The following is a 113,259-nucleotide window of genomic DNA, read 5'->3' on the forward strand; positions in this document are numbered from 1 at the left end:
TGGACCTGCCCGGGGTTGATCAGGCAGGCCTGGCCCTGCCGCACGGTGGCGTCGTCCCTGCCCGGGCCCAGGCAATGACAGGCCCCGCGGTGCATCAGCCCCACGGAATAGAGGTCGTCGTGAAAATGCCGCGGAAAGACGTGCGTGCTGCACGACGCCCGGCAGATCTCGATGCCGGGCATGCTGGCGATGAATTCAAAAGAGGGGGCGTCCATGGCCGGGATCAATAGACCATGGAGGGGCGGGCCGTCTTGGAAAAAATTGCGCTTCGGAAGATCGCCTTCGACCAGATGCTAATTGAAGGGATTAGTTTTTCTGCGCGGGATGTTGCCGATGGAAAGGTCTCTGGCCGATTTGGGTGACTTCGCACCGTTGCCCTCGCTTCCACCGATTATGTTTTCAATCGCCTCGGCCATGAGGCGGTTGATGCTCATGTTGTGCAAAGCTGCAAAGCGTGCGGCTCTCCTGTGCAATTCGGGAGCGACGCGCACGGAAAATTTGCCGGAGTAGGGCTTTTCGGGGGTTCTGCCGATTTCCTCGCAGTGTTCGAGGTAATCGTCGACAGCATCGCGAAAAGCGACCTTGAGGTCGCTGACGCAGTCGCCGTGGAAGACAATCAGATCGTTGATATCCAGAACTTCGCCGCGCAGGACGCCGCATTCGTCGTCGTATTCGACTTTTGCGCAGTATCCCCTGTAGGTCATTGGTGTGTTCATGGGGTAATCCCTAATCGTGAAAGAAAATTTCTCAAATCCTTTACAGACGCCTTTGAGAGGGTTCGGCCGGGATGCGGCTCGTGGAGATTGAGATAGAGCCCGTCTATGATGATGCGAATCCGCGAGCCGCTGGTCCGTCCTTTCGTAGAAACGCTTCCACCAAGAGCCAGACAGAGATGCTCGACTTCTTTAAAACGGATGTCACTGGTCACCGGGTTGGCGAAAATCTCTTCCAGTGTTTTACGTTGCCGGGAATTCAGTGGTGTCATTTTTTGATACCATTATTTCGTGTTGCGATGCCCGTCAAGAAGGGTGAGTCGGCGGTGAGCAGCAGGCTGTGCCAAAATTCAACTGTTCCATGGATCGAGGTGATTCATTATTGGAAACTTCAGCGAAGTGAATGCACAAAAAACATTATTTTTCGATAAGTTGGGATAATGATGAAATACCACGAACGTGGTGAAGCCCGGTTCTCCGGTATGTTTGCATGAGAATGATATGATTGCTGGACAGATAGAAATGGATTAATTGAGCAATTATTCAAATATTCATTAATTCAATAAATCAATCCTAATGCTCTGTAATAATTTGTAATCATGATTGAAATCCACGAAACTCGTTGCATCCATCCTGCCAATGTCGCACGTGCCAACCTGGGGCGGTCGGAAGTGCGAGAACTGGAGGAAGTGGCGGCGTTGCTCGGGGCCATGGCCGACCCTACACGGGTCAGGATCCTCGACGCCCTTCGGATGGGCGAACTGTGCGTGGGGGATCTGGCTGCTGTGCTGCAGATGACCGTGTCCGCTGTCTCGCATCAGCTCAGGCTGCTGCGGACCGCGCGGCTGGTGCGGGCAAGGAAGGAGGGCAAGGTGGTTTTCTACGTTCTTGATGATGAGCACGTGGAGAGAATTCTCGATATTGCGCTGGATCACTGTCGGGAGAGAGGTGCACGATAATTGACTGTGAAAGAATGAATGCTGGCCGTTCAAACGGTGGGTTGCATGGAAGAGGTAAAAGCCGGGACGCGGAGTGCATTGGGCATACAGAAGCGATCCGGCTTTTTATGCGACGTAGCTGATCCCCGTTTTGGGGCGGCCAGATAAAGAAAATCCCCCGGTCGCATTACGCTGCCGGGGGATCATTTCGAGGTGAGCTCGGCTATTTTTTCAGTTCATCGATGAGCGACAACCCTTCCTCTTCCAGCGCCACCAGGTCGTTGTAGACCTCGCGCTTGCGGATGAGCACGTGCTTGTCGCCTTCGACCATGATCTCCGCGGCCCGGGGGCGGGAGTTGTACTGCGAGGACATGACGAAGCCGTAGGCGCCGGCCGAGAAGGCGGCCAGCAGGTCGCCCTGGGCCACCTTGGGGAAGGTGCGGTTCTTGGCCAGGAAGTCGCCCGATTCGCAGATGGGGCCGACCACGTCCGCCGTCATCTGTTCGCCGTTGCCTTCCTTGACCGGCGCGATGCGGTGGTAGGAGCCGTACAGGGACGGGCGCACCAGGTCGTTCATGGCCGCGTCGACAATGACGAAGGTCTTGTCCTCGTTGGTCTTGGTGTACTGCACTTCGGCCACCAGGATGCCCGTGTTGCCGGCGATGACGCGGCCGGGTTCGAGGATGAGGGTCACGTCCATGCCCTTCAGGGACTCGACCAGGGCTTTGCCCAGCTCTTCGGGGTGAGGCGGCTCCTCCTCGTTGTAGGTGATGCCGAGGCCCCCGCCAAGGTCCAGGTACTTGATCTTGATGCCCATCTCCAGCAGCTGCCCGTGGAAGGCCTTGAGGCGGTCCAGGGCTTCCAGGAAGGGGGAGAGCTTGGTCAGCTGGGAGCCGATGTGGCAGTCCATGCCGACGGGGTCCACGTTGGGCAGGCTCTTGGCCAGGGCGTAGGTCTCCAGGGCGTCGGGTCTGGACAGGCCGAACTTGTTCTCCTTGAGGCCCGTGGAGATGTACGGGTGGGTCTTGGGGTCCACGTCGGGGTTGATGCGCAGGCTGATGCGCGCCACCTTGCCCAGTTCGCCGGCGATGGCGTTGATGCGCTCCAACTCCTGCCGCGACTCCACGTTGAACATGAGGATGTCGGCCAGCAGCGCCTCCTGGATCTCCACGGCCTTCTTGCCCACGCCCGAATAGACGATCTTGTTGCGGGGCACCCCGGCGCACAGGGCGCGGAAGAGTTCGCCGCCGGACACGATGTCCGTGCCCGCGCCTTCCTTGGCCAGGATCTTCAGCAGGCTCAGGTTGGAGTTGGCCTTGACCGAATAGCACGTCAGGTGGTCGATTCCCTCGAAGGCCGAGTCGAAGGCCTTGAAATGGCGCTTCAGGGTCGTGGCCGAATAGATATAGAGGGGCGTGCCGTATTCCCGCACCAGGTCGGCCACGGGGATGTCTTCGGCGTGGAGCTGTCCGTCCTTGTATTGAAAGTAATGCATGAGGTTTCCTCTCAGTGTCAGGGGGTCGAGGGTTCGAGGGTGATGATCTCCGACAGGGCCGGTTGGATGATGTGGTAGGTGTTGTCCGCCTTCAGGCGGATGCGCAGGGTCTTGCCCGGCAAGGGCTCGCAGATGGTGAAGATGAAGCTGTTCTCCTTGCGGTACAGGCCCGAACTGTAGGGGAAGAACTTCTGGGTGTAGGACGGAGTGAAGGGGCAGGTGGGGCAGCCTTCCTGCTCGATCTCCACCAGGAAATATTCGAGGTTGGCCAGGCGGCCGCCGAGCTTGGCATTGATCAGGATGCAGCCCTGGTCGTAGCGCGCCTCCATGTGGTTGATCTGGATCAGCTCCTCGCTGGCCACGGGCTGGGGCCATTCCTTCTTGCCGCAGGCCGCGGCCGACAGGAGGAGGATGCACAGCAGCAGACGTTTCATGAGTTTCCTGCCATAGCCTTCCACTGGTGGAGCAGGGTCAGTGCGTCCAGGGGGGAAAGCTCGTTGACGTTCAGGGACTGCAGGGCCGTGAGCACGGGATGCCCGCCGGCCGCCTCCTCCCGGGGTTGGGCCGCCCTGGCCAGACCGGGCAGGCCCACCTGGCGGCTGATGACCTCGCGCCGCTTGGCGCCGCCGGGGGCGTGGCGCTCCAGGGCCGCCAGGATTTCCTTTGCCCGGGCCACCACGGGGGCCGGCACGCCGGCCAGACGGGCCACCTCGATGCCGTAGCTGCGGTCGGCCGGGCCGGGCACCATGCGGCGCAGAAAGACGATGTCGCCCTTCCATTCCTTGATGGCGATATTGTAATTGCGCACGCCGGGCAACCTCTCTTCCAGCACCGTCAGCTCGTGGTAGTGGGTGGCGAAGAGGGTGCGGATGCCGCCCTGGCGCCGGGCCAGCTCCTCGGCTACGGCCCAGGCCAGGGACAGGCCGTCGAAGGTGCTCGTGCCCCGGCCGATCTCGTCGAGGATGACCAGGGAGCGCTTGCCGGCCTGGCGCAGGATGCGCGCCGTCTCGGTCATCTCGACCATGAAGGTCGACTGGCCCATGGCCAGGTTGTCCGAGGCGCCCACGCGCGAGAAGATGCGGTCGCACAGGCCCAGGCGGGCCGAGGCCGCCGGCACGAAGGAGCCCATCTGCGCCAGGATGCAGATCAGCGCCGCCTGGCGCAGCACCGTGGACTTGCCGGCCATGTTCGGGCCCGTGATGAGGAGCACCCGGCCGTCGTCGCCCATGGCCAGGTCGTTGGGGATGTAGTTCGAGCGGCCCTGTACGGCCTCGACCACGGGGTGGCGTCCGGCCTTGATGGCGATCTCCAGGCCCTCGTGCAGCTCGGGCCTGCGCCATTCCCATTTGCGCGCGGCGTGGGCCAGGCCCTGGGCGAAATCCAGCTCGGCCAGGATGCGGGCCATGGACATGAAGCGGGCGCGGTGTCCGGCCACCTCGTCGCGCAGGGCCAGGAAAAGTTCGTACTCGCGGGCCTTGCGCCGGTCCGAGGCGCTCATGAGGCGGTCCTCCAGGACCTTGAGCTCCTCGGTGATGTAGCGCTCGGCGTTGACCAGGGTCTGGCGGCGGATGAAGTGGGCCGGCGGTTCGGCGGCCCCGGCGGCGCGGCTCAACTCGAAGTAGTAGCCGAAGACCTTGGTGAAGCCGAGCTTGAGCTTGGGCAGGCCGCAGGCCGTGCGCTCGCGTTCGAGCATGGCCGTCAGGGCCGCCTCGCCGTGGTCCGTCAGCTCCATGAGCTCGTCCAGTGCACGGTCGTAGCCCTGGCGAAAGAGCCCGCCCTCGGTGATGACCGGCGGCAGGGAGTCGGCCAGGGCGCGGGACAGCAGGCCGTGCACGTCGTCCAGGTCGTCCCAGTCGCGCAGCAGCCGGGCCAGCAGGGGCGGCACGGGGTCCAGGCGCTCCAGGTCGCGCCGCATGCGCGGCAGTTCGGCCAGGGAAGCGCACAGGGCGCCGAAATCCTTGGGCGTGGAACGGTTGACCACGATGCGCGTGCACAGGCGCTCCAGGTCGTAGACCTTGTCCAGGGCGCGGCGCAGCCCCTCGCGGGCGTCGTCGCCGTCTACGAGGAAGGCGACCAGCTCCTGCACGGGCTGGATGGCTGACAGGTCCTTGAAGGGCTGGTGCAGGCGAGTGGCCAGGAGGCGTCCGCCCATGGGCGTCTGGGTCTGGTCCAGGACGTTCCACAGGGTGCCCCGGCCCTTGCCGCCGTCCATGGTCCGGAAGAGCTCCAGATTGCGCTCCGTGACCTCGTCCAGGTGCAGGGTCGTCGAGAGGTCCAGGGGAGCGAAGGGTGCCAGATGGCCGAGGTCGCGCTTCTGGGTCAGCTCCAGGTAGGTCAGGAGCGCCCCGCAGCAGCGCGTCAGGGCCGGCTTGTCGTCCAGGTCCAGGGTGGCCAGGGAGGCCACGCCCTGGGCGCGCAGGATCCTGTCCTCGGCCCCGCGGCCGTCGAAATAGGATTTCTCGGGGAAGCGCGAGATCCGCGGCCGCCACTGCTCCAGATCCTTGGGCAGCTGCTGGGCGTCGGTCAGGAGCAGTTCGCGCGGGTTCATCTTGACGAGCCACTGCCAGAGCACGGCCTCGCTCTTGGTCTGCAGGCCCGACCAGGCGCCCGTGGAGAAATCGACCCAGGCCAGGCCCCCGCCCAGTTCGGCGTCCCAGAACAGGGCCCCCAGGAAGTTGTGGCCCTTGGCGTCGAGGTTGATGTCCTCGACCACGGTGCCGGGCGTGAGCACGCGGGTCACCTCGCGGCGGACCAGGCCCTTGGCCTGCTTGGGGTCCTCGACCTGGTCGCACAGGGCCACCTTGTAGCCCTTGTCCAGAAGCTGGCGCAGGTACTCGTCGATGGCGTGGTGTGGCATGCCGCACATGGGCACGGGGTTCTCGGCGCCGGGGTTGCGGCTGGTCAGGGCGATCTGCAGCTCGCGGGCCGCCACCTCGGCGTCCTCGAAGAAGAGCTCGAAGAAGTCGCCCATGCGGAAAAAGACGAGGGTGTCCGGGTGCTCCTCCTTGACCCGCAGGTACTGCTCCATCATGGGAGTCAGCTTGACCGTGCTCATGATGCTTCGTCGCTCAGCAACTGGCGCAGGGTGATGGAGTGCCAGGACATGCACTTGGGGCAGCAGAAGAAGATCTGGCCGCGCTTGAGGCCGCAGCGGCCGCAGACGAAGCGCTTGGCCTCGCGCGCACGGCGCAGCAGGAAGTCGAGCTGCAGGGTGAAGACCTGCGTCATCCGCTGCTCGGGCAGGGACATGGTCAGAAGCTCAAGCCGCGAGGGCCAGAAGGCGGGGTTCAGGAGCAGGGCCTTCTCCTGCCAGGTCTTGGCCTCCTCCACGCGGCCGTGGGCGCGCAGCAGGCAGCCCGCGCTGTGGAGGGAGGACAGTTCCGGAGGGTGGCGGTCGATGACGGCCAGCAGGGCGTCCAGGGAAGAGGCCGGGAGGATCGCCCTGGCGGGCTCGGCCGGGTCTTCGTGATCGAGCAGGGGGTCCAGGAGCACGAAGCCCAGGTGCGGCCCGACGGCCCCGAGCCCCTGGTCGAGGTGCGTGATGACCTCGTCCCAGTCGTTCCGGCGGATGCGGTGCATGATCCCTTCCAGCCACGCTTCCGGCGATGCCGGGTACACGTCGCGCGCCTCGGCGATGAGGCCCGGGTCGGCGGGTTCCCGGGACGTGGCGGCGCGGACCAGGTAGTGGGCGGCCTGTGGGGCGAGTCCCATCTTCCGGTACTGCCGGCTGGCGGCCAGGAAATCGCCGCCCTTGGAATGCAGCAGGGCCAGCTCCAGTTCGAGAGCGGGGTGGTCGCCGCCGATCTCTTGGCACTGGCGCAGGGCCTCGTGGGCACGATCGAGGATGCCGGCGCGGGAGTAGTCGCGGCCGAGCTCGAACCAGACACGGGCCTGGTCCTCGCGCTCGAGGTCGGGGCGGGCCAGGAGGGAGCTGCGCATCTGGATGGCCCGGTCAAGCTCCCCGCGCATGCGGTAGAGGTTGCCCAGGGCCGAGCAGGTCTCCACGGCGCCGTGGTGGTTCTTCATGGCGCGCGACAGATCGTCGATGGCGGCCAGGGCGTCCTGGGCCGGGTTGGGCGGCACGGGGAGGAAGAGGTCCGTGTGGTCGTCACGCAGTCCCAGCAGGGACTTGAGCCATTGCATGGTGTCTCCTAGATCAGATGACGGGCGTACCACTGGCCGGCCCGGGCCAGCCCTTCGCGCACGCCGTAGGCCGGGTCGTAGCCGAGCAGGGCGCGGCTGCGGGAGATGTCCGCCAGGGAGTGGCGCACGTCCCCGGCGCGGAAGTCCCGGTACGAGGGCGCCGCGTCGGCGCATCCGGGATTGAATTTCACGGCCTCGTCGCGGATGAGGGCGAAGAGCTCGTTCAGGGAGGTGCGCTGGCCGTAGGCCACGTTGAAGACCTTGCCCGGCACCTCCGGGTTGCTCGCGCATGCTGCCAGGATATTGGCCTGGACGCAATTGTCGATGAAGCAGAAGTCCCGGCTGGTCTCGCCGTCGCCGTTGATCCAGACCGTTTCCCCGCGCAGGAGCCCCGCGAACCACTTGGGGATGACGGCGGCGTAGGCGCCCTCGGGGTCCTGGCGTTTGCCGAAGACGTTGAAGTAGCGCAGGCCCGCGCTGTCCAGGCCGTAGGTCCGCAGGAAGACCTCGGCGTAGAGCTCGTTGACGTACTTGGTCACGGCGTAGGGGGACAGGGGCTTGCCGATGACGTCCTCGACCTTGGGCAGGCCCGGGTGGTCGCCGTAGGTGGAGCTGGAGGCGGCGTAGACGAAACGCCTGACCCCGCAGTCCCGCGCGGCCACGAGCATGTTCAGGAAGCCCGTGATGTTGTTCGCGTTGGTCAGCAGCGGGTCTGTGATGGAGCGGGGCACCGAGCCGAGAGCCGCCTGGTGCAGAACGAACTCCGCGCCGGTGCAGGCCTCCACGCAGGTCTGCGGGTCGCGGATGTCGCCCTCGATCATGCGGAAACGCGCCCACTGCTGCGGCGCAACGCTGCCGCGGACCTCGTCGAGGTTGCGGCGGTGGCCCGTGGAGAAATTGTCGAGCCCCGTGACCTCCTGGTCGTGGGCCAGAAGGGTCTCCAGCAGGTTGGAGCCGATGAAGCCGGCCACGCCCGTGACGAGCCAGCGGCGTCTTGTTTCAAGCAAAGTCTGCATCTGCGGCCTCCCGTTGCAGGAAAAAAATGCGTCCCGAAGGGTGGCCTTGGGGACGCACTGCGGCAGGTCTTGCGACGGAGAGATCAGTTCTGGATGTTCTCGGTCGATTCCGCCGTGGTGTACGGCTCTTCCACGGTCTTGGGGCGCAGGGAAGCGGCTTCGCGCTCCAGGGCGTCGACCTGCTTCTTCAGCTGGCGGGCCTGCTTGGACAGACGCACCCGCTCCAGGAAGAAGTACAGGGTGCACAGCAGGGATCCGATGACGAAGGCCATGAGGATGACCAGATAGAAGGGTACGGCTTCGGTCGTGTAGTGGAGGCCGAAAACCTTGAGCTCCAGGGCCAGCTCCTGGACCAGAATGTCGTGGTTCTGGACGAAGAACAGCATGGAGAAGAAAAAGAGAGCCACCAGGCCCAACACTTTGAGATAACGCATCCGATGTACCTCTACCGTTGAAGGTTGTCGAAATATGGTTTCAGGCGCTCGTACGTCGAGCGCAGGTGCTCGGGGAGAACGCTCGTTTCGGACATGACGGCCATGAAGGAGTGGTCTCCGTTCCAGCGCGGGACGAGGTGCACGTGCAGGTGCTCCCTGATCCCGGCGCCGGCGGCCTCGCCGATGTTCACGCCGATGTTCATGCCGTGCGGCTTGAAGGCCTGCTGTAGGATAAAAGCGCACTTTTGTACATAGTCCATGACTTCATGGCTTTCCTCGGCGGTCAGCTCCGTGATGTTGCTGACATGCCTGTACGGCGTGACCATGAGGTGCCCGTTGGAGTACGGGAAGATGTTCATGATGACGAAACAGTGCTCGGCGCGGTGCAGCACGCAGCGCTTTTCGTCCTCGTGCGTGCCTTCGGGCAGGCAGAAGACGCAGGTGTCGGGCTTGGGGCCCAGGATGTAGTCGATGCGCCAGGGCGCGTGGATTGTCTTCATGGTTACAGGATCTGGCTGAGGAACTTCTGGGTGCGCGGATGTTCCGGGTTGGTGAAGAAGTGCTCGGGCGTGCCCGTCTCGACGATCTGGCCGTGGTCCATGAAGATGACGCGGTCGGCGACCTCGCGGGCGAAGCCCATCTCGTGGGTGACCACGACCATGGTCATGCCCTCGCGCGCCAGGGTGACCATGACGTCCAGGACCTCGCCGATCATCTCGGGGTCCAGGGCCGAGGTGGGCTCGTCGAAGAGCATGATCTTGGGGTTCATGGCCAGGGCGCGGGCGATGGCCACACGCTGCTGCTGCCCGCCCGAGAGCATGGACGGGTAGACCTCGGCCTTGTCCTTGATGCCGACCTTGTCCAGGAGGGCCAGGGCCCGCTTCTTGGCTTCCAGTTCCGGCACCTTCTTGAGCTTCATGGGCGCCATGGTCAGGTTGCCCATGACCGTCTTGTGCGGGAAGAGGTTGAAGCTCTGGAAGACCATGCCCAGTTCCTGGCGGATCAGGTTGATGTCGCTGCCCGAGCCGTTGATGTCCTTGCCGTCGACGACGATGCTGCCGCTGTCGATGGTCTCCAGGCGGTTGATGGAACGCAGCAGGGTGGACTTGCCCGAGCCGCTGGGGCCGATGATGACGACCTTCTCGCCCTGGTTGATGGACAGGCTGACGTCGTTCAAGGCCTGCAACTGGCCGAAGAACTTGTAGACGTTCTTGATGTCGATGATGGGCCTAATCCCGTTCATAATAGTTCAACCTCTGCTCCATTTTGCTGACGCCCTTGGACAGGAAGAGCGTGATGACCAGGTAGACCAGGGCCACCATGGTGTAGGCCTCGAAGTACAGGAATGATTCGCTGGCGAACTCGCGCCCGCGCCGCATGAGGTCGGCAACGGCCAGCACGGACACCAGGGAGCTGTCCTTCAGCAGGGCGATGAACTCGTTGCCCACGGGCGGCAGGATGGTCCGCCAGGCCTGGGGCAGGATGACGTACATCATGGTCTGGGCGCGGTTGAAGCCCAGGGAGCGCGACGCCTCGGACTGTCCCTTGTCGATGGAGTCGATGCCGGCCCGGAAGACCTCGCCCATGTAGGCACCGTAGCAGATGCCCATGGCGGCGACGGCCGCGGCCATGGGCGGCAGGTCCTTGAAGAGGTCCAGGCGGCCCAGGGCGTAGTAGATGTAGAAGAGCTGCACCAGGAGAGGGATGCCGCGGATGATCTCGACGTAGGTGGACGCGATCAGGTTGATGATCCTGTTGCGGGACAGGCGCCCCAGCCCGGTGACGAGCCCCAGGACCAGGGACAGGAGAATGGACAGGACGGTGACCTGGAAGGTCACGTACACGCCGTCGGGCAGAAATTTGAGCACCCGCCAGTAGGGTTCCGGCTGGGTCACGCAGAGGTAGACGATGACGGCGATGGCTCCGAAGAAGGTCAGCCACCAGGCCGTGAACAGCCCTGCGTCCTTCCTGACGGGAATGGCGGCGCCGTCGCCGATGTCGATCTTGACGGCTTTCTTGTGGAAATGTTGGTTCATGACAGGCCTTGTCGGGATCGGGTGAAAAAAAGGCGAACCGGGGATTTCCCCCGGTTCGCCCTGGTTCATGCTATTTGGATCCGAACCACTTGGCGTAGATCTTGTCGTACTCGCCGTTCGCCTTGATGGCGGCCAGGCCCTTGTTGATCAGGTCGGCGATTTCCTTGTTGCCCTTGTTCACGGCAAAGCCCAGGTATTCGGGCTTCTCGGGGGCGATGAGGAAGGCCAGGGTCAGCTTCTGGGAGTACTGCTCGTGCTGCAGGGCGTAGTTGGAGGCCACGGAGTCGTCGGCGATGACGGCGTCCAGGCGGCCGTTGTAAAGGTCTTCCACGGCCAGTCCGATCTCGTCATAGGACTTGGCGTTGGCGCCTTCGATCTTCTTGCACACGAAGTAGCCGGTGGTGCCCATCTGGGAGGCGATGGTCTTACCCTTCAGGTCTTCAACGGACTTGATGCCCGCGTCCTTGGCGGTCACGACGCCCTGCTTCACTTCGAAGTAGGGGTCCGTGAAGTCCATGGTCTGCTTGCGTTCGTCGGTGATGGACACCGAGGAGGCGATGGCGTCGTACTTGCCGGCGGCCAGACCCGCGAAGATGCCGTCCCAGGCGGTGTTCTTCAGGATGGGGTTGAAGCCGGCGGCCTTGCCGATGGCGGCCACGATTTCGGGACCGAAGCCGACGATGTTCTTGTTGGCGTCGACCATTTCCATGGGCGGATAGGTCGCGTCCACCGCGAAGACGACATCCTTGGCCAGGGCGTTTCCGGCCATCAGGAAAAGAGCCAGCAGAGCAAGAGCGATCCGAGTGCGCATACGTCCTCCAAACCAGGTTGATGATTTCCGTTAAAAGAGTCCCACGGACCAAAACGACAAAAAATTGTTAAAGAATTGCCACCCTCCGGTCAAGAAAGTGCTGCGGCGTCGCGCGCTTCCCCGGCCAGGGAATTGGCCAGGCGCCGCGCCAGGGCCAGCTGCTCCTCGCGCGTGGAGACCTCGGCGTTGAGCACCGCCCGCTTCACGGCGCGCAGGATGGCGGAGTAGTGGGGGCCGGGCGGCAGGCCCAGGGCGGCGATGTCGCGGCCCGAGACGGCGATCTGCACGTCCTGCAGGTGGGTCAGGTACTGGGACACGGCCTTGCGCAGCTCTTCCTTGCGCTGCCGGGCCATGGTGTAGAGCAGGCCCTCCAGGGAGAGCGGGGAGAGGATATCGTAAAGGTCCGCCGGCCGCCCGTTGTTCTTGGCCCACTGGGCCAGCTGCATGGCCGTGAAGCGCAGCTGCCGGCGCGTGGACTCGACCAGATCGACGCGACGCGGCGGAAACTGCAGGCGCGCCGTCAGGGCCAGGACCTGGTGGGCGTCGAAGCCCGAGACCAGCCCCAGGAAGTAGACGATCCAGATGTCCGGAGCCTCGCGGCGAAACAGGAGCTTGTACCAGGTGATGACCTTCTCGATCTCCTCCAGCAGGGCTTCCTTGGTCTGGGGAAAGTGGAGCAGGGGGCTGATCTCCTGCAAGAGGCCCAGGTCGCGCATGCGCACCAGCGCGTCAACGGGCGCGCTGTCCTCGGCCAGGAGGCGCAGCTCGTGGCGGATGCGCGCCCCCGAGAGCCGCTGGAAGATGTTCAGGCGCACGGCGTTCTTGATGAGCCGCTCGGTCTGGCTGCCGATCTTGAACTGGAAGCGCTGCTCGAAGCGGATGGCGCGGATGATGCGCGTCGGGTCCTCGACAAAGGACAGGGAGTGCAGGACGCGGATGATGCCGTCCTTGATGTCCTGCTGTCCTCCGAAGAAGTCCACCAGCCGGCCGAAGGTCGGCGGGCAGAGGTGCACGGCCAGGGTGTTGATGGAGAAGTCGCGGCGGTAGAGGTCCATCTTCAGGGACGACAGCTCGACGATGGGCAGGGCGGCCGGGTACTCGTAGTATTCGAGGCGGGCCGTGGCCACGTCGATCTTCTGTCCCGAAGGCAGAATGAGCACGGCCGTGCGGAACTTGAGGTGCGGCCGCACCCGGGCCCCGAGCCGCTCGCCCAGGGCGTTGGCGAAGGCCACGCCGTCGCCCTCCACCACCAGGTCGATGTCGTCGTTGGGGATGCCCAGCAGCATGTCGCGCACGAAGCCGCCCACGGCGTAGACCTCCACGCCCGTGTCCTGCCCGACCTGCCCGGCCAACTGCAGCAGGCCGACGATGGCCCGCGGCAGGCGCTCGGACAGCACGTGGCGGATGTTCTTCTCCTGGCGCTTGTCCGAGAGCAGAGACTCGGGGATGCGCGCCGGCTCCTGGACCATCAGATTGATGAGGTCCGTGCGCGTGATGACCCCGACCATGGCGTGGTCGCGCAGGACCGGCACCAGGCGCTGGCGGCGGCCGAGGATGATCTCCATGACCTGGTAGAGATCCTGGTCCTCGGACACGGCCTGGAAATCCTCGAGCATGTACTCGGTGACGCGCTCGGAGCCCAGCCCGTGCCCCACGGCCTTCTCCGCCAGACTGCCCTCGATGATGCCGCAGACCTGGTCCCCGTACTCGACCACGGGCAGGGCCTTGAGGCCGTAGCGGGTCATGACCTCCGCGGCCTGGGCCACGGTCTGCGCGGCCTCGATGCGCACCACTGGCGAGGACATGAAGTCCCTGACCACGAGCTGCGGGTTGATGTGGGAGTAGAGCAGGGCGAAAAGCTCATCTCTTACTTGAGATATCGTGCGATCCTTGATGGAGGCCGATGCCGCGTAGGCGTGCCCGCCGCCGCCGAAGGATGCGCAGACCAGGCCCACGTCCACCTCCGGGGCCTTGCTGCGGGCCACGAGCTGGATGCGGTCGCCCATGCGGCCGATGGCGAAGAGGACGCGGATGTTCTCCATGTCCATGAGCTTGTGGGTCAGCAGGGCGAAGTCGCCGACGTAGGACTCCAGGGAGACCTCGGTCAGCACGATGTCCACGCCGTTGATGGTGTGGGTCGCGGCCGACTCGATGAGTTCAGAGAGAATGGCCACCTGTTCCGTGGACAGCTCGCGGCTCATGATGTCGCGGATGACGTCGAGGTCCATGCCCATGGTCCGCAGCCAGGCCGCGGCCTCGAAGTCGTGCTCCGTGGTGGACTTGAAGGTGAAGCCGCCCGTGTCCTCGAAGATCCCCAGGCCCAGGATGGTGGCCTCGTCGGCGTCCACGGTCAGGCCCTTGGCCTTGAGCATGTCGACGATGATGGACGTGGTCGCGCCCCAGGGCAGGTACACGTCCACGGCTCCGCTCAGGGCGTCGTCGCCGGGTGGGTGGTGGTCGTAGATGTGGATCTCCAGGCCCGGCACGGCGAAGAGGGGCTCCACGTGGGTCAGGCGTGAGCGCTGGCGGGTGTCCACCACGACGAGCACGCGGACCAGGGCCGGGTCGATGTCCTTGAGCGTCGTGAAGTTGAAGAGATACATGGCGCTCTGGATGAAGTAGTCCTTGAGGGAACTCTCCTGGGTGCCCGGGAAGACCAGGGCAGCGCCGGGGTAGAGCTTGCTCACGGCGATCATGGCGGCCAGGGCGTCGAAGTCGGCGTTGGCGTGGCAGGTGATGACCGTTGTCGGGTGACTCATCTCAGGCCCGTGGGTGGAATTTGCGGTGCAGGGCGATCATGCGCGCCGACTGCACGTGGGTGTAGATTTCCGTGGCCATGATGTCGCTGTGCCCCAGCAGGATCTGCACGGTGCGCAGGTCGGCCCCGCCTTCGAGCAGGTGCGTGGCGAAGGAATGGCGCAGGGTGTGGGGCGACACGGTGCGCGAAATGCCGGCCTCCAGGGCGTAGCGCCGGATCATCTTCCATACGCCCTGGCGCGAGAGGCCCAGGCCCGAGCGGTTCAGGAAGGCCTCGTCGCACTTGGGGCCGAAGAGGGGGCGCCAGCGGCGAAGGTAGTCGAGGAGAAAGCCGACGGCACCGTCGTGCAAGGGCACGAAGCGCTCCTTGCTGCCCTTGCCCAGCACCCGCATGAGCCCGGTCTGGGGGTCGAAGTCCTGGGCCGTCATGGACACCAGTTCGGACACGCGCAGGCCGCAGGCGTAGAGGAGTTCGAGCATGGTCCGGTCTCGGAAGCCCAGGCGGTCGGACGTGTCGGGCCTCGCCAGGAGCGCCGTGACCTCGTCGCGGGACAGGACGTCGGGCAGCCTGCGCGAGAGCTTGGGGCTGTCCAGCAGGGCGGCCGGGCTTCCCGTCAGGACGCGCTCCTGCACGAGATGGTCGAAGAAGCCCCGCAGGCTCGACAGGTTGCGGGCCAGGGAGGTGTTCTTGAGACCCTTGCGGCGCAGGTGCACGAGGTAGAGGAAGAGGGTGTGCTCGTCCACGGAGGCGAGGTTGCCGCCCAGCTCCGTCATGAAGTCGCGGAAGAAGAGCAGGTCCGACCCGTAGGCCTCGACGGTTTTTTCGGACAGGCCGCGGATGACGGTCAGGTGCTGGAGGTAGGCGTCGATTTCGTCGTGCATTTCCGGCAAGGTACATCTGGCCCCTTGCCTGCACAAGATGAAAAAGGTAGCTTTTTCAGGCTATGGCACACCACACGGTCACCCATGCCTATCTCGGCCTGGGCTCGAACATGGGCGACGGGCCCGCAAACCTGCGCCGCGCCCTGGAACTTCTCGACGCCGTCCCGGGGCTGGCCGTGGAGGCAGTATCCCCGTTCTTCCGCACGGAACCCCAGGGCCTGACTGACCAGGACTGGTTCGCCAACTGCGCGGCCCGCATCCGTCTGGACGGGACCTGGACGCCCGAGACGCTTCTGGACGCCACATCCGGCGTCGAGGTCGACATGGGCCGGGTGCGCACGGTGGTCTGGGGGCCGCGCGTCATCGACATCGACATTTTGCTGCTGGACGGCCGCGAGCGGCGGTCGGACCGGCTGCAGATCCCGCATCCGCGCATGTGCGAGAGGGCCTTCGTCCTCGTGCCGCTCATGCATCTTGCCCCGGAACTTCGCATCCGGGGCCTCACTCCATCACAATGGCTGTCGCGGCTCGCGTACTCCGTCGAGGGGGATCTCATCCGCCAGCCCTCCAACCCATTTCGAGGTGAATGATGCTCAAGTTTCTCGTAATCGCCGCCGCCTGCTTCATCCTGTACAAGCTGCTGACCAACGACCGGAAGAAGAAGGTCGAGGTCAAGAAGAACAACGACGAGCAGATGGCCAAGGAAGGGGTGCTGGTCAAGGACCCCGTCTGCGGCACGTACGTTTCCAAGGATTCGGACATCCGGATCAAGGACGGGGAGCAGGTCATGTGTTTCTGCAGCTATGAATGCCGGGACAAGTACCTGAAAATGATCAAGGAATAACGGAGCAGGGGGGAACCATGCAGTTCTTCATCGATACAGCCAACCTGGACGAGATCAGGGCGGCCATGGACATGGGCCTGGTGGACGGCGTGACGACCAACCCGTCCCTGATGTCGAAGGAGGCGTCCGACTGGCGCGAGATCGCCTCGGAAATCTGCCGCCTGGTGCCGGGGCCCGTCAGCCTCGAAGTCATTTCCCTGGACGCCGAGGGCATGGTCCGCGAGGCCCGGGACCTCGTGCAGTACGGCCCCAACGTCGTGGTCAAGGTGCCCATGACGGGCGAAGGGCTCAAGGCCGTGCGCATCCTCAAGTCCATGGACATAGAGACCAACGTGACCCTGGTCTTTTCCGCGGCCCAGGCGCTGCTGGCGGCCAAGGCCGGCGCGGCCTACGTCAGCCCGTTCCTCGGGCGCCTCGACGACGTGGGCCAGGACGGCATGGAACTCGTGCAGCAGATCCTGACCATCTACGCCAACTACGGCTTTTCAACCCGCATCATCGCCGCAAGCGTGCGCCATCCGCTGCACGTCCTGGACGCGGCCCTGGCCGGCGCGCACATCGCCACGGTGCCGTTCAAGATCCTGACCCAACTCCTGAGCCATCCCTTGACGGACAAGGGGATTGCGGCGTTTCTCAAGGATTGGGAGAAGAAAGAAGGAAAATGACCTGCTTTGTGGTTGTGTGGGTTTCATGGACGTCATGGACGTCATGGACGAGATGGACCTTATGGACTGAAATGGACGAGGCCCCAGCCAGCCCGGTCGGCGCAGCCATGCGCCGGCCGGGCTTTTCCTTTTTCAGGCGCTGCCTGTCCCTCAGGGCCGGTCCATTTCGTCCATCTTGTCCATAACGTCCATCCCGTCCACCATTCCCGCCCGCTTTTTTCAAGTCCCATAATGAAAATTATGTTAACTTTAAATACCGTGAAGGTTCAGCAATCCCGCGCCATTGCCGAAGGCACCGCTCTTTTGGTACTGTTCCCTTCGCCTGTGCTTCAGCTTCCGCTACGCGAAGCGCGCATGGCCGGCTTTTCAATCCAACACGAGGATATCCACATGAAGCGCGTCCTGACTTTGCTGGTCACCATCTGTCTCGTCGGCCTGGTTTCCTGTGCCTGGGCCCAGTCCGCAGACAATTCGACGCTGAACATCTCCAAGCCCGTCCAGGATCAGCCCAAGCCCGTGCAGACGCCCGAAACCGCGCCCCCGTCCGGCGCCATCGGCAAGTTCCCTCTGGACATCCAGTCCCGCGGCTCGGACCAGAGCGGCACGCTCCTGTCCTACAAGCTCAAGGAAGAAGTCATCGCCAGCAAGCTCTTCGAACTGACGGCCTCTGAGAAAAAGAAGTTCGTCCTGCACGTAATGAGCCAGCCGGAGTTTCCCGATCGCCCCGAGATCGCCTCGATCTACTCAATTGTGCTTGTATATCAGGAAGATGCTGGAACGTTGACCTATTACCTGAACCAGTATCAGGGCCAGGTTCATCCCGAGGCCGTGCCGGCCGAGATGCGCAAGATTTTGGAGTGGACGTATTCCAATCTTAAGCGTTTCAACTATTTGCTTGAAGAATAGGATTGTCGGGGGCGTGTCAGCCCTTTGCAGCGATGGCGTGTGGACTTTATGGACTGAAATGGACGAGGCCCAGCCAGCCCGGTGCGGCGCGAGTATGCGCCGGCCGGGCTTTTTCGATCCGGCTGCAGTGCGGCGGCCCGTCCTTGGAGCCTTGCAGAGCGCTGGCCAGTGGCCGTTCTGCGAGCCGCCTTCAGCTTTCCGTCTGGTCCGTGTCCCGGCTCACGCCGCCCTTGACCATGACCGGCTCGTTTACATGGCCGTTGCGGGCCGTCTGGCGGATGAAGAGGATGGTCGTGCGCGCCAGTTCGTAGCCTTCGGGCACCAGGATCATGTTTTTGCCGTCGCGGGTCCCGGTCACGGGTCTGGCCAGAACCATGCCGGGCTGCAGGCCGTCCAGGTCGACGGCCGTTTCGGCCTGATCGCTCGCAGAAATCTGCGCCTCCAAAGCCTGGAGCATGGACCGCGAGTACAGGCCCCGCTCGCGCTTGCGCTCCAGGAATGCCGCCGTCGCGAGGTTCGCGTACAGGGAAATCCGGTACTCCATGACCAGGGCCATGATGGGGGAACCGGGGGGCATGTCCGGCATTTCCGTCATGTCTTCGGCAGCGGGCATGAGACTCAGGTGCAGACAATTGGAATACCCGCGCAGGATTTCGGCCACGTCGCGCATCCTGGGGACGTGCCGCAGCAGCTCCACCGCGTGCTCGGGATGCCCTGCGAACGCGAGCCGCTGGGCGTCGTCCAGTTCCCGACCTGAGACGACCGCGTCCAGGGTCTGTTCCGGCAGGGCGATGACGCCGACGACCGAGACGAGGAAGGCCGTCTCCGTCATCACCGGGTCCGGGTCCTTGAGCCGCTCGCACAGCCCCCGCAGGAGCGGCAGCACGGGGCTCAGCAGATCGCGCACGTCGGCGCGCAGCCAGCACACGATCTCGTGCACTGCCTTGGCGAAAAGGGCGCAGGTTTCCCGCATGTCGTGGGAGGAGGTCCACATTTCCTCGTGTTGCCGGACCCCCTTGCCCACGGCGTCCAGCAGCGGCTGGTCATCGCACGAGGCGGGCAGGACATGGAAGGCCCCGGCCTCGTTGACCGCGCGCAGCAGGTCGGCCACCCCCATGGACGTCCGGCTGAGCAGGATTCTGGCAGTCTGGGGGCTGACGTCTCGCACGCGCGACAGAAACTCGATTCCGTCCATGTCCGCCATGGAGAATTCGGCGATGACCGCCGCGTAGGGCCCCTCTTCAATCAGCCGCTGCAGACCCGCACGCGCGCCCAGGGCGATGTGCGTCTCGAAGGTCTTGCGCAGCCTGCGGTGGGATGTCGTCAGGGCCTTGCCGTCGGAGTCCACGACCAGAACGGTGCTCACGATGCCGCCTCCTTGCTGCGTGCGTTTCGTTGCGGAACCACGGGACAGCGCGGCGGGCGCGCAGAGCTGCCCTTGACCAGGCTCACCCCGCCGGCGACCATGTCCCGCACCTGACGCATGAACACCCCGTAGGCATAGCTTCCCTGCTCCATCTCCTTGAGGCGCTTCTCCCATTCGCCCGTCAGCTCCGGCGAGGCCACCTGCGGGATCATGGCGCAGACCACGTCCACGGCCCAGCATCCCAGGTCCGTGGCCACGAGGCGTTTGCCGTCCTTCCCGACGTACTCCCGAGCAAGCAACGTTTCAATGATCTGGGCGCGGGTGGCCGGCGTGCCGAGCCCCCTGTCCTTCATGGCCTCGCGCAGTTCCTCGTCCTCGACGAGCTTGCCGGCCGTCTCCATGGCTGCCAGGAGGGTCGCGTCGGTGAAGTGCGCCGGAGGTTTGGTCTTGTGCGCCGCCAGGGTCAGCCCGACCACGTCCACCGCCCCGCCCTTCTTCAAGTCCGGCAGGGGGTTGTCCTCGGAGGCCCGCCAGGGTTCGGCCTCGAGCCAGCCGCGGTCGCGGAAGATCTTGCCCGTGGCCCGGAAGCGGTGCCCGTTCACGCCGATCCACAGGGTCGAGGCGTCGAACACGGCGTCGTCCATGAAGGCCGCGGCGAAGCGCCGGCAGATCATCTCGTACACGGCCCACTCGTCCGCGCCCAAGACCGCGCGGTTGGCCTTGACCGTGGTGGGGATGATGGCGTGGTGGTCCGTGACTTTGCCGTCGTTGACGCACTCGAACTTCTTCTTTCCGCCCTTGATGTTGGCCGCGGCCTTGCTCGAAATCTCCGGGAAATGCCCGTACACGGCCCGCAGGTTCTCCAGGCACTCGGCGAAGAGCTCCTTGGTCAGGTGCCTGGAATCGGTGCGCGGGTAGGTGATGAGTTTCTTCTTCTCGTACAGGTCCTGGGCGATGGTCAGGGTCTGCTGGGCCGAGAGGTTCAGGCGCGAGTTGGCCTCCTTCTGCAGCGTGGTCAGGTCGAAGGGCAGCGGCGGCTTCTGCCGGCCCTTCTTCTTCTCCATGGACAGCACCTCTCCCCTGCCCCCGGCGCAGGCCTCCACCACCTCGCGCCCTTCCGCCTCGGTCCAGACCTTGGAGTCCTTGAACTCGGGCGGGGCGAACCAGGTGGCCCTGAAGGTCTCCTCGCCCTGGGCGAAGTCCCCTTCCACGGTCCAGTAGTCCTTGGGCTCGAAATTCTCGATCTCGCGCCGCCGGTCCACCAGCAGCTTGAGGACCGGCGTCTGGACCCGGCCCACGGTGATGAGGCTGCCGGCGCGCAGGGTGAAGAGGCGGGAGAAGTTCATGCCCACCAGCCAGTCGGCCTCGGCCCGGGCAAAGGCGGCGTGGCCGAGGTTGCGCTTCTGCTCGCCGTCCACGAGGCCGGCGAAGGCCTTCTGCAGGCCCTTCTCGGTCATGTCGTTGGCCCACAGGCGGCGGATGGGCTTGGTGCTGCCGGCCAGGAGGTAGATGCGCCGGAAGATGAGCTCCCCTTCGCGCCCGGCGTCCGTTGCGTTGATGACCTCGGTGATGTCGTCGTCCAGGAGGTAGCGCCGGATGATTTCGTACTGGCTGGCCGTGGACGGCAGGATGCCCAGGGCGAAGCGCGCCGGGAGCATGGGCAGCTGGCCCATGGCCCAGCGGCCGGCCCAGGCCGGGTTCTGCTGGGCCGGCTCGGCGATGTTGACGAGGTGCCCCACGGCCCAGGTGACCACGTGCTCCGGCCCCTGCAGGCAGCCCTCACCGCGCCCCTTGACGCCCAGCACGGCGGCCAGCTCGCGGGCCACGGAGGGTTTTTCGGCGATGATCAGCGTTCTGGGCACGGGCGTTCCGTTCGAGGGCGGTCGAGAGTCTTGGTGAAGTGCATCGTCATGGGACGGCTAGGTACGAAAAAATCCCCGCGCACGCAAATGCGCGGGGATTGGCCGTCAAGGAGGGCGGGCCGTCTCAGGCGAACAGTTCCGGACGGCCGGTGATCTTGCGCACCAGGTCGCGGTAGTCCTGGGAGCCGTGGGAGCCGGGGGCGTACTCGTAGATGGTCTTGCCGTAGGCCGGGGACTCGGACAGGCGCACGTTGTAGCGGATGGGCGTGCAGACGTACTCGCCGTACAGGTCCTTGAGCTTGTCCAGGATGGCGTCGGGGTTCTTGATGCGCTTGTCCAGAAAGGTCGGCAGGATGTAGTTGAGGGTCACGTCGGCGCGGTATTTCTGGATGGACGACAGGCTCTTCAGGAACTCGACGAGGCCCTGCAGGGTCATGACCTCCAGGGAAACGGGCGTGATGAGTTCGTAGACGTAGAAGAGCACGTTGACCGTCAGCGGGTCCCAGCCCGGCGAGGTGTCGACGATGACGTAGTCGTAGTCCTTTTCGATGGGTTCGAGGGCCTCGACCAGGGTCAGCTCGCCGCCGAAGTCCTTGCGGTCGATGAGGCGCTTGATGCCGGCCAGGGAGCGTCCGCCGGCCAGGAGCCAGAGGTTTTCCCGGGCCTGCACGATGGTCTCCTCGGGCGGCAGTTCGCCCGTGACCAGCTCCGTCAGGCCCGCCTTGGGCTTCATGCCCAGGACATAGGCAGCCTGCCCCTGGGTGTCCGTGTCGACCAGAAGCACCTTGTACCCGGCCAGGGCCAGGCCTGCGGCCAGGCTGACGGCCGTGGTGGTCTTGCCCACGCCGCCCTTGCTGAGGGTCACCCCGATCCGGCGGGCCTTGGGTTTCTCCGGCTCGGCCGCAGCCGGCTCGAACAGCGGGAAACGGTGCCCGCAAGCCCGGCACTGGGCGACCTTGGCCCCGGCCGGGATCTTTGATTCATCGACGTTGTGCTCTTTTCTGCACTGCGGACAGATCACCTTCATGAACAGCCTCCGCCGTTACTCAATTTTTCCGAGGATGGATTTGACAAGGGGGCCATCGAGGCCTTTCTCCTCGATCTCCCGCAGCAGTTGGTTGACCGCGTGGTTGACCAGATTGGACTTGGACGCTTTGGATTTCGACCCTTCGGGCAGAAGCCGCAGGAGGATGTCCTTGGCCTGGGTCAGGCCGTCGAAGACGTCCTCGCGCAGATAGTGGGTTGTTTTTCTTTTGCTGGTGGCCTGTCTGCGTTTGAGGGGCAGGAGCTTGGCCTTGTTGCAGGGGGCAGCCTTAGGCAGGCAGACCCTGATGAGGGCTTCCAGTTCCTCCAGGCCCGAAACGGGCCCCGAGCCCTGTTCGCCCCGGAACAATTCGTCGAGGATGTCGGGATGTGATCGTCCGTTCATGTGCGACCCCGATTCAGGAGGATTTCGCGACAGCGCCCAGGACCGATGTCTTGATTTCGGATATGACCCGCGTCATCCAGTCGATGTAGCCGGAGTCGTGGGTGTGGATGATCTCCATGCCGCAGATGAGGCTGTCGCCTTCATAGGGCGAAATGTGCACCACCCGGACATCGACCAGGAACGTCTTGTCGGGGAAGGTGATCCGGACGCTCTCCAGGACGGCGCCGACGCTGAAGTCGTCGGGACTTGTCACGGCAAGGCCGACCCCGTACATGGAGAGGTCCTTGACCGCGTGTTTCCGCCCGCCGTGGTCCAGGGTGACAAGGCCCTGCGGGATGGGCACGCGGAAGGCTTTGCGGACGAAGTGCTTCTCCTCGTTTTCGCTGGCGATCAGCAGGCTCGAATCGTCCCCTGCATCTTGTCCCGGCTTGCTGCTCATGCGACACCTCCAAAGACCGTGGCTGAAGTGACCGTGAACCCTGGTCCTGGCGATCACGGCGCGGAACTACTGGCAACGATGTATCATTGCCCTTGATTTCATTCAAAATCAATCCCTCAGGACGGTCGAATCCATCAGGATGACATCCTCTGTTCCGGCAGAAACTCAGGTAAACTATGTACAGATTAAAAATTGTCTGCGTCGGCAGAACCAAAAAGAAATACTGGGCCGAGGCCATCGGCCATTATGCGAAAATGCTCGCTCCCATGGTTCGCGTTGACGCCGTGTCGGTCAAGGATTGCCCCAATGCCGGGGGTGAGGAGAGAAAACGGGTCGAGTCCGAACGCATCCTGGAGAAGGTCGGTCCGCGCGACACCCTGGTTGCCCTGCACGAGACCGGCCGGCTCATGGACTCCCGCGATTTCGCCGCCTTCGTGCGCCCCCTTTTCGAAAGCCCGCAGGGCGAATGCTGCTTCGTCATCGGCGGCGCCATGGGCCTTTCTCCGGAACTGCTCTCGCGGGCCAACTTTCTGCTGAGCCTGAGCCCCATGACCATGCCCCACGAACTGGCCCAGGTGGTGCTCTACGAACAGCTCTTCCGGGCCATGACCATTCTGGCCAACAGGACGTACCACTACTGAGGGCAGGTACGTAGGCGCCTCGCATAGTCACCCTGCCGCTTCAGCGCCCTTCCCTCATGGTGCTTCCCGGTACGCAATGCCGTGCCCGGCGAGCCCTGAGCCGAGTTCCGCATACGCCGCGTCCAGCAGCCCCTCCCGCTCCCCCACCCCGCCGCCGGTGACGGTCAGGGTGATGTCCAGCTCCGGGCTTTCACCGACCGTCGTGGCCAGGGACTTGATGTAGACCCTCGGGTGCCTCGGCACCACCCGGCCCAGGACCGGTTCCAGGATGGATTCGTCGTTGCAGCGTACGCGCAGGGTCCTGGACAGGGAGCCGCCGGCCCCGAAAGTGCGGTCCAGAAAGTCCTGCAGGGAGGCCTCGATGATGCCCTTGAGCTCCGACGGCACGCCCGGCAGGGAGATGATGGCTGTCCGCCCGACCTGCAACAGCACGCCGGGCGCCGTCCCGCCGGGATTGTACAGTGGAATCCCTCCTTCGGGCAGCCAGGCCATCTTCTCCCTCCCCGGGTTGAGGCCGCCCTGCGCCATGACGCCCATGGCGTGAAAACGGTCGTACTGCTCCCTGACCATGCGCAGGGCTTCCTCGTTCAGACTAAGGGGCAGGTCGGCTCCCTTGGCCACGGCGGCCAGGCTCAGGTCGTCGGCCGTGGGGCCCAGCCCCCCGGAGGTGAAGATGACGTCGGGGCCGCGCTCAAGGGCCCGGCGCACCTCTTCGGCGATGACGTCCAGGTCGTCGCGCAGCATGGTCCCGCGCGACACGTGGCCGCCGCGCGAGTTGACCAGATGGCAGAGCCAGCTGGTGTTGGAGTCCTGTATGTCGCCGATGAGGATTTCGTTGCCGATGACCAGGATTTCGACGATGGCCGAATACGACATGATGCGCTCCCGTGATGGATTCCAACGGATACAATGGCGAAGGCCGCAGTCACTCCTCATACATGCCAACTCCCCTGCGCGCCAACAAAAAAGGGAGCGCCCGAAGACGCTCCCTCGCATGTGCCGATTGTTCGGAACCTATTTGACCTTGCCGGCCTTCCAGGCTTCGATGAGCTTGTCGTAGTCGACGGTCTCGCCCTTGGGCTTCTCGTTCTCCAGCTTGGGCTTGGGAGCGCCGGGCTGGTCGAGCCAGTACTTCTCGTCCTGGGGCTTGTTCATCTTGGGGCCGCAGTCGCCCTGGACATTGGCGCGCTCCAGGCGCTCCAGGATCTTGTCCTGTTCGGCGGCCAGGTTGTCCATGGCGGTTTCGGGGGTCACCTCGCCGGACACGGCTTCGCCGATGTTCTGCCACCACAGCTGGGCCAGCTTGGGGTAGTCGGGCACGTTGGTGCCGGTGGGCGTCCAGGCCACGCGGGCCGGGCTGCGGTAGAACTCCACCAGGCCGCCGAGCATCGGGGCGCGCTTGGTGAAGGACTCGTGACGGATGTCGGAGTCGCGGATGGGGGTCAGGCCGACGTGGGTCTTCTTCAAGGACGTGGTCTTGGAGACGCAGAACTGGGCGAACAGCCAGGCGGCCTTGCGGCGGTCGACCGGGGTGCTCTTCAGAAGGGTCCAGGAACCGCAGTCCTGGTAGCCGAGCTTCTGGCCTTCTTCCCAGTACGGGCCATGGGGGGACGGGGCCATGCGCCACTTGGGCGTGCCGTCGTCGTTGACCACGGGCGTGCCCTTCTCGACCATGGAGGCCGTGAAGGCGGTGTACCAGAAGATCTGCTGGGCCACGTTGCCCTTGGCCAGGCTCGGCAGGGACTGGTAGAAGTCCATGCCCAGGGCGCCGGGAGGCGCGTAGAGGCGCAGCCAGTCCATGTACTTGCGCAGGGCGTACTTGGCGGCCGGCCCGTTGGTGTCTCCGCCGCGGGCCACGCTGGAACCGACGGGGCGGCAGCCGTCCACGCGGATGCCCCACTCGTCAACAGGAACGCCGTTGGGGATGCCCTTGTCGCCGGCGCCGGCCATGGACAGCCAGGCGTCGGTGAAACGCCAGCCCAGGTCCGGGGCCTTCTTGCCGTAGTCCATGTGGCCGTAGATGGCCTTGCCGTCGATTTCCTTCACGTCGTTGGTGAAGAATTCGGCGATGTCCTCATAGGCAGACCAGTTGACCGGCACGCCAAGTTCGTAGCCGTACTTGGCCTTGAACTTTTCCTTGAGCTCGGGCCGCTGGAACCAGTCGTAACGGAACCAGTACAGGTTCGCGAACTGCTGGTCGGGCAGCTGGTAGAGCTTGCCGTCGGGGCCCGTCGTGAAGGACTTGCCCATGAAGTCGTCGATGTCCAGGGTCGGCAGGGTTACGTCCTTGCCTTCGCCAGCCATCCAGTCCGTCAGGTTGACGACGGCGCCGTAACGGAAATGGGTGCCGATGAGGTCCGAGTCGTTGACGTAGCCGTCGAAGACGTTCTCGCCGGACTGCATCTGGACCTGCAGCTTCTCGATGACGTCACCTTCCTGGATCAGGTCATGGGTGACCTTGATGCCGGTGATCTCGTAGAAGGCCTTGGCCAGGGTCTTGGACTCGTACTCGTGGGTCGGGATGGTTTCGGAGACGACCTTGATCTCCATGCCCTTGAAGGGGGCGGCGGCCTTCATGAACCATTCCATTTCCTTCATCTGCTCTTCCTTGCTGAGCGTCGAAGGCTGGAACTCCTCGTCGATCCATTTTTTCGCCGCCGCCTTCTGGGCCGCCTCATCGGCGAAGCCAAGGCTGGTGACGCCCAGGAATGCCACCATGAGCATCCCGGTCAAGAGAACACGTCGAACTTGCATACGGACCTCCATTTGCGGTTATTCCAACAAACCCCAAAACGCCGCTTCCGTTCCTTCCCCGGACACCGCGCAGGTGCCCTGATCTCAGCCCCAGCGCATGACGGTGGCGAGGAAGGCGACGGATATCACTGTAGCGATCCAGACGGCCAGATCCGTCAGGCCAAGCCAGGCCAGATGGATGTAGGCGCTGCCCAGAAGGCTGATGAACAGACGGTCCCCGCGGGTGGTGACGATGGGCAGGAAACCCCGGCGCGCGATGCTCGGGGACAGGATCTGCCACACGGTCATGCCGGCGAGCATGAGCACGATGAAGCCGAAGAACGACGCGGTGACCGGCGTCCAGGCCATCCAGTCGATATTCATGACAACCCTCCTAGACCCGGCCCAGGGCGAAGCCCTTGGCCAGATGGTTGCGGACAAACCAGATGACCAGGGCGCCGGGCACGATGGTCAGGATGCCGGCCGCGGCCAGCAGGCCCCAGTCCAGGCCCGAGGCGCTGACCGTGCGGGTCATGGTCGCGGCGATGGGCTTGGCCACGGTGGTGGTCAGGGTGCGGGCCAGGAGCAGCTCGACCCAGCTGAACATGAAGCAGAAGAAGGCCGTCACGCCGATGCCGGCGCGGATGAGCGGGATGAAGACCGACAGGAAGAAGCGCGGGAAGCTGTAGCCGTCGATGAAGGCCGTCTCGTCGATCTCGCGCGGCACGCCGGACATGAAGCCTTCCAGGATCCAGACCGCCAGGGGCACGTTGAACAGGCAGTGGGCCAGGGCCACGGCGATGTGCGTGTCAATGAGGTTGAATGTCGAGTAGAGTTGGAAGAACGGCAGCAGGAAGACCGCCGGCGGGGCCATGCGGTTGGTCAGCAGCCAGAAGAAGACGTGCTTGTCGCCGATGAAGCGGAAGCGCGAGAAGGCGTAGGCTGCCGGCAGGGCCGTGACCAGGGAGATGACCGTGTTGATGGACACGTAGATCATGGTGTTGATGTAGCCCGAGTACCACGACGGGTCCGAGAAGATCTTGGCGTAGTTCTCCAGGGTCATGTCGTGGGGGAAGAACTGGAAGGAGCGCATGATGTCCGCGTTGGTGCGCAGGGACATGTTGAGCATCCAGTAGATGGGCAACAGCAGCAGCGTCAGGTAAAAGACGAGGACGAAGTGGCGTTTTCTCATGACTTGTCCCCCGTGCCCACGGCCTGCAGGGCCTGGTAGAAGAGCCAGCAGAACAGCAGGACGATGAGGAAGTAGATGATGGAGAAGGCCGCGGCCGGCCCGAGGTCCATGGCCGTGGACAGCTTGACCAGGTAGATGGACAGGAAGGTCGTGGCGTTGCCGGGGCCGCCGCCGGTCAGGACGAAGGGCTCGGCGTAGATGAGGAAGCTGTCCATGAACCGCAGCAGCACGGCGATGGTCAGCACGCCGCGCATCTTGGGCAGCTGGATGAAGCGGAACACGGCCCAGCGGCTGGCGCCGTCGATCTTGGCGGCCTGGTAGTAGGCGTCGGGTATGGAGCGCAGGCCGGCGTACGCCAGCAGGACCACCAGCGGCGTCCAGTGCCAGACCTCCATGAGCATGACCGTGACCCAGGCGTCCAGGGGATTGGCCGTGTGGTCGAAGGCAATGCCCAGGCTGTTGATGCTCGCGCCGAAGAGGCCGATGTCCGGCCGGGTGAAGATGATCCAGATGGTGCCGATGACGTTCCAGGGGATGAGCAGCGGCAGGGCCAGGAGGACCAGGCAGGCCGAGGCGGTCCAGCCCTTCTGGGGCATGGTCAGGGCGATGCCGATGCCGAGGGGAATCTCGATCAGAAGCACCAGCCCCGAAAAGATGAGCTGCTTGACGAGGGCATCATGCAGCCGCGAGTTGGTTAGCATGTCCCGGAACCACTCGGCCCCGACAAAGATGCGCTGCCCCGGCCCAAGGATGTCCTGGACCGAGTAGTTGACCACGGTCATGAGGGGCACCACGGCGCTGAAGGCCACGATGACGAAGACGGGCAGGATCAGGAACCAGGCCCGGTTGTTTTCCCATTTCTCCACGCCTACCTCCTACTTGACCAGGGCCTGGTCGCGAAAAAGCTTGGTCCGCTCGGGCGGGAAGACCGCCCAGCATGCGTCGGCCGGGACAGAGCGGCCCTCGGCCACGCGGGCCTTGAGGCGCGCGCCGCCGGCGGTCAGCGTCACGATGCGGGTGCTGCCCTCGTTTTCCACCGACACGACGCGCCCGGCCAGGGCACCCGGCTTTTCCGAGTCCGAGAGCTCCAGGTACAGGGGCCTGATGCCGATCTGGAACTCGCCGGTGCCCGCCTTGGCGGCCACGGCCGGGTCCAGGCGGATGCGGCCGCCGTCCAGGACCGCGTCCCCCCCCTCCAGTGTGCAGGGCAGGAGGTTCATGCCCGGGCTGCCGATGAAGTAGCCGACGAACGTGTGGGCCGGGTCCTCGAAGAGCTCGTCGGGCGCGCCGATCTGCAGCAGCGACCCGTCGTACATGATGGCGATCTTGTCGGCGAAGGTCATGGCCTCGGTCTGGTCGTGGGTGACATAGATGAGGGTCAGCTTGAACTGCTTGTGGATTTCCTTCAGCTTGCGGCGCAGCTGCCACTTGAGGTGCGGGTCGATGACGGTCAGGGGCTCGTCGAAGAGGATGGCGGCCACGTCCTTGCGCACCAGGCCCCGGCCAAGCGAGATCTTCTGCTTGGCGTCGGCGGCCAGGCCGCTGGCCCGCTTGTTCAGGTACGGGGTCAGGTCCAGGATCTCGGCGATCTCGTGCACCCGCGCGCGGACCTCGCCCTCGCCGACCTTGCGGTTGCGCAGGGGAAAGGCCAGATTGTCGAAGACCGTCATGGTGTCATAGAGCACCGGGAATTGGAAAACCTGGGCGATGTTGCGCTTCTCCGGGGGCAGGGCCGTGACGTCCTTGCCGTCGAAGAGCACCCTGCCCTGGCTCGGGGTCAGCAGGCCCGAGATGATATTCAGCATGGTCGTCTTGCCGCAGCCGCTGGAACCCAGCAGCGCGTACGCCCCGCCGTCCTCCCAGACCGTGTGCAGCCGCTTCAGGGCGAAGTCCTCGTCGCCTCTGGGGTTGGCCCGGTAGCTGTGGGCCATGTTCTCGAGTATGATTTCAGCCATGAAAAGCCTCGCTCAGGCGGAGCAGGTTGATGACGGGGATCTGACCAGCCTCTCGTCCTCGCCGAAGACGTAGACGTCGCAGGGCCGCACGAAGACGGACACCTCCTGCCCCACCTTGAAGGACCGGACGCCCTGCTCCTGCAGGACCAGGGAGCGGTTTCGGTAGTGGAAATGGACGAATGTCTCGGAGCCGTTGATCTCGGCCAGCTCGACCACGGTCCTGATCTCCACGTCCCCTTCGGTCTTGCGGGTCAGGTTGAAATGGTGGGAGCGGATGCCGAACTTGTACGTGCCGGGCTTCAGGTCCGCGAGGTGGCCCGTCAGGGGCAGGTCGATGCCGATGCGCAGGTGGGCCTTGACCGTGTCGACCTCGGCGGTGATGAAATTGATGGGCGGGTCACTGAAGACCTCGGCCACCGTGGTCGTGGCCGGGTTGTCGTAGACCTCGCTGGTGGGGCCGGTCTGCAGCACCCTGCCCTCGTGCATGACGATGATGTTGCCGCCGAGCATGAGGGCCTCGGTGGGCTCCGTCGTGGTGTAGACGACGACGGAATCGCGCTGGCCGAAGATCTGCTGCAGTTCGTCGCGCAGTTCCTCGCGCAGCTTGTAGTCGAGGTTGACCAGGGGTTCGTCCAGGAGCAGGAGGTGGGCCTCCTTGACCAGGGCCCGGGCGATGGCCGTGCGCTGCTGCTGGCCGCCGGAAAGTTCGGCCGGAAGGCGCGAGAGCAGCGGCTCCAGGTGAAGCATGCGGGCCGTCTCGATGACCCGCTTCTCGATCTCGGCCTTGGGGGTCCCGGCGATGCGCAGGGGCGAGGCGATGTTTTCGAAGACGGTCTGGGACGGGTAGTTGATGAACTGCTGATAGACCATGGCCACGTTGCGGCGGCGCACGGACACCCCGGTCACGTCCTGGCCGTCCGCGATGACCTTGCCCCGCGTGGGGCGGTCCAATCCGGCCATGATGCGCAAAAGCGACGTCTTGCCGGCCTGGGTGCGGCCGAGCAGCACGTAGCGCTGGCCGGACTCGAAATTGAGGGAAACGTCCTTGAGGTGCGTTTCGCCGTCGACGATGCGGTCGATGGAATCAAGCTGAAGCCCCATGCGGCTCCTCCATGGGCGGGATGGGACGGCGGGCGCGATCACCCGGCGTCATGTTCGCATGCCTCTAGCAGACGAAATTAATTTTCTCAACTGAAAATGAAAATTGGTCAGCTGACCTATTTTTTTCGAAAATGCTCAATTTTCCGAATCATCCTCCCCGCCAACGTACAGTTCGACATCGCCGCGCCGCATCTGCTCCAGCACGCTGGCCGGCGGAGTCTGGTCCGTGAACAGGGCGTCGATCTCGTCGATGTTGCCCAGGCGGACCATCGCGTTGCGGCCGAACTTGGTGTGGTCCGTGACCAGGAAGACCTGGCGCGAGTTCTCCATGATGGCGCGGGCGGCGCGGACCTCGCGGTAGTCGAAGTCCAGGAGCGTGCCGTCCATGTCGATGCCGCTGATGCCGATGATGCCGAAGTCGACCTTGAACTGGCGGATGAAGTCGATGGCCGCCTCGCCGACGATGCCGCCGTCGTGATGGCGGATGAGGCCACCGGCGACGATGATCTCGACCTCGGGGTTGCCGGTCAGAATGGTGGCCACGTTGAGGCTGTTGGTGATGACGCGCAGGTTCTTGTGTCCGCCCAGGGCCCGGGCCACCTCCTCGGTGGTCGTGCCGATGTTGATGAACAGGGACGACTTGTTGGGGATGGCCTCGGCCACCATGCGGCCGATGACCTTCTTCTCGGCCAGGCAGAGGACCTTGCGGTCCAGGTAGTCCATGTTCTCCGTGCTCAGGCAGGGCCCGGCCCCGCCGTGGTAGCGCTGCAGGAGTCCCTTGGAGCTCAGGGTGTTGATGTCGCGCCGCACGGACTGAGGAGTGATGCCGAAGTGCTCGGCCAGGGACTGGATGGTGGCGAAGCCCGTCTCGCGGACCATGCGGATCATCTCGGCGTGCCGCTGGCGGACGGTGACGTGCCGGGCGCCGGTATCCTGCTCCTCGGGTCCGTGTGCTTCAGTCATGACAGCTCCTTTCGTTTTCGAACACAAAAATCAGAGAAATGTCGCTTTGGGAAAATAAATCTGGCAGAGTCCCGACGCGTGTGCTACAAGGCGCCGCAACGGGGGCGAAACCAGCCCTCAGATGCCCCTAACACGGCTTTGCGCTGATGACCAGCAGGATTTGTCCGGGTTGCGGAGGCGGCCGGTCGACGGGCTTTTCTGTTCGCTTTGTTCGCTTTCATTCATTCTTTTGCGGCGTTTCACGCCAACCGGGGAAAGCATGACCACCCTTCACACCCGCGTTCTGATCATCGGCGCAGGCGCCACGGGCGCGGGACTGCTGCGCGACCTCGCCCTGCGCGGGGTGCCGGCCCTGCTCATCGAGCAGCGCGACGTCAACTCCGGCGCCTCGGGGGGCAACCACGGGCTGCTGCACAGCGGCGCGCGCTACGTGGCCTCGGACCGCGAGGCGGCCGTGGAGTGCCGGGAGGAAGGCGACATCCTGCGCCGCCTGGCACCGCAGTGCATCGAGGACTCGGGCGGCCTGTTCGTGGCCGTGCGGGGCGACGACGAGCGCTACGTGGCCGATTTCCCGGGCCTCTGCGCCGCAAGCTCCGTTCCCTGCCGCGGCCTCGACCTGGGCACGGCCCGGGCCATGGAGCCCGCCCTCTCCCCGGACCTCGTGGCCGCCTTCGCCGTTCAGGACGGGGCCGTGGACCCCTTCATGCTCTCCCTGGACAACATCGCCCAGGCCCTGAGCTTGGGCTGCTCCATGCGCCGCAACCTGGCCGCGCGGTCCATGGAGGTCGAGAACGGGCGCATCGTGCGCGTGCTCTGCCGCGACATCACCACGGGCGAGGACGTGCGCATCGAGGCCGACCTGGTGCTGAACGCCGCCGGGGCTTGGGCCGCGCGCGTGGCCTCCCTGGCCGGGGCGCGCATCGGCATGCTCTTCTCCATGGGGAGCCTGCTGATCACCCAGGACCGCATCGCCACGCGCGTCATCAACCGCCTGCGCAAACCTTCCGACGCCGACATCCTCGTGCCCGGCGGCACAGTGTCCATCCTCGGCACGACCTCCATCCGCGTGGCCTCGCCCGACGGCTGCCGCCCGAGCGTGGCCGAGGCCGACCGCATCATCGACGACGCCCGGGCCATGCTGCCGATCCTCGATCGCACGCGCTACATCCGCGCCTACGCCGGGGTGCGGCCCCTGGTCTCCCTGGGGCCCGCCGGCGACGACCGCGCCGTGAGCCGCGGCTTCGCCCTTGTTGACCACGCCGCCGACGGTCTCGAAAATTTCATCACCATCACCGGCGGCAAGCTGACCACCTACCGCCTCATGGCCGAGAAGGCCGCGGATCTGGCCTGCGCAAAGCTGGGCGTCGCGGCCCCCTGCCGGACCAGGACGGAGCCCCTGCCCGCCTCGACCCTGGGCCAGTGGACCGAACCGGGCAAGGGCCCGCGGACCTGGGTCGACAGCCGCACCGAGGACGACCTGGTCCTGTGCGAGTGCGAGATGGTCTCGCGCGGGGTCATCGACTCCATCATCGACGAGGCCGGGGCCATGCGCGGCCGCTCCATGCTCAAGGCCATCGGCATGCGCAGCCGCGTGGGCAAGGGGCCCTGCCAGGGCGGGTTCTGCGGCCAGCGCGTGACCGGGCACCTCTACGACCGGGGCATGGTCGCGGGGATGCAGGGCCTGGCCGAACTGAAGACCTTCACCGAGCGCCGCTGGCGGGGCTTCTCGCCCGTCCTGTGGGGCGTGCCGCTGATGCAGGCCGACCTGCAGGAGGCCCTGTACTGCGGCTCCATGGATCTCGAGTTCGGGCCGCCCCCCTCAACCCGGGACGACGAGGGCGCGTGCGCTCCTGTCGCCAAGGAGCCGGCATGAAGACATATGACGTGATGGTCATCGGCTCGGGCTTCGCCGGCATGGCGGCCAGCCTTTTCGCCGCCAAACGGGGCCTGTCCGTGGTCCAGGCCGGCGGCACGGGCGGCATCGACTTCAGCACGGGCTTCATCGACCTCATGGCCGTGCACCCTGTGGTCGAGCAGCGCGTCTGGGAGGACCCCTTCGCCGCCCTGGCCGCCCTGCGCCGGGATCTGCCGCTGCATCCCTACGCCCATGTGGCCGACGACGAGATCGGGGCCGCCCTGAAGGAGTTCACCGCCTTTCTGGGGGACAACGGCCTGTGCTACACGGGCCGCCCCGGGCGCAACACCCTGGCCCTGACCTCGGCCGGCACCGTCAAGCCCACGTACCTGCTGCCCTGCTCCGCCTGGGGCGGGGTGGAGGCGTTGGAGGACAAGGCGCCGACGCTGCTGGTGGACTTTCACGGCCTCAAGGGCATCTCGGCCCGGCAGATCGCCGAGGTGCGCGCGGACTGGCCGGGGCTGCGCACGGCCCGCGTCCGCTTCCCCGGCATGGGGGGCGAACTGTATCCCGAGCACATGGCCTGGAGCATGGCCGACCAGGCCAGACGGACCGAACTGGCCGAGGTCGTCCGGCCGCTGCTGGGAGACGCGCGGTTCGTCGGGTTTCCGGCCATCTTCGGCATGACCGACACCATGGCCGTGGTCGGGCACATGGAGGAGCTGCTGGGGCGCCGGGTCTTCGAGATCCCGACCCTGCCGCCGTCCATCGCCGGGCCCCGCCTGCGCGCTGCCTTTGACCGGGGCTTGCCCGCCCTGGGGGTGCGGACGTACACGCAGAAGCTCGTCAGCGCCGCAGAGGTATCCGGCGAGATGTTTCATTTCACGGCCGGCAGCGGCTCCACGGCCGTGCGCATCGCCGCCCGCGGCGCGGTGCTGGCCAGCGGCCGCTTCTTCGGCAAGGGGCTCAAGGCCGACCGGCACGCCGTGCGCGAGGCCGTGTTCGACCTGCCCGTGAGCCAGCCCGAAAAGCGTGAGGACTGGCACCGGGCCGAGTTCTTCGACCCGCGCGGCCACGAGATCAACCAGGCCGGGCTGGAAACCGACGCGGCCCTGCGGCCCCTGGGCGCCGACGGCCGGCCCTTCCACCCGCGCCTTCATGCCGCCGGGGCCATCCTGGCTCACCAGGACTGGATGCGCATGAAGTGCGGCGCGGGGCTGGCCATCGCCACGGCCTGCAGGGCGGTGCGGGAACTGAGCCAAAATCTCTAAACACGCGGGAGCGGCATGGACTTCTTTTCCGCCGGACTCGGCCTTGCCTGTCTGAGTTTCGTTCTGGGCCTCGCTTGGCGCGTCCACGGCCGTCCCGGCAGCCGCCTGCCCGCCGCCCCCGAACAGGACCGCAGGAAAAGCGGCCTGGCCGCCGGTCTGGCGGACATCATCCTGCTGCGCCGCACCCTGCGCAGCGGCAAGGTCCGCTGGGCAGGGCACATGCTCCTCATCCTGGGCTTCCTGCCCCTTCTTGTCCTGCACGCCATGGACGGGATCGTGACCCGGCCCCTCTTTTCCGGCTACGAGCCGACCCTGGAGCCCTGGCAGTCGGCTCGCAACATCCTGGGCCTGGCCGCCCTGGCGGGCCTGGGCCTGCTGGCCTGGCACAGGGGACGGCGCTTGCTGCCGCTCAGCCGCTTCCAGGACTGGGCCCTTCCCGGGCTCCTGGCCTCCATCCTGCTGACCGGCTTTCTGCTGGAGGCCGCCAAGATGGCCTCGCCCGCGGATTTCGAGCGCATGGTCGCCGACTATTTTCCCGAAGCCGACAGTGAGGAGTTCATCGCCCTCCAGGCCCACTGGGCGCGGGAGAACGGAGTGCGCTTCGAGCGTTTCCTGCCGACGGCCCCGGAAATCCTGGAGCAGGGCCGCGAACTGCACGAAGACCGCTGCGCCGGGTGCCACGCGCCCACCGCCACGGCCTTCGCCTCCCGCGCCCTGGCCGATGCCTTGCCCGCCCGCATCGTCCTCCCGCGAACCATGCCCCCGATCTTCTGGCACCTGCATGTCGGCCTGTCCTTCCTGGCCCTGGCCCTGCTGCCGTGGGGCAAGTTCCTGCACCCCCTGTCTTCCACGGCCAATCTCCTGGCCCGTGGCGGCCGCAGGGACAGCGGGTTTCCCGCCACGGCCCTGGGGCGGAACCTGGCCCTGGAGGCCTGCACCCGCTGCGGCCAGTGCAGCCTGCACTGCAGCGTGGCCCCCAGCCGCCGCGTCCTCGGCAACGCCGACATCCTGCCCATGGACAAGCTTGCGGACCTGCGCAGCTGGCTGGACCGCAGCCTGGACGGCGCGCCCCTGGCGGACCTGGTCGAAGGCAGTCACGTCTGCACCGAATGCCTGCGCTGCACGCAGGTCTGCCCCGCGGGCATCGACCTGCAGGATCTGTGGATGGCCTCCAAGGCCGCGTTGTCGGAGGAAGGCAGAGCCGGGGTGGACGGCGAGTTCCGCAAGCGCACGGCCGGCGAGTGGGCCCGGGATCTGGGCCCACGCCGCCTGGGCGGGGTCGGGTCCAGCGGCACCGGCCTGGCCGACCGCGCCGAGTCCTTCTGGGGCTGCGTGCAGTGCACGACCTGCACGGGCGTCTGCCCGGTCGTGGCCGTGAGCACGGACCCGCAACGCGACCTGGACCTGACGCCCCAGCAGATCATGAATTTCCTGCGCATGGGCCTCAAGGCCCAGACCCTGGGCGCGCGCATGGTCTGGAGCTGCACCACCTGCTACAAATGCCAGGAGCACTGCCCTCAGGGAGTGCCCGTGGCCGACATCCTCTACGAACTTCGTCAGCTCGGCGCCCGGACCTTGCGCCACAAGGGGAAGCCCTGATGCGTTACGCCTATTTCCCGGGCTGCAAGATCGCCCACCATCTGCCCGCCCACGGCATGAGCGTCGAAGCCGTCTGCGATCGCCTGGGCATCGGCCTGGAGCGGGCGGAGTTCGCCTGCTGCGGCTACCCCGTGCGCCACGAGAGCCAGGACGCCTCGGTCTACTCCGCCCTGCGCGGCCTGGCCCAGGCTCAGAGCATGGGGCTCGACCTCATGACCCCGTGCAAGTGCTGCTTCGGAAATTTCCAGCACGCCCGGCACCAGGCCGCCCAAGACGAAAACCTCATGCAGCGCATGAAGGATCTGCTGGCCGAGGAAAGGCTCCCCTTTCCAGAAACCGTGCGCGTCCGCCATCTGCTGCAGGTCCTGGACGACAGCCTGGGCGCGGTATCGAAGGCCGTCACTCGCCCCCTGCGCAACCTTCGACTGGCCTGCCACTACGGCTGCCATGCCCTACGTCCGGCCGCCATCACCCACTTCGACGATCCCTTGGCGCCGACTATTTTCGAACGCATCGCGGCGGCCACCGGGGCGGTACCGCTGCCCTGGGAGCTGCGCCTGGAGTGCTGCGGCTACCCCCTGCGTGGCCGCGACGAATCCATCTCGGATCTGCTCATGGCCAAGAAGCTGGCCAGCGCGGTGGCTTCGGGCGTGGACGTGCTGGCCACGGCCTGCACCTACTGTCAGCTGCAGTTCGGCCGGGGCGGCGGCATCCCGGCCGTCCTTTTTCCGCAGATCCTGGGCCTGGCCCTGGGCCTGTCGCCGGAAGCCCTGGGCCTGGCCCCCGACGCCCCGTGGCTCGGCCGCCTTGAGAAAGAATGATTTTTCTGTAGAGTCACCGCACCGCAAACCCTTTCTTCGGAGGAGAACATGGCCCGCTACGTAGGAGCAGTCGACCAGGGGACAACCAGCAGCCGCTTCATCATCTTCGACGAGCACGGCCGCATCGTGGCCATGGACCAGAAGGAGCACGAGCAGATCTACCCCAGGCCCGGCTGGGTCGAGCACGACCCCATGGAGATCTGGAACAACACCCAGGACGTCATCCGCGGGGCCCTGGCCAAGTCCGGCATCAGGGGTTCCGAGCTCTCGGCCGTGGGCATCACCAACCAGCGCGAGACCACGGTGGTCTGGGACCGCTTCACGGGCAAGCCCTACTACAACGCCATCGTCTGGCAGTGCACGCGCACCCACGACATCTGCAAGGAACTCACGGCCGACGGCGGCCAGGACCGCTTCCGGGCCGTGACGGGCCTGCCCGTGGCCACGTATTTCTCGGGCCCCAAGATCCGCTGGATCCTGGACAACGTGCCCGAGGCCCGCGCCGCCGCCGGCAAGGGCAACGCCCTGTTCGGGACCATCGAGACCTGGATCATCTGGTGGCTGACGGGCGGCCCCAAGGGCGGCGCCCACGTGTCCGACGTGACCAACGCCAGCCGCACCATGCTCATGGACCTCAAAACCCTGGCCTGGGACGAGGAGATCCTGAAGGTCATGGGCATCCCGGCCCAGGGCCTGCCGCGCATCGTGCCCTCGTCCGACAGCGCCACCTGGGGCCCGACCAGCGAGGACGGCCCCCTGGGCGCGCGCGTGCCGGTCTGCGGCGCCGTGGGCGACCAGCAGGCGGCCCTGGTGGGCCAGACCTGCTTCGCGCCGGGCGAGGCCAAGAACACCTACGGCACGGGCTGCTTCCTGCTCATGCACACGGGCCACGAGCCCATCCAGTCCCGCCACGGGCTCATCACCACCCTGGCCTACCAGTTCAGCGGCCGAAAGCCCTCCTACTGCCTGGAGGGCTCCATCGCCATCGCCGGCGCCCTGGTGCAGTGGCTCCGCGACAACCTGCAGATGTTCTCCTCGGCCCCCGAGATCGAGCACCTGGCCCGCCAGGTCGAGGACACGGGCGGCATGTACATCGTGCCGGCCTTCTCGGGCCTCTACGCCCCCTACTGGCGCCCGGACGCGCGCGGCGCCATGGTCGGACTGACGCGGTACATCAACCGCAACCACATCGCCCGCGCCGTCCTCGAGGCCACGGCCTACCAGACCAAGGAGATCGTCGAGGCCATGAACAAGGACTCGGGCGTGGAACTGAAGACGCTGAAGGCCGACGGCGGCATGGTCTTCAACGAACTGCTCATGCAGTTCCAGGCCGACATCCTGAACGTACCCGTGGTGCGCCCCAAGGTGGCCGAAACCACCTGCCTCGGCGCGGCCTACGCCGCCGGCATCGCATCCGGCTTCTGGTCCGGCCGCGAGGAGCTCTACAACAACTGGGAAGAGGACAAACGCTGGATCCCCGACATGGAGGAAACCCGCCGCGCGGCCCTCTTCGCCGGCTGGAAGAAGGCCGTGACCCGGACGTTTGACTGGGTGGAATAGCGAACTCGTTTTCGGCCCAAGCATAGCGTATTTCGCGGAACCCGATCGCCGCGTTTCACCCCACGGCTTCGCATCACGTCGACTTCGGAGGTGAAACGCGGCGATTCCTTTTCCCGGAGGTGTTTACCATTTTCCATTTCATCGGTATTTTCTGAAAGAACGACGGCGCCGAAAACACGCCGGAAGAGGAACCGAATGCGCGTATCGATACCCAGACAGGAAATAGCCGCTTTTTGCGGGCGGTGGGGCATTGCCGAACTGGCGATCTTCGGATCCGCACTGCGCGATGATTTCCGCCCCGACAGCGACGTGGATGTGCTGGTGAGTTTTCGGGAACACGCTCGTCCCACGCTTTTCGACATGGTCCGCATGCGCGGGGAGCTTGAAGGGATTTTCGGCCGCAGGGTCGACCTCGTCAGCCGGCGAGGCATCGAGGCGAGCCGCAACCAGATACGCAAGCGGGCCATTCTCGACAGCGCCGAGGTGGTCCATGCGGCGTGACCTGGAACACGTGCAGGACATGGTCGATGCAGCCCAGCTGGCCCTGTCGTATGTGCGCGATGTAACCCTGGAATCTTTCCGTCACGACACCTTGTGTCAGGATGCGGTCATCCGCCGCATCGAGCTCATCGGCGAAGCGGCCCGGCGCGTTTCGGATCAGACCCGCTCGGCCCATCCGGAAGTGCCCTGGGCGGTGATGATCGCCATGCGCAACCTCATGATCCATGATTACGACGACGTGGACATGGACATTGTCTGGGATACGGTCCAGCAGGACCTGCCGGACCTCGTCGGCCAACTTACCCGTCTAGCCGGACTCCTGAAGGACACCAAGCAGGAGTAGGCGCAACCCTCAAGGGGCCCCCATGTTCCGCATCCGCCCCATCTACGACACCACCGTGCCCATCGACGCCCAGCGCGTCGAGCAGGTGCAGGCCATACTGGCCGAACGCTTTCCGCTCATCGCGGCCGAGGAGGTGCGGAACCTGCCGGCCACCCTCAAGAACCCGCTGAGCAAGGGGTACAGGACCATCGTCTTCGTGGCCGAGGGTCAGCGCCGGGTGGTGCAGGGCTTTGCCCTCTTGTGCCATTTCTCGGACCTGCGCTTCTGCTACCTGGACTACCTCTCGGTCAGCCTGCGCCACGGCGGGCGCGGGGTGGGCTCGGCCCTGTACGAGCGGGTGCGCGAGGAGGCCAGGGCCCTGGGCGACACGGCCCTCTTCTTCGAATGCCTGCCCGACGACCCGGCCCTGTGCCGCGACCCGGAACTGCTGCGCGAGAACGTGGCGCGGCTGCGTTTCTACGAGCGCTACGGGGCGCGGCCGATTGTCAACACGGCCTACGAGACGCCCCTCTCGCCCGAGGACGACTGCGCGCCCTATCTGGTGGCCGACCCCCTGGACAAGCCCTTCAAGCTGACGCGGGACAGGGCACGGCACGTGGTCCGCGCCGTGCTGGAGCGCAAGTACAAGGGCAAGTGCTCGCCGCAGTACGTGCGCATGGTCCTTGAATCCATCCCGCCCGGCCCCCTGGCCCTGCGCAGTCCCCGCTACGTGAAGGAGTCCGTTCCCGCAAAGCCGACGGTCATCAGTGCCGACCGGCGCATCGCCCTGGTCTGCAACGAGAAGCATTCCATCCACCATGTGCGCGAGCGCGGCTACGTCGAATCGCCGGTGCGCATGAGCTCCATCCTGCGCGAGATCGAAAGATCGGGGCTGTTCGAGCGCCGCGAGGCCAGGCATTTCTCGGAGCGGCACATCACGCAGGTCCATGACCGCCAGTTCGTGTCCTATTTCAAGACCGTCTGCGCCACGCTGCCCGAAAAGAAATCCGTCTACCCCTACGTCTTCCCCATCCGCAACGCGACCCGGCCGCCCAAGGAACTGGCCGTGCGCGCGGGCTACTACTGCATCGACACCTTCACGCCCCTGAACGGCAATGCCTACGCCGCGGCGCGCGGGGCCGTGGACTGCGGGCTGACGGCCGCCGAGGAGATCCTGGCCGGCCGCCGCCTGGCCTACGCCCTGGTCCGGCCCCCCGGACACCACGCCGAGCGCCGTGCCTTCGGCGGCTTCTGCTACTTCAACACGGCCGCCGTGGTGGCCCAGCGCCTCTGCGCCCACGGCCGGGTGGCGATCCTCGACGTGGACTACCACCACGGCAACGGCACCCAGAACATCTTCTACGAGAGAAGCGACGTGCTGACGGTCTCCATCCACGGGCACCCGAGCTTCGCCTACCCGTACTTCAGCGGCTTCGCGGACGAGATCGGCGAAGGGCCCGGTTACGGCTTCAACCGCAACTACGCCCTACCCGAGAAGATGGACGGCGAGCGCTACGCCGAGGTGCTGCGCCGCGCCCTGGCCTTCATTGCCGACTTCGAGCCAGCGTTCCTGATCGTCGGGCTGGGCCTGGACCCGGCCAAGGGAGACCCGACGGGCACCTGGGATCTGCAGGCCAGGAATTTCCTGCGCAACGGGAAACTGATCGGGAGCCTCGGGAGGCATACCCTCGTCGTGCAGGAGGGCGGGTACCGCATCCGGTCACTGGGCGTGAACGCGGCGGCCTTTTTCCAGGGGCTCTTCGAGGGTTCCCAGATCGCCCGCAGGCGCTAGGCCGGACAAAAAAAGCCGCCCCGGGTTCGGGGCGGCTTGAAGGGCGCGTTTGGAACGGATCGTCGTTCGGAACGGGTCAGGGTTTTTCGTCCCGCCCCGAGACCAGGAACACATCGCACGGGCATTTGCGGACAATCCTGGCGACGGCGTCGCGCATGATCTCGAGGCCGCGCGTGAAGGGGTTGGACATGACCAGCAGATTATAACCGGTGCCGGCCTCCTTCAGAATCTCATCGACCACGTCGCCCGTCACGGTCAGCAGCTCGCCGGGCATCTCCGCCGCCTTGGCCAAATAGGCTTTGGCGGCCTCCGAGGCGGCGTTTTCCTCCAGAGTAAGCATGTAGTCGAGAAACCCGATGCGCGCGTTGCAACCCGACAGCCAGTCGTGGCCGGTGAACCTTTCCCAGGTGGCGTCGACGACGAAGAGGGCGTTCAGTGTCGCCTCGCGCTCGCGGGCCAGGCGCAGGGCCTCCTCCACGGCGCGGGGGTTGTCGTCCAGGGCGAGCAGGATCTTCATCAGGGCAGAGTTCCTTTCTGATGGTCCATGACCACGACGGTCTGCTTGCCCTTCTTCAGCGCGTCGCCGGGCTTGCCCGAAACCTTGAGGATCTTGCCGCTGGTCTTGGCCGTGAACTCCTCGACCACGGTCTTTTCCTGCATCTCGTTGTTGACCCACTTCTTCTTCACGACCTCAAGGGAATAGAGTTTGTCGCCTTTGGCGACAGCGCTGCCTTCGGCCACGAAGATCTCCACCAGCTTGCCGTCCTGGGGGGCCTTGATGTTCACGGACGGGACGATGAAGGCCATGTAGGTCAGGACCACGACCACGACCAGGCCGGAGAAGACGATGGCGGCGATGTCCTCGTGCCGGTCGGTCTTGAATACAGTCAGAGATTTCTTCTTAGCGGACATTGATGGACTCCTTATGCGCCTGCGTTAGAACGCGCCTTCTTTGGGGATGAAGGCCAGAATGATGATCATGGCCAGGATGTACTTCGTGGCGCCGGCGATGAGGCCGATGCGCAGCGGCGTCCCGCCGGCGGCCTTGATCTCGCGCACGTCGATGTAGGCGCCCAGGCCCACCAGGCCGATGCCGAAGATCCAGGCCATCACTTCGCGCATCAGGTGCAGGGTTTCGGACCCTTCGGCTCCGAGCACGTGCAGCGACGAGAGCGCGGTCATGCCGATGAAGCCGATGACGAAGATCGGGAACTTGGAGGCCAGGATGGAGCTCAGGCTGACATGTTCGGCGTCGGCCTCGCCCTTCCAGTACCAGGCGGTGATGAAGAAGACGACGAACGGGATGCAGATGACGCGGACCACGTTCCAGATTTCGCCGTAGGCGACGGCCGTGCCGGGGGCGAAGTTGGGGTTGAAGGCGAGGCAGGTGGCCAGGACCTGGCCGGAGTTGAGGATGCCCGTGCCGACCCAGGCGCCGAACTGGTAGTCGGACAGGGACAGGGCCTTGCCGATGAAGGGGCTGACGAACATGGTCATGATGCCGAAGCCCAGGATGGTGGCGATGGCCAGGGCCAGGTCGACGGGTTTGGCCCGCACGCCGGGTGCCGTCGCCACGGCGGCGGAAACGCCGCACACGCCGCAGGCCGCGGCCATGGCCGCGGTCACGGAACGGTCGGCGCCGAGGCGCTTGCCGAGCCACAGGACGAAGATGGCGGTGCCGAACACGAAGGCCACGATCAGGGCGATGGCCACGCCGCCGACCTTCAGCAGCTTGTCGAAGGTGTAGAGCGAGCCCAGCATGATGACGCCCGTCTTGATGAAGAGGCGCGTCGTGCGGAATCCCTCTTCGGCCCAGCCCGGGATGGTGCCCCCGAAGAGCACGTTGCGGTAGAGCATGCCCGTGATGATCGAGAGGAGGATGTAGTTGAGGCTCAGGACCTGCACCAGCCAGCCCTTGGTCCCGAACACGACGGCTTCCTTCATCCACGGCTCCACGTAGACGCGCAGCACGTAGAGCGTACCGATCATGACCGCCAGTCCAGGCAGTATGGCCATAATTTTTCCAAAAAATCCTTTGTCTTCCATGAATTCCTTGCTCCTTGGGTTGTTTCTTTCCGCCCTGCCGGATTCAGGCGGCGCCAATTGTCCCGACGCCGTGAGCAATTGTTGAACCATTTTGTCCGGATAAAAAAATACCGTTATTTCGAAATGTTGAATATGCGTCGGGAGTGCCTGCCTGCTAATTCGAGTTGGCAGGCTGCGGTGAAGGGAACGCAACCCGTTGCCAAGGGGGTTGCGCCTCACTAGAGAACGCCGACGAACCCCGGAGACACCGTGCTGCCCAAACCGCATTCCCTGCAAACCCGCTTCCTCATCGGCCTGCTCATCATGATGGCCTGCGTCGGCGGCCTTTCGGCCTTTTCCCTCGACAACCATCTTCGCCAGCTCATGGAGAACGAGGCCCGGGACCGCGCCTCCCTGATCATTGCCCAGGCCGAGGCCGTGCAGAGTTACGTCCGCCGCACCCTGCGGCCGGCCATGTTCGACGTGCTGCCGGACGACATGTTCGTCATCCAGGCCATGTCCTCGTCCTATGTCACCCGCGCGGTCATGAGCGACGAGAACATGAGCAACGACCGTTTCATCTACCGGCGCGTGGCCGAAGGGGCGCGCAACCCGGACTTCGAGGCCGCCGACCTGGAGAAGGGGCTGGTGCGGCGCTTTCGGGAAGACAAAAAACTCAGCCGGATCGAGGAGATCGCGCAGTATCACGGTCAGGACCGGTTCATCACCGCAAAGCCGGTCTTTTTCGAGGACGCCTGTCTGCGCTGCCACGGCGATCCCGACCAGGCCCCCAAGTCCCTTCTGAATCTCTACGGCCGCGAGCGCGGCTTCTGGCGCCAGACGGGCGAGCTCGCCGGCATCACCCTGGTCGCCCTGCCGCTGGACCATGCCGTGGGCGGGGTGCGCGAGGCGGTGACATCCTTCGCGGTGCTGTTCGGCTGCGGAATGCTGCTGCTGTTCCTGGTCATCCAGATCTTCTTCAACCGGCTTGTGGTCCACAACCTGCGCCGCATGGGCGCCCTCATGCAGCGACAGTTCTCGGGCGACGCAGATGCGGAGCTCTTCGACACGCTGCACAGGTACGACGCGATCGAGGACCTCATGGCCGGCCTCGAATCCGTGGCCGGCCATCTGCGCTCGGCCCGCGAACAGCTGCGGCGTTATGCCGCCAACCTGGAAAACATGGTCGGGGAAAGAACGTCGGAGCTGGCCACGGAGGCCACTGCCCGCAGGGCCGACGTGGAGCTTTTCGTGGCCCTGCTCGACAGCCTGAACCGCCATGCCGGCAAGTCCGAGCTGCTGTCCGCTTCCCTGGAGCTGGTGGCCAGGCGGTTCGGCGCGGAACGGGCCGCCTACTCCTGCGTGCTGTCCAATTCCGAGCACCACGCCTGGCCCAAGGGCGCAAGCCTCCCCCCACTGCCCGCGGACTGGCAGGCGCTGGTCACGGAGCAGACCACGCGCCTTGGCGGCGACGCCTGGCATATCCCGGTCCAGACCAGCGAGACCACGCGCGGTCTGCTCAGTCTGTACTGGAGCGGTTCGTCGTCGGATGGACCGCGCCCGACGGGCCCCCGGACCGTCGAACTGGCCCAGGCCGTGGGACGACAGCTCGGCGTGGCCATGGACAACATCGACGCCATGGACAACCTGCTGCGCCAGAACGCCCTGCTCGACTCCGTCTTCGAGAGCATCTCCGACCCGCTCATGCTGCTGGACGCCGAAGGATGGCCGGTACTGACCAACCCCACGGCTGCGCGGCTCCTGCAGTCCCCCGAGGCGGAGCTGGTACGGCGCTGCCTGAAGGATCTGGCCACTTCCCTGCCGATGGAAGGAGAAACCGAAATCCGGGAGTTGGCTCTGCCCGACGGCCGCTCCTTCTCGATGCATTCCTATGCCATCACCGGCAGGCTCGAGCGCCGCGGTCAGGTCATCTACCTGCGCGAGACCACCGAGGAGCGGCGCATGCTCGAGCGCGCCCAGCAGCAGGAGAAGCTGGCCGCCGTGGGCAAGCTGGCCGCCGGCGTGGCGCACGAGATCAACAACCCCCTGGGCGTGATCCTCTGCCACGCCGAGCTGCTGCGCGACGAGGCGGACGGTCAGGCAAAAGCCGACCTGGACATGATCATCAAGCACACGGAGCTGGCCCAGAAAGTGCTGCGGGACATGCTCGACTTCTCCCGCGCCAAGCCCGTGCGCACAGGCGTCTGCGACATCAACGACGCCGTCTTGGGGCTGGCCGACGTCTTTCGGCCGCGGCTCAAGTCCCAGCGGGTTGCCCTGGACATCTTCCCGTCAGCCGCGCCGCTGCCCATCCGCGGAGACCGGGACGTGGTTGAACAGATTCTGACCAACATCCTGATCAACGCCCTGGATGCCCTGGAGGGAGCCTATGGCGAGGCGGGCGGCGGGAACATCGCCATTGCCACGTCGCTAGGGGCGGACGAGGTCCGGGTCAGGATCGCGGACACGGGTCCGGGCATCCCCGAAGATCACCTCAAGCGCGTCTTCGACCCCTTCTTCACCACCAAGGAAGTGGGTCGCGGCACGGGACTGGGACTGTCCGTGGCCTTCGGGCTGGCGCAGGACCTGGGCGGGCGTATCGAAGTCGGCAATGCCGCGGACGCCGAGGGTGGAGCCGAATTCCAGCTGTTCTTCCCGGTTCTGGACAGCGCAAGCGAGGAGACATGATGAACGAGAGGATGCTGATCGTCGACGATGAACCTGATTTCGCCGCCGGTCTGGTGCGTTTGCTGCGGACGGGGTTTCCGGATCTGGAAGTGGAGGTCTGCACGTCCCCGCGGGAGGCTCTGGGCGCGCTGGAGCGGCAGGAGCCGTCGGTGCTGCTGACGGATCTGCGCATGCCGGAAATGGATGGACTGGAACTGATGCAGCACGCCCTGGGCCGGGACCCGAACCTGACCGTCGTGCTGCTCACGGCCCACGGCAGCATCGAGACGGCCGTGTCGGCCCTCAAGGGCGGGGCCTACGATTTCCTGACCAAGCCCATCAAGCGCGACGACCTGCAGCGCTGCGTGTCGCGCTGCCTGGAGCGCTCCCGCCTCATGCACGAGAACTCCCGGTTGCGCTCCCTCATGTCGAGGTCGGAGCTGCAGCGGACCCTCATCGGGGACACGCCCTGCATGCGCCGCCTCAAGGACACCATCGCGGCCGTGGCCGCCTCGGACTACACGGTGCTTGTCCGCGGCGAGTCGGGCACGGGCAAGGAACTGGTGGCGTCCTCGATCCACGCCCTCTCGGACCGCGCCAAACGGCCCCTCGTGACCGTCAACTGCCCGGCCATTCCGGACCAGCTCCTCGAAAGCGAGCTGTTCGGCCACGTCAAGGGCGCGTTCACGGGCGCCGAAAAGGCCCACAAGGGCATGTTCCAGAGCGCCGCCGGGGGCACCATCGTCCTGGACGAGATCGGTGACATCTCCATGAACATCCAGACCAAGCTCCTGCGCGTCCTGCAGGACCGTCTGGTCCGGCCCGTGGGCGGGACCGCCTCGCAGAAGGTTGACGCCCGCATCGTCGCGTCCACCAACCGTCCTCTGGAGCAGAAGATCAGAAGCGGGGAATTCCGCGAGGACCTCTTCTACCGCCTGAACGTCCTGACCATCGTCACGCCGCCCCTGCGCGAGCGCGTCGATGACATCCCCCTGCTGGCCGACCATTTCCTGGGCGTCTGCTGCGAGGAGATGCGGCTACCCCAGAAACGCCTCAGCCCCGAGGCCACCGTCTGCCTGTGCAGCAGGCCCTGGCCGGGGAACGTGCGCGAGCTGCAGAACTTCATTCGCCGTCTCGCGGTGTTCTGTCCCGGGGAGCTGGTCGAGCCCTACCACCTTCGTTTCGTGGAGGCCCAAACCGAATGCGCCACCTGCCCGGACGAAGCTCCACTGGCTCCCTACAAGGACGCCAAGAGCCTCATTCTGGATGATTTCACCCGCCGTTACGTGGAACGCCTGCTGGAAAGCACCCGCGGCAACATCTCCGAGGCCGCGAGGCTTTCGGGCCTGGAAAGGGTGTCGCTGCAGAAGATTCTGCGCCGCCTGGGCATAGGGCCGGCGGACGGGCGCTAGGCGCCGTCAGTCCAGGAGTTCCAGCAGTTCCAGCGGATGGGCGATGAGCGCCGCGGCTCCGGCCGCGGTCAGCTCTCCGGCGGGCCGGAAACCCCAAGTCACCCCCACGGGGTACATGCCGGCGCCGACGGCCGTGCGCATGTCCACGTCCGTGTCGCCGAGGTAGAGAATCTCCTCCGGGGCCACGCCCAGGTGCCGGATGACCTGCCGCGGGCCGGCCGGGTCCGGCTTGACCGGGACGCCCGGCATCTGGCCCAGGGTCAGGGCGAAGTCCCAGGCCGGAAGGAAAGCCTTCATGCACAGCTCGGCGAACTCCTGGGGCTTGTTGGTCAGTACGGCCATGGGGATGTTCCTGGCCGTCAGGGCGTCGAGCAGTTCGGCCACGCCGTCGTAAAGACGGGTTTTGACCTTCCAGTTCGCCTCGTATTCCTTCAGGAAACCCTGCAGACACTCCGCGGCCAGGTCCTGCCGATCGGCGGGCAGCGTGTGCAGGACGAGGTTCCTGGCCCCGCTCCCGACGAAGAATCGGTAGGCGTCCACGGGGTGGACGGGCAGCCCCCTGGCCTCCAGGACGCGGTTCATGGCGTCCGCCAGATCCTCCAGGGTATCGAGCAGCGTTCCGTCCATATCAAAAACGACAGCTTTGTATTTCACCGGCCGATCCTTGTTTTCATGTGTTCTTCGAGTTCCCTTCGAGCGCCGTGCGGTTGCGGGCCGGGAGCGGGCTTCGCCCGTATTTCCCGGATAACGAGGTGCCGCTCCCCCGCTCGGGGTTCGATGACCGTTACGATCCGGGCGATATATTAGACAAGGTTAATTTTCTCTTGACGAGAATGGTTACTATTAATAAAAGGGCTCCATCAAACATTCACATCACTCTCGCACATTCACAAGGAGCATGACCATGAGCGTACTCGTAACCAAAACCGCCCCCGACTTCACCGCCCCGTCCGTCACTCCCGGCGGCAGCATCGACGATTTCACCCTTTCTTCCCTGCGCGGGAAATATGTCGTCCTCTTCTTCTGGCCCCTGGACTTCACCTTCGTCTGCCCGACGGAGATCATCGCCCACGACAAGCGCCTCAAGGAATTCCGCGAGCGCGGCGTGGAGCTCGTCGGCGTGTCCATCGACTCGCAGTTCACCCACTTCGCCTGGCGCAACACCCCCGTCGAACAGGGCGGCATCGGCCCCATCGGCTTCCGCATGGTCGCCGACGTCAAGCACGAGATCGCCAAGGCCTACGGCATCGAGCACCCCGAGGCCGGCGTGGCCCTGCGCGCGTCCTTCCTCATCGACCGCGACGGCGTGGTCCAGCACCAGCAGGTCAACAACCTGCCCCTGGGCCGCAACGTGGACGAGATGATCCGCCTCGTGGACGCCCTGCAGTTCACGGAGAAATACGGCGAGGTCTGCCCGGCCGGCTGGCAGAAGGGCGACACGGGCATGAAGCCCGACGCGGGCGGCGTGGCCGACTACCTCGCGAAGAACGTCGAAAAACTCTAGTCCTCTCCCTCCTCGGGCGGCCGGTCTGACAGGAACCGGCCGCCCGTCCCTCCTCATTTCTTGCCAAACCTCCCGAGCGGCTTATGGTTAACAGACCGCACCAACAGCTTCCGGGAGGTACGACATGAGCACGCCCCGCACGGCATTTCTTCCCGCCCTTCTTTTCCTCGTTCTTGCCTGCGCCGTGCCCGATGCGCCCGCGCAGGACTTCTCCTCCAGGCAACACCGCTTTCGCGTCACGGTCGTGGCCGACGGCCTGGCCCACCCCTGGGCCCTGGCCTTTCTGCCGGACGGCGACGTCCTGGTCAGCGAACGCGAGGGGCGGCTGCGGGTCATCCGAGGCGGCCGTCTGCTGCCCGAACCGGTACGGGGCCTGCCGGATGTCCGCGTCATGGGCCAGGGGGGCCTTCTGGATCTGCTGCCTCATCCCGACTTTCGCACCAACCGCCTGCTCTACTTCAGCTACGCCGCCGATCTGTCCGGCGGCGCCACCACCCACGTGGCCCGCGCCAGGCTTGAAAACGACACGCTCTCGGATGTCGACGTGCTGTTGCGCGCCGAACCGGCTTCCCGGGGCCGCGTCCATTTCGCCGGCCGCCTGGCCTTCGACCCCCAAGGATACCTCTACGTCAGCGTCGGCGACAGGGGCGACATGGAGCGCGCCCAGCATCTGGACGACCTGGCCGGCAAGGTCATGCGCCTGCACGACGACGGCCGCATCCCCGAGGACAACCCCTTCGTGGCCACGCCCGGAGCACGGCCCGAAATCTTCAGCTACGGCCACCGCAACCCCCAGGGCATGGCCGTGCACCCCGGAACCGGCGAGATCTGGACCCACGAGCACGGCCCCCGCGGCGGCGACGAGATCAACATCGTCCGCCCCGGCGTGAACTATGGCTGGCCCGTGGTCACCCTGGGCATCGACTACACGGGCTTTACCATCGGCGACGGCCTGAAGCACATGCCGGGAATGGCCGACCCGCTGCACAGCTGGCTCCCGTCCATCGCGCCGTCGGGCATGGCCTTTTACACCGCGGACAGGTTCGGCCGCTGGAAGGGCGATCTTTTCGTGGGGGCGCTGGTGCAGCGCCATCTGGCCAGGCTGCGCCTGGTCGGCGAGGTGGTGGTCGAGGAGGAGCGGCTGCTGGAAGGCCTGGGACGGCGCATCCGTGACGTGCGCGCCGCCCCGGACGGGAGTCTCTGGCTCCTGACGGACCACGACCCCGGGCAGGTCCTGCGGCTCGACCCGCTGGACTAGAAGCGGAACCGACCCACCAGTTCCTGCAGGCGTCCGGCCAGCGCCGCCAGACTCTCGGCGCGCTGCAGGACCACCGCGCTCTCGGCCCGCATGGAGTCGGCCGCGCCCATGACGCCCTCGATTTCGTGGCTGATGTCTTTGGTCATGCCGGAGCTCGCGGTGACGCCCGCGGTGATCTCGGCGATGCCCTGGGCCGCCTGGCCGACGTTGTCCGAGATGTCCCGCGTCATGACGCTCTGCTCCTCCATGGCTTCGGAGATGGAGGTGACGATCTCGTTCATGTCCTCGATGACGGCGATGATCTCACCGATCTCCCTGGCCGTGACCTCGGTCACGCTCTGGATGGCCGAGACGGTCCGCCGGATGCTCTCCGTGGCGGCCGAGGTCTGCTGCGAGAGCTCCTTGATCTCCCCGGCGACCACGGCGAAGCCGCGCCCCGCGGCCCCGGCCCTGGCCGCCTCGATGGTCGCGTTCAGGGCCAGGAGGTTGGTCTGGGAGGAGATGGACGCGATGGTCGCGGTCACGGTGCCGATCTCTCTGGCGGATTTGCCCAGCTCCTGCATGTGGCGCGTGGTCTCGGCGGCCCTGGCCACGGCGTCCGAAGTCGTGCGCCTGGCCAGTTCGGCGCTCTGGGCCACGCCCTGGATGGTCGCGGCCAGGTCGGACGTGGAGGCCGCCACCGTGCCGACGTTGACCGTGGCCTGCTCCATGGCCGCGGACACGGAATGCATGTTCCCGCTCACGGTCAGGGCCGAGTCGTGTACGGCCCGGGCGCGCCTGGCAGTACCGGAGGTGTTCTCGGACAGGCCCTGGGACGTGTCCCCGAGTTCCTGCGAGACCGCGGAAAGCGATCCCGTGGCCGAAACGATTTCCGCCAGCATCTCGCGGTTCCCCGCGACCATGGCGTTCAGGGAGTCCGCCAGGTGTCCGATGGCGTCGCGGGCCGGGTAGTCGATGGTCGCGGTGTAATTGCCCGCGGCCACCTCGTCGGCCAGCTGCGCCATGCGCCGCACCGGCGCGAGCAGGATCCGCCCGCCCACGCCGATGAGGATGACCGACAGGACCAGGGGCAGGATCATGCTCGCCAGGGCGTTCTTGATCAGCCGCCCCTTGACCCCGGCCATGAGGTCGTCGGTGGCGACCCAGGTGGCGAAGTTAAGGTCCCAGGGCTCGAAATGGTGCAGGGCCACCTCAAGGCTCCCGCCGTCGGTCTGCAGGCTCGTCGGCCCCGCCCCGCCACCGGCCGTGACGATGGCCCGGGACTCCTCGGGCGCCTCGGGCATGTCGATGACCGTTCGCCCCCGGGCGTCGAATGCCAGGGTCCCTCCGTGCCCGCCGACGCCCACGCGACGCACGAAATCCGAGAAGGCGTCGCTGATCAGCGGGTGCGCGATTTCCAGCGCCCCCAGCACCTCAGCCCCGGTCAGGTCCGTGAAGGGCACGTATGCGGCCATGCGCCACGCCCCGCCCAGCCATACGAGGCCTTCCCAGGGCTGTCCGGCCCGGACCGCCTCCAGGGCCGGGTTCCCCCTGCCCAGGAAGGAGCCCTTGCCCCACAGGGACACGGCCGTCTCCAGCGACGTGGACACGCGGACCAGCATGCCTTCGTGCAGCTGGAGGATCGAGGCCGTCCCGCCCGTCAGCTCCGCCACCTTGCGCGCCACCGCATTGTCCTCGTGCAGGTAGACCGAGCCGTGCTTGAGGGCCGGCAGAACCGCCGTGCGCACTTCCCCGCCGTTCTGGTCGACCAGTTCCAGTTCGGCCTCCATGAGCACCTCGGGCACCGGGAAGCCGCTCAGTTCGAACTGGGTCTTCATGATGTCGCGGTCGATGCGCAGCTTCTTCTGCATGAGGGTATGCTGCAGGGCCACGGACTCGGCCAGGGTGGCCGAGATGCGCGTCAGCCCGTCGCGTCCCTGGCGCAGGGCGTCGGTGTTGGCCATGAAGATTTGGGAAACGGAGAGACACAGAACCGTCACAAGGACGACGGCGATGGTCACGATCGAGAGTTTTGCCTGAAATCCCAGAGAGTTGTTCATACGTTGCGTGTCCTGTTCGTCAAGGAGGGAGGAGGAATGCGACTCCGGAAAATGTCAAACGTCTTGTGCGCGACAAATGCAGGGGCAAAGCGACAACTCGGTGACGGAATCGTGACAATTCCGGGCAAATGAAGGCCTGCCCGACGTCAGAGGGGTTCCGTCCATGGTTGCGGGATCGGCGATGGGGAAAGGCGGGGATGGGAAGATCGGCCCCCCTCCCTTCCCGGCTGCGTATCAGGGCGCGGAAAGGGAGGGGACGGGGTCAGTCGGAAAGCCAGAAGAAGGACAGCGCCGGTACGGTGATCAGGCCGTTCTCCGCCGGGACCGAGTCCCCGGTGCAGAGATCCTTCATGCCGCCGTACTGGAAGAAGCCGTGAACGGAGAGATCCTCCAGGGCCAGAGTCTGGGGCTCGGCGCTGAAGTTGCCGACGACCAGCACCCTGTTGCGCCAGTTCTCGGGGTCCGTGCGCGAGTAGGCCAGCAGGTTGGGGTTGTCGATGGGGATGAGGGTGCGGTTGTCGAAGTCCGCGAAGGCGGGAATCTCCTTGCGCAGGGCGATGAGCCTGCGCAGGGCCGAAAAGATGCGCTGTTCCACCGTGCCGGGCTGGTGCCGTCGTTCGGCCTTGTCCCAGTCGAAACGCGAGCGGTGGACCCAGCGCGAGTCGTGCTGCGTGGACGGGTCCTGCAGGAACTCCAGGTTGTTGAGGGTCCCGACGGCGTCGCCGTAGTACAGCAGCGGCAGGCCGCCGAAGGACAGGATGACGCTGTGCAGCAGGATGATGGTCCTGACCGCGGTATCGACGCCCTCCTCGTCGTGGTTCTCCAAGGCGTGTTCAAGGCCCACGAGGGAGGCCAGGGAGCCGGAGATGCGCGCGTCGCCGGTCTTCTCGTTGGTGCCGAAGGGCATGCCCCGGGCCGGCGACGTCGGGAAGCGGCCGGTGAAATAGTCGATGAGGAATGTGCGGTGCATGGCGGGGTCGTACCCGGCCGCGCGCACATCCGCGTCGTCGAAGCCAAGGCCGATGTCGTCGTGGCAGCGCACGTAGTTGAGCCACGTCGCCCGCTCCAGCTTCTGGGGCAGGTTGCCCACGCCCTGGCCCAGGAGCCTGGCGTTCTTGGTGGCCACGGCGTCCCACAGCAGGGCCATGAGGGTGGCGTTGTAGGCGATCTCGCATTCCTTGGAGTAGATGGCGTGCTCCCCGAAGTACTTGGCGATCTCGCTCGGCGCGACGATGGCCTCGGCTATGAACAGCACCCCCGGCGCCGTGACCTGGCAGCAATCTTTCATCAGGCGCAGGATGAGGTGCGCCTCGCGCTCGTTCTGGCAGGTGCTCCCGATCTTCTTCCAGAGGAAGGCCACCGCGTCGAGGCGCAGGATGTCGGCCCCCATGTTGGCCCAATAGAGGATGACGTCGATCATCTCGATGAGCACGGCGGGGTTTCGGTAGTTGAGATCCCACTGGTAGGAGTTGAAGACGGTCATGACCCACTTGCCCATGTCCTCGTCCCAGGTGAAATTGCCGGGCGCCGTGGCCGGGAATATCTCGGGCATGGCCTCCTCGTAGGCGTCCGGGATGTCGCGGTCGTCGAAGACATAGTAGTAGTCCTGATACGTCTTCTCCCCCGCCTTTGCGCGCACGGCCCATTCGTGCTCGTTCGAGGTGTGGTTGACCACTACGTCCAGCACCAGCAGGGTGTCGCGGCTGCGCAGGGTGTCCGAGAGCGCCCGGATGTCGTCGAGGGTGCCGTACCGGGGGTCGATCCTGCGGAAATCGCGTACCGCGTAGCCGCCGTCGTTATTTTCCGGGGGGCAGTCGAGGATGGGCATGACGTGGATCATGTTCACCCCGAGTTCCTGCAAGTACGGGAGCTTTTCCTTGAGCCCCTGCAGGTTGTCGGCGAAGCGGTCGCAGTAAAGGGCCATGCCGACCCATTTCTGGCTCAGGAACCACGTGTAGTTGATCTCCCGCGCGATGTCCGAGCGCCGCAGGGTCGGCCCGCGCTTGATGTAGCGCATGGCCAGGGTCTCGACCAGGCGGACCATCTGCTCCTTGAAGTCGGGGCGCTCTCCGTAGAGCAGCTTGAACAGGGAATAGATGGCGTAGAAATTCGCCCCCAGGCGGGTGTAGAAACGGCGCAGCCTGTACTTGCCGATTTCGGGGTTCAGCTTGGCCAGGATTTCGTTCAGCAGCGCATGGGAAGCCTGTTCGTACATCAGATCTCCTTGTCTTCATGGAATTTACGCAGCCACGCGTCGGCCTCGGGCCAGAAATGCGCGGCCCCTTCGACAATGCCGGCGGCGTAGTTGCCGTTCATGCCCAGATAGCCCCCGGCCATGTGCAGGGGCTTCCTGCCCTCCAGCCGCCTCAACCGCCTCCTGACCTCCGCGTCGGCGTTGGCCACCAGCACGGCCGGAATCTCGCTCGCCAGAACGTCCAAGTCGTTGCCGCTGTCGCCGGCGAAGAGCGTCTCGTCCGGGGCGAAACCTTCCCGCCGCATCAGGAAGCGGATGGCGGAAAGCTTCCCGGCCCGGGCCGGCAGCACGTCCAGAAGCCCCACCCCGGCCGGACCGTCCACGCTCCAGATCAGGGCGGCCCGGATGGACTCCCGGTCCAGGGCAGCGGCCATGCGTCCCGTCAGCGTCTCATGGTCCCAGTCGAGGGGGGCGTAATAGCTCAGCTTGTAGGGGCTCTGCTTTTCCTCTTCCTGCAGTTCAAGCCCCCACGCCGGGCCCAGCACCTTGTGCAGGTCCGCGGAGTTCATGCCCGCCCAGTCCGGCGCGATGTGCGCCTCCCAGTCGGGCCAGCGTTCCCAGCCGTCCGTCCCCGTGCGGTAGATGGTCGCGCCCACGTCGGCCACGGCGAAATCCGGCCATGGCAGCCGGAACTCGCGGATGGCGCCCTCGATGAGGGCCTTGTGGCGTCCGGTGACATAGGCCAGACAGACCTCGGCGCGGGCGACCAGGCGGGCGAAGAGGCGCGGCGCGTCGGGCGACAGGGGCTGCGGGCCGTTGGGGATGAGGGTCCGGTCCAGGTCGGTGCATAGGAGCAGCCGCCTCAAGCGCCCTCCTCCCGGCTCGGGAAGCCGTAATGCTCCATTGCTTCGAGGATGCCCCCGGCATGGGAGGCCGCGGCGAAATAGATGGTGTCGGTTTCGGCCAGGCCCGAGAGTTCGGCGGCGAGGTGTCGGTTGTTGACGACCGTGCCCAGGGTGTTGCCGCGGAGCATGTCGGCGTCGGCGCCCGTGACGCCGGCCACCAGGGTGTTCTCCAGGGGGAAGTCCAGGTGCTCGGCGCACCAGCGCAGGGCCAGCCCCTTGGAGGCCCGCACGGGCAGCACGTCGAGGTACTGCTCGAAGGAGACGATGACGTTCGCCGTCTGTTCGGCGCGCTGCAGGAGCTGTCTGACCTCCTGCTCGCCGATGATGCTGGTGTCGATGAAGTAGCTGACCTTGAAGGCGCTCAGGAATTTCTTGGGCTGCAGGGTCAGGCCCGGGATGTCCCGCAGGGCCTTGCGGACCAGCCCCGGCGTCCAGAGGTGGTCGATGTGCCTCTCCCAGGTGGTGTCCTGGGTCAGGTCGGGGGCGTAGTGGATCTCGGTGCCCTGCCCTGAGATGAGCACGTCGGGCTGCGGGATGCGGTGTCTGCGCAGGGTCGCCAGGGCGTCGTCGAGGCGCCGCCCCGTGGCGATGCCGAAGATGACGGATTTGCGCAGGCTGCGCAGGGTCCTGACCAGTTCCTGCAGGGACGTCTCGTCCCCCAGCAGGCTCAGGTCCAGCTCCGCGAACAGGGCCCGCTTGCGCGCCACCCCCTGCAGGATGATGGGGCAGGCGCGCGGGAGCTGTTCGGTCTTGTCCACCAGCGGACGGACCAGGCCGAGGTATTTCTTGACGTGGGCGTCCCAGGAGTAGTGACGGCGGACGCCAGCGATCCCGTTCCTGGAAAAGCGCCGCCAGGCCTCCCTGTCCGTGATGGTACGCAGCAGCGTCGCTGCCATGGCCTCCTTGTCCAGCGGGTCGATCAGGTATCCGTTTTCGCAGTTCCCGACGATGTCCCGCGGTCCGCCATCCTCGGTGGCCACCAGCGGCAGGCCGCAGGCCGCGGCTTCGAGCAGCGTCAGGCCGAAGGGTTCCGTCAGGGCGGGGTTGACGAAGACCCCGCGCGACGCGGCGGCCAGACGGTAGAGGACGGCCACCTCCTCGGGCTTGTGGTGCTTGGGGTACGCGACCCTGCCGTACAGGTCGTGGCGGTCGACGGCCAGCAGGATGTCGCTCAGCACCCCGCGCGCGCCGTCATCCATGTCCTGGATGTCGTCGCGGTTGCCGGCCACGACGACCAGGTTGGCGGCCTCCTGCAGTTCCGGGGATTCCCCGTAGGCGTCGATGAGCGTGACGATGTTCTTCTTCGGGTCGGGCCGCGACAGGGCCAGGATCATGGGCTTGGAGCTGCGTTTCAGGAACCGTCTGAGTTCCCGGCCGATGTCCGTGCCCCACTCGTTTTCACGCGCCGGGTGAAAGCGCGACATGTCCGTGCCGGGCGGAACGACGCGCATGCGCTCGGGCTGGTAGAAGTCGTACAGGCCGTACTGCTCCTCGATTTCCTGCCGGGTGCTGGTGATGACGCGCTCGGCCACGCTCAGGGTCATCTCCTCGGCTTCGATGCGGCGCGAAATATTGTAGGTCGCTTCGAGCTGGAGGCGCGTGGCGCCACCCGCCAGCAGCCGCAGGCGCTTGCTGCGTCCGAGCGAGTGGCCGGTGTGGACCAGCGGGATGCCGAGCTGGTTGGCCAGCCGGGCGCCGACGTACCCGGCGTCGGCATAGTGGCTGTGGATGATGTCGGGCATGCGGTCCTGGCTGCGCAGGAAGGTCACGACGTTGTCGGAGAAGCTGTCGAGGTGGTCCCAGAGGAGTTCCTTGCGGATGTAGCCCTCCTCGCCGCACTCTATGCGCACGATGGACGCCTTTGCGGACAGGGGCTCCTCCGCGACGGCGTAGTCCGGGCTGACGGCCGGGTCCATGACGCGCCGGGTCAGCAGCACCGCCCTTTCGACCTTCGGGCTCTCGCCCAGGGCCCGAAGCAGCTCCACCACGTACTTGACCTGCCCGCCCGTGTCCGCATCTCGCCCCAGCTCGGGGTCGTGCCCACGGACCAGGCCGTGCACGCTCAGGAGCACGATGAACAGAGGCGCCTTTTTCGTACGCCTGCGGGCGCTCATGGATGCCACTCCCGGAGAAAGGGCCGGTAGAAGTCCGCGCTGTCCGGCACGGCGCCGCGCAGGCCGCAGATGGTCCTGGCAAAGGCGTCGGCCCGGTTCAGGGTTTCCGGCAGGGGCCAACCCTCGACCGCGCCGAGGATGCACACGGCCGCGAACCCGTCCCCGGCGCCCACGGTGTCGACGACGTCCGGCTGCCCGAAGGCCAGGGGCGTCGCGGTCCACTGCCCGTTCTCCATGACCTGCCAGGCGCCTTCCTCGGCGCAGGTCACGATGGCGCGGCCGATATCGAAATGCCGCATCAGGCCGCGGACGCGGTCTTCCTGATCCTCGCCGTCCAGTCCGAACAGGCGCCCGAGGGTCATGAGTTCCTCGGCGTTGATCTTGAGGATGTCGGCCTGCTGCAGTGAAAAGCGGATCGCGTCCGCCGTGTACCAGGGATCGCGCAGGTTCAGGTCCACGAACCGCGGCGCGGGGGCCGCCGTCAAAACGGCCTCCAGGGCGCTGCGGGAAACGTCGCCGCGCTGGCTCAGGGTGCCGAAGTAGACCATGGACGCCTCGCGGACGGAGGCCGCCGAGCGGGCCGCTTCGGGATCGATGAAGTCGAAGGCCTGTGCGGGCGGGATTTCGAAACGGTGCCCCCCCGTCTCCATGCGCACCTGCACCCGACCCGTGGGGCGGTCGCCGTCGACCTGCACCGCCCTGGCATCCATGCCTGCCGAGGCCATGGCCGCGAAGATTTCCCGGCCCAGGTCGTCGTCGCCAACGCGGGAGACGAGTAGCGTGTCCAGGCCGAAGGCGGCCAGATGCCGCGCGACGTTGAAAGGCGCGCCGCCGAGGACGCTGCGGTCGGGAAACACGTCGGCCAGAATCTCTCCGAACAGGACGATGGTTCGCCTGTCGGGAGCCCCGCTGTCCGTTTCTTCGGCATTACGTCGGGAAATTTGACGAGTGGTCATACTCTCAATCCAATTTGTTGTTGATGAATATACATGAAATATAATGCAATTGTTATGTTCTCCATATTGTCAGCAATAATTGCGTCAGAAAAAATATAGAAATGAATCAGATTCGCATGTCAGCAGTCGTCCCGGCCGATAGGAAAGACTGAAGCAGGTCGACGCGGTGAATGAAAATTGCGCTGGATATATATTTTGACCCCTTACATTGCGTTTTTGGTCCATGTCAACCTTGTGATGATTTTTGGTGCGACATGATGTGCGGTGACAGGGTTGAAGGAAAGCTCCTGCACCTTGCCCGACCAGGGCCGGGACCGGCGGTTCGGGACGTATGTGGAAAGAATATTTGGACTGCTCCGGGACATGGGATTATGCCTCTCGCCACCACCCGGGGAAAACGGCGCGAAAGGTATGCCGGGGGTTCCCGCCATTTCTCAAACGAACTCAGGACACGGACATATGGAATCGCACTCAGCCGAAATCATGTTTTTTTCTCCGACAGGCACGACGAAAACCATCGTCGCATGCATTGCGGAGGGTCTTGGCGTACGGCCTTCGTTCCGCGACGTGACCGTTGCCTGCGGTTGCATGGACAGCCGCTCCGACGGTGAAATCGCCGTCATCGGCGTTCCCGTGTACGCGGGGCGTGTGCCGGAACCGGCCGCGGCCCGTCTGCGCGCAGGGGTACGCGGCGGTGGCCGACCGGCTATCCTGGCGGTCGTCTACGGCAACCGTGCCTTCGAGGACGCCTTGCTTGAGCTACGCGACCTGGCCCTGGAGCTGGGCTTCGTACCCGTGGCCGGCGCGGCCTTCATCGGTGAGCACTCCTTCTCCACGCCGCAATGGCCCGTGGCCCAAGGCCGGCCCGACGCCGTGGACCGGGACAAGGCCATTGCCTTCGGCCGCTCGGTGCGCGAGCTGCTGGAAGGGGTTTCGGAGCCGGCCGATCTGCGGCCCCTGGAGGTGCCCGGCAACTTCCCCTACCGCCAGGGCGTGCAGCCTTCGTCCATCTGCCCCGAGACGGACGCCCGGACCTGCGTCCTGTGCGGCGGGTGCGCCCGCTCCTGCCCTTCCGGGGCCATCGCTCTTGCGGAAGGCTCCGTGCTGACGGAGCCCTCCCTGTGCCTGCGCTGCTGCGCCTGCACCCGCGCCTGCCCCGCAGGTTCCCGGGTCATGCGCCATGAGAAGATCCTTGAATTCGGCCGGATGCTTTCGACGCAGTATGCGCAGCGCAGGGAGCCGGAGTTCTTTCTGTAGGGCATGAGCGCCCGGCGTCTGTACCCATCGTGGCCGCAAATGCAACCGCGCCGCTCTCATTTGTTCTATCTATTTGTTTCGGCGACACCTTTTGGGATAACTGCGGCATGAAATCATTCCCAAGGGAGGCATCGATGAAACGTTCCATGCATTTTGCGGTCCTGGCGGCCCTTTTTCTCTTCACCTGCACGGCGGCGCGGGCCGACATGCTGCAGCAGTTCGCGGGCCAAAAGGGCAAGATCGACATCGCCGGCGGCACGGCGCACATCCCGGTCATGAACGAGGCGGCCAAGCGGATCATGACCGTCAACCCGGACATCCGCATCACCGTCGAGGGCGGCGGGACCGGAGTGGGCGTGCAGAAGGCCGGCGAAGGACTGGTGGACATCGGCAACACCGGCCGCGCCCTGTCCGAGGAAGAGGTCGCCAAATACGGCCTGGTTTCCTTCCCCTTCGCCGTGGACGGCGTGACCGTCGTCCTGAACCCGGCCAACGCCGTGACGGAACTGACCTCCGCGCAGGTTCAGGACATCTTTGCCGGCAAGATCACCAACTGGAAGGACGTGGGCGGTGCCGACGCGGCCATCACCCTCTACACCCGCGACGAGGCCAGCGGCACGCGCGAGGTGTTCTGGGAGAAGCTGCTGAAGAAGGGCGCCGTGGCCGACAAGGCCAACGTGGTGGCCTCCAACGGGGCCATGAAGGTCGCCGTCTCCCAGGACGCCTCCGGCATCGGGTACATGAGCATCGGGTTCGTGGACGCCACGGTCAACGCGCCCCTGCTGGACGGCGTGGAGCCTTCCCAGGCCAACGCCACCTCCGGCGCCTACAAGGTCGCGCGCAAGCTGTTCATGAACACCAAGGGTGAACCCCAGGGCCTGACCAAGCTCTTCATCGACTACGTGACCGGGCCGGAGTGCACGGACATCATCTCCAAGGCCGGGTACATCCCGCTCAAGTAGACGCGTGCGACAGGCTCACCCCTGCCGGCAAAATTCCACCCGATTCTGCCGGCAGCTTTTTTTCGACCGGGCGGCCAGGGCCCTGTCCTGCGGCGCGGGGTTCGTCTCCCTGGCGACGCTGGCCGCCATTTTCGCCTTCCTGGCGCTCTTGAGCCTGCCCCTCTTCACCCAGGGGCAATGGGACAGCGTCCTCCAGACGATCTGGCGCCCCTTCGAGGGCCGGTACGGCATAGGACCCATGGTCGCCGGATCCCTGATCCTGAGCTGTTCGGCCTTCGCCCTGGCCTACCCGCTGGGCGTGGGTGTCTGCCTCTTCGTTCTCGGGCCAGGGGGCGGACTCCTGCGCCGCGCGACCATGGGAGTCGTGACCTTCATGACGGCCATCCCCACCGTGGTCTACGGCTTCGTGTCCGTCTTCCTCCTCGTGCCGCTCCTGGGCAGGGCCTTCGGCGGAAGAGGCCCGTCCCTGCTGGCCGCCGTCCTGACCCTGGCCGTGCTCGTCCTGCCGACCATCGTCCTGTTCCTGCACGGGTCCATGCGCGAGACCGAGGAACGCACCCGCCTGGCCAGCGCGGCCCTGGGCTTCACACCCCTGCAGGCCCTGCTGCTGGTGGTCCTGCCCGGATCGGCCGCCGGGCTGCGCACGGCGGCGGTCATGGGCTGGTGCCGAGCCCTGAGCGACACCCTCATCCCCCTAATGCTGGCCGGCAACGCGCCGCAGTTTCCGGATTCCCTGTTCGACTCCGTCCGCACCCTGACGGCGCACATCGCCCTGGTCGTGGCCATGGACAACAGTTCTCCGGCCTTTCACTCCCTTTTTGCCTGCGGACTGACGCTCTTCGGCGTCAGCCTCGCCGCGCAGGCCGCGTTGCGTCCGCGGTCCGGAACTGCGGGACCCATGGGGGACAGGACCCTCGGCCTGCTCTCCTTCATGGCGGCGCGCCCCGCATGCCGAGCCCTGGTCTCGGTCTGGGCCTTCCTGTCCGCCGCGACGGTGCTGGCGTCCGTCGGCGCCCTGCTCGTCTTTCTGCTGTCGCGCAGCCTGTCTGTCCTCGACCTGCGCCTGTTCTTCGGCGACACGCCCATATTGGCCGCGTTCCTTGGGCGGCAGCCGGTCTGGGACGGGCTTTTCTCCGCCTGCGCCGGAACCCTGGCCCTCGTGGTCCTGGCCTCGCTCATGGCCATCCCCGTGGGCGTCGCCGGGGGCGTCGCCCTGTCCCAGTACCTGCGGGGGCCGTGGGCCGCGGCCCTGCGCTTCTCGGCCAACGCCCTGGCCGGCGTGCCGTCCATCGTCATGGGCCTCTTCGGCTTCTCGCTGATCATCCTCCTGCGGCACACCGTCGCGCCCGAGGCCAACACCAGCCTGCTGCTCTCGGCCGTGTGCATCGCCCTGCTCGTCCTGCCCTACACCATCAACGCCACAGCCCAGTCTCTGGACACCCTGCCCGAGGAACTGCGCCTGCTGGGCCCGAGCCTGGGCATGACCTCCTGGCAGAGCCTGCGGCGCATCCTGCTGCCCGCCGCGGGCCGGGGGATTCTCGGCGGCGTGGTCCTGTCCATGGGCCGCGCGGCCGAGGACACGGCCGTCATCCTCCTGACCGGGGTCGTGGCCCACGGCGGCCTGCCGCACGGGCTCTTCGACAAGTTCGAGGCCCTGCCCTTCACCATCTACTACCTGGCCGCCCAGTACCAGAGCGCCCACGACCTGGCCAAAGGCTTCGGCGCGGCCCTGACCCTGCTCGCCCTGACCGTCCTGCTGTTCTGCGTCGCGCGGGCCCTGCGGGGCCGCATGGAGAAGGAATGGAAACACTGAACCCGCATTTCACCCTGCGCGGCGTGGGCGTGACCCTGAACGGCCGCCGCATCCTCGAAGGGGTCGACCTCGATATACCCAAAGGGCGCGCAACCTTTGTCATGGGCCGCTCCGGGGCCGGCAAGACCACCCTGCTGCGCGTGCTGAACCGCCTCAATGAATGCTTTCCCGGCAGCGAAACCTGCGGGGAAGTGCTGCTGCACCTGGACCGCGGCGTCGTCCGGCCCTACTCCGGGGACATTGCCCTGCCGGAGCTGCGGCGGCTGGTCGGCATGGTCTTCCAGCACCCCAACGTCCTGCCCATGAGCATCGCGGCCAACATTACCATGCCCCTGACCACGATTCGCGGCTGCGGCCGCGACGAGGCCATGGAGGGGGCCCGCCTGGCCCTGCGGGAGGCGCAGCTCTGGGAGGAGGTCCGCGACCGGCTGGATGCCGACGCCCGCACCCTGTCGGGCGGTCAGCAGCAGCGCCTGTGCCTGGCGCGGACCCTGGCCATGAAGCCCGACGTCCTTCTCCTGGACGAGCCCACGTCGTCCCTCGACTTCATGGCGGCCAGGGGCATCGAGGAACTGCTCGTGGGGCTGAAGGGCCGCTACACGCTGGTGGTCGTCTCCCATGGGTGGGAATTCGCGGCGAGGCTGGCGGACGACATCGTCATCCTGCGGGACGGGCAGGTGCACAGGCATTCCGGGGACGGCGTCGCAGACCTCGACACGTGGCCGGAAGGTCAGGAAAGAATGCTCTGACGCGGCCGGATCTTCGGGTCCGCGTTTCAGGGGCGATCGATAGATCAGGTCGATGCAACCGCCCGGGAGGCATCGTTTCTTTCATTTTGACATCATTCCCTGAATCCGTTCACAAGGCCGCCAGGGAAGCATGCCATGCACATCGAACACGTTCTTCACCAGGGTTCCGGCGAACGGAACGAAGACTGTCTGATCATCGACCGGAACATATTCGGCGTCTTTGACGGAGCCACGAGCCTGAACGGGGCGTGTTTCGATGGCGGACTGAGCGGCGGCGCCATGGCTTCGGCCATCGCGGGGCGGACGTTTCAGCGCAATGACGGCCCTCTTGGCGGGCTGGCGGCCCGGGCCAACGATTCCATCCTGGATGGCATGAAGCGGCGCGGGGTCGACGTGTCGCTACGCTGCGGCCTGTGGAGCACGAGCGCGGCCGTGGTGAGGCTGACGGACGGAGGGGTCGAGTGGTTCCGGACGGGCGACGCCCAGGTCGTCTTCGTCGGCGAGGATGGCGACTTCAGGGTCGCGGCCGGGCGAGAGGACCACGACTACCCCACCCTGAGCATGATCCGGGAACGCGGCCGGCACCACCCGGACGTGCAGGGGCTCATCGAGACCGTGCGCCTGGGCATGAACCGGAATTACGGCGTGCTGAACGGCGAGCGCGAAGCCGAGAACTTCTTCCTGACGGGCCTGGAGCCTGCCGACAACATCCGCGCCGTGCTGCTCTTCACCGACGGCCTGGACATCCCGTGCGAAACCCCGCAACGGCGCAAGGATTTTTCAGGCCTGGTGGACGCGCACCGCAAACTCGGCCTGTCCGGCCTGCGCGACCACATCCGCAGCCTGGAGGCGGCCGACCCGGACATCGAACGCTATCCGCGCTTCAAGCGGCACGACGACATGGCGGCCATCGTCATCCATTTCTAATTCTTTCCCTGAAGTTTACGCGCCGCCCCGTACACCGCCTCGACGCGGGCGTAGATGCCCGCCCATCCGAAGGGCTCCGTGGTTCTGCGGACATAGTCCCGGTCGATGTCCACTCCCCCCGTCACATCCGCGATGGCCTCCCGCAGCGCCTGCGACAGCCGCAGCTCAAGCAGCGGCTCGTCGGCCTTGAACGGTCTGTCCACGGTCTCCAGGGGCGGCAGCTCCACCAAGCGCACCATGGGCGGCGGCGACTCGCCGAACAGCTCCCTGGAACCGGGCAGGTCCGTGGTCACGACCCGGCAGCCGCAGGCCATGGCCTCCAGCAGGACCAGCGGCAGGCCCTCGAAGAACGAGGGCAGCACGAAGATGTCGCTCTGCCGCATGAGGCTCCCGAGTTCCTGATGGGGCAGGACGCCGTGGACCGTGACCCGGTCGCCGTGCTCGGCGGCCAGCCGCAGGCACAGGTCCCGTTCCGCCCCGCTGCCGCCGCCCACCAGATGCAGGTGCCACGGCGCCTCGACCTGGCGCAGGCTACGCAGGAGCCAGGGCACGCCCTTGGAGGAATCGAGCTTGCCCGCGTAGAGCAGCTGCACCCGGCCGGGAGTCCGGTCCGGTTCCCCGGAGAAAAAACACAGCTCGTTGTAGCCGCCGCTGACGACGTCCACCCTGTCCGGGTCGACGTCCAACAGGTCCACGATCTCCCTCTTCTGCTGCCCGAAGAGGGCGATGATGCGGTCGATGCGTTGCAGCGTCCCGATCAGGGAGTCCCCCAGGTCCGGGCAGAGGCGGTGCTGCCGCAGGCACGACCCGTGGCAGGTGGTCACCAGGGGGATGTGCGGCGCGGCCTCGCGTGTCTCGGCCGTGACCATCCAGAGGTGGTTGCTGTGGATGATGTCGGGCCTGAAGTCGGCCACGGCGGCGGCGACGACTCTGCGGAAGGCCGCCCTGTACTCGACGAGCTGCAGCCGGGTCAGGGAGGAGCAGACCGTGCTGGGGTACGGCATGACGTCGCTCATGCCCATGACCGGGAAATCGAGGTCGTGGCCGTCGAAGCGGACCAGTCTGCAGTGAGCGGGCTCGATCAGGCCCGAGGGCATGGAAAATCCCGCCGACACCCCGGCCACGAGAAAGGGCTCGTGCCCCTTGGCGCGGCCCTGCAGGATCATTTCCTGGACGTATTTCCCGCTGCCCGTGAAGTCCGGTTTCTGGCTGATGACGTGGAGGATTCTCATGTGCTGCGTCCGGCGCGCCCCATGGGGCGCGGGTTGATCATGATCGACCTGCATGGGCGTTCAGACGTGGAGCTTCCGCAAAACGGCCGATGTTCCGTCGGCACCGAAATTCCATCCTTTTTAGGCGTCATCCGCTCTCCGGGAAGTTCCGAATACAACCCGGAAGCTCGAGCCTGCCTCGGGGTCGCTCCGTGCCGAAATATCCCATCCGTTGTGCTCGCAGATGCGCTTCACCAGCGACAACCCGAGCCCCAGCCCTTCGCCCCTGGCTTCCGACCCGCGTACGAAAGGCAGGAAAATACGGTCCTGCTCCCCATCTGGAATCCCCATGCCCGTGTCTTCAACCCGGAACCCGTCACGCTCCAGGACGAGGCGCACCATCCCATCGGCCGTGTAGTGCAGCGCGTTGCGCAACAGGTTGGCCATGACCGTGCGCAGGAAGGTCGGGTTGTAGCCGGCCCCGTCCGCTCCTTCGTCGATCAGCTCAAATGCCAGTCCCTTGGCGCGGATCGCCGGTCCCCACAATTCGGCCTGTTCCCGCGCAACCTCGGCCAGCGTGGCCGCCTCGGCAGCTTCGGCCGGGCCTGACCGCGCGAGCAGCAGGAACGTCCGGACCAGATCGTTCATGTCCCGCGCGGCCCGGGCGATGCGTTCGACCTGCGCGCGCTGGCCGTCCTGCAGCGGGTTTTCGAGCAGAAGCTCGCACGACGTCGAGATGACCATGAGCGGCGTGCGCAGCTCGTGGCTGACGTCGCTGGTGAAGAGGCGCTCGCGTTCGATGGACCGGCGGAGCTGGCCGAGGGTTTTGTCGAAGGCGGCCGCCAGATGTCCGATCTCGTCGTGGGCATAGGACGGGGCCAGGGGGGCCGTGCGGGTGTCGAGCTGGTCGGGGTGGCGGACCTGTCCGGCGAGCCGTGCCACCGGCGCCATGACCTGCCGGGCCATGACCACGCCAAGGCCCCAGGACAGGACGATGCACAGCAGGAAGCCCGCCACGACCACCGAGAAGAGGATCTCCTCCCTGTCCTCAAATTCCCGCTGGTCCTGCAGGAGCATGTACCGCGCGCCGTTGGCCTCCAGGACATAGACGTAGGAGGCCTCGTCCTCCTCCTCGATCTCCGTGAATCCCTCGGGGAAATCCGCGAAACGTTCAGGGATCGGGTGGCCGGCCGAGTTTGAGGCGAAAAAGCGGGTCCGGGCGTCGAGCCGCGGCTCCCTGCCGGCCCTGATGTCCTCGTGGAGGACCATGTTCAGCTTGCCGCGCAGTTCTTTCGAGATGAGCTGGTCTTCGACGAAATGGACCACGGCCACGATCCCCAGGGAAAAGGAGCCGCTGACGACCATCGTCATGAGCACGAAGGCGATGACGATGCGCCGGGAAAAGGGCAGCCTAGTAGTCATCGGCCGTCTCCGCCAGGCGGTACCCGATGCCGTGCACCGTGTGCAAGAGCGGCGAGCCGAAGGGTTTGTCCACAACCTGGCGCAGCTGATGGATGTGGCTGCGCAGGCTGTCGCTGTCGGGGCAGTCGTCGCCCCAGAGTTCGCGCTCCAGTTCCTCGCGGCGGACCACGGCCGGGCTTTTGCGCATCAGGATCTCCAGCAGTTTCAGCCCGAAGGGATGCGGTTTGAGCGTTCTGCCCGCACGTCGCACATGCAGGGTTTCCACGTCGAAAGAGAGGTCCCCGACCCGGAGTTCATGACTTCGCCCCCCCCTGGTCCGGCGCAGCACGGCCTGGATGCGCGCGTGGAGTTCGGACAGGGCGAAGGGCTTGACGAGATAATCGTCGGCGCCGGTGCCGAACCCGTGGATGCGGTCGTCCAGGGTGTCGCGGGCCGTGAGCATGATGACCGGGACGTCGAGCCTGGCGTCCTCGCGCAACCGTCTGCAGATCTGGAAACCGTCGATGCCGGGCAGCATGACGTCCAGCACGATGAGATCGTAGGTCTGGGTCGCGGCCAGGTGCAGGCCCCCGAGCCCGTCCTGGGCGCAGTCGACGCTGTAGCCCTTGAGCTGGAGGTAATCGAGCACGTTGGCGAGGATGTCGGGGTTGTCTTCAACGATCAGGATGCGCATGGATGCGGGCCTTGGATTGGGGTTTCACGAATTTTTCACGCCACCACGACATTCGGCTCACGACCGGGCGGGTAGCACGGGGCAACACCATGGAGGAATGCACATGTCCCTTGCACGATATGCCCAGGTTCGCTTTTTGACCATCATCCTGGGCGCCTGGCTGGCCGTTTTTTCTCTGACACGCCTCGTCTTGCTGGCAAGTCATCTGGGCGATGTCAATGCCGGCGTGGTCGGCCTGCCGGGCATCTTCGGCCTCGGCCTGGTCCATGACCTGAGTTTCCTCAGCTACGCGGCGCTGCCCATGGCCCTGCATTTCGCCCTGTGCCCGGCACCGGTCTGGGAATCCGGGTGGCACAAGGGCCTGCTGCGCGGCCTGATGGGGGTCACCCTTTTCGTCATGCTCTTCACGGCCGTCTCGGAATGGCTGTTCTGGAACGAGTTCGGCGTGCGCTTCAACTTCATCGCCGTCGACTACCTCGTCTATTCGAACGAAGTCATCAACAACATCCTGGAATCGTACCCCGTCTATCCCCTCCTGGCCATGCTCGTCGTACTCTCGGCGGCCGGGGTCGCCCTGTCGGGCAAGGTCGTGGACCGGGCCATCGGGGCGCCCCTGCTGTCGCGGCGCGGCCGCTGGGTGCTGTTCGCGGGCGTGGTCGGGACGAGCCTGCTTGTGACCGGCATCGCAGGGCAGGACTTCGCCGCGGGCGGGAGCGCCACGCAACGCGAACTTGCGGCCAACGGCCCGTTCCAGTTCTTCGCGGCGTTCCGCAACAACGAACTCGACTACACCCAGCTCTACGCCACGCTGCCAGGTGAGGAAGTCGGGGCCCTGCTTCGCCGGGAGGTGGCCGAACCAGGCGCCCGCTTCGTCAGCGACGACCCCCAGGACATCCGCCGCGAAATCGACAATCCGGGAGCCTTCCGGAGTCTCAATGTCGTTCTCGTCACGATCGAGAGTTTGAGCGCGAAATATCTCGGCTGTTTCGGCGATGCGCGGGGCCTGACCCCGAATCTGGACCGACTGAAGCCCGAGAGCCTCTTCTTCAGCAATTTTTTCGCAACGGGCACGCGCACGGACCGGGGTCTGGAGGCCATCACCCTGTCCGTGCCCCCGACCCCCGGCCGGTCCATCGTCAAGCGTCTGGGCCGGGAAACCGGGTACGCGAGCCTCGGCCGGCAACTGGAGGCGCGGGGCTACGACTGCGCTTTCCTCTACGGCGGCCGCGGCTATTTCGACAACATGAACGCCTTCTTCGGCGGCAACGGGTACCGAATCATAGATCAGACGAGCGTCCACGAGGAGGAAATCACCTTCAAGAACGCCTGGGGCATGTGCGACGAGGACCTCTACGCCCAGGCCCTGCGGCAGGCGGATGTCGTCCACGCCGAGGGCAGGCCGTTTTTCTTCCAGCTCATGACCACGTCCAACCACCGACCGTACACCTATCCCGAAGGCCGCATCGACATCCCGTCGGGGCACGGCCGGGACGGGGCCGTCAAATACGCGGACCACGCCATCGGCGAGTTCCTGGAAGCGGCGCGACACAGGCCCTGGTTCGGGTCCACGGTTTTCGTCTTCGTCGCAGACCACACGGCGAACAGCGCCGGCAAGGAGGACCTGCCCGTGGAGAAGTACCGCATCCCGCTCTTCATTTTCGCGCCCGGGATTGTCGAGCCGCGAGAAGTCCCGACGCTGGCCAGCCAGATCGACCTGGCCCCTACCCTGCTCGGCCTGCTGAACCTCGACTACACCTCGACCTTCTTCGGCCGGGACGTGCTGCGCGAAGATGCCGCAGGAGGCCGGGCGCTCATCGGCAATTACCAGCATCTGGGCCTCTTCGACGGGCGCAACCTCGCCATCCTGAGTCCGAAAAAGGGGATGCGCCGCCATGACGACGCCCTGGGCCTGAGCGACGAGTCGAACGGGAGCGCCCAGGACCCGCTCCTGCGCAGGGACATCGCCTACTTCCAGGGTGCGAGCCACATGTTCCAGCATGGCCTCCTGCGCTGGTCGCTCGACGCCTTGTCGAAGGCAGACGACGGGGGAGCGTCGCCATCCGGCGCCGCCGCGTTCCCGAACCGGACGCGCAGGGAGGGATGATGCTCGCAGGACGCACTCATCTGATCCGGTTGGCGGGAGGCATGATCGGTCTGGCCGTCCTGATGTACGCCACGGTGTTCGCCCACCGCGATGTGCTCGGGGTGGACATCATGGAGTCCCGAAATCTCATCACGGCCCGGGAAATGATCGAGACGGGACGGTGGTTTCTGCCCACGCTGCACGGGGAGCCGCGCCTGGCCAAGCCGCCGCTGCCGACATGGCTGACCGCCGCGGCCATGCTGGCCGGCAACGACGGGCAGGACACGAACCTGTCCGTGAACCGCGTGCCCTCCGCCCTGGCCGCCCTGCTCCTCGCCGTTTCGCTCTTCGGGCTGACCCGTCACTGGACCGGGAGCGCGGTCGCCGCCGCGTGGGCAACGGCCTTCCTGGCCACGAGCTACATGTTCGTGCTCATGGCCCGGCGCAACAGCTGGGACATCTATTGTCACGCCTTCATGCTGGCCGCCCTGTGGGGCATGGCGGTGATTGTCGACTCCTCCGTCCCCAGAAAAAAAATGGCCGTCGGGACGGGGCTGCTGCTCGGTCTTTCCGGACTGAGCAAAGGACCGGTCAGCTACTACGCCCTGCTGCTGCCCTTCACCGTGGCCCTCCTCTCGACGGGCGGCTGGAAAGGGGTCCGGGCCCACGGGAAGGAATTGGGACTGGCTCTTGGGATCGGCATCGCGCTGTCATCCGTCTGGTTCACCGCCGCCTGGCTGGCCATGCCGCATGATTTCTCCCGCATGGTGTCCACGGAACAATCGGCCTGGCTCGTGGAGCACACCAAGCCGTTCTGGTTCTACCTGCAGTTTCCGCTGATGACGGGGATATGGGCCCTGCTTGCGTGCGCCGCGCTCTGGCCGGGCCATGCGCGCCCGCTGGTCCAGCCGCTGCTGCAGTACTGGCGCCCGGTGCTGTGGAGTATCGGCTGCGTCCTTCTGCTCATGCTCGTCACGGAAAAGAAGGACCGCTATCTGCTGCCCGTCCTCATCCCGCTGTGCCAACTCATGGGCGTGTACGTGACGGGCCTGCTGCGCGACCCGGAAAAGGGCGGACGCTTCGGGAGGCTGCTCGTTGCGGCGAATTCCATGGTTTTCGGTTTCGCGTGCATCGGCATCCCGGTCGCCCTGTCCGGGCTGTGGCCACGATTTCCCGCCCTGGACGGTCTGGAACTGGGCGGGATCGCGGCGACGTCGCTGCTGGCCGCTGCGCTTTTGTACCGCGCCTGGCGCTCCCAGCGCCTGCCGGAGCTGTTCGTGGCCAAACTCACGATTCTCGGGCTCTGCTGTCTGGCCTTGCCGGCCGTTCTCCAGCCTTCCGCCGGGAACATGTCCGTTCCTCTTGAGGAAATCCGGTCATTTACTGTCGATGGGCCGGTGTTGGGCGACGGTTCCCTCAAGTTTCAGGATTCCTGGGTCATCGGCCGCAAACCGTTGGACCAGGTTGCGTATTCCGACATGGAACTGCCTGAAAAGGTTTATTTCGTTTCCCGCAAGGACAATCCGGTTCTGCCGGACAAGGTGCGCGGGTATGAGCCTGGGGCGCGCATGGATGTATACGACCTGTCCGGCAAGAAGTTGTCTTTCATCGCCCTCAATCATCAAGGCAAGCAATGACATGAGCTCGACAAACTCTTCAAATGCAACCCGGGGAAGCCTGAAAGCAGCATGGGCGCGATGTGCTTTGTGGGCGCTGGGTAGTCTCTATGTCCTTGCGGCCGGACTCCAGATCTATTCCTTTGTCGTGACACGCGACGCCCTCCAGTCTGAATTGCCAAAAAATTTCGGTAACTTCGAGAGTGTACGTGGGTCCTTGGCCGCATCCGATGCGAACAAGCCGTTCACTTTCGTCATTGTGGGCGACCCGCGCAGTTCTGCCACTTTCGAGGCTTTGGCCGAAGATATCGACAAGGCGCAGCCGGCGTTTGTCGTCATTCTCGGGGACTGGGTAAATGACGGCACCATGAATCAGCATGCATATTTTAAACGGAAAGCGCCTGATTACGGTTTCTCGTGTCCTGTTTTTTTCACTCCAGGCAATCATGACGTCGATCCGGTAGATTATCCATTGACTTCGTTCGAACGGGATTACGGCCCGCGAAATTTTTCATTTGTTTACGATGACAACATCTTTATTTTCATCAGCCATCTTGATAAGCGATTTTCCAATCGAGAATCATTGAATTACCTTCGCTCCATTGATAGCAAAACACTTTCTGCATACCGTAACCGTTTTGTCTTCATGCACATCCCGCCATGGGTTTCCCCGGACATGAAAGAACGACATACCGCAGATGAAAATGAGCTCATGCAGATTTTCGAAGACCTGAAAATTGATTACGTCGTGGCCGCTGACTTTCACGGCTACAATCGGACACGTCTTCGTGGGGTGGAATATGTAGTGACTGGTGGCGGAGGGGGACATCTGCACAATGCTCAATGGCCACAATTTCATCACGCGATAGCTTTGACTGTTGGCCAAGACATGGTCTCTGAACGAATTTTGCCTGCATCATCTCGATTTTCCATTATAAAACGGATAGACATGAACTCGATTGTTTATGTCGGCCCATTTTTTTATAGCCATTACTTTGTTATTATATTTGCAAATTTTGCATTTTTATTGCTACTCTATGCTTTTTTCAAATCTTCATGCAAATCAAAAGGTGTTCAATGACGAATAGCCCAGCAAACATGATATCTCTAGTAGTTCCAGTATACAATGAAGAGGAAAATATTCAGGAATTGTACAATGAAGTGACGAAAGCGATGTCCAACCAGACCTGTGTGTGGGAACTTGTCTTCGTCGATGACGGCAGTTCAGATCGCAGTCTGGACATCATCCGCAGTCTTTCCGACAAAGACGATTGCGTCCGCTACGTCTCGTTTGCACGTAACTGCGGACAGTCTGCGGCCTTTGCCGCGGGCTTCAGATGTGCCCGGGGCGATGCGGTGGTGACACTGGATGCGGATCTGCAAAACGACCCGGCCGACATACCCGCCATGCTCCGCGTCTACGACGGAGTGGACATGGTCATCGGGTGGCGGGCCAAAAGACAGGACAGCATTGTCAAACGTCATGCATCACGCGTCGCAAACTTGATCCGCAATGTGATCAGCCAGGAGACTGTCCGCGACACGGGGTGCTCGCTGAAGGTGATGCGGGCCGAAATGCTCAGGAACATTCCGATGTTCACGGGCATGCATAGATTCTTGCCTACGCTCATGAAACTGGAGGGGGCCCGGGTCGCCGAGGTGCGGGTCAACCACCGGCCCCGCACCAAGGGGGTCTCAAAGTATGGAATCTGGGATCGGGCCTTGGCCTCGGCTTACGATCTTCTGGCGGTGCGATGGATGAAAAAGCGCCATATCTGCTACCATATCGCGACAACCAACATGCAATAGATAACATTTGCAACTGTGCCTACTTCGTACATTCCGAATATGATTCTCGAATTTTTAACATTGGTATAGCCATGAATTCATCATCCCATTGGTTGTTGCTGACAATAGGATTTCTTGGGCAGAGTCTGTTTTTCATGCGATTTTTTTTGCAGTGGATCGTATCTGAAAAGGAAAAAAGGAGCGTCATCCCTGTCAGTTTCTGGTATTTCAGCTTGCTGGGGAGCTTTTTCCTTCTCGTTTACGCACTCTTACGTAACGACATTGTCTTCATTATCGGACAGTCCACGGGTTTCATAATCTACTTCCGCAATCTGTTCCTGATCCAACGCGAGAGAAGGCTGGTCTCTGGCAATTCCCAGCCATAACGCCCTCCCACTCCATGCGAAAGACAGGCCTCACGGTGACCATCGGACGACGCGGATGATGTTCGACATTCAGTATCGAGTCGTCTGATTGTTCTGCAAGCAATGAATCCAATATCTTGATTTGCTTCCAGGTCCGCTTTCCCGCAAAGAATGAAAAATTTGACACGGAGGAAGTTGCGATGAGCGAAGCGTATCGGGAAATGTGGGAGAATCTGAATCTGGATCTGGCCGCCCATGACGGGCTCCTGTCCGTGCTGGGCAAGTTCTACGGCGACATCTACATGAGCCAGCAGGGGCGGCTCAAGGGGATGGAGTATCTCGATTTCGTCCTTTCCGAGGTGCACGGCCTGCGCATCAAGGAACTGCAGGACGCCAAGGCCCGGGGGCGCAAGATCATCGGCACCTTCTGCGTCTTCGTGCCCGAGGAACTGGCACTAGCCCTGGACGCCGTGCAGGTCGGCCTGTGCGCCGGGGCCGACGCGGGCCGCGAGGCGGCCGAGACGCTGGTGCCGCGCAACACCTGCGCGCTGATCAAGTCCTTCATCGGCTTCAAGCTGGCGCGGCTGTGCCCCTACACCGAGTCCTGTGACCTCATCGTCGGCGAGACCACCTGCGACGGCAAGAAGAAGGCCTACGAGGCTTTCGCCGAGCACGCGCCCATGCACATCATGGAAGTGCCCCAGACCAAGACCGAAGCGGCCCGCGCACTGTGGAAGGCCGAGGTGCTGCGCTACATGGAGAAGCTGGAGGAACTGACAGGAAAGAAGGTCACAGCCGAAAAGCTGGCCGGAGCAATCAAGACCGTCAACGCCCGACGCCTGGCCCTGCAGCGCCTCAATCGCCTTCGCGCAGCCGTGCCCGCGCCCATCTCGGGCCGCGACGTGCTGCTCATCAACCAGGTCAGCTTCTACGACGACCCGGTCCGTTTCACCGCGTCCATAAACACCCTCTGCGACCAGCTCGAAGAGCGCATCAAGGCCGGCGAAGGCGTGGCCCCGGCGGACGCCCCGCGCGTCATGCTCTCGGGCTGTCCCATGGCCGTGCCCAACTGGAAGCTGCCCTACGTCATCGAGAGCTCCGGAGCGGTCATCGTCGGCGAGGAATCGTGCATCGGCACGCGCAATACCCGCGACCTGACGGACGAGTCGGGCCGGACCCTGGAGCAGATGATCGACGCCCTGTGCGACCGCTACATGAAGATCGACTGCGCCTGCTTCACGCCCAACGCCGAGCGGCTGGACAACGTCGAGTCCATGGCCCGCGACCTGAAGGTCGACGGCGTCATCCAGTACGCCCTCATGTTCTGCCAGCCCTACGCCCACGAGGGCATCAAGGTCGAAAGGCGGCTCACGGCCGGCGGCATCCCGAGCATGTCTCTGGAGACGGACTATTCCATGGAGGACGTGGAGCAGCTCAAGACCCGCGTCGAGGCCTTCCTGGAAACAGTGAGATGATCCTGGGCATCGACATCGGCTCGCGATCCATCGAGGTGGTCGGCATGGCCGGGGGCGAGGTGGTCGAAAAACGCCGCGCCCCCACCACCTTCAACCCCGTGGCCCAGTTGCGCGCGCTCCTCGACGGCCTCTCGGCGCGCCGGGCCGTGGCCACGGGCTATGGCCGCAAGCTGGTCCAGGACCTGGGCCTGGGTTTTCCGGTGGAGACCATCACCGAGATCAAGGCCCACGGACTGGGCGCGGCGCATCATTTCCCCGAGGGGCGCACGGTTCTCGACATCGGCGGCCAGGACACCAAGGCCATCGCCCTGCTCCCCGGCGGTCGGGTCGGCAAGTTCGAAATGAACGACCGCTGCGCCGCCGGAACGGGCAAGTTCCTGGAGTACACGGCCCAGATCTTCCAGATCCCCGTGCAGGAATTCGGCCTCTACGCCCTGGGCGGCGACGAACCGCCCATCATCAACTCCATGTGCACGGTCTTCGCCGAGACCGAGGCCACGTCCCTCATGGCCCAGGGGGGTCGCCCCGAGAACATCGCCCTTGGCCTGCACCTGTCCATCGCCCGCCGCACGGTGAACATGCTGCAGCGCGTCGGCCTGGTCTTCCCGCTCATCTTTGTCGGCGGCGTGGCGCACAACCCGTGCATGCGCAGACTGCTGGCCGAACAGACCGGCACCGTCGAAGGCGACACCTTGCTCGTCCCGCAGGAGCCAGACATGACCGGCGCCCTGGGTGCGGCCCTGTGGGGACAGACCTTGTCTTGAGAGCAAGTCCGCGATCAGGATGGGATGGACATGATCATCGGTCCGTCCCCGCCGCTAGCGGTTCCGACATGATCGGCCACAGAGGGGGGAATGACCGAAAGTCCCGGCGCGGCGCTTGCCCGGCAAGTGTCCAGTCGTCCCCCGCCAAGCCCGCGTCAACACCGGCGAAGACGACAAAGCGTCACGTACAGGACTGACCGCCTCCTCGCCTACTGGCCGATTGCCCTCCTGCAAAAAAATACCTACATATCAGGTAACGTTACCACCCAATCCCCGGATGCCGTCGCTTTTTTCGAGTAATCCGGTTCGGAGCCGCCAGTTTGAAAACCGCATTTCATGCCTCCCTTGCCAGGGTCACGTATCTCCAGCTGCCCTGCGCGCTGATTCTGACCTTGTTCCTCTGCGCAGCCGCCCTTGCCGCAGACGGGCTGCTCTGGTTCGACCAGGGACGGCCCACGGAGCAGGCCCGGCAGGCCGTGGGCATTCTGGCCCATGCTGAGGACGAGGGGCTCGACCCGGCAAATTACGGCGCCGGAAGGCTCGGGCTGGCCGTGGCCGCGGCTGACCGGGACCCGGTCTGGACGGGCGAGGCCCTGGCCGGTCTGGACCGCGACCTGACCGCGGCCATGCGGCGCTACCTTTCGGATCTGCATTTCGGCCAGGTCGACCCGCGCCTGATCAGCGAGAACTACTCATCCGCCGTGCGGGTCTTCGATGCGGACAAGACCCTGGAGGACGCCGTCCGCCGGAACAGGCTGATCGAGGCCGTGGCCCAGGCCGCGCCGCCCTTCCCGCTCTACGCAGAGTTGCGCCGAGCCCTGGCCCAGTACCGCAGGCTGGCGGCGGACACGGCGCAGACGCCGCTGTGGAAAACAAAGCTGCCCCCGCTCCCCGACAAGAAGGTCGAACTCGGCCAGAGCTACGAAGGGTTGCCCATGATCATCCAGCGCCTCGTGGCCCTGGGGGACATGCCCGCGGAATCGTTCGTCTCCACCCAGTATTCGCCGCAAGCGGCCGAGGGCGTCATGGCCTTTCAGGAGAGGCACGGCCTGGAGCCCGACGGCGTCATCGGCCGCCAGACCATCGCCGCCCTGGACGTCTCTCCTGCGGGCCGGGTCCGCCAGATCGAGCTGACCATGGAGCGGCTGCGCTGGACGCCGCTGCTGCAGGCCCCGCGCGTCATCGTCGTCAACGTGCCCGAGAACTATCTGGAAGCCTACGAGGTCAGGAACGGCGAGATCGAACTGAAGTCCCGCATGCGCGTCATCACGGGCACGGCCCCCGACAACCGCACCCCCATTTTCGACCTGGAGATGACGGCCATCGAGTTCAGCCCGTACTGGAACGTGCCCTACTCCATCGCCAGCAAGGAACTGGTGCCGGAACTGCGCACCTACCCCAACCGTTTCGACCGCCAGGGCTTCGAATTCGTAGCCGGGGGCAGCGTCATCAGGGAGTTCTCCTTCGCGTCCCTGGACGCGGTCATGCGCGGGGAAATGCGCATCCGACAGCGTTCCGGCCCCAAGAACGCCATGGGCCCCATCAAGTTCGTCATGCCCAACAAGGACAGCATCTACCTGCACTACACGGCCTCGCCCCGGCTCTTCGAGCGCTACCGCCGGGACCTGAGCCACGGCTGCGTGCGCGTCGAGCAGCCCGTGGAACTGGCCAAGTTCGTGCTCAGCAACCGGCCCGAATGGGACGAGGCGCGAATCCGGGCGGCCATGGACGCCGGCACGTCCTACACCCTTCCCCTCACGGAGACGGTCCGGGTCGTCATCGCCTACAAGACCGTCAAGGTCCGGGACGACGGGCAGATCCTCTTCTTCGCCGATGTCTACGGACAGGACAGGCTGCTGGACAGGGCGCTGAGCGGCTCCAGGGACAGGGTGAACTAGGGGGTTTGACCTGAGACGTTTTTTGGGTCAAAAGGGCGTCCGTGAAACACATGACGCATTCCCGCCGTGATTTTCTGGGCAGCCTTGCCAGGCTGGCGGTGGCCGGCGCCGCCGTGACCCTGACCCCGCCCATTCTGGTATCGGCCGCCATGGCCGCCCAGCCCAACGCCCGCCGACTCTGCTTCGAACACACCCACACCGGAAAGAGCCTGGACATCGTGTACGCCGTTGGCGACCGCTACGTGCCCGAGGCGCTTTCAAAGCTGAACGCCTTTCTCTGCGATCACTACTCCGGCCGCGTCGGGCGCATGGACCCCAAGCTCTTCGACCTCCTGCACCGCCTTCGGCTGACCCTGGGCAGCAAGCAGCCCATCCAGGTCGTCTCGGCCTACCGCTCGCCCGCGACGAACAAGGAGCTGCGCCGCAAGGGCCACGGCGGGGTCGCCAAGAAGAGCCTGCACATGGAAGGCAAGGCCATCGACCTGCACATCGACGGAGTATCCCTGGCGGACGTTCGCGACGCGGCCCAGCGTTTCCGCAAGGGCGGCGTGGGCTACTACCCCGGAGACGGCTTCGTCCACGTGGACACGGGCCCCGTGCGCAGCTGGTAAAGGCGGCTCCCCCTCTTTTGAAGACGTCAAGGGTGATCCCGGCCGAAAGGCCCAGGTCACCCTTTCTCTTTCCGCAGGCCCGCATGGGCATTGTGCCTCCGCCGAAAACCAACTACCTTCGGCCAACGTACACTCCCAGCCGAGGATCCCGCATGCCCGCTTCCGCCAATGGCTCCCGGCGCCTGGCCGCCGCCCTCCTGCTCGCAGCCCTGCTTTTTTCCGGCTGCGGCAACAGCTATTACCGCGGTCCCGTGACCGACCATTTCGACGGCGCAAAATTCTTCAACCCCTGGGACCCCATGCCGGGCCGCTTCATCGAATTCCTCAAGTGGCGGCTGAGCGCGGACCGCGCCCCCTGGCCCGACTCGGTGCCCGTGACGCCCGCCCTCCCCCCGCAGCGCGTCGACGGCGACGAACTGCGCGTGACCAGCGTCGGCCACGCCACGCTCCTGCTGCAGACCAGTGGCCTGAACATCCTGACGGACCCCATCTGGTCGGAGCGCGCCAGCCCCTTCGGCTTCGCCGGGCCTTCGCGCGTGGCCCAGCCGGGCGTGCGCTTCGAGGACCTCCCGCCCATCGACCTCGTGCTGGTCAGCCACAACCACTACGACCATCTGGACCTCCCGACCCTCAAGCGCCTGCACGAGGCCTTCAATCCACTGGTGCTCACGCCCCTGGGCAACGACGCCATCATCAGGGAAGCCGTGCCGGGAATGCGCCTGCAGGCCCTCGACTGGCGGCAGGGCATGGACATCGCCCCGGGCGTGCGCGTTTCCCTGGAACCCATGCAGCACTGGTCGGCCCGCGGCCTCTTCGACCGCATGGAGGCACTGTGGGGCGCGTTCGTCATCGATGCCCCGGGCGGCCCGGTCTATTTCCTGGCCGACGCGGGCTATGCCAAGGCCCTGTCCGAAGAAGTCCTGACGAAATACGGCTCGCCGCGCCTGAGCCTCATTCCCGTGGGCGCCTACGAACCCAGGTGGTTCATGGCCTACAACCACATGAACCCCGAAGAGGCCGTGCAGACCTTCCTCGATCTCGGCGGGAGGCATGCCGTGGGCACGCAGTACGAAGTCTTTGCCATGGCCGACGAAGGCTACGACGACCCGCGCCGGGATCTCGGAGCGGCCCTGCAGCGCCATGGCGTCGACCCGTCGCGTTTCCTTTTGCCGAAGCCCGGGGAATGGTTCACGCTCCCCGCAAGGTAGCAAGGGGCTTCGACGCCTGGGATCGCCGGTCAATATTTTAAAGTGATGCTTTAGGTTTTGCGTCGCGTGCGGCCATGCGATGAAAACGGATCGCGTTGGAGGCATATTCGCGGCCGACTGACGTCCTGACGGCTTGGGACGGAATTTCTCTGGATCGGGAAGGAACGGGTGGGGAAAACGGCCCGGCGGAAGACATCTTTCGCCGGGCCGTCTGGCATGGTGAAGGGATCAGGCGAGGTCGAAACGGTCGAGGGTCATGACCTTGTCCCACACCGCCACGAAGTCATGCAGGAATTTCTCCTGCGAATCCGCGCAGCCGTAGACTTCCGCCACGGCCCGCAGTTGGGAGTTTGACCCGAAGACCAGGTCGACGCGGGTGCCGGTCCACTTCAGCTCGCCCGTGGCGCGGTCGCGGCCTTCGTACACGCCTTCGGCCCCCTGCGCGGGCTTCCATTCAACACCCATGTCCAGCAGGTTCACGAAGAAGTCGTTGGTCAACGTTCCGGGACGGCTGGTGAAGACGCCGTGCGCGGACTGCCCGAAGTTGGCGCTCAGGGCGCGCATGCCGCCGATGAGCACCGTCATTTCGGGCGCTGTCAGGTTCAGCTGCTGCGCCCGGTCGACCAGCAGTTCCTCGGCCGAAACCGAGTACCTGCCCTTGAGGTAGTTGCGGAAACCGTCGGCCACGGGTTCGAGGACGGTGAAGGACTCAACGTCGGTCTGTTCCTGGGTGGCGTCGGTCCGGCCGGGCGCGAAGGGCACGGTCACGTCGTGGCCGGCGTTCCTGGCGGCCTGCTCGATGCCCGTGCAGCCGCCCAGAACGATGAGGTCGGCCAGGGAGACCTTCTTGCCGCCGGTCTGTGCGGCGTTGAACTCCTGCTGAATCTTTTCGAGACTCTGCAACACGGCCTTGAGTTCCGCAGGCTGGTTGACCTCCCAGTCCTTCTGGGGAGCCAGGCGGATGCGCGCACCGTTGGCGCCGCCGCGCTTGTCGGAGTTGCGGAAGGTGGAGGCCGAGGCCCAGGCCGTGACGACCAGCTGCTGGACCGTCAGTCCCGCGGCCAGGATTTTGCCCTTGAGGTCGGCGACATCCTTGTCGTCGACGAGCTTGTGGTCCACGGCAGGCACCGGGTCCTGCCAGATCAGATCTTCGGCCGGGACGTCAGGGCCGAGGTAGCGCGAGCGCGGGCCCATGTCCCTGTGCGTCAGCTTGAACCATGCACGGGCGAAGGCGTCGGCGAATTCCTGGGGGTTTTCCAGGTAGCGCCGGGCAATCTTTTCATAAACCGGATCGAACTTGAAGGACAGGTCGGCCGTGGTCATCATGGGCCGGACCTTCTTGGACGGATTGTGGGCGTCGACGACCATGTCCTCGGGCTCCACATCCTTGGCCAGCCATTGATAGGCCCCGGCCGGGCTCTTGAGCAGCTCCCACTCGTACTTGAAGAGCACCTTGAGATAGCCCATGTCCCAGGTGGTCGGGTTGGGCTTCCAGGCGCCTTCGATGCCGCTGCCGATGGTGTCGCCGCCCTTGCCGCTGCCAAAGGAGCTCTTCCAGCCCAGGCCCTGTTCCTCGAGGGGCGCGGCTTCCGGCTCGGGGCCGACATGGGTGGCGGGGCCGGCGCCGTGGCACTTGCCGAAGGTGTGCCCGCCGGCAACCAGAGCCACGGTCTCCTCGTCGTTCATGGCCATGCGCGCGAAGGTTTCACGCACGTCCTTGGCCGATTCGGACGGGATGGGCTGACCGTCCGGCCCCTCGGGGTTGACGTAGATGAGGCCCATCTGAACCGCTGCCAGCGGGTTGTCGAGGTCCCGCTCTCCGGAGTAGCGGCTTCCCGGCTTGTCGCTGGTGGCCAGCCATTCCTGCTCCGCGCCCCAATAGATGTCCTGCTCCGGCTCCCAGACATCCTCGCGGCCGCCGCCGAAGCCGAAGGGCTTGAGGCCCATGGACTCGATGGCGCAGTTGCCGGCCAGGACCATGAGGTCGGCCCAGGAGATTTTTTTCCCGTACTTCTGCTTGATGGGCCAGAGGAGCCTCCGGGCCTTGTCGAGGTTGACGTTGTCAGGCCAGCTGTTCAGGGGCGCCAGGCGCTGGGAGCCGGACCCCGCCCCGCCGCGGCCGTCGCCGGTGCGATAGGTGCCCGCGCTGTGCCAGGCCATGCGGATGAAGAGCGGCCCGTAGTGGCCCCAGTCTGCAGGCCACCACTCCTTCGAGTCGGTCATCAGGGCGATGAGGTCCTTCTTTACGGCCGCGAGGTCGAGTTTCTTGAACTCCTCGGCGTAGTTGAACTTCTCCCCCATGGGGTTGGACTTGGACGAATGCTGGTGCAGAATGCCGAGATTCAGCTGGTTCGGCCACCAGTCGCGGTTCATCCTGCCGCGTCCTGACGCTGCCGGGTTGGTCTTGCCCGTCACGGGACACTTGCCTTCGCTCATGTTCGTTCTCCTTTCAGGTTCGGGTTTGCACTGTGATCTGCTTTATCGAAAAATGGAAAGGCATCGACGCGGTCGTCACGATGGCCGTTCGCAACCTGCTGGAAATTAGAGATTCTGAGACCGGATACCACGTTCAGGAATAAAAGTCGCCATCTCAGACGCACCGTGTCGTATCGACACATTTCACGGCATTGCTCCGGTTCCAGGAAGGTACGGACTATCCACGCCCACATGTTCAAAGCCAAGACTCAATACGTAAAGCGGCCATTGATTGAGCAGCGCTATAGTATCAAAATTCTTTACTGATGGCATATCATGTAATAATTTTATTTCAAAATTTCGATGAGTTGCATATTTACGACGAGAATGTCCTACACAGCAGTCTGTTGCTGTCAGACATGCATCCGATGAAATCATCGATCTTTTTAGAGCGATAATTTATTTAGTAATAGTTATCAACAAAAATAAACTATCAAACGAACCAATTGTCAGGCCCGGCCGGGGCGTGGATTGGGGCAATGCCAACGGAAGAGCTGTCACTGCGCGAGAGCGAACATGATGTGCGGGCGACAGGCGACGACACGCCCCGCCATGGAGGCAGTTCGGCTTGGCAATGGCATTTCCTGAATGGTTTCGGAATAATATGCTTGGCAATTTGCCGATGGCGGGTTATTTTGGCGATACTTTTTTGACCCGAAAAGCAAAGGAAGACTCCCATGCCAAAGCTCATCAAGTCGATCGCGCTCCTGCTCTGTGTCGTGTCCATCGCCTCCTGCCAAAAGGCCTACTACAACGCCATGGAAAAGGTGGGCGTGCACAAACGCGACATTCTGGTCGACCGCGTCGAGGAAGCTCGCGATTCCCAGGCCGAGGCCAAGGAAGAGTTCGCCAGCGCTCTCGAACGCTTCGCCAGCGTCGTCAACTTCGACGGCGGCGAACTCCAGACGGCCTACGATCGCCTGAATGCCTCGTACGAAACCTGCCGGGATCAGGCGGACACGGTCTCCCACCGCATCGACAAGGTCGAGGAGGTGGCCGAGGCTTTGTTTGCGGAATGGCAACAGGAACTCACCCAATACTCCAACGCGAACCTCCGCAATCAGAGCGCCAACCAGCTGCGCGTCACCCAGATCGAGTACAAGAAAATGCTCGCGGCCATGCGCAAAGCCGAAAAAACCATGCCGCCGGTCCTCGACGTGCTGCGCGACCAGGTCCTGTTTCTCAAGCACAACCTCAACGCCCGCGCCGTCGCCGCCATCAGGACCGAACTCGCCACGGTCCAGCGCGACGTGAGTTCCCTCATCACCCAGATGGAGCGCTCCATCTCCGAAGCCGAACAATTCATCAGCCAGATGCAGAAAAGCTGAAACCCCGCGCAAGGTTTGACCGTCTAGATCAACGCCGAGCGACCCGTCTTCGTGATAATCCGAAAAGCATTCAAGCCGGGAGATTGTCTCTCTCCCGGCTTGAATGCTTTTACGCCGGTGCGTGCTTATCTGCTTTCATTGGGAATTGGGGGGCGGTAGGAATGGACTTTATGGACTGGATGGACGTTATGGACACGAGTGGACTGAGGCGACGGAGGGTGCGGTGGAGACGATCATTTCCAGGCATGGCGGGTACAGGAAGCTGAAGAGCTTTCAGTTGGCGAGGTCATGTTATGACATCACGGTGCGGTTTTGCGAACGCTACGTCCCGTCCGGCAGCCGGACCCGCGACCAGATGGTGCAGGCGGCACGCAGCGGGGTACAGAACATCGCCGAGGGAAGCGCGGCCAGCGGGACCTCGAAGAAGACGGAACTCAAGCTGACCAGCGTGGCCCGGGCCAGTCTGGAGGAACTGCGCCTCGACTACGAGGACTTTCTGCGCCAACGCAACCTGCCCCAGTGGCCCGCCAGGGACCCGCGCTGCACGGCCTTGGTGGCGCGGCGCTGCCAAAGTGCCGACGAAGTGGCCGCCTGGGCGCGGGAAGTCCGGGACGACGCGCTGCATACAGGACACGACGGCGCCTGTCGCAACCCTGCGGCACCGGGCTATCCGGAAATCGCCGCCAACGCGGCCCTGACCCTCATCGGAGTAGCCTGCGCCCTGCTGGACCGCCAACTGGCCGCGCTGTCTCAGACCTTTACGGAAGAGGGCGGTTTTTCGGAGCGCCTCTACCGCGTGCGCTCAGCGCAGAGAAGAAGGAAGGGGGAAATGGACTGAATGGACGAGATGGACGTTATGGACGAGATGGACCCAGGCTGGGTGCGGCCTAAAAGGCTCTCGTCCATGTGGTCCATAACGTCCATCTCGTCCATTCCCGCCCACCCCAACCCACAAAAGAAAAAGAGCTTGAAGTTTTGCAACCTCAAGCTCTTGATTTCTATGGCGGGGCCGATGGGACTCGAACCCACGGCCTCCGGCGTGACAGGCCGGCGTTATAACCGTCTTAACTACGACCCCGCATGGTCTTCTTGGTGGGCGGTACAGGGATCGAACCTATGACATTCGGCTTGTAAGGCCGACGCTCTCCCAGCTGAGCTAACCGCCCTGCCCCGTCCAACGAGAAACTGTCTCTATAGGGACGGCCGTCCGTTGTCAAAGACTTTTCTGACGGATGGAAAAATCTTCTCCGAAGGCCGTCGGGCTTTGCTCTTCGCCGCTTGTGTACTATTGGGATGGCGGGACTTTCACCGGCACACCCTGAGCAGGAGACCATGGACAATCCGAAAGCCGCGACGATACTTCTGGCCAAGACATACGCCGACAGGGGCGATCCCGACGGGTGGTTCGAAGAATTCTACGCCCGGGCGGGCGGCGACATCGCCAAGGTCTACTGGGCCGACCTGGAGCCCAACCCCCTGCTTCTCGACTGGCTCGACGCGCACCCCGCCCCGGCCGGCAGGCGGGCCGTGGTGGTCGGCTGCGGGCTGGGCGACGACGCCGAGGCACTGCGGGATCGCGGCTACGCCGTGACGGCCTTCGACATCTCCCCTTCCGCCGTGGAGATGTGCCGCCGGCGCTATCCCGGCAGCCCCGTGTCGTACATCGTGGCCGATCTCTTCGACCACCCCGCGGCTTGGCGGCGCGGCTTCGATCTCGTCTACGAGTGCAACACCATCCAGATCCTCACGGGCGACAACCGGGTCAGGGCGCTGAACGCCATCGGCGAACTGGTTGCACCCGGAGGCGTGGCCGTCGTGTCCTGTCGCAGCCGCGAGAGCGACGACCATTCGCAGACCTTCCCCATCGCCCTGGACCGTCGCGAGATCGACGGCTTCGTGCGCGCCGGCCTGACGGAGGCGCACTTTCTGGCCTACGACGACCACCAGGACCCGCCCGTCCCGCACTTCTTCGCGGTGTACAGGCGGCCTGCCTGAGCAATGAACACACAGGCAACGGTTCCGGGCTCCGTGCCCGCACACGGACGAATCCATCCCAAGGAGGCACGCAGATGAAATACGCACTCTACGCAATCCTGGTCATGTTCCTGGCCTCATGCGCCCCCAAGCCCGCCGTGCCTCCCGGGAAGTCCGTCCCTCCCGGCAAGGCGTACATGGAGGAGCGCTTCAAGTCCAAGGACGCCGTCGAAAGGGTGCCCATCGGCGGGACCGGAACGACCTTCTACTACGACAAGCGCCTGTGGAGCGTGAAAAGCGACGAGGGTTCGCGCATCGAGTTCAACGCCCGAAGGTTCTCCAACGCGCAGATATTCTCCTATGACGAAGCCGTCCCGATGACGGACATCTTCAAGAAACTGGTGGAGGGCTACGGGCTCAAGGAGGCGCAGCTCCTGGAGTCCGAATTCATCAGGGTCAACGGCGAGGTCGTCGTCTACAACAAGATCGAGGGGAAATACGGACGCAAGCACATCGTGATTCTGAGCTACGGCTATTCGGACAAGGGCCGAACGGTCATCACCCACGGCTACATCTACAAGAGCATGCTGCGGGCCGAGACCGAAGCGGAAATCGTGGACTTCCTGAACGGCTTCGTAGCAGGGAAGTAGGCGCGTGTGCGCCCCGAACGGGCCGTGGAAAGCCTTCCCGGCCCGTCTTTAAGCGTCTCTGGGCGCCGGTCCCTAGTCGTGCAGATACCTGTAGATGGCCGCGAAGTCCTCGCGCCCCAGCCCGCTCTCCTCGGCCCCTGCATAGAGTTCCCGCGCCAGACGGGCCAGGTACAGCGGCTGGTCCGCTTCGGCGGCGGTCCGCTCGACCAGGCGCAGATCCTTGAGCATCCATTCCAGCGGGAAGTTCACTTCGTACTCGTCCTTACGGATCATCTCGGCCTTGGCCTTGGTGAAGGGCGCGACGACATGCGTGTTCGGCAGGGTGTCGAGCAGGAAGTTGCGGTCGAAGCCGAGCTTCTCGCCCAGCAGGACCGTTTCGGAGAAGACGACCATGGCCTGGGCCAGGAGCGCGTTGACGAGCATCTTCAGGCCCGCCCCGCGTCCTGTCTCCCCGGCGTGGATGATCTTGCCGCCCATGACATTGAGGAGCGGCTCGATCTCCCGCACGTCCCCCGCGTCCCCGCCCACCAGGAACACGAGGTCGCCGCGCTCGGCGTTGGGCTTGGTGCCGGACACCGGGGCGTCGACGAAGCGTACGCCGTGATCGCGGGCGATCTGCCCGGACCAGCGGGAGAAGGACGGGTCGACCGTGGAGCAATCGACCCAGATGGCCCCCGCCTTCATGGCGGACACGAAGCCGGACTCTGACAGGGCGACGTCACGCAGGACCTCGGGCGAGCTGAGCATGGTGAAGACGACATCCGCGTCCCGCACGGCCTCCGCGCACGACGCCGCGGCCCGCGCCCCCAGACGCTCCAGTTCCTGCGCGGGTCCGGCGGAACGGTTGAAAACCGTCAGACCGGCGCCGCTTTTGAGCAGGTTGGCGGCCATGCGGCTGCCCATGATTCCAAGTCCGATGAACGCAGTCTCCATCTCGCGCCTCCTTCCGTCAGGTGCGGTCCGCCCGTGGGGCGGGACAGGGTTTATTCCTTCAACCGTGCCGGCCGCACCAGCGCTCGATGGCCTCGCGCATGGCCCGTGGCTGTTCCGTCGGGATCCAGTGCACGGCGTCGAGGTGCTCGACGCGGCAGTCGGGCAGCGCGGCCAGACAGCGGACGGTCGTGCCGGGGTCGCCGAAGATGCCGCCGCTGGAAAGCAGGGCCAGCGCCGGAGCGTTGATGGCCGCAAGGTCCGGCAGCGGGTCGGTCACGGCCAGGAGGTCCTGCAGATACACGACCGTGGGCAGGATGCGCAGTTCGTGCACGGGCGAGGAGAAGCGCTTGGTCGGGAACGAGCCGTTCGTCCGGGCCATGGCCGCGTAGGCGACCTGGTCCAGTTCGGCCAGGTCCAGGGGCGGCAGGCTGCCCCGGTGGACGCCCCCGGCCGCCAGGGCCAGCAGGGGCCGCACCATGGCCGCCAGCACGGGGCGCAGGTGCAGGACGCGTGTCATCCGGCCGGTGATGGCGGCGCGGAACATGGGCTCGATGAGCACCAGCCCCGAAACCAGGCCGGGATGGAGCCACGCGAACCACAGGCCGAGATTGGCGCCCAGGCAGTGTCCGACCAGCTCAGCCTGTTCGATGCCCTCGTGACGCAGCAGGCCGGCAAGGTCCGCGCTCCAGACGTCCATGCCCACCCGGCCGCGGTAGAGCGACCCGCCATGGCCGCGCAAGTCCAGGCGCAGGATGTCCCAGCCTTCGGCCAGGCGCGTGCCGCCCACGAAATTCCACCATCTGGTCATGTTGCTGGCCACGCCGTGCAGCAGGACGACGGTCCGCCGCGGCGCCCCGGCCCGCGTGATGCGGTAGGCGATGCGCGCGCCGTCCGCGGCAGTGAATACGCTCTCCCGTTCCATGGCACCTTTCCTTTTGAACGTCAGCTATCCCAGCAAACCCGGAAAAAGAAAAGCCCGGACGCATCGCCGCATGGCCATGCGTCCGGGCTTTGTTCCCGAAGGTGCGGCCCCTACTCCACGACGCCGACCACGAAGAGGTGCATCTCGCGCGGCCCGTGGGCGCCGTGCACGAGGGTGGCCTCGATGTCGGCCGTCTTGCTCGGGCCGGTGATGACCGTGGCGTGGGACGGCAGGGTCCGGGCGTTCAGGGCGGAGAGCATCCGCCGGTAGGAGCCGACCATGCGCCCGGCCGGGACCACGGCGATATGGATGGACGGCACCAGGGACACGGACCGCGCCCTCCCTTTGCCGCCCAGGAGCACGATGGAGGCCGTGTCGGCCAGCAGGTAGTCGGCCGTGGTGATGCCGATGTACGAGGCGATGACCTCGCGGCGGAAGTCCTGGCGCTCGCTCTCGGCGAAGCTGTCGGCCTCGGGCACGACCTTGACGGCGATGTCGGCCGGCAGCCGCGACTCGAGCCCCAGTCCGTCGAGGAGCGGATCGCTCCAGCGCATGATCTGCCGCAGCGTGCCCCACTCCGGACTCCGCTCGGCGGCCAGGGCCGCGATGGCCGCGCCGCAGGCGGCCAGATCCGGGCACTCGTGGACCTGCAGGTTCAGGGCCTTGGCCTCGGCCCGGATGCCGTCCACCCAGCCCGCCCGTTCCTCGGGCGCAACCGGGGCGTCGGCGCAGTGCACGAAATCGTCGCTCTTGGCGAAGACGATCCTCTCCCGGCCGTCGCCGGCCTGGACGCCCAGGGCCTTGCGGACCCTTTCGATGATGGGGTTCATGCGTCCCTCCCGTCCCGGTTTCGCCGGGCCCATCTTTCGCCGAAACTTTCCGCGGCCAGTGGCGGGAAATCGCGCCCCCGGGTCCATCCGCCCAGCGGTCCGGGCAGTCTGGTGATCCACCCGTTGCGCCGCGGCAGCAGGCGCTGCCCCAGGCGTGCCAACCCCAACAGTGCGTCGTAGAGCCCGCGCCGGCTCATGACGGCGGACCAGGCTCCGAAGGCCAGCTTGGCCGCCCTGCTCTGGGGCCGCACGTCCCACTTGGGGTCGCCGTCGGCCAGCTTGGCGCGCAGCAGGGAGAGCATGCGCGGCAGGTCGTTGTCCACGGGGCAGACCTGTTTGCAGGCGCCGCACAGGGTCTCGCCCTGGCAGAGGTGGCTGCATTCGCCTATGCCGCGGGTCAGGGGGGTGAAGACGGCGCCGATGGGGCCGCAGTAGGGCGAGCCGTAGCTGTGGCCGCCGATGTTCAGGTATACCGGGCAGACGTTGAGGCAGCCGCCGCAGCGCACGCAGTGCAGGACCTCCCGGAAGTCGGGGTCGGCCAGGATGCGGCTGCGGCCGTTGTCCACCAAGACCAGATGGAACTCCTCGGGTCCGTCGGGTTCCTCGGGCAGTCGCGGCCCGCCGACGTAGCTGATGTAGGTGGAGATCTTCTGTCCGGCCGCGGCGCGGGTCAGCATGCGCAGGAGGATGTCGTGGTCCTCCAGGGTGGCGGCGATCTTCTCGATGCCCAGGAGCACGATGTGCACGCGGGGCATGGTCGAGGTCATGCGGATGTTGCCCTCGTTGGAGACGATGGTCACATGGCCGGTCTCGGCGCAGGCCGTGTTGCCGCCGGAGATGCCCATGTCGGCGGTCAGCATCTTCTCGCGCAGGGCCTTGCGCGCCATGGCGGTCAGGCTGGGCGGGTCGTCGGTGTAGGGCTCGCCGAGCTTTTCGGCGAAGAGCGCGCCGACCTGGTCGCGGGTGTAGTGGATGGCCGGGGCGATGATGTGCGAGGGGGCCTCGCCCTTGAGCTGGACGATGTACTCGCCCAGGTCCGTCTCCACGGTTTCGATGCCGGCGGCCTCCAGGGCGGGGTTGAGGCAGATCTCTTCGCTCAGCATGGACTTGCCCTTGACCACGCGGCGGACCTTGTGGCGGCGGGCGACCTGCAGGCAGTATTCGACGGCGTCGGCGCCGCTGTCGGCCAGGAAGACCTGCCCTCCCCTGGCCCTGATGTTTTCGGCCAGGGTTTCGAGGACCACGTCGAGGTTGTCGACGATCCGGCTGCGCACGGCCTTGGCGGCCAGGCGCGAGTCCTGCCCCGGCGCGATCTGGTTATAGAGGTTCACGGCATTGCGGCCGACCTTGTCGCGCATCTTGCCCAGGGCCCGATGCAGCTGCGAATCCTTGACGGCGCCGGCGGCGAGTTCCCTGTATTTCAGCGGAGAGGAGCTTTGCATGTCACTGCCTCCCGGCCAGGATTTCGGCGATGTGGTGGACGGTTATGGGCAGCTCGCGGCGGCGGATCATGCCCTGCATGTGCATCAGGCACCCCATGTCGCAGCCGACCACGGCCCCTGCGCCGGTGGCCTGGATATTGGCCAGCTTGGTTTCCAGAAGCGCTTCGGAGATCTCGGGGTACTTGGCCGAGAAGGTGCCGCCGAAGCCGCAGCACTCGTCGGAGCGGGTCATCTCGATGAGGTTGAGGCCCCGCACGCCTGCCAGGAGCGCGCGCGGCTGGTCCTTGACGCCGAGTCCGCGCAGGAGGTGGCAGGAATCGTGGTAGGTCACGTCGCCATGCCACGACGCACCCACATCGGTGACGCCCAGCACGTCGACCAGAAATTCCGTGAACTCGAAGGTCTTTGCTCCCACCCGCTCCGCCCGGGCCAGCAGCCTGGGTTCTTTGGCGAAAAGCTCACGGTAGTGATGACGGACCATGTGCACGCAGGAGCCCGAGGGGCAGACGATGCATTCGGCGTCCTCGAACACGTCGAGGAAGCGGCGGGCCAGGCGGGCGGCCTCGTTGCGGTAGCCGGCGTTGAAAGCCGGCTGCCCGCAGCAGGTCTGGTCCGCGGGGTATTCGAGGGTGAGCCCCTGCCGTTCGAGGACCGCGACCATGGCCTCCCCGACCTGGGGGAAGCACGAATCAACGATGCACTGCATGAACAGGGTCACCCGTTGCGGTTTGTTCATTCAAACACCTCTCCGGCGCAGCTGCGCCATGTCAAAAGCATGTACTCGCGTTGTGCCAAAACCGGCAAAACCACTACTCCCCGCACAACGGGCACGCAACAAAAAACAACCCAACAACCGAAAATTATTCCAAAAAAAATCGACGATCAGCCCCCCCACCCCTCCATAACCGGGTCAAGGGGCGAGCCCCTTGCGGGGCGCGGGGCAGCGCCCCGCATCTCTTCTCTCCCCTCCCCTCTACGCCCCGAGGTACGCCGCCAGCACGCGTTCGTCTTCGAGCAACCCCTTGGCGTCGCCGGAGGCGGCGATCTGTCCGGATTCGAGGACGTAGCCGCGGTGCGAGTGCGCCAGGGCGAGGCGCGCGTTCTGTTCGACGAGGAGGATGGTCATGCCCTGGCCGCTCAGGCGGTCGAGGATCGCGAAGATCTCCTCGACGACGAGGGGCGCGAGGCCCAGGGAGGGCTCGTCGAGGAGGAGCAGGCGCGGCGAGCTCATGAGGGCGCGGGCGATGGCGAGCATCTGCTGTTCGCCGCCCGAGAGTGTCCCGGCGAGCTGGGTGCGGCGTTCGCGGAGGCGCGGGAACATGAGGTAGGCCTGGTCGAGGTCGCGGGCGATGCCATCCTTGTCGGTGCGGACGTAGGCGCCGAGCAGGAGGTTGTCCTCGATGGTCTGGCGGGCCAGGACCTGGCGTCCTTCGGGGCAGTGGGCGAGGCCGGCGCGGACGATGACGTCGGGGCGGGCCTTGGAGATGTCGGCGTCGTTGAAACGCAGGGAACCGGAGGCGATGCGGGCCAGGCCGGAGACGGCGCGCAGGATGGTGCTCTTGCCGGCGCCGTTGGCGCCGATGAGGGTGACCATCTCGCCGCGGTCGACGTGCAGGCTGACGTCGCGCACGGCCTGGACGGGGCCGTAGCTGACGCTGACGCGGTCAAGTTCGAGGAGCGGCATGGCTGTCTCCGAGGTAGGCGTCGATGACGGATTTGTCGCAGCGGACCTCTTCGGGCCGCCCCTGGCAGATGAGGCGGCCGAAGTTGAGGACGGCCAGGCGGTCGCACAGGCCCATGACCAGGGGCACGTGGTGCTCGATGATGAGCACGGTCAGGTCGAAGAGGCTGCGCAGGTCGCGGATGAAGTCGCTCAGTTCGGCCTTTTCGGCGAGGTTGAGCCCGGCGGCCGGTTCGTCGAGGAGCAGGAGCCTGGGCCGCAGAGCCAGGGCGCGGGCGATTTCGAGGCGTCGACGTTCGCCGTACGGCAGGGACGAGGCGGCGGCGCGGGCCTTGGCGTCAAGGCCGACGAGGTTCAGGAGCTCCATGGCCGTGGCCATGATCTGCGCCTCCTGGGCGCGGCTGGCGGGCAGTCCGAGGAGGTCCTGGAGGAAGCCGGTGCGCGAGAAGGCCTGCATGGGGGCTCGGACGTTGTCGAGGACGCTCATGCCGGCGAAGAGGCGGATGTTCTGAAAGGTCCGGGCCATGCCCATGCCGGCGACCTTGTGGGGCGCGAGCCCCAGGATGTCGCGGTCGAGGAAGCTGACGCGCCCGGCGGACACGGGGGTGATGCCGGAGACGAGGTTGAAGAGCGTGGTCTTGCCGGCGCCGTTGGGACCGATGAGCCCGAAGATCTCGCCGGCCTGGACGGAGAAGCTGACGTCGCCCACGGCCATGAGGCCGCCGAAGGCGCGGGACACGCCGTCGAGCTGGAGGATGGTCTGGCTCATGCGGCCTCCCTTCTGCGCAGGGAGGCCAGCAGCCCGGCGATGCCCTGGGGCAGGTAGATGCAGGCCACGACGAGGACGATGCCGTTCATGATCAGGCGGGCGTCCTTGAGGGGCCGCAGGACCTCGGGCAGTGCGACCAGGAGGGCCGCGCCCAGGAGCGGTCCCCAGACGGAGCGGGCGCCGCCGATGAGCACGTAGGCCAGGCAGGCCACGGAGGCGTCGAAGCTGCTCTGGCGGGCGTTCCAGGTGTTGAGGAACGGCGCGCTCATGGCGCCGACGACGCCGGCCAGGCCGCAGCCGATGACGAAGGCGCGGACCTTCTCGAAGGTCGTCGGGATGCCCATGGCCTGGGCGGCCAGCTCGTCCTCGCGGATGGCCATGAAGGAGCGGCCGGCCACGGTGCGGGTCAGGCGGGCGGAGAAGAGGAGCATGACGGCCTGGAGCGGTCCGAAGAACCACAGGTAGCCGAGGCGGCTTTCGAAGGGCTGCGGGATGCCGAAGAGGCCCACGGCGCCGCCGGTCACGTCGAGGACGAGGACGACGACGTTTAATACCTGGACGAAGGCGATGGTGGCCAGGGCGAGGTAGATGCCGCGCAGGCGCAGGGCCGGGATGCCGACGGCCAGGCCCAGCAGAACGCTTGCCGCCAGGGCGATGAGCCATTCGACGGGATAGAGGGCCGGGCCCAGGGCTTCGCGCCAGGCGGCGAAGGCGGGGCTGGTGCCCATGATGGCGGCGATGTAGCCGCCCAGGGAATAGAAGCCGATGCTGGCCAGGGACAGCTGCCCGGCCATGAGGGGGTACCACAGGCTCATGCCCAGCAGGGCCTGCTGGACGATGGCCACGATGAGGAATCCGTAGTTTTCGAGGAACATGCCTAGACCTTCTGGATGGTTTGCCGTCCCAGAAGCCCCTGGGGGCGGGCCAGGAGGATGACGAAGAGCATGACGAAGGCCACGGCCTCCTTCATGGACGAGTAGTCGGGCGGCAGGAAGGCTTCTCCCAGACCGATGACGAGCCCGCCGAGGACGGCGCCGGGGATGCTGCCGAGGCCGCCGAGGACGATGACGGCCAGGCCCTTCAAACCGTAGCTGACGCCGAAATACGGGCCGGCCAGGCCGAAGCTGGCGCCGATGAGGGTGCCGGACAGGCCGCCGAGGGCGCCGGAGATGAAAAATGTGGACAGGATGTAGCGGTCGACGTTGATGCCCAGGAGGCTCGCGGTCTCGGGGTTCTCGGCCGTGGCCTGCAGGGCCTTGCCCATGCGCGTGCGGTTCATGAACCAGGCCAGGGCCAGGAGCATGGCCAGGCTGACGACGAGGATGATGATCTGCACGGTGCGCACGGCCAGGACCTTGCCGTCCATCTTGAAGACCATGGCCGGGGGCAGTGAGCCGAAGATGCCCGAGGGAAAGGAGTAGATCTCGGCGCCGACCAGGAACTGCAGGCAGTTGACGAGGATGAGGGCCACGCCGAGGCTGCTGACCAGGGCCAGGAGCGGGTCCGCGCCCTTGGCGCGCAGGGGCCGGAAGGCCAGGCGCTCGACGAGGACGCCGATGCCGCCGGCCAGGAGGGAGCCGCCGAGCAGGGCCAGGGGGAACGGCAGGCGGAACGGCAGGCTCATGCCGGCCAGGAGGCCGTTCAGGCCGAAATCGCCGACGGCCAGGGCGTAGGTGCAGTAGGCCCCGAGGGTGAAGACGGCGCCGTGGGCGAAGTTGATGATGCCCAGGATCGAGAACACCAGCGTGTAGCCGAGGGCGAAGATGGCGTAGACGGAGCCGATGGACAGGCCGTTGATGAAGCTTTGCAGCAGAAAGACGAAGTTCATGTTGGGACCGGTTGCCGGGGAAGGCGCGCTTCCCCGGCGGGTGAGGCGTTATTCGGGCAGCAGCTCCATGGTGCCGGTCTTGCCGTCGTCGGCGACTTTGATCTGCGAGACGTAGAAGGTCTTCTGGGTGATCTCGCCGTCGGCGTCGAGGACGATCTCGCCCAGGGGCGTGTCGTAGGAGCTGGAGACGATGGCGGCATTGAGGGCCGTGCGCAGCTCGGCGGTGTCCATCTCGGCGACTTTCTTGCCGGAGCTCTTCTCGACCTCGTTCAGGGCGTCCACGACGACCTTCACGCTGGTGTAGGCCTGGGCCGAGAACTGGGCCGGGTCCTTCTTGAACATGTCCTTGAAGGCGGCGGAAAAGGCCTTGTTCTCGGCGTTGTCGGCCTTGGGGCTGTAGGCCTGGGCGACGATGACGCCGGTGCACTCCTGCCCGCAGACGGGGTACATGTTCGGGGAGTTGAAGCCGTTGCCGCCGACGATGAGGCCCTCGTAGCCGAGCTGGCGCAGCTGCTTGACCATGTTGCCGCCGTCGGCGGCCAGGCAGCTCATGACGACCATGTCCACGCCGGCTCCGAGGATGGCGGTGACCTGGGTGGTGAAGTCCGTGTCCTTGACGCTGGTCTTCTGGATGGTGGCGATGTTCAGGCCCATGCCCTTGATGGCTTCCTGGAAGATGCCGGTCTCGGAGACGTTGAAGGCGTCGTCCTGGGCGTAGACCACGGCCACGTTCTTCACGTTCGGGTTGAGCTTCAGGGCGCGCTTCAGCGCGTTGGGCGCGACGAGGGTCATGGGCGCGGAGATGCGGGAGACGTACTCGCCGATCTGGGCGATGCCCTTGGCCGTGTTGGACGGGCCGACGACGGGGACCTTGGCCTGGTTGGCGATGGGGTTGGCGGCGAAGGCCTGCTGGGACAGGGTCGGCCCGATGATGGCCACGACCTTGTCGCGGGAGATGAGGTTCTGGAAGGCGTTGATGGCGCCGGCCTCGTCGCCGCCCGTGTCCTGGAAGGCCAGGCGGATGGGCGTGCCGCCGACGCCGCCCTTCTCGTTCAGGAGCTTCTCGGCGACCTTGGCGCCGTTGACCTGCTCCTCGCCGAACAGGGCGACGTTGGTGGTCTGGCCCACGGCGATGCCGACGGGGATGGGGCTGCCGACGGGCTCGGCCAGGGCCGTATTGGCGAGGAACAGCCCCGCCAGAAGGATGATGAATGGACGCATGGATTCCTCCGTGAAGGTGCGGACAGCCCGAGGTGATCTCCGGCCATCGATAAACGATTGGCTGGCCTATCAAAGAAGAAATACGTACGCAACCGGCAAATATGTCTGGCAAACGACATGGCGAATCATACGCGGTCCGGGTCGTGGAGGGATGGCGTCCCTCCCCGTCACGTGCGGCAGGTCATGGTTAGTTCGGAGCGGCAAGCCGTTCCAGAGTCATGAGTCTGAAAACAGGCGGGTGATGACAGAGTCCAGGTCGCGGATGCCGACGGGCTTGCTGAGATAGGCGTCCATGCCCTGCTCAAGGAAGTTCTCGCGGTCCCCGAGCATGGCGTGGGCCGTGAGGGCCACGACGGGAATGTCCTTGAAGGTCGCGTGGGCCGGGTCCGTGCGGATGGCCTTGAGGGCTTCGAGGCCGGTCATGACGGGCATCTGAATGTCCATGAGGATGAGGTCGAACTCTTCGCGGGCCAAGAGCTCCAGGACCTGCCGGCCGTTTTCGGCCACGCTGACGCTGTGCCCCATCTTTCTCAGCAGCGCGGACGTGGCGACCTGGTTGATCTTGTCGTCCTCTGCCAGCAGCACGCGCACGGACCGTCCCGTCGTCGGCAGCCCGGCGGGGGACGGCAGCGCGGCGGACCGCTCGCCCGGTACGCCGAAGGGCAGGTCCACCCGGATGGACGTGCCCCGAGCCTGGGCGCTCTTGATCTGCAGGCTGCCGCCCATGAGCTTCACGAGGCGCTGGGTGATGGCCAGGCCGAGGCCTGCGCCCTGGTAGGCCCGGGTGTAGGAGCCGTCCACCTGGTAGAACGGCGTGCCGAGTCGGTCGAGGTTGTGCTCGGGGATGCCGATGCCCGTGTCGGTGACCGTGAAGCGCAGCCGGATCTCTCCTTCCCGCGCCGGCAGGGGCTCCATGTCCAGGCTCACATTCCCCTGGGGAGTGAATTTCAGGGCATTGCCCAGGAGGTTGCCGAGGATCTGGACAACCCGCGTCTCGTCGCCCACAACGCGTTCGGGCAGCCCCTCGGCCATGCGGCAAGTCAGGTCCAGTCCCTTTTCCCGGGCCGTGTTGGAAAAGAGCTCCATGACCGATTCGCGCAGTTCCGAAGTCGAGAACTCGGCCGTGCGCACGGTCAGCCGCCCGGCCTCGATGCTGGAGATGTCGAGGATGTCTGCCAGGAGCCGCGTCAGGCGGTTGGCGGACTTTACGGCCAGCGTGATGCATTCGACCTGCTCCGAACTGGGGTCCGTGGTCTGGAGGAGTTGCAGCATGCCCATGATGCCGTTTAAAGGGGTCCTGACCTCGTGGCTCATGTTGGCCAGGAACTCGGACTTGGCGTGGTTGGCGCTTTCGGCCTCCTCCTTGGCCCTGACGAGGTCGGACTCGGCCTCCTTCTGCCTGGTGATGTCCTCGGTGAAGATGACGATGCCGCCCACGTCCCCCCGGACCGAGCGCCACGGCCGCACTTCCCAGCGCACCCACTGGCTCGAGCCGTCGGCACGCTCGAAGCGGTCCTCGTCCTTGCGCACGACCTCGCCGTCGAGGCCACGGCGGTGTATTTCCTTCCATTCAGGGCCTATCTCCGGAAAGACCTCGTAGTGGGACACGCCCATGATGTCCCGCTCACCCAGGCGGTAGTCGTCCAGCCAGCGCCGGCTGACCGCGATGTAGCGCATCTCCCGGTCGAACATGGCCAGCGAGGCCGGAGCGTAGCGGACGAAGAGCTGCAGCCGCTCCTCGCTCTCGCGCAGGGCGGCCAGGGCTTCCTCGGCCCTGGCGCGGGCGTTTCGCGCCTCTTCCATTTGGCGCAGGGCGGCGATCCTGGCCTGCCGCTGCTGTTCCAGGGCCGCGGTCTGGGCCGCGGCCAGGGCGGCCTCGGCCTCCTTGCGTTTGGTCAGGTCCAGGGCATAGGCGACCCGGTTCACGGGCCTGCCGGCTTCGTCCCTGAGGACCGTGATGTCCAGGAGCACGGGGAAGCGTCGCCCGTCCCTGGCCATGTGTTCGCTCTCGAAGACGGCATGGGCCGAGGCGTTGAGGGTCTCGATCATCTCCCGGACCTGGCCGCGCCTGTCCTCGGCGAAGAGCTCGGCCACCGGCAAGCCGACCATCTCGGCCGGCTCGTAGCCGCGCAGCCGGGCGAAGGCCGGGTTGACGGCCAGCATCGTGTTGGTCCGGGCGTCGACAATGGCGAGCCCCAGTTCGGCGTTCTCGAAGGCTTGGGCCCACAGCCGCAGCTCGGTCTCGGCCAGGCGCAGAGGGGTGAGGTCGACGAAGGAAGACAGCACGCCCTCCTCCAGGAAAATTCCCGAAATCCGGACGGCGCGCTCCACGCCGTCCTTGCAGGCCACACGGAATTCGCCGGCGTCGAATTCCCTGCCGGCGCGACGGGCCCCGTCCAGTGCCTCCTGCCAGCGCGACTTGGCCTCGGAACGGGCGCCGGGATCGGGGAAGGCCAGGGACCACCATGTCGCGATGTCGGGCACGTCGTCCAGGGTGTAGCCGAAAAGCTGTTCGAAACTCCTGTTACCGGCGGTGATGCGCCCTGCCCCGTCGGCCATGGCCATGGCCACAGGCGCCTTGAGGAACATGTCCCTGAAGCGCGCCTCGCTGTCCTCGAGGGCCCTGCCCTGCCGGATGCGTTCGTGCAGTGCCACCCGCTCCTTGCGCACCGCGGTGAGGACGATGCCCAGGATGACACTCAAGGCCAGCAGGGAGCCGAGCAGACTGACGACATAGGTGCGGCGGGCCTTGGCGGTCAGGCTTTCGATCCGTTCCTGGAGCAGGGCGTCTACCTCCGCCGCACGCATTTCGAGGCCGGTGTGGGCGACGCGCAGGGACACGGCCAGTCGCTGGTCCTGCCTCGTGCCCCCCCTCCAGTCCTGCAGGAGCAGGCCGAAGCTCCGGATACTGCTGGCGAACTGTTCGGCTTGCTCCGAGTCGGCCGGGTCCAGCCGTGCCGCGGACGCCTCGAAGGAACGCAGGGCCTGACGCAACAGGGCCATTCCGGTGTCCTGGCTGAACGGCGACTGGGGGTCCGCGCCAAGGCTGGCCTGCATGAACCCCTTGGCCAGGTCGGTCCTGGCTAGGCGCAGTTCACCGAGATAGGCCGTGGTCTGCCGCAGGGCCGTGGTCTGCACCCAATGCATCCAGGCGAGCAGGCCCACGCTGCACAAAGCCAGCAGCATGGCGGTGAAAACCCACCGCGACGGTTTCCATTCTCCGGATTGGTCCGCGTGCGGGATGTTCATCCGTCGGCCTCCTTCGCTGCGGGAGGGCTCCAGGACAGCCCAAGGGAACCCAGCATGGCGCGGTGCGCCGCAGACCCCAGATACGCACCCAGGGCGTCGTCCCAGGCATCCCGGAATTCCGGCTCGTCCAGCCTGAAGGCGAACGCGGGCAACCCTGATTCCTGCTCGTCGTCAACGGCCACGGCAAGTCGTCCGGGCTCGCCGCGCGACAGCATCCACCGCAGACTCGGCTCCGAGAGCAGCAACGCGTCCGCCAGACCCGTCTCAACGGCCCGGCGGCCCGTCAGGGCGTCGGGAACACGCAGCAGGCGGACGTCGGCCATGCCAAGGCGCGTCATGAGCATGTCCTCGATGGAGCCGGCCAGGACGGCAGCGGCGATGTCCGAACGACCCGCCATTTCCCTGTAGGAGCCGAGGCCGCGGGGATTGCCCGCAGGCACAAGCATTGCCTGGCGCACGGTCATGGTGGGTCGGGAAAAGAGGACCTTTCCTGATCGCTCGGGGGTGATGAAGAGCCCTGAGGCGATGACGTCGATGCGTCCCGCCCGCAGTTCGGGGATGAGGCCGCCCAGTTCCACCTGGTGCCACTCGATGTGTGAGATGCCGAGGCGCTCGACCACGTGACGCGCGATCTCCGGAGCTTCCCCGGTGACCTCGCCGCGGTCGCTGAGGATGGCGAACGGCGCTTCGACCGCATACCCGATGCGGACCACGCCCGTCTTCCGCAGTCGCCCGAGGGTATCATCACCGCCGGGCTGAAAGAAAAATATCGCCATGAGCGCCAGAACTCCCGCCACACTCAGGGCGATCAATCGTTGAACCCGTCCCACGCTCTCCTCATGACTTGCGTTTTGAGCCGAAGTGTCAGGATCGTCAGCAGAATTCGGAAAGAACAACGTATCCGCTCCGATCCAGGCCGTTGTCCAAGAAACCTGTAACCCGTCCGGTGCGAAAAGGACAACCTCTATGCAGCGATTTTCCGGAAATAAATTGTAACCGTCGCCCGTTACATCAAGGACGGAATCCTGCGCTGCAGCATGTCCAGGAGTGCGGCCGGATCTTCGGCCACGTCGAGGGCGTCGTGAACCGGCCTTTTCATGAACCCTTCGCGTTCGGCCGTGACGAGCATGGCCCGCAGGGGTTCGAAGAAGCCGTTCACGTTGAGCAGGCCGCACGGTTTGGCGTGAAAGCCGAGCTGGCTCAGGGTGCAGACCTCGAAGAGCTCGTCCAGTGTGCCGATGCCGCCGGGCAGCGCCAGAAAGGCGTCGGACAGTTCGATCATGAGGTTCTTGCGCTCGTGCATGGTCGGCACGACATGCAGGCGCGTCAGGCCCCGGTGGAACTCCTCCTTGTCCTTGAGGAGCTGCACGGTCACGCCGACGACCTCTCCCCCGGCACCAAGGACGCTGTCGGCCAGGGTCTTCATCAGCCCCGTGCGGGAGCCGCCGTAGACGCAGGTTATCCGGCGCCGGGCCAGTTCGCGGCCCAGATCGGCCGTTGCGTGTGCATAGGCCGGATGGTTGCCGGCGCTTGATCCCAGGAATACGCAGACGGATTTCATGTGCTCTCTCCGGTTGGGGCAGGGTTTTGTATCCCGGCCCGGTTCTGTGGAACGTCGTCCACGGGCCGCTACGCCAAACCGGCCCGAAACCCAAGAAAAAGAAAGGGCCCGCTGCTGGGGCCCTTCCGGAATCGCCGAACGTCGAGAATGCGGCCGGACTTCGGGTTTCCGTGCCGTCCGCCCGGCTCCGTCAATGAAAGGTCTGCCCTTTGGTCAGGACGCGCCAGTGCTCCGCGGGGATGGGCAGGCAGTAGCACCGGCCGGGCAGGTCCGCGCACATGAAGAGCCTGCCGGAGGCCTCCTCCCAGCAGACGAGGTCTGAAAACATGGCCAGGATCTGGTGGAAGGAAAGTTCTTCCAGGTTGGCGACGGGCATCCGCCCGCCGAGAATGGAAAAGGCGGCCCTGCGGACAAGGTCGAACCCTGCCGGCGTCAGGCCGACGTCAATGGAATCAAGAGGATGGAGGGTCAGCTCGACGTCTTCAACCATGATCTTCACGGACTGGTCTGCGCTTTCCATGGTGTCCTCCGGGGTTTGGACACAAGATAGCAAAGAACAGGCCGCAAAGGCAAAACAAACTCACACGCGGGCGGCATCTTTTGCATGCCGCATGTCCGGACTCGCAGGACGCCGGCTCCGGCATGATCGCCGCGGCCATCACCCTCTGGGGTTAGCGAAGCGCCCGTCCGAACGCACGTCCCCGGCCTTGTCCTGATGCGCTTCGGCCCAGCCGCTCACGGCGTCGGGGAAGACGTCGAAGGCCCGGAAATAGGGCTTGATGTCCAGCAGGGGCGTGCCATCGAGGACATCGACGCCCAGGATGTGCAGGACGTTGCCTTCCACCCGCTGCAGGCGCACCACGGACAGGCCGATCTGGTTCGGCCGCCGGGGGGCGCGGGTGGAGAAGAGCCCCCGCTCGGCTGGCTCCATGAACGGGACCACGGTCAGGTCGAAGCCCTGGCTCATGTGAAAATGGTACAGCAGGTAGATGTGTGAAAAACCTTCCAGGTCGCGCAGGCCCGGGGCCAGGGCCTCGTCCACGACGACGGTCCCGGCCGTGTCCCGGGCGCCGCAGGGCTGGATGGGCATATTGGCCCGGTCGGTGAACGGGGAATGGATGACGCCGATGGGGCGGATGACGATGTCGGTCATATGCGGCTCCGCGGGGTTGATGGTCGGGGTCCGTGACGGATGGAGGCCGACCGGAGAGAAGCTGAAGTGCCCCCGGCCTGTCAACCCGTTCCCGAAAATCCGGTGAGTTTCAGCCCGGATCGCCCCCTTCTCCCATGTCCCGGCATTCCTGCCAGAGGTCGTTCAGCATCCTTTTCAGGATTTCGGCCGCGGCCATGCTCCCGGCCTCATCGAGTTCGCCGAACTCCAGGGAACGGACGACGGTGGCGAAGAGTTCCTCGTACCTGTCGAATTTTTGGCCCACGAAGACGTGGTGGACGCCGTCGCGCACGGCCACGCTGTCCACGCCGCGCTCGACCAGGCGCTGCAGGACCGGCTTCCAGGCCTCGCGGCCGAGGCCCTTCAGGGCCACGGCGGCCAGCCAGGCCACGTCGGAGTTGCGGTCTTCCAAAGCGTCGAGCAGGGCCGGGACCGAGTCCGGGTCGAGGATCTCGCCCAAGGCCTTGGCCGCGCCCCAGCGGGCGTCCTTGGACGGGGAGTTCAGCAGGATCCGGCACAGGCCGGGCACGGCCGCCCCGCCCTCCTCGACCAGGAGCCTCCTCCCCTTCTGCCGCACCAGACCGTCCCTGTGCTGCAGCATGGCCAGCAGTTCATCGATGACGGCGCATTTTTCCGTTGTCATGGGGCACCTCCTCGCCGCGCAAGATTAGGCCATTCCCGGCGCGCGGACAACTCGTTCTGCAGTGATCGCGAATCTTCGCGCCGATGTTTGACCAAAACCGATTTTTGACCCAATACGGTGGCAGGTCCCCGGCGGCTATCGACCGCCGGCCGCGGTCCACGACAGCCAAGGGAGGCGACATGATATCGTTGAAGGTGAACGGAACGGTCCATGAAGTTGACGCAGACCCGGGCACGCCCCTGCTGTGGGTGCTGCGGGACAACCTGGGGCTGACCAGCGTCAAGTACGGATGCGGCGAGGGGGTGTGCGGCGTCTGCACGGTGCTGGTGGACGGACACGCCGAACGGTCGTGCGTCACCCCCGTCGAGAGCGTCCAGGGCAGCGAAATACTGACCATCGAGGGCCTGCCCGCCGACCACCCCGTGAAGGCCGCCTGGACCGAACTGCAGGTGCCGCAGTGCGGCTACTGCCAGACGGGCATGATGCTGCAGGCCGTCGACGTCCTGACCGCCAGGCCGGACCTCCCGGACGGGGAGATGGCCGCGGCCATGGACGCCGTCGCCTGCCGCTGCGGCTCGCACCCGCGCGTCATCCCGGCCATGCGCCGGGCCGCCGGCAGGATGAGGGAGGAGAAGCCATGAGCGAAGACATGTCACGACGCTGTTTCCTGAAAAGCGGCCTCCTGGTCCTGGCCGTCGCCATCACTCCCGGAGGGCTGATGCTCATGAACGTTTCCCCGGGGGCGGCCGCGCCGGCGCCCCCGTTCCGCCCGCACGCCTTCGTCGAGCTTGACGCCGACGGCAACGTGACCGTGTGGGTCGGGCAGACGGACCTGGGACAGGGCACCCACACCGGCATGGCCATGATCATCGCAGACGAGATGGATGCCGACTGGAACTTCGTCCGCGTCAGGACGGCCCTTGCCGCCGAACCTTTCAAGGACCCCGAATGGGGCATGCAGGTCACTGGCGGCAGCACCAGCATCCGGCACCGCTGGGACTTGCTGCGCAAGGCCGGGGCCGCGGCGAGACTGATGCTCATGCAGGCGGCGGCAGCGCAGTGGGGCGTCGACCCGGCGGCCTGCACGACCGCAGCGGGCAGGGTCAGCCACCCCGACGGCCGCAGTCTCGGGTACGGCGAACTGGCCGCCGGGGCGGCCGCACTGCCGGTGCCCGCCGACCCGCTCCTGAAGAACCCTGCGGACTACGCCGTCATCGGCACCATGAAACGACGGCTGGACATGGATGACAAGGTCCAGGGCCGCACCGCCTTCGGCATCGACTTCCGGGTTCCCGGCATGTGCACCGCCGTGCTGGCCCGTCCGCCGCGCTTCGGGGCCAGGCCGCTGGCCGTGGACGCCGACGGGGCCAGACAGGTTCGGGGCGTGCTGGACGTCATCCCCGTGGGCGACGCCGTGGCGGTCTGCGCGGAATCGACGTGGTCGGCCCTGCAGGGACGGGACGCCCTGAAGATCAGCTGGAGCGAGGGCAGTCATCCGAACCTGAACGACGAAGCCGTCGCCGCGCAGCTCCTGGCGAAACTGGACGGCCCTGCCGCCGTGGCCGAGAACGCCGGCAACGCAGCCCAAGCCCTCTCCGCGGCCGCCACGGTCGTCGAGTCGGTCTACGCCGTGCCCTATGTCGCTCACGCCCAACTGGAACCGACCAACTGCACCGCGCACGTGGAAAAGGACCGCTGCCGCATCTGGGCGCCGACCCAGGGGCAGACCGCGGCCCAGTCCGAGGCGGCAAGGATCTGCGGCCTGGAGCCCGAAAAGGTCGAGGTCATGACCACGCCCTGCGGCGGCGGGTTCGGCCGCCGCGGCGAAACCGAGGTCGTCACCGAGGCCGTCACCCTGTCCAAGGCGCTGAAGCGGCCGGTCAAGGTCGTCTGGACGCGCGGCGACGAGTTCGCCCACGACGTCTTCCGCCCGGCCAGCGTCTGCCGCATCCGTGGCGGGCTGGACGGCGACGGCAACCTCGTGGCCTGGTCCCACAGGCTGGTCGCGTCGTCGATCATGTCCCGCCTGTGGCCCTCGGCCGTGCAGAACGGCCTCGACCCGACCTCCGTGGAGGGCGTCGAGGGCATGCCCTACTCCGTCCCCAACTTCCGCATCGAATACGCCATCCCCGACCTGCCCATCCCCGTCGGCTGGCTGCGCTCCGTGGGGCACTCGTACAACTGCTTCACCGTGGAGTCCTTCATGGACGAACTGGCGCATGCGGCCGGGAAGGATCCCGTGGAGTTCCGCCTCGGGCTCATGGAAAAGGGCTCCCGCCCCCACCGCACCCTGTCCCTGCTGGCTGAGAAGGCCGGCTGGGGCGGACCCGTCCCGGCGGGACGCGGACGGGGCGTGGCCGTGACCGAGTGCTTCGGTTCGTCCGTGGCCCAGATGGCCGAGGTCTCGGTGGACGGCAGGACCGGGGTCATCACCGTGCACCGGGTGGTCTGCGCCGTAGACTGCGGGCCGGCCGTGTATCCCGGCGCCATCGCGGCCCAGATGGAGGGCGCCGTGGTCATGGGCCTGAGCATCGCCCTGCACGAGCGCGTGAAGTTCGCCAAGGGCGGCGTGGCCACGTTGGGCTACGGGCAGTATCGTCTGCTTGGCATGAAGGAGGTTCCGGCCGTGGAGGTCTTCATCGCCGAAAGCCGGCACCCCGTCGGCGGCATCGGCGAACCGGGCCTGCCGCCCACCGCCCCGGCCGTGGCCAACGCCGTCTTCGCCGCCACGGGCGTCAGGCTGCGCGAACTCCCCTTCAGCCGGGATGCGCTGAAGACGGCCGTGGCCTAGCGTTCAACAGCTCCGCAAGAAAAAACGAGGGTTTCCGTCGACGGACTGGAACCCTCGTTTCGTCTGCCGCCCCGGCACACGGCGGCCGCGGCGGGCTAGGCGCCGTCCAGGAGCAGGTCGACGATGTCATGGCAGCCCGGGCCGGGCCGTTTCCCGGACACGATGCCGATGAGCTGCGACAGGCCCGAGGCGTAGGCCGATTTGCCCAGCACCCGGGTCTGCATGCGTATCTCGACCTGCGCGTCCCTGATGACGATCTCGTGGTACGCATGGCGGTCCAGGAATTCCTCGGGGATGCCGAGGACCTCGCGCTGGACCCGCGGGTCGCGCTCGGAGCGGATGGCGGCCTCGGGGACGCCCAGGGAGCGGGCCAGATGGACGGCCGTGCCGGGGCTCGTCTTCTTGGAGGCCTGGTGGGATTCGGAAATGCCGATGTCGAGGCCCCGGAAAAGTCCCGCGGACTGCCTGACCATGGCCATGAAGGACAGCATCTGCATGTTCACGTTGGGGCAGACGACCAGCGGGAAAGCGGCTTCGGCCGGGTAGTCCGTGCCGGCCGTGGACAGGTCGAGCAGGATGGACCCCGTGGCCGAACAGAAGTCGAAGACATCGCCCAGTTCTCGTCCGGAACCGGCATGAACGACCATGCACGGCCCGCCGACAGCGGCATCCCGTCCGTCCCACGGGAGAACGCCGGCAATCCCCGGCCCGTCAAGCCCCTGCAGCAGTTCGGCCGCGAGCTTGCCGCGGCCGACGATAAGTACCGTATGGTGATCCACGTTGTCCTTTCCTTGTCTTTCGAGCCCGCGGTCTTCGCCGACGAGAACGATCCGGGAGATGTGCGCGCGGGGCGTGATCCGGCGGTCATGACCGCCGGTAGACCGTCCATGTGTTCTTGCCCGCGCATTTCGAGTCGTAGAGCGCGATATCGGCTTTCTTGAACAGCGATCCGAAATCTTCATCGCCGTTGGTCGACGTCGCAATGCCGATGCTCACGGAAAGATCGTCATGCAGGGAAAGCGCTTCGAGTTCCGCGATGATTTTCTGCGCGGCACGCTGTGCCGATTCCGAGATGCATGCTTCCGGTGAGCCGGGGCCGGACAGAATTATGGCAAATTCATCGCCGCCCAAGCGGAAAATGTTCTCCGGGCTGAAATTATTCCGAAGAATTTCCGAAAACGCCACAAGTATTCTATCGCCTTCATCATGGCCATACTTGTCGTTGATCTGTTTGAAATTGTCGATGTCTGCAAGAATTAATGACGTTCCGGACATGCACGGCGTGATCCGCAAGAAGTCATGCAATTTTCTCCGATTGTTCAATTTTGTCAAATAATCGGTATTTGCGTCGGTTATGAGCTTGTTCTTCTGATGGTAATCTTCTGTAACATCGATAAATAGATAAATATATCCAGCAAAATCGCCGAAAACATCAAGCAGGTTTTCCTGTTGTATCTTGAGGACCTTATTTTTTGAGAAAAGAAAGATTTCCTCTCTCGAATTTTCGATCCAACACTCTTCCTGTGAAGAACACTCTTTATAGCCGCGGAGAATGACGTCAAAATTCTTCCCGAGTAGACTGCCGGCCCGCTCCGAGAACAAGGCCAGGGATTTCTGGTTCACCCCCGTGATGCGTTGGTCCTTGTCGGTCGCGATTACGCCGAAGGGCAGGCTCTCGAAAAGAATGTTCATTTCGATCTGCAGATTCTGCAGATCCGTGACATCGCGCGCCACGCCGACCGTTCCGAGCACGCGGCCGTCGCGGTCGAATACGGGCGACTTGTAGGTCTTGAACTTGCGGAAGGAGTCCTTGATCTTGACGATCTCGTCGAAGAGGCAGTTCTTCTTCTGCCGAAGCACGATCTCCTCGGACTCGAGGCAGACGTATTCGCCCCTGGCGTACTCGTCGGGCTCGATGTCCCATATGTAGTAATGCCCTCTGCCGCGGATGTCCGCCTTGGTCTTCCCGACGGCATCGCAGAAGCTGTCGTTGACCCGCAGGTGGGCGCCCCGGGCGTCCTTGAACCAGATGAGGTCGGGCAGGCTGTCTATGAGCGTCTCCAGCCAGGCGTCCGTGAGCCAGGCATCCTCCCGCTTTTTCAAGCGCCCTGCTATCCGGCCGAAGAGAAACGCGATCTTCTCTTCGTCCAGGGGCTTGAGCCACAATTCATCGTAACACCGATACGTTGCGGCGGCGACGTCCGCTGCGCCGCCGTCGGCGCAGACCACGAAAACGGAGCCCTCGCCCCGCGCCTCGTGTATGCTGCGGATGACCGCGTCGTCATGCGGAAGGTCGAGAATGATGACGGAGCTTTCCTTGGCCAGGCTCACATCGAGAGAACGGGAAGTGTCGATGACATATTCGAAATTTTCAGGCGCCGCAGCGCCCTTCAAGGCATTTTCGATGCAAAGGTCATCCGCGTAGATGCAGACACGCACACGTCGCTGGTACATCGGCAGATCCCTCCTCAAGAAACGATGAAACTGATGCTCCGGGCTGCGAAACGCCGGAAGGCGGGATTGTCCCCGCCGTCAACATTAACCGGACGCGGGTCCGGTATCCCCGAGGCCCTTCAGATATGCGCCGAGGGCCTTGTCCTGTTCCAGAATGTGCTCCAGGAGCCAGTGGCGCAGCTTGTCCGTCAGGAACAGCGCGCCCTCCTTGGAGAGGTCGGGCCCCATGTCGCGCAGTTCCCGCAGCAGGCTGCGGTGCCTTTCGTCATGATCGGCGCGGCCGGGAAACCCATGCCGGACCATCAGCCCGTGCTCCGTTGCGAAATGCCGTTCCGTGCACGACCGCAGTTCCTCGAAGAGCCCGAGGACCGCAGGCCGCTCCTGCCCTTCCCGCAGGGCCTTGCAGAGTTTGCTGACGGTGTCGGCGAGTTCGAGGTGCTGGGCGTCGATGACGTCGATGCCCACCTGATATGCGTCGCCGAAGCAGACTCCGTCGTGGCCGAGACAACCTTCGAGGGCCATGGTGAAGCGGTTCTTCCCCTTCTGCTTGCTCTGGTACATGGCCATGTCCGCGGCCATGAGCACGTCGTCCACGCTCGCGCCGTTGTCCGGCCAGATGCTGATGCCGATGCTGGCTCCGACACGGGCCGCGCCCGTGTGCCCCAGGGGGATCTCTGCGCCCACGGACTCCAGGACCTTGCGCGCCACGTTCGCGGCGTCGTCGGCAGAACCCACCTCGTGCAGGAGGACGACGAACTCGTCCCCGCCCAGGCGCGCAACCGTGTCGGCCTTGCGGACCAGCCGCACGAGGCGGTCAGCCACGGACTGCAGCACCTTGTCGCCGGCGTCGTGGCCGCGAGTGTCGTTGACATCCTTGAACCCGTCCAGATCGATGAACATGACCGCCGCCTTTTTTCCGCCCCGTCTGGCCACGGCCAGGACCTGCCGCAGGCGGTCGAAGAACAGCACCCGATTGGGGAGTCCGGTCAGGCGGTCGTGGTAGGCCATCATCTGCAGCTTGGTTTCCTCCGCCACGCGGTCGGTCACGTCCAGGGCGGCCACGAAGAGGGTCTCGTGGCGGGCCGCCAGGGACCATTCGAGATGCCTGTACTGCCCGTCCCTGTTCCTGAAGCGCGCGACCAGGCTTTGCGCCTTGCCCACGCGCCGCAGCTCCTCGATGGCGGCGTTCAGGCCATCCATGTCATCGGGGTGGAAAAAATCGAAAAATGACGTCTCCCTGAATTCATCGACCGCGTACCCCATCTCCCTTTCCCAGGCCGGATTGAGCTTGCGGCAGCCGCCGCCCATGTCCACGATGCCCAGGAGGTTCGGGGTGATCTCGAAGAAGGTGGCCAGTTCGGCATTCAATTCAAGCAGCTGTGCTTCCGCCCACTCGGCCTCCAGGGACGACGCCCGCCGAGCCCGCTGCATCAGGTGCAGGGCCACGCCGCCGAAGGAGATGACCAGAACGTAGACGGCGAGATGGCCGACGGCGTACGCTGTCCAGTCCGTGTAGAAGGATTCCAGGCTGGAGCCGACCCCGATGACGAGGGACGTGTTCATGTGCAGGCCCTTGGGCTGCACGGTCTTCAGCGCGATCATGGACCGTTCGCCGTTGGCCCTGACCGTGCCCTGGTAAAACGACGCCGGCCGGCCGCCGTTCAGGTGCTGCTCGAAGAATGTCCCGGGCTGGGCCAGGTTCATCCCCCGGAGATCGCGCCCGGCGGGCTCCCAGACGAACATGGTCCCGCCGCCGTGGGCCAGGGCGGCCCAGGTCTTCGGCGAGTTGCGAACCGCGTCGAGGGTCAACCGAAAATCCCTGGGGTCGAGGGAGGCCATGACGACCCCTTCCAGGGCACCGTCGGCCCGAACGATGGCTTTTGAGACGGCGATGAGCCAGACCCCGGACGTGGTCTCGAAGGGGGGGCTGACATAGAGCGTATCCGGCAGAGGGTTGGCCGCGGGGAGGCGGAAATATTCGCGGTGGGCGAAGGACTGTCCCATGAGCAGCGCCTGGTTCGAGGCGATGACGTTGCCCTGCGCGTCGAGCACGGCCAGGGTGCGCACGCTGGTCATGGCGCTTCCCAGGATGTCGAGGCGGTCCTTGACGAAGAGGACCGACGCGTCGTCAGGGGTCAGGTTCGGGCCCAGGCTCGCGCGGATGCTGTCCAGGGTCAGGCGGATCTTGTCGAGCTGGTCGCCGATCATGATCCCGGCCACGGACGCGGCATGGACGAGCCGGTCCTTCTCCCGGTCCGTGATGACCGAGTGCCTGAAATAGACCATGTACGCGAACATCACCCCGAGAACGACGGCGGCTGCGGCGAAGATCAGCCATTCCTGCCGCAGGCTCGGGCCGGACCGGCCCGCCCTGCCCATGTCCGCCGGAAGGGCGAGGCCGTTGCGCATCATGCGCCCGCCATCCCGGTTGCCGCAATGGCGTCGGGCGGAATCGGGGTCTCGTCAGGCGTACCGCAAAACATCCCCATGTCCGTCCTGACCGGACAGGCCCGCCGGAACCGCAGGTGAATGCCCGGCGTTTGGCCGGCCCACGCGGTGAAAAGAGCGGGGCTACCCGCGTCGCCCGCAGCGCCGGCAACGAAGGATGGACAGGGCGCCGGCCTGCCTTCGAGTTTGCGAAGCCGCAGCGGTTTGCTTGCGGAAATGGGCATACGGGTTTCCATCGACAGTTCCTGGCTGCTGACATGAAGAACGCCGGCGGATCGGACCGGGCCGCGAAGCATGCAGACGCCCGATGCCGATGCGCGAGCAGGGCAAAATACTGAGTAACAGCCGTTTTCGACTACAATAATGTAGTACGTAATCACTACGGGAAATTATTACCATTGTCATCCATGAACGCGCCCGGCGGTCCTGAGCCTGCGACGACGGCAGGGCTTGCGTCTGCCCCGACTGGGCAGCAGTAAAAGGAGGGGGGCGTAGGGGAACGGGGCGGCCGGGAAGCATTGCCTTTGACGGCCCGCCGATGACGCTATCTGTGCCTCTGCTGACGAAACACCTTTTCCAGGACGAAAATTCGCATGAAAAACGTCATCATATGGGCGTGGGGCAAGGCGGGCGCATGGTCGCCAATCTGCTGCACGGCGACATCACGGTCAGGGCCTTCTGCGATAGCGACGAGTCAAAACGGGGAGCCGGCCTGGACGGCGTCCCCGTGGTGCCGCCCGAGGCCATCCCGGACATGGCGCCCGACGCCGCCTTCAAGAGCGGTCCGGCTGTTTTCGCCGAGGCAGCAGATCGCCGTTTTGGGAGGCCCGCTATGCCCCGCCCTTTCCGGACGCGCGATGATCCAGCGCGATCCGGCCTCTCTGGCCGCACTTGGGGCATTTGATCCCGGACTCGGAGCCCTCGCACCTCACGCAATACTGCACATGGCAGGAGATGCACCGATACAGCGCGGGATGGGGTATTTCCTTGCCGCAGGCCGGGCATGTTTTTTTCTGTTCTTCCATTGGAGGGCGCTCCTGCTGGATGTGTATCGGACCGCCCTTCTTCCATCCATCGCCCGATCCGTGTCAAGACGCCATGTGCTCCGAATAACGGAATTATCTTGCCGCTGCTTGAAATCGGGCGTATTCGTTTCACATTTCCCGCAGCGGACCGCGAATCCGGGCGGCGGCTTCGCCCTTCCCGAAAATGCGGTTCGCGCTACGCGCCTCACCGATTCCTGATCTTCCCTTCACGACTACCGGCAAGCGAAGAGAGAGGGGCCGCCGATGATGCCAGAACTTCGACCGGAACCGTCATGGACCGCGAGACTGTCGACATTGGCGGCAATCGCGCTGCTGGCCGCAAGCCTGTGCGCCTGCGGGAGCGACAAGGGGGCTCCGGCGCCGGCGTCCGCCCCCCCGTCCGTTTCCATCCAGGAAGTCGTCGCGCGGGACGTGCCCGTGGACTTCGAGTACGTCGCCAGGACGCAGAGTTCGCACCTGATCAACATCCAGGCGCGGGTCAGCGGCTTCCTCGACCGGCGGCTGTACGAAGAGGGAGCGCCGGTCAAGGAAGGCCAGGTCCTCTTCCAGATGGACAAAAAGCCCTTCCAGGTCCAGCTGGCCCAGGCCGAAGCCGCCCTCAGCAAGCAGGAGGCGGCCTATGAGACGGCCCGGCGCAACCTGGCCCGGACCAAGCCCCTGACCGAGCAGAACGCCCTGTCCCAGAAGGACCTCGACGACGCGACGGGCCAGTACCAGTCGGCGGCCGCCTCGGTCGAGCAGGCCAAGGCCCAGGTCGAGGCGGCCAGGCTCGACCTATCCTACACGACCATCACCTCCCCGGTGGACGGCGTCAGCAGCGCGGCCCTGCAGGCCGACGGCACCTACATCAACCCCCAGAACAGCCTGCTGACGACGGTGGCCGTGCTCTCGCCCATGTGGGTGAACTTCAACATCTCCGAAAACGAGATGCAGCAGTTCCGGGACCAGATCGCCCAGGGCCGGCTGATCACTCCGGCGGGCAAGGAGTACGAGGTCGAGATCGTGCTCGTCGACGGCTCGCTCTTCCCGCACACCGGGCGCATGACCTTCGCCGAGCCGTCCTACGACCCGCAGACGGGCACCTTCCTGGTCCGCATCAGCGTCCCCAACCCGCAGGGCCACCTGCGGCCGAACCAGTACGTGCGGGCGCGCCTCAAGGGCGCCGTGCGGCCCGGGGCCATTCTCGTGCCGCAGCGCGCAGTGCAGCAGGGCGCCAAGGGCCACTTCGTGTGGATCGTCGGCGCGGACGGCAAGGCCGAACAGCGTCCCGTGACCGTCGGGAACTGGCACGGCGACGACTGGTTCATCTTCGAGGGCCTGCAGGGCGGCGAGCGGATCGCCGTCGACGGCACCCTCGCGCTCCAGCCCGGCATGGCCGTGTCCGCGAAGCCCGCCGGCGCCGGGCCCGCGGCGGGCGCCCAGTAACGGGAGGCGGCATGTTCTCCAGATTCTTCATCGACCGCCCCATCTTCGCCACGGTCGTGGCCGTCATCGTCTGTCTGGCCGGTCTCGTCGCCATGACGGCGCTGCCCGTCGAACAGTACCCGCCCATCACGCCCGTGCAGGTCACGGTCCAGGCCACTTACCCCGGCGCCGACTCCCAGACCCTTGCCGATTCCGTGGCCGCGCCCATCGAGGCGCAGATCAACGGCGTCGACAACATGCTCTACATGTCCTCGGCCAGCTCCTCCACCGGGCAGCTGACCCTGACGGTCTACTTCGGCCTCGACACGAACCCGGACATCGCCCAGGTGCAGGTCCAGAACCGGGTCAACCTGGCCCTGCCCCAGCTGCCCGAGGCCGTCTCGCAGCTCGGCGTCTCGGTGCAGAAGAAGGCGTCCTCGATCATGATGCTCATCGCCGTCTACGCCGAGGAAGGGCGCTACGGCAGCGGGTACATCGCCAACTACGCCAACGTCTACGTGCTGGACGCCATCAAGCGGGTGCCCGGCGCCGGGCAGGCGCAGATCATGGGCTCGCCGGACCAGGCCATGCGCATCTGGATGAACCCGGACCGCATGGCGTCGCTGGGCATCACCACCAGCGACATCCAGCAGGCCGTGGCCAGCCAGAACGCGCTCTACGGCGCCGGCCAGATCGGGCAGCAGCCCACCGCCGGCCCGGTGCAGCTGACCCTCCCCGTCGTCTCCCAGCGCCCCTTCACCGAGCCGTCGCAGTACGAGCGGATCATCCTGCGCGCCAACCCCGACGGCGGCGGCATCGTGCGCCTGGGGGACGTGGCCCGGGCCGAGGTCGGCATGCGGCAGTACATCCTCGAAGGCAAGCTCAACGGCACGCCGGCCACGTTCATCGCCGTCTACCAGCAGCCCGGGGCCAACGGCCTGCAGGTCTCCAAGGACGTCCGCCGGGCCCTGGAGGAGATGAAATCCCGCTTCCCCAGCGGCCTCGACTACGCCATCTCCCTGGACACCACGGATTTCGTCCGCCTGTCCATCGAGGAGGTCATTCACACCCTCTTCGAGGCCATCGCGCTGGTCGTGCTCGTGGTCTATCTCTTCCTGCAGAACTTCCGGACCACCGTCATCTGCACCGTGGCCATCGTCGTGGCCCTGGTCAGCACCTTCGCCGGCATGCTGGCCCTGGGCTTCTCCATCAACCTGCTGACCCTCTTCGGCCTGGTCCTGGCCATCGGCATGGTCGTGGACGACGCCATCGTCGTGGTCGAGAACGTCGAACGCAACATGGTCCTGCACCACCTCCAGCCGAAGGATGCAACCATCCGGGCCATGCAGGAGATCTCCGGCTCCCTCGTGGCCGTGGTCCTGGTCATGGCCTCGGTCTTCATCCCGGCGGCCTTCCTGCCCGGCTCCACGGGCCAGCTCTACAAGCAGTTCGCCATCACCATCGTCGTGTCCGTGGCGGTCTCGGGGTTCGTGGCCCTGAC

The 113,259-nt window shown here is 65.5% G+C and carries 102 protein-coding genes and 2 tRNA genes (2 of these 104 cut by a window edge); 42 read left to right on the forward strand and 62 right to left on the reverse strand.

Annotation, left to right across the window (positions count from 1 at the left end; genetic code table 11):
- From ACZ5AC_RS06695 to ACZ5AC_RS06705, 3 genes are all read right to left on the reverse strand, one after another.
- On the reverse strand, positions 1–215 hold the 5' end (the start) of the coding sequence (locus tag ACZ5AC_RS06695; RefSeq protein ID WP_464250172.1) for a helix-turn-helix transcriptional regulator. 619 nt of this gene lie to the left of the window's left edge; 215 of the gene's 834 nt are visible here — the first part of the coding sequence; its start codon is at positions 213–215; its stop codon lies off the left edge, out of view.
- A gap of 78 nt (positions 216–293) precedes the next feature.
- Complete coding sequence (locus ACZ5AC_RS06700; protein ID WP_464250173.1) at positions 294–716, reverse strand: type II toxin-antitoxin system HicB family antitoxin; 423 nt, start codon at positions 714–716, stop codon at positions 294–296.
- On the reverse strand, positions 713–985 hold the full coding sequence (locus ACZ5AC_RS06705) for a hexulose-6-phosphate isomerase (protein ID WP_464250174.1): 273 nt from the start codon (positions 983–985) through the stop codon (positions 713–715). Before ACZ5AC_RS06705 ends, ACZ5AC_RS06700 begins: the two co-directional genes overlap by 4 nt.
- A 327-nt stretch (positions 986–1,312) precedes the next feature.
- Between ACZ5AC_RS06705 and ACZ5AC_RS06710 the strand changes: the two genes are divergently transcribed.
- Positions 1,313–1,672: an ArsR/SmtB family transcription factor gene (locus ACZ5AC_RS06710; RefSeq protein ID WP_464250175.1), complete on the forward strand. Its 360-nt coding sequence runs from the start codon at positions 1,313–1,315 to the stop codon at positions 1,670–1,672.
- 202 nt (positions 1,673–1,874) lie between these two features.
- Here ACZ5AC_RS06710 and lysA read toward each other — a convergent pair whose 3' ends face one another.
- From lysA to xerD, 12 genes are all read right to left on the reverse strand, one after another.
- Positions 1,875–3,146, reverse strand: coding sequence for a diaminopimelate decarboxylase (gene lysA / locus ACZ5AC_RS06715; protein WP_464250176.1), 1,272 nt, complete (start codon positions 3,144–3,146; stop codon positions 1,875–1,877).
- A gap of 17 nt (positions 3,147–3,163) precedes the next feature.
- Complete coding sequence (locus ACZ5AC_RS06720; RefSeq protein ID WP_459825812.1) at positions 3,164–3,580, reverse strand: hypothetical protein; 417 nt, start codon at positions 3,578–3,580, stop codon at positions 3,164–3,166.
- The gene (mutS, locus tag ACZ5AC_RS06725) at positions 3,577–6,201 is read right to left on the reverse strand and encodes a DNA mismatch repair protein MutS (RefSeq protein ID WP_464250177.1); all 2,625 of its coding nucleotides are present in this window, start codon (positions 6,199–6,201) and stop codon (positions 3,577–3,579) included. Before mutS ends, ACZ5AC_RS06720 begins: the two co-directional genes overlap by 4 nt.
- Positions 6,198–7,289, reverse strand: coding sequence for a tetratricopeptide repeat protein (locus ACZ5AC_RS06730; RefSeq protein ID WP_464250178.1), 1,092 nt, complete (start codon positions 7,287–7,289; stop codon positions 6,198–6,200). The genes mutS and ACZ5AC_RS06730 overlap by 4 nt, the downstream gene beginning before the upstream one ends.
- Positions 7,290–7,297: 8 nt before the next feature.
- Positions 7,298–8,305, reverse strand: coding sequence for an SDR family oxidoreductase (locus ACZ5AC_RS06735; RefSeq protein ID WP_464250179.1), 1,008 nt, complete (start codon positions 8,303–8,305; stop codon positions 7,298–7,300).
- A gap of 83 nt (positions 8,306–8,388) precedes the next feature.
- Positions 8,389–8,739 (reverse strand): LapA family protein, encoded by a 351-nt coding sequence (locus ACZ5AC_RS06740; protein ID WP_464250180.1) that lies wholly within the window; start codon positions 8,737–8,739, stop codon positions 8,389–8,391.
- 11 nt (positions 8,740–8,750) lie between these two features.
- Entirely contained in the window at positions 8,751–9,239 is a 489-nt protein-coding gene (locus tag ACZ5AC_RS06745; RefSeq protein WP_464250181.1) for an HIT family protein, read from the reverse strand.
- A 2-nt stretch (positions 9,240–9,241) separates the two neighbouring features.
- A complete protein-coding gene (locus tag ACZ5AC_RS06750) occupies positions 9,242–9,982 on the reverse strand; it encodes an amino acid ABC transporter ATP-binding protein (protein WP_464250182.1) in 741 nt (246 codons plus the stop codon).
- Positions 9,969–10,775 carry an amino acid ABC transporter permease gene (locus tag ACZ5AC_RS06755; RefSeq protein ID WP_464250183.1) on the reverse strand — a complete coding sequence of 269 codons (807 nt, stop codon included), beginning with the start codon at positions 10,773–10,775 and terminating at the stop codon, positions 9,969–9,971. The genes ACZ5AC_RS06750 and ACZ5AC_RS06755 overlap by 14 nt, the downstream gene beginning before the upstream one ends.
- A 70-nt stretch (positions 10,776–10,845) precedes the next feature.
- The gene (locus ACZ5AC_RS06760; RefSeq protein WP_464250184.1) at positions 10,846–11,586 is read right to left on the reverse strand and encodes a basic amino acid ABC transporter substrate-binding protein; all 741 of its coding nucleotides are present in this window, start codon (positions 11,584–11,586) and stop codon (positions 10,846–10,848) included.
- Between the two features lie 89 nt (positions 11,587–11,675).
- The gene (locus tag ACZ5AC_RS06765) at positions 11,676–14,345 is read right to left on the reverse strand and encodes a CBS domain-containing protein (RefSeq protein WP_464250185.1); all 2,670 of its coding nucleotides are present in this window, start codon (positions 14,343–14,345) and stop codon (positions 11,676–11,678) included.
- Between the two features lies 1 nt (position 14,346).
- Entirely contained in the window at positions 14,347–15,225 is an 879-nt protein-coding gene (xerD, locus tag ACZ5AC_RS06770; RefSeq protein ID WP_464250186.1) for a site-specific tyrosine recombinase XerD, read from the reverse strand.
- A 62-nt stretch (positions 15,226–15,287) separates the two neighbouring features.
- Here xerD and folK point away from each other — a divergent pair, with 62 nt between their 5' ends.
- The 4 genes from folK (at position 15,288) to ACZ5AC_RS06790 (ending at position 17,640) form a co-directional block, all read left to right on the forward strand.
- Entirely contained in the window at positions 15,288–15,815 is a 528-nt protein-coding gene (folK, locus tag ACZ5AC_RS06775; RefSeq protein WP_464250187.1) for a 2-amino-4-hydroxy-6-hydroxymethyldihydropteridine diphosphokinase, read from the forward strand.
- Complete coding sequence (locus ACZ5AC_RS06780; protein WP_464250188.1) at positions 15,815–16,069, forward strand: transcriptional regulator; 255 nt, start codon at positions 15,815–15,817, stop codon at positions 16,067–16,069. The genes folK and ACZ5AC_RS06780 overlap by 1 nt, the downstream gene beginning before the upstream one ends.
- Positions 16,070–16,086: 17 nt before the next feature.
- Positions 16,087–16,734: a fructose-6-phosphate aldolase gene (gene fsa, locus ACZ5AC_RS06785; protein WP_464250189.1), complete on the forward strand. Its 648-nt coding sequence runs from the start codon at positions 16,087–16,089 to the stop codon at positions 16,732–16,734.
- 390 nt (positions 16,735–17,124) lie between these two features.
- On the forward strand, positions 17,125–17,640 hold the full coding sequence (locus ACZ5AC_RS06790) for a hypothetical protein (RefSeq protein ID WP_464250190.1): 516 nt from the start codon (positions 17,125–17,127) through the stop codon (positions 17,638–17,640).
- Between the two features lie 190 nt (positions 17,641–17,830).
- On the opposite strand, the gene ACZ5AC_RS06795 is transcribed toward ACZ5AC_RS06790, so the two are convergent.
- From ACZ5AC_RS06795 to ACZ5AC_RS06815, 5 genes are all read right to left on the reverse strand, one after another.
- Positions 17,831–19,006, reverse strand: a complete 1,176-nt coding sequence (locus ACZ5AC_RS06795; RefSeq protein WP_464250191.1) for a response regulator — start codon at positions 19,004–19,006, stop codon at positions 17,831–17,833.
- Entirely contained in the window at positions 19,003–20,868 is a 1,866-nt protein-coding gene (locus ACZ5AC_RS06800; protein WP_464250192.1) for a DNA topoisomerase 3, read from the reverse strand. Before ACZ5AC_RS06800 ends, ACZ5AC_RS06795 begins: the two co-directional genes overlap by 4 nt.
- 124 nt (positions 20,869–20,992) lie before the next feature.
- On the reverse strand, positions 20,993–21,895 hold the full coding sequence (locus ACZ5AC_RS06805; protein WP_464250193.1) for an AAA family ATPase: 903 nt from the start codon (positions 21,893–21,895) through the stop codon (positions 20,993–20,995).
- A gap of 15 nt (positions 21,896–21,910) precedes the next feature.
- Positions 21,911–22,297: a hypothetical protein gene (locus tag ACZ5AC_RS06810; protein WP_464250194.1), complete on the reverse strand. Its 387-nt coding sequence runs from the start codon at positions 22,295–22,297 to the stop codon at positions 21,911–21,913.
- Positions 22,298–22,310: 13 nt separating this feature from the next.
- Positions 22,311–22,736 (reverse strand): PilZ domain-containing protein, encoded by a 426-nt coding sequence (locus tag ACZ5AC_RS06815; protein WP_464250195.1) that lies wholly within the window; start codon positions 22,734–22,736, stop codon positions 22,311–22,313.
- 176 nt (positions 22,737–22,912) lie between these two features.
- Here ACZ5AC_RS06815 and ACZ5AC_RS06820 point away from each other — a divergent pair, with 176 nt between their 5' ends.
- Positions 22,913–23,377 carry a 23S rRNA (pseudouridine(1915)-N(3))-methyltransferase RlmH gene (locus ACZ5AC_RS06820; protein WP_464250196.1) on the forward strand — a complete coding sequence of 155 codons (465 nt, stop codon included), beginning with the start codon at positions 22,913–22,915 and terminating at the stop codon, positions 23,375–23,377.
- A 54-nt stretch (positions 23,378–23,431) separates the two neighbouring features.
- On the opposite strand, the gene ACZ5AC_RS06825 is transcribed toward ACZ5AC_RS06820, so the two are convergent.
- From ACZ5AC_RS06825 to ACZ5AC_RS06860, 8 genes are all read right to left on the reverse strand, one after another.
- Positions 23,432–24,253 carry a competence/damage-inducible protein A gene (locus ACZ5AC_RS06825; RefSeq protein WP_464250197.1) on the reverse strand — a complete coding sequence of 274 codons (822 nt, stop codon included), beginning with the start codon at positions 24,251–24,253 and terminating at the stop codon, positions 23,432–23,434.
- Between the two features lie 138 nt (positions 24,254–24,391).
- Positions 24,392–26,131 (reverse strand): ABC transporter substrate-binding protein, encoded by a 1,740-nt coding sequence (locus ACZ5AC_RS06830; protein ID WP_464250198.1) that lies wholly within the window; start codon positions 26,129–26,131, stop codon positions 24,392–24,394.
- A gap of 84 nt (positions 26,132–26,215) precedes the next feature.
- Complete coding sequence (locus ACZ5AC_RS06835) at positions 26,216–26,494, reverse strand: DUF2160 domain-containing protein (RefSeq protein ID WP_464250199.1); 279 nt, start codon at positions 26,492–26,494, stop codon at positions 26,216–26,218.
- 10 nt (positions 26,495–26,504) lie between these two features.
- Positions 26,505–27,302 carry a carbohydrate ABC transporter permease gene (locus tag ACZ5AC_RS06840; RefSeq protein WP_464250200.1) on the reverse strand — a complete coding sequence of 266 codons (798 nt, stop codon included), beginning with the start codon at positions 27,300–27,302 and terminating at the stop codon, positions 26,505–26,507.
- On the reverse strand, positions 27,299–28,168 hold the full coding sequence (locus ACZ5AC_RS06845) for a carbohydrate ABC transporter permease (protein WP_464250201.1): 870 nt from the start codon (positions 28,166–28,168) through the stop codon (positions 27,299–27,301). The genes ACZ5AC_RS06840 and ACZ5AC_RS06845 overlap by 4 nt, the downstream gene beginning before the upstream one ends.
- A 9-nt stretch (positions 28,169–28,177) precedes the next feature.
- Complete coding sequence (locus ACZ5AC_RS06850) at positions 28,178–29,257, reverse strand: ABC transporter ATP-binding protein (RefSeq protein ID WP_464250202.1); 1,080 nt, start codon at positions 29,255–29,257, stop codon at positions 28,178–28,180.
- 12 nt (positions 29,258–29,269) lie between these two features.
- Positions 29,270–30,358, reverse strand: a complete 1,089-nt coding sequence (locus tag ACZ5AC_RS06855; protein ID WP_464250203.1) for an ABC transporter ATP-binding protein — start codon at positions 30,356–30,358, stop codon at positions 29,270–29,272.
- Between the two features lie 135 nt (positions 30,359–30,493).
- Positions 30,494–31,321 (reverse strand): DeoR family transcriptional regulator, encoded by an 828-nt coding sequence (locus ACZ5AC_RS06860; protein ID WP_464250204.1) that lies wholly within the window; start codon positions 31,319–31,321, stop codon positions 30,494–30,496.
- Between the two features lie 259 nt (positions 31,322–31,580).
- Between ACZ5AC_RS06860 and glpA the strand changes: the two genes are divergently transcribed.
- The 8 genes from glpA (at position 31,581) to ACZ5AC_RS06900 (ending at position 41,042) form a co-directional block, all read left to right on the forward strand.
- Positions 31,581–33,194 carry an anaerobic glycerol-3-phosphate dehydrogenase subunit A gene (gene glpA / locus ACZ5AC_RS06865; RefSeq protein WP_464250205.1) on the forward strand — a complete coding sequence of 538 codons (1,614 nt, stop codon included), beginning with the start codon at positions 31,581–31,583 and terminating at the stop codon, positions 33,192–33,194.
- Complete coding sequence (gene glpB / locus ACZ5AC_RS06870) at positions 33,191–34,447, forward strand: glycerol-3-phosphate dehydrogenase subunit GlpB (protein ID WP_464250206.1); 1,257 nt, start codon at positions 33,191–33,193, stop codon at positions 34,445–34,447. Before glpA ends, glpB begins: the two co-directional genes overlap by 4 nt.
- A 15-nt stretch (positions 34,448–34,462) precedes the next feature.
- Entirely contained in the window at positions 34,463–36,046 is a 1,584-nt protein-coding gene (locus ACZ5AC_RS06875) for a 4Fe-4S dicluster domain-containing protein (RefSeq protein WP_464250207.1), read from the forward strand.
- Positions 36,046–36,867, forward strand: a complete 822-nt coding sequence (locus ACZ5AC_RS06880; protein ID WP_464250208.1) for a CoB--CoM heterodisulfide reductase iron-sulfur subunit B family protein — start codon at positions 36,046–36,048, stop codon at positions 36,865–36,867. The genes ACZ5AC_RS06875 and ACZ5AC_RS06880 overlap by 1 nt, the downstream gene beginning before the upstream one ends.
- Before the next feature lie 48 nt (positions 36,868–36,915).
- Positions 36,916–38,427 carry a glycerol kinase GlpK gene (glpK, locus tag ACZ5AC_RS06885; protein ID WP_464250209.1) on the forward strand — a complete coding sequence of 504 codons (1,512 nt, stop codon included), beginning with the start codon at positions 36,916–36,918 and terminating at the stop codon, positions 38,425–38,427.
- A gap of 195 nt (positions 38,428–38,622) precedes the next feature.
- A complete protein-coding gene (locus ACZ5AC_RS06890; protein ID WP_464250210.1) occupies positions 38,623–38,928 on the forward strand; it encodes a nucleotidyltransferase family protein in 306 nt (101 codons plus the stop codon).
- A complete protein-coding gene (locus ACZ5AC_RS06895; RefSeq protein WP_464250211.1) occupies positions 38,918–39,271 on the forward strand; it encodes a HepT-like ribonuclease domain-containing protein in 354 nt (117 codons plus the stop codon). Before ACZ5AC_RS06890 ends, ACZ5AC_RS06895 begins: the two co-directional genes overlap by 11 nt.
- 22 nt (positions 39,272–39,293) lie before the next feature.
- Entirely contained in the window at positions 39,294–41,042 is a 1,749-nt protein-coding gene (locus ACZ5AC_RS06900) for a GNAT family N-acetyltransferase (RefSeq protein ID WP_464250212.1), read from the forward strand.
- A gap of 76 nt (positions 41,043–41,118) precedes the next feature.
- On the opposite strand, the gene ACZ5AC_RS06905 is transcribed toward ACZ5AC_RS06900, so the two are convergent.
- Genes ACZ5AC_RS06905 through ACZ5AC_RS06915 form a run of 3 tightly spaced genes read right to left on the reverse strand, consistent with a single transcriptional unit; the run spans position 41,119 to position 43,088 of the window.
- A complete protein-coding gene (locus ACZ5AC_RS06905) occupies positions 41,119–41,559 on the reverse strand; it encodes a universal stress protein (protein ID WP_464250213.1) in 441 nt (146 codons plus the stop codon).
- Complete coding sequence (locus tag ACZ5AC_RS06910) at positions 41,559–41,954, reverse strand: biotin/lipoyl-binding protein (RefSeq protein WP_464250214.1); 396 nt, start codon at positions 41,952–41,954, stop codon at positions 41,559–41,561. The genes ACZ5AC_RS06905 and ACZ5AC_RS06910 overlap by 1 nt, the downstream gene beginning before the upstream one ends.
- Positions 41,955–41,978: 24 nt before the next feature.
- Positions 41,979–43,088 (reverse strand): YeiH family protein, encoded by a 1,110-nt coding sequence (locus ACZ5AC_RS06915; protein ID WP_464250215.1) that lies wholly within the window; start codon positions 43,086–43,088, stop codon positions 41,979–41,981.
- Positions 43,089–43,337: 249 nt separating this feature from the next.
- Between ACZ5AC_RS06915 and ACZ5AC_RS06920 the strand changes: the two genes are divergently transcribed.
- Positions 43,338–45,755, forward strand: a complete 2,418-nt coding sequence (locus ACZ5AC_RS06920) for a c-type heme family protein (protein WP_464250216.1) — start codon at positions 43,338–43,340, stop codon at positions 45,753–45,755.
- On the forward strand, positions 45,755–47,146 hold the full coding sequence (locus tag ACZ5AC_RS06925) for a sigma-54-dependent transcriptional regulator (protein WP_464250217.1): 1,392 nt from the start codon (positions 45,755–45,757) through the stop codon (positions 47,144–47,146). Before ACZ5AC_RS06920 ends, ACZ5AC_RS06925 begins: the two co-directional genes overlap by 1 nt.
- Before the next feature lie 6 nt (positions 47,147–47,152).
- Here the strand turns inward: ACZ5AC_RS06925 and ACZ5AC_RS06930 are convergent, their stop codons facing one another.
- On the reverse strand, positions 47,153–47,800 hold the full coding sequence (locus tag ACZ5AC_RS06930) for an HAD family hydrolase (RefSeq protein ID WP_464250218.1): 648 nt from the start codon (positions 47,798–47,800) through the stop codon (positions 47,153–47,155).
- A 250-nt stretch (positions 47,801–48,050) separates the two neighbouring features.
- Here ACZ5AC_RS06930 and ACZ5AC_RS06935 point away from each other — a divergent pair, with 250 nt between their 5' ends.
- A complete protein-coding gene (locus ACZ5AC_RS06935) occupies positions 48,051–48,650 on the forward strand; it encodes a peroxiredoxin (RefSeq protein ID WP_464250219.1) in 600 nt (199 codons plus the stop codon).
- A gap of 124 nt (positions 48,651–48,774) precedes the next feature.
- Entirely contained in the window at positions 48,775–49,908 is a 1,134-nt protein-coding gene (locus ACZ5AC_RS06940) for a PQQ-dependent sugar dehydrogenase (RefSeq protein ID WP_464250220.1), read from the forward strand.
- On the opposite strand, the gene ACZ5AC_RS06945 is transcribed toward ACZ5AC_RS06940, so the two are convergent.
- From ACZ5AC_RS06945 to ACZ5AC_RS06965, 5 genes are all read right to left on the reverse strand, one after another.
- Complete coding sequence (locus ACZ5AC_RS06945) at positions 49,905–51,947, reverse strand: methyl-accepting chemotaxis protein (RefSeq protein WP_464250221.1); 2,043 nt, start codon at positions 51,945–51,947, stop codon at positions 49,905–49,907. The genes ACZ5AC_RS06940 and ACZ5AC_RS06945 overlap by 4 nt on opposite strands.
- 262 nt (positions 51,948–52,209) lie before the next feature.
- Positions 52,210–54,162: an alpha-amylase family glycosyl hydrolase gene (locus ACZ5AC_RS06950; RefSeq protein ID WP_464250222.1), complete on the reverse strand. Its 1,953-nt coding sequence runs from the start codon at positions 54,160–54,162 to the stop codon at positions 52,210–52,212.
- The gene (locus tag ACZ5AC_RS06955; protein ID WP_464250223.1) at positions 54,162–55,007 is read right to left on the reverse strand and encodes an HAD-IIB family hydrolase; all 846 of its coding nucleotides are present in this window, start codon (positions 55,005–55,007) and stop codon (positions 54,162–54,164) included. Before ACZ5AC_RS06955 ends, ACZ5AC_RS06950 begins: the two co-directional genes overlap by 1 nt.
- Entirely contained in the window at positions 55,004–57,160 is a 2,157-nt protein-coding gene (locus ACZ5AC_RS06960) for an HAD family hydrolase (RefSeq protein ID WP_464250224.1), read from the reverse strand. Before ACZ5AC_RS06960 ends, ACZ5AC_RS06955 begins: the two co-directional genes overlap by 4 nt.
- Positions 57,157–58,116: a carbohydrate kinase family protein gene (locus ACZ5AC_RS06965; RefSeq protein ID WP_464250225.1), complete on the reverse strand. Its 960-nt coding sequence runs from the start codon at positions 58,114–58,116 to the stop codon at positions 57,157–57,159. The genes ACZ5AC_RS06960 and ACZ5AC_RS06965 overlap by 4 nt, the downstream gene beginning before the upstream one ends.
- Before the next feature lie 588 nt (positions 58,117–58,704).
- On the opposite strand from ACZ5AC_RS06965, the gene ACZ5AC_RS06970 reads away from it, so the two are divergent.
- The 5 genes from ACZ5AC_RS06970 to ACZ5AC_RS06990 all read left to right on the forward strand — a co-directional run bounded on the left by ACZ5AC_RS06970 (position 58,705) and on the right by ACZ5AC_RS06990 (position 63,824).
- The gene (locus ACZ5AC_RS06970; protein WP_464250226.1) at positions 58,705–59,373 is read left to right on the forward strand and encodes a 4Fe-4S dicluster domain-containing protein; all 669 of its coding nucleotides are present in this window, start codon (positions 58,705–58,707) and stop codon (positions 59,371–59,373) included.
- Between the two features lie 134 nt (positions 59,374–59,507).
- A complete protein-coding gene (locus tag ACZ5AC_RS06975) occupies positions 59,508–60,335 on the forward strand; it encodes a phosphate ABC transporter substrate-binding protein (RefSeq protein ID WP_464250227.1) in 828 nt (275 codons plus the stop codon).
- A 4-nt stretch (positions 60,336–60,339) separates the two neighbouring features.
- Positions 60,340–62,148 (forward strand): phosphate ABC transporter permease, encoded by a 1,809-nt coding sequence (locus ACZ5AC_RS06980; protein WP_464250228.1) that lies wholly within the window; start codon positions 60,340–60,342, stop codon positions 62,146–62,148.
- Positions 62,136–62,897 carry a phosphate ABC transporter ATP-binding protein gene (locus ACZ5AC_RS06985; protein WP_464250229.1) on the forward strand — a complete coding sequence of 254 codons (762 nt, stop codon included), beginning with the start codon at positions 62,136–62,138 and terminating at the stop codon, positions 62,895–62,897. Before ACZ5AC_RS06980 ends, ACZ5AC_RS06985 begins: the two co-directional genes overlap by 13 nt.
- Positions 62,898–63,032: 135 nt before the next feature.
- Positions 63,033–63,824, forward strand: a complete 792-nt coding sequence (locus ACZ5AC_RS06990; protein WP_464250230.1) for a PP2C family serine/threonine-protein phosphatase — start codon at positions 63,033–63,035, stop codon at positions 63,822–63,824.
- Here ACZ5AC_RS06990 and ACZ5AC_RS06995 read toward each other — a convergent pair.
- The 3 genes from ACZ5AC_RS06995 to ACZ5AC_RS07005 all read right to left on the reverse strand — a co-directional run bounded on the left by ACZ5AC_RS06995 (position 63,821) and on the right by ACZ5AC_RS07005 (position 67,130).
- Positions 63,821–65,056 carry a glycosyltransferase family 4 protein gene (locus ACZ5AC_RS06995; RefSeq protein WP_464250231.1) on the reverse strand — a complete coding sequence of 412 codons (1,236 nt, stop codon included), beginning with the start codon at positions 65,054–65,056 and terminating at the stop codon, positions 63,821–63,823. The two genes, ACZ5AC_RS06990 and ACZ5AC_RS06995, sit on opposite strands and share 4 nt — an antisense overlap.
- Positions 65,057–65,176: 120 nt before the next feature.
- Positions 65,177–66,457, reverse strand: a complete 1,281-nt coding sequence (locus tag ACZ5AC_RS07000) for a sensor histidine kinase (protein ID WP_464250232.1) — start codon at positions 66,455–66,457, stop codon at positions 65,177–65,179.
- Entirely contained in the window at positions 66,447–67,130 is a 684-nt protein-coding gene (locus ACZ5AC_RS07005) for a response regulator transcription factor (protein WP_464250233.1), read from the reverse strand. Before ACZ5AC_RS07005 ends, ACZ5AC_RS07000 begins: the two co-directional genes overlap by 11 nt.
- A 103-nt stretch (positions 67,131–67,233) precedes the next feature.
- Between ACZ5AC_RS07005 and ACZ5AC_RS07010 the strand changes: the two genes are divergently transcribed.
- From ACZ5AC_RS07010 to ACZ5AC_RS07055, 10 genes are all read left to right on the forward strand, one after another.
- Positions 67,234–69,234, forward strand: coding sequence for an LTA synthase family protein (locus ACZ5AC_RS07010; RefSeq protein ID WP_464250234.1), 2,001 nt, complete (start codon positions 67,234–67,236; stop codon positions 69,232–69,234).
- On the forward strand, positions 69,234–70,850 hold the full coding sequence (locus ACZ5AC_RS07015) for an ArnT family glycosyltransferase (protein WP_464250235.1): 1,617 nt from the start codon (positions 69,234–69,236) through the stop codon (positions 70,848–70,850). The genes ACZ5AC_RS07010 and ACZ5AC_RS07015 overlap by 1 nt, the downstream gene beginning before the upstream one ends.
- Before the next feature lies 1 nt (position 70,851).
- Positions 70,852–71,910 (forward strand): metallophosphoesterase family protein, encoded by a 1,059-nt coding sequence (locus ACZ5AC_RS07020; RefSeq protein WP_464250236.1) that lies wholly within the window; start codon positions 70,852–70,854, stop codon positions 71,908–71,910.
- Positions 71,911–71,927: 17 nt separating this feature from the next.
- Entirely contained in the window at positions 71,928–72,638 is a 711-nt protein-coding gene (locus tag ACZ5AC_RS07025) for a glycosyltransferase family 2 protein (protein ID WP_464250237.1), read from the forward strand.
- A gap of 71 nt (positions 72,639–72,709) precedes the next feature.
- Positions 72,710–73,003: a lipid-A-disaccharide synthase N-terminal domain-containing protein gene (locus ACZ5AC_RS07030; protein WP_464250238.1), complete on the forward strand. Its 294-nt coding sequence runs from the start codon at positions 72,710–72,712 to the stop codon at positions 73,001–73,003.
- Positions 73,004–73,182: 179 nt separating this feature from the next.
- Complete coding sequence (locus ACZ5AC_RS07035; protein ID WP_464250239.1) at positions 73,183–74,457, forward strand: double-cubane-cluster-containing anaerobic reductase; 1,275 nt, start codon at positions 73,183–73,185, stop codon at positions 74,455–74,457.
- Entirely contained in the window at positions 74,454–75,221 is a 768-nt protein-coding gene (locus tag ACZ5AC_RS07040) for an acyl-CoA dehydratase activase (RefSeq protein WP_464250240.1), read from the forward strand. Before ACZ5AC_RS07035 ends, ACZ5AC_RS07040 begins: the two co-directional genes overlap by 4 nt.
- Before the next feature lie 320 nt (positions 75,222–75,541).
- Positions 75,542–77,119: a L,D-transpeptidase family protein gene (locus tag ACZ5AC_RS07045; RefSeq protein WP_464250241.1), complete on the forward strand. Its 1,578-nt coding sequence runs from the start codon at positions 75,542–75,544 to the stop codon at positions 77,117–77,119.
- Between the two features lie 50 nt (positions 77,120–77,169).
- The gene (locus tag ACZ5AC_RS07050; RefSeq protein ID WP_464250242.1) at positions 77,170–77,730 is read left to right on the forward strand and encodes a peptidoglycan L,D-endopeptidase MepK; all 561 of its coding nucleotides are present in this window, start codon (positions 77,170–77,172) and stop codon (positions 77,728–77,730) included.
- 152 nt (positions 77,731–77,882) lie between these two features.
- Positions 77,883–78,938 (forward strand): MBL fold metallo-hydrolase, encoded by a 1,056-nt coding sequence (locus ACZ5AC_RS07055; RefSeq protein ID WP_464250243.1) that lies wholly within the window; start codon positions 77,883–77,885, stop codon positions 78,936–78,938.
- Between the two features lie 228 nt (positions 78,939–79,166).
- On the opposite strand, the gene katG is transcribed toward ACZ5AC_RS07055, so the two are convergent.
- A complete protein-coding gene (katG, locus tag ACZ5AC_RS07060; protein ID WP_464250244.1) occupies positions 79,167–81,374 on the reverse strand; it encodes a catalase/peroxidase HPI in 2,208 nt (735 codons plus the stop codon).
- 716 nt (positions 81,375–82,090) lie between these two features.
- Between katG and ACZ5AC_RS07065 the strand changes: the two genes are divergently transcribed.
- Both ACZ5AC_RS07065 and ACZ5AC_RS07070 read left to right on the forward strand, forming a co-directional pair.
- Positions 82,091–82,741, forward strand: a complete 651-nt coding sequence (locus ACZ5AC_RS07065) for a DUF2959 domain-containing protein (protein ID WP_464250245.1) — start codon at positions 82,091–82,093, stop codon at positions 82,739–82,741.
- Between the two features lie 223 nt (positions 82,742–82,964).
- The gene (locus ACZ5AC_RS07070; RefSeq protein ID WP_464250246.1) at positions 82,965–83,579 is read left to right on the forward strand and encodes a four helix bundle suffix domain-containing protein; all 615 of its coding nucleotides are present in this window, start codon (positions 82,965–82,967) and stop codon (positions 83,577–83,579) included.
- A gap of 163 nt (positions 83,580–83,742) precedes the next feature.
- Here ACZ5AC_RS07070 and ACZ5AC_RS07075 read toward each other — a convergent pair.
- Both ACZ5AC_RS07075 and ACZ5AC_RS07080 read right to left on the reverse strand, forming a co-directional pair.
- Positions 83,743–83,819, reverse strand: a tRNA-Asp gene (locus tag ACZ5AC_RS07075).
- A 12-nt stretch (positions 83,820–83,831) separates the two neighbouring features.
- Positions 83,832–83,907 (reverse strand) — tRNA-Val (locus ACZ5AC_RS07080).
- A gap of 166 nt (positions 83,908–84,073) precedes the next feature.
- Here ACZ5AC_RS07080 and ACZ5AC_RS07085 point away from each other — a divergent pair.
- Complete coding sequence (locus tag ACZ5AC_RS07085; protein ID WP_464250247.1) at positions 84,074–84,736, forward strand: class I SAM-dependent methyltransferase; 663 nt, start codon at positions 84,074–84,076, stop codon at positions 84,734–84,736.
- 74 nt (positions 84,737–84,810) lie between these two features.
- Positions 84,811–85,365, forward strand: coding sequence for a hypothetical protein (locus ACZ5AC_RS07090; RefSeq protein ID WP_464250248.1), 555 nt, complete (start codon positions 84,811–84,813; stop codon positions 85,363–85,365).
- A gap of 72 nt (positions 85,366–85,437) precedes the next feature.
- Here ACZ5AC_RS07090 and ACZ5AC_RS07095 read toward each other — a convergent pair whose 3' ends face one another.
- The 16 genes from ACZ5AC_RS07095 to ACZ5AC_RS07170 form a co-directional block, all read right to left on the reverse strand.
- Positions 85,438–86,298: an NAD(P)-dependent oxidoreductase gene (locus tag ACZ5AC_RS07095; protein WP_464250249.1), complete on the reverse strand. Its 861-nt coding sequence runs from the start codon at positions 86,296–86,298 to the stop codon at positions 85,438–85,440.
- Between the two features lie 58 nt (positions 86,299–86,356).
- Positions 86,357–87,220 carry an alpha/beta fold hydrolase gene (locus ACZ5AC_RS07100; RefSeq protein WP_464250250.1) on the reverse strand — a complete coding sequence of 288 codons (864 nt, stop codon included), beginning with the start codon at positions 87,218–87,220 and terminating at the stop codon, positions 86,357–86,359.
- Between the two features lie 110 nt (positions 87,221–87,330).
- Positions 87,331–88,050 (reverse strand): LutC/YkgG family protein, encoded by a 720-nt coding sequence (locus ACZ5AC_RS07105; RefSeq protein WP_464250251.1) that lies wholly within the window; start codon positions 88,048–88,050, stop codon positions 87,331–87,333.
- Positions 88,047–89,492, reverse strand: coding sequence for a LutB/LldF family L-lactate oxidation iron-sulfur protein (locus tag ACZ5AC_RS07110; RefSeq protein ID WP_464250252.1), 1,446 nt, complete (start codon positions 89,490–89,492; stop codon positions 88,047–88,049). The genes ACZ5AC_RS07105 and ACZ5AC_RS07110 overlap by 4 nt, the downstream gene beginning before the upstream one ends.
- A gap of 1 nt (position 89,493) precedes the next feature.
- Positions 89,494–90,228 carry a (Fe-S)-binding protein gene (locus ACZ5AC_RS07115; RefSeq protein ID WP_464250253.1) on the reverse strand — a complete coding sequence of 245 codons (735 nt, stop codon included), beginning with the start codon at positions 90,226–90,228 and terminating at the stop codon, positions 89,494–89,496.
- Positions 90,229–90,465: 237 nt separating this feature from the next.
- Positions 90,466–91,176, reverse strand: a complete 711-nt coding sequence (locus ACZ5AC_RS07120; RefSeq protein WP_464250254.1) for an ABC transporter ATP-binding protein — start codon at positions 91,174–91,176, stop codon at positions 90,466–90,468.
- Positions 91,157–91,942, reverse strand: coding sequence for an ABC transporter ATP-binding protein (locus ACZ5AC_RS07125; RefSeq protein ID WP_464250255.1), 786 nt, complete (start codon positions 91,940–91,942; stop codon positions 91,157–91,159). Before ACZ5AC_RS07125 ends, ACZ5AC_RS07120 begins: the two co-directional genes overlap by 20 nt.
- Positions 91,939–92,817, reverse strand: coding sequence for a branched-chain amino acid ABC transporter permease (locus tag ACZ5AC_RS07130; RefSeq protein ID WP_464250256.1), 879 nt, complete (start codon positions 92,815–92,817; stop codon positions 91,939–91,941). The genes ACZ5AC_RS07125 and ACZ5AC_RS07130 overlap by 4 nt, the downstream gene beginning before the upstream one ends.
- 2 nt (positions 92,818–92,819) lie before the next feature.
- Positions 92,820–93,770, reverse strand: a complete 951-nt coding sequence (locus ACZ5AC_RS07135; protein WP_464250257.1) for a branched-chain amino acid ABC transporter permease — start codon at positions 93,768–93,770, stop codon at positions 92,820–92,822.
- A 48-nt stretch (positions 93,771–93,818) separates the two neighbouring features.
- Positions 93,819–94,991, reverse strand: a complete 1,173-nt coding sequence (locus ACZ5AC_RS07140) for an ABC transporter substrate-binding protein (protein ID WP_464250258.1) — start codon at positions 94,989–94,991, stop codon at positions 93,819–93,821.
- Between the two features lie 216 nt (positions 94,992–95,207).
- Positions 95,208–98,240, reverse strand: coding sequence for a PAS domain-containing hybrid sensor histidine kinase/response regulator (locus ACZ5AC_RS07145; RefSeq protein WP_464250259.1), 3,033 nt, complete (start codon positions 98,238–98,240; stop codon positions 95,208–95,210).
- Positions 98,237–99,016 (reverse strand): transporter substrate-binding domain-containing protein, encoded by a 780-nt coding sequence (locus tag ACZ5AC_RS07150; RefSeq protein ID WP_464250260.1) that lies wholly within the window; start codon positions 99,014–99,016, stop codon positions 98,237–98,239. The genes ACZ5AC_RS07145 and ACZ5AC_RS07150 overlap by 4 nt, the downstream gene beginning before the upstream one ends.
- Positions 99,017–99,246: 230 nt before the next feature.
- Positions 99,247–99,801: an LOG family protein gene (locus ACZ5AC_RS07155; protein WP_464250261.1), complete on the reverse strand. Its 555-nt coding sequence runs from the start codon at positions 99,799–99,801 to the stop codon at positions 99,247–99,249.
- Positions 99,802–99,991: 190 nt separating this feature from the next.
- Entirely contained in the window at positions 99,992–100,321 is a 330-nt protein-coding gene (locus ACZ5AC_RS07160; protein WP_464250262.1) for a hypothetical protein, read from the reverse strand.
- A 138-nt stretch (positions 100,322–100,459) separates the two neighbouring features.
- Positions 100,460–100,954, reverse strand: coding sequence for a tRNA (N6-threonylcarbamoyladenosine(37)-N6)-methyltransferase TrmO (gene tsaA / locus ACZ5AC_RS07165; protein WP_464250263.1), 495 nt, complete (start codon positions 100,952–100,954; stop codon positions 100,460–100,462).
- Between the two features lie 109 nt (positions 100,955–101,063).
- Positions 101,064–101,615 (reverse strand): HEAT repeat domain-containing protein, encoded by a 552-nt coding sequence (locus tag ACZ5AC_RS07170; protein ID WP_464250264.1) that lies wholly within the window; start codon positions 101,613–101,615, stop codon positions 101,064–101,066.
- Positions 101,616–101,794: 179 nt separating this feature from the next.
- Between ACZ5AC_RS07170 and ACZ5AC_RS07175 the strand changes: the two genes are divergently transcribed.
- Both ACZ5AC_RS07175 and ACZ5AC_RS07180 read left to right on the forward strand, forming a co-directional pair.
- Complete coding sequence (locus tag ACZ5AC_RS07175; protein ID WP_464250265.1) at positions 101,795–102,256, forward strand: (2Fe-2S)-binding protein; 462 nt, start codon at positions 101,795–101,797, stop codon at positions 102,254–102,256.
- Positions 102,253–104,406, forward strand: a complete 2,154-nt coding sequence (locus ACZ5AC_RS07180; RefSeq protein ID WP_464250266.1) for a xanthine dehydrogenase family protein molybdopterin-binding subunit — start codon at positions 102,253–102,255, stop codon at positions 104,404–104,406. Before ACZ5AC_RS07175 ends, ACZ5AC_RS07180 begins: the two co-directional genes overlap by 4 nt.
- 95 nt (positions 104,407–104,501) lie before the next feature.
- On the opposite strand, the gene ACZ5AC_RS07185 is transcribed toward ACZ5AC_RS07180, so the two are convergent.
- The 3 genes from ACZ5AC_RS07185 to ACZ5AC_RS07195 all read right to left on the reverse strand — a co-directional run bounded on the left by ACZ5AC_RS07185 (position 104,502) and on the right by ACZ5AC_RS07195 (position 109,272).
- Entirely contained in the window at positions 104,502–105,185 is a 684-nt protein-coding gene (locus ACZ5AC_RS07185) for a dihydrodipicolinate reductase C-terminal domain-containing protein (protein ID WP_464250267.1), read from the reverse strand.
- Between the two features lie 85 nt (positions 105,186–105,270).
- On the reverse strand, positions 105,271–106,860 hold the full coding sequence (locus ACZ5AC_RS07190; protein WP_464250268.1) for a sensor domain-containing diguanylate cyclase: 1,590 nt from the start codon (positions 106,858–106,860) through the stop codon (positions 105,271–105,273).
- 84 nt (positions 106,861–106,944) lie between these two features.
- Positions 106,945–109,272 (reverse strand): diguanylate cyclase domain-containing protein, encoded by a 2,328-nt coding sequence (locus ACZ5AC_RS07195; protein ID WP_464250269.1) that lies wholly within the window; start codon positions 109,270–109,272, stop codon positions 106,945–106,947.
- 670 nt (positions 109,273–109,942) lie between these two features.
- Between ACZ5AC_RS07195 and ACZ5AC_RS07200 the strand changes: the two genes are divergently transcribed.
- From ACZ5AC_RS07200 to ACZ5AC_RS07210, 3 genes are all read left to right on the forward strand, one after another.
- Positions 109,943–110,212, forward strand: coding sequence for a hypothetical protein (locus ACZ5AC_RS07200; protein ID WP_464250270.1), 270 nt, complete (start codon positions 109,943–109,945; stop codon positions 110,210–110,212).
- Between the two features lie 436 nt (positions 110,213–110,648).
- Positions 110,649–111,779 (forward strand): efflux RND transporter periplasmic adaptor subunit, encoded by a 1,131-nt coding sequence (locus ACZ5AC_RS07205; protein ID WP_464250271.1) that lies wholly within the window; start codon positions 110,649–110,651, stop codon positions 111,777–111,779.
- An 11-nt stretch (positions 111,780–111,790) separates the two neighbouring features.
- A protein-coding gene (locus tag ACZ5AC_RS07210) for an efflux RND transporter permease subunit (RefSeq protein ID WP_464250272.1) crosses the window boundary here: on the forward strand, positions 111,791–113,259 show its beginning. 1,708 nt of this gene lie beyond the right edge of the window; the window shows 1,469 of its 3,177 coding nt (coding positions 1–1,469); its start codon is at positions 111,791–111,793; the stop codon falls past the right edge of the window.

The sequence above is a fragment of the Desulfomicrobium aestuarii genome (assembly GCF_055385525.1).

Coding starts and splice junctions, on each gene's coding strand:
- ACZ5AC_RS06700 (WP_464250173.1), bottom strand. CDS start 716: ATGAACACACCAATGACCTACAGGGGATACTGCGCAAAAGTCGAATAC.
- ACZ5AC_RS06705 (WP_464250174.1), bottom strand. CDS start 985: ATGACACCACTGAATTCCCGGCAACGTAAAACACTGGAAGAGATTTTC.
- ACZ5AC_RS06710 (WP_464250175.1), top strand. CDS start 1,313: ATGATTGAAATCCACGAAACTCGTTGCATCCATCCTGCCAATGTCGCA.
- lysA (WP_464250176.1), bottom strand. CDS start 3,146: ATGCATTACTTTCAATACAAGGACGGACAGCTCCACGCCGAAGACATC.
- ACZ5AC_RS06720 (WP_459825812.1), bottom strand. CDS start 3,580: ATGAAACGTCTGCTGCTGTGCATCCTCCTCCTGTCGGCCGCGGCCTGC.
- mutS (WP_464250177.1), bottom strand. CDS start 6,201: ATGAGCACGGTCAAGCTGACTCCCATGATGGAGCAGTACCTGCGGGTC.
- ACZ5AC_RS06730 (WP_464250178.1), bottom strand. CDS start 7,289: ATGCAATGGCTCAAGTCCCTGCTGGGACTGCGTGACGACCACACGGAC.
- ACZ5AC_RS06735 (WP_464250179.1), bottom strand. CDS start 8,305: ATGCAGACTTTGCTTGAAACAAGACGCCGCTGGCTCGTCACGGGCGTG.
- ACZ5AC_RS06740 (WP_464250180.1), bottom strand. CDS start 8,739: ATGCGTTATCTCAAAGTGTTGGGCCTGGTGGCTCTCTTTTTCTTCTCC.
- ACZ5AC_RS06745 (WP_464250181.1), bottom strand. CDS start 9,239: ATGAAGACAATCCACGCGCCCTGGCGCATCGACTACATCCTGGGCCCC.
- ACZ5AC_RS06750 (WP_464250182.1), bottom strand. CDS start 9,982: ATGAACGGGATTAGGCCCATCATCGACATCAAGAACGTCTACAAGTTC.
- ACZ5AC_RS06755 (WP_464250183.1), bottom strand. CDS start 10,775: ATGAACCAACATTTCCACAAGAAAGCCGTCAAGATCGACATCGGCGAC.
- ACZ5AC_RS06760 (WP_464250184.1), bottom strand. CDS start 11,586: ATGCGCACTCGGATCGCTCTTGCTCTGCTGGCTCTTTTCCTGATGGCC.
- ACZ5AC_RS06765 (WP_464250185.1), bottom strand. CDS start 14,345: ATGAGTCACCCGACAACGGTCATCACCTGCCACGCCAACGCCGACTTC.
- xerD (WP_464250186.1), bottom strand. CDS start 15,225: ATGCACGACGAAATCGACGCCTACCTCCAGCACCTGACCGTCATCCGC.
- folK (WP_464250187.1), top strand. CDS start 15,288: ATGGCACACCACACGGTCACCCATGCCTATCTCGGCCTGGGCTCGAAC.
- ACZ5AC_RS06780 (WP_464250188.1), top strand. CDS start 15,815: ATGCTCAAGTTTCTCGTAATCGCCGCCGCCTGCTTCATCCTGTACAAG.
- fsa (WP_464250189.1), top strand. CDS start 16,087: ATGCAGTTCTTCATCGATACAGCCAACCTGGACGAGATCAGGGCGGCC.
- ACZ5AC_RS06790 (WP_464250190.1), top strand. CDS start 17,125: ATGAAGCGCGTCCTGACTTTGCTGGTCACCATCTGTCTCGTCGGCCTG.
- ACZ5AC_RS06805 (WP_464250193.1), bottom strand. CDS start 21,895: ATGAAGGTGATCTGTCCGCAGTGCAGAAAAGAGCACAACGTCGATGAA.
- ACZ5AC_RS06810 (WP_464250194.1), bottom strand. CDS start 22,297: ATGAACGGACGATCACATCCCGACATCCTCGACGAATTGTTCCGGGGC.
- ACZ5AC_RS06815 (WP_464250195.1), bottom strand. CDS start 22,736: ATGAGCAGCAAGCCGGGACAAGATGCAGGGGACGATTCGAGCCTGCTG.
- ACZ5AC_RS06820 (WP_464250196.1), top strand. CDS start 22,913: ATGTACAGATTAAAAATTGTCTGCGTCGGCAGAACCAAAAAGAAATAC.
- ACZ5AC_RS06825 (WP_464250197.1), bottom strand. CDS start 24,253: ATGTCGTATTCGGCCATCGTCGAAATCCTGGTCATCGGCAACGAAATC.
- ACZ5AC_RS06830 (WP_464250198.1), bottom strand. CDS start 26,131: ATGCAAGTTCGACGTGTTCTCTTGACCGGGATGCTCATGGTGGCATTC.
- ACZ5AC_RS06835 (WP_464250199.1), bottom strand. CDS start 26,494: ATGAATATCGACTGGATGGCCTGGACGCCGGTCACCGCGTCGTTCTTC.
- ACZ5AC_RS06840 (WP_464250200.1), bottom strand. CDS start 27,302: ATGAGAAAACGCCACTTCGTCCTCGTCTTTTACCTGACGCTGCTGCTG.
- ACZ5AC_RS06850 (WP_464250202.1), bottom strand. CDS start 29,257: ATGGCTGAAATCATACTCGAGAACATGGCCCACAGCTACCGGGCCAAC.
- ACZ5AC_RS06855 (WP_464250203.1), bottom strand. CDS start 30,358: ATGGGGCTTCAGCTTGATTCCATCGACCGCATCGTCGACGGCGAAACG.
- ACZ5AC_RS06860 (WP_464250204.1), bottom strand. CDS start 31,321: ATGACTGAAGCACACGGACCCGAGGAGCAGGATACCGGCGCCCGGCAC.
- glpA (WP_464250205.1), top strand. CDS start 31,581: ATGACCACCCTTCACACCCGCGTTCTGATCATCGGCGCAGGCGCCACG.
- glpB (WP_464250206.1), top strand. CDS start 33,191: ATGAAGACATATGACGTGATGGTCATCGGCTCGGGCTTCGCCGGCATG.
- ACZ5AC_RS06875 (WP_464250207.1), top strand. CDS start 34,463: ATGGACTTCTTTTCCGCCGGACTCGGCCTTGCCTGTCTGAGTTTCGTT.
- ACZ5AC_RS06880 (WP_464250208.1), top strand. CDS start 36,046: ATGCGTTACGCCTATTTCCCGGGCTGCAAGATCGCCCACCATCTGCCC.
- glpK (WP_464250209.1), top strand. CDS start 36,916: ATGGCCCGCTACGTAGGAGCAGTCGACCAGGGGACAACCAGCAGCCGC.
- ACZ5AC_RS06890 (WP_464250210.1), top strand. CDS start 38,623: ATGCGCGTATCGATACCCAGACAGGAAATAGCCGCTTTTTGCGGGCGG.
- ACZ5AC_RS06895 (WP_464250211.1), top strand. CDS start 38,918: ATGCGGCGTGACCTGGAACACGTGCAGGACATGGTCGATGCAGCCCAG.
- ACZ5AC_RS06900 (WP_464250212.1), top strand. CDS start 39,294: ATGTTCCGCATCCGCCCCATCTACGACACCACCGTGCCCATCGACGCC.
- ACZ5AC_RS06905 (WP_464250213.1), bottom strand. CDS start 41,559: ATGAAGATCCTGCTCGCCCTGGACGACAACCCCCGCGCCGTGGAGGAG.
- ACZ5AC_RS06910 (WP_464250214.1), bottom strand. CDS start 41,954: ATGTCCGCTAAGAAGAAATCTCTGACTGTATTCAAGACCGACCGGCAC.
- ACZ5AC_RS06915 (WP_464250215.1), bottom strand. CDS start 43,088: ATGGAAGACAAAGGATTTTTTGGAAAAATTATGGCCATACTGCCTGGA.
- ACZ5AC_RS06925 (WP_464250217.1), top strand. CDS start 45,755: ATGAACGAGAGGATGCTGATCGTCGACGATGAACCTGATTTCGCCGCC.
- ACZ5AC_RS06935 (WP_464250219.1), top strand. CDS start 48,051: ATGAGCGTACTCGTAACCAAAACCGCCCCCGACTTCACCGCCCCGTCC.
- ACZ5AC_RS06940 (WP_464250220.1), top strand. CDS start 48,775: ATGAGCACGCCCCGCACGGCATTTCTTCCCGCCCTTCTTTTCCTCGTT.
- ACZ5AC_RS06945 (WP_464250221.1), bottom strand. CDS start 51,947: ATGAACAACTCTCTGGGATTTCAGGCAAAACTCTCGATCGTGACCATC.
- ACZ5AC_RS06950 (WP_464250222.1), bottom strand. CDS start 54,162: ATGTACGAACAGGCTTCCCATGCGCTGCTGAACGAAATCCTGGCCAAG.
- ACZ5AC_RS06960 (WP_464250224.1), bottom strand. CDS start 57,160: ATGAGCGCCCGCAGGCGTACGAAAAAGGCGCCTCTGTTCATCGTGCTC.
- ACZ5AC_RS06965 (WP_464250225.1), bottom strand. CDS start 58,116: ATGACCACTCGTCAAATTTCCCGACGTAATGCCGAAGAAACGGACAGC.
- ACZ5AC_RS06970 (WP_464250226.1), top strand. CDS start 58,705: ATGGACAGCCGCTCCGACGGTGAAATCGCCGTCATCGGCGTTCCCGTG.
- ACZ5AC_RS06975 (WP_464250227.1), top strand. CDS start 59,508: ATGAAACGTTCCATGCATTTTGCGGTCCTGGCGGCCCTTTTTCTCTTC.
- ACZ5AC_RS06985 (WP_464250229.1), top strand. CDS start 62,136: ATGGAAACACTGAACCCGCATTTCACCCTGCGCGGCGTGGGCGTGACC.
- ACZ5AC_RS06990 (WP_464250230.1), top strand. CDS start 63,033: ATGCACATCGAACACGTTCTTCACCAGGGTTCCGGCGAACGGAACGAA.
- ACZ5AC_RS06995 (WP_464250231.1), bottom strand. CDS start 65,056: ATGAGAATCCTCCACGTCATCAGCCAGAAACCGGACTTCACGGGCAGC.
- ACZ5AC_RS07000 (WP_464250232.1), bottom strand. CDS start 66,457: ATGACTACTAGGCTGCCCTTTTCCCGGCGCATCGTCATCGCCTTCGTG.
- ACZ5AC_RS07005 (WP_464250233.1), bottom strand. CDS start 67,130: ATGCGCATCCTGATCGTTGAAGACAACCCCGACATCCTCGCCAACGTG.
- ACZ5AC_RS07010 (WP_464250234.1), top strand. CDS start 67,234: ATGTCCCTTGCACGATATGCCCAGGTTCGCTTTTTGACCATCATCCTG.
- ACZ5AC_RS07015 (WP_464250235.1), top strand. CDS start 69,234: ATGCTCGCAGGACGCACTCATCTGATCCGGTTGGCGGGAGGCATGATC.
- ACZ5AC_RS07020 (WP_464250236.1), top strand. CDS start 70,852: ATGAGCTCGACAAACTCTTCAAATGCAACCCGGGGAAGCCTGAAAGCA.
- ACZ5AC_RS07025 (WP_464250237.1), top strand. CDS start 71,928: ATGATATCTCTAGTAGTTCCAGTATACAATGAAGAGGAAAATATTCAG.
- ACZ5AC_RS07030 (WP_464250238.1), top strand. CDS start 72,710: ATGAATTCATCATCCCATTGGTTGTTGCTGACAATAGGATTTCTTGGG.
- ACZ5AC_RS07035 (WP_464250239.1), top strand. CDS start 73,183: ATGAGCGAAGCGTATCGGGAAATGTGGGAGAATCTGAATCTGGATCTG.
- ACZ5AC_RS07040 (WP_464250240.1), top strand. CDS start 74,454: ATGATCCTGGGCATCGACATCGGCTCGCGATCCATCGAGGTGGTCGGC.
- ACZ5AC_RS07050 (WP_464250242.1), top strand. CDS start 77,170: ATGACGCATTCCCGCCGTGATTTTCTGGGCAGCCTTGCCAGGCTGGCG.
- ACZ5AC_RS07055 (WP_464250243.1), top strand. CDS start 77,883: ATGCCCGCTTCCGCCAATGGCTCCCGGCGCCTGGCCGCCGCCCTCCTG.
- katG (WP_464250244.1), bottom strand. CDS start 81,374: ATGAGCGAAGGCAAGTGTCCCGTGACGGGCAAGACCAACCCGGCAGCG.
- ACZ5AC_RS07065 (WP_464250245.1), top strand. CDS start 82,091: ATGCCAAAGCTCATCAAGTCGATCGCGCTCCTGCTCTGTGTCGTGTCC.
- ACZ5AC_RS07085 (WP_464250247.1), top strand. CDS start 84,074: ATGGACAATCCGAAAGCCGCGACGATACTTCTGGCCAAGACATACGCC.
- ACZ5AC_RS07090 (WP_464250248.1), top strand. CDS start 84,811: ATGAAATACGCACTCTACGCAATCCTGGTCATGTTCCTGGCCTCATGC.
- ACZ5AC_RS07095 (WP_464250249.1), bottom strand. CDS start 86,298: ATGGAGACTGCGTTCATCGGACTTGGAATCATGGGCAGCCGCATGGCC.
- ACZ5AC_RS07100 (WP_464250250.1), bottom strand. CDS start 87,220: ATGGAACGGGAGAGCGTATTCACTGCCGCGGACGGCGCGCGCATCGCC.
- ACZ5AC_RS07105 (WP_464250251.1), bottom strand. CDS start 88,050: ATGAACCCCATCATCGAAAGGGTCCGCAAGGCCCTGGGCGTCCAGGCC.
- ACZ5AC_RS07110 (WP_464250252.1), bottom strand. CDS start 89,492: ATGCAAAGCTCCTCTCCGCTGAAATACAGGGAACTCGCCGCCGGCGCC.
- ACZ5AC_RS07115 (WP_464250253.1), bottom strand. CDS start 90,228: ATGAACAAACCGCAACGGGTGACCCTGTTCATGCAGTGCATCGTTGAT.
- ACZ5AC_RS07120 (WP_464250254.1), bottom strand. CDS start 91,176: ATGCCGCTCCTCGAACTTGACCGCGTCAGCGTCAGCTACGGCCCCGTC.
- ACZ5AC_RS07125 (WP_464250255.1), bottom strand. CDS start 91,942: ATGAGCCAGACCATCCTCCAGCTCGACGGCGTGTCCCGCGCCTTCGGC.
- ACZ5AC_RS07130 (WP_464250256.1), bottom strand. CDS start 92,817: ATGTTCCTCGAAAACTACGGATTCCTCATCGTGGCCATCGTCCAGCAG.
- ACZ5AC_RS07135 (WP_464250257.1), bottom strand. CDS start 93,770: ATGAACTTCGTCTTTCTGCTGCAAAGCTTCATCAACGGCCTGTCCATC.
- ACZ5AC_RS07140 (WP_464250258.1), bottom strand. CDS start 94,991: ATGCGTCCATTCATCATCCTTCTGGCGGGGCTGTTCCTCGCCAATACG.
- ACZ5AC_RS07145 (WP_464250259.1), bottom strand. CDS start 98,240: ATGAACATCCCGCACGCGGACCAATCCGGAGAATGGAAACCGTCGCGG.
- ACZ5AC_RS07150 (WP_464250260.1), bottom strand. CDS start 99,016: ATGGCGATATTTTTCTTTCAGCCCGGCGGTGATGATACCCTCGGGCGA.
- ACZ5AC_RS07155 (WP_464250261.1), bottom strand. CDS start 99,801: ATGAAATCCGTCTGCGTATTCCTGGGATCAAGCGCCGGCAACCATCCG.
- ACZ5AC_RS07160 (WP_464250262.1), bottom strand. CDS start 100,321: ATGGAAAGCGCAGACCAGTCCGTGAAGATCATGGTTGAAGACGTCGAG.
- tsaA (WP_464250263.1), bottom strand. CDS start 100,954: ATGACCGACATCGTCATCCGCCCCATCGGCGTCATCCATTCCCCGTTC.
- ACZ5AC_RS07170 (WP_464250264.1), bottom strand. CDS start 101,615: ATGACAACGGAAAAATGCGCCGTCATCGATGAACTGCTGGCCATGCTG.
- ACZ5AC_RS07175 (WP_464250265.1), top strand. CDS start 101,795: ATGATATCGTTGAAGGTGAACGGAACGGTCCATGAAGTTGACGCAGAC.
- ACZ5AC_RS07180 (WP_464250266.1), top strand. CDS start 102,253: ATGAGCGAAGACATGTCACGACGCTGTTTCCTGAAAAGCGGCCTCCTG.
- ACZ5AC_RS07190 (WP_464250268.1), bottom strand. CDS start 106,860: ATGTACCAGCGACGTGTGCGTGTCTGCATCTACGCGGATGACCTTTGC.
- ACZ5AC_RS07195 (WP_464250269.1), bottom strand. CDS start 109,272: ATGATGCGCAACGGCCTCGCCCTTCCGGCGGACATGGGCAGGGCGGGC.
- ACZ5AC_RS07200 (WP_464250270.1), top strand. CDS start 109,943: ATGGTCGCCAATCTGCTGCACGGCGACATCACGGTCAGGGCCTTCTGC.